A 115343-nucleotide genomic window follows, 5' to 3' on the forward strand; every position below is an offset into this window, starting at 1 on the left:
TTGCGCTTCGGCGCGGAGCTTCGCAGGCAGCGGCGGTCGCGGGGGTGGTCTCAGATCAAGCTTGCCCACCTCCTTGGATGCTCGCACGGGTGGATCTCGCTCATCGAAAGAGGGAAGCGCACTTGTGACCCGCACCTCGCAGTAAAAGCCGATGAGGTGTTCGATACCGGCGGAACGTTCGTCGAGCTGTACCGCCGCATCAAGACCGCGGCCCTGCTGGAGGGCTTCGAAGAATTCACTGACTGCGAGACGCGCTGCCGCCGACTGCGCACCTTCGAACTCGGTGTGATCCCGGGACTCTTCCAGACCCAGCGCTATGCGGCGGCTATGGAGGCAGCGGCAGTAGAGCGCGGCTCCATCACCCAGGCACAGGCCGACGAGCGAGTCTCCTATCTCGCAGCTCGGCAGCGGCGGGTCCTGGAACAGCAGCGGCCCCCGGTCATCCATGCGGTCATGTGCGAAAGCTGCCTGCGCCGCCCGGTCGGCGGCCCTGAGGTGATGGCAGAGCAGTTCGACCACTTGGAGGCGCTGGCACGACGCCCTCACATCACTATCCAAGTGGCCCCGTTCAGCCTGGCGGAGCAACGCCCGTTCCTGCTGCCCGTGGTGCTGCTGACCCTGCCCGACCACTCGGTCGTGGCGTATGCCGAGTCCCAGCTACGGGGCCACCTTGAGCGTGGGCGGAACGCCGTAGCGGCACTGGAGAGAGACTACGATCAACTCCAGGTGGAGGCGCCCTCGAAGACGGCTTCACTGGCCAAGATCCGCGCGGCTCGGAAGGACCTGGAATGAGCAACATCAACCTCGACAGCGCCCAGTGGGTGAAGTCGACTTACAGCGGCAACGGCGGGAACTGCCTCGAGATCGCTGCTAACCTCCCCGCTGTCATGCTCGTCCGCGACTCCAAGGACCCCGAGGGCCCGGCCCTGACCTTCACCGCCGAGGGCTTCACCGCCTTCGTCCAGGGTGTGAAGAACGGTTCCTTCGAAGCTATCTGACTCCACGTCAAGCACTCGCCAGCCCCGGTAGGCAGCAGCACCCGCCCGCCGGGGCCAGCTCATCCGCGCCCGGGACCTGCCAGAACTGCTCCCAGCCGGAATCCCAGCAGTGCCTACTGGATGCTCCACCGGTGCGGATGTTCCGGCCTCGCGGGGCAGGTGAAGACGTTCAGCAGCCCGTGCCGGCCGAAGGCCAGCCGGGTGGGGCTGGGGTCGTGTAGGTGTGCCGGGAGGCGACCGTCCTCCACCGGTGTCCAGCTGACGCAGCCGTCCCATTCCCGGCTGTCCAAGGTCACCAGCAGGGCCATGGGCGTGCCACAGGCCGCGCAGGTCATGGCGTGCGGGTCGGTGCTGTGCCAGGAGGGGAAGCCACCGACGCGGTAGCCGGGCGGGATCGACAGGTCGTGCTGGTAGGTGAGCACGTCGGCGTCCGGGTCCTTGTCCGACTTCCGCTCCTGCCTCTCCTCCCAGGCATCGATCTTGGACTGCAGGCGGGCGGGCAGCGTTCCCACGTAGGGATAGGTCGCCACCTGTTCGGGGTGCAGCACGCATGGCTCGGGCACCGCGCCCTCGAACCCGACCAGCAGCGGCTCCGGTGCCGCGCGCAGCGGCTCGCTGACCTGGTCGGATCGGCGCCAGGCCACGCGCAAGGCGGGGCCGTAGCCGCTCGGACCATGGGCCTCGAACGGGCACCAGAGCACTTGCAGCAGATCGCAGCCATCCGGCCCGACCGGCAGGCCCGGCACGTCCCGCTGGTACAGCTGGACCAAGCCGATCAACGGGACCGGATCGGTGTCCGCGAGGTCGGGCACGCGGTGCTTGCGCTCCAACTCCTTGAGCAGGAGCCGTTCCTCATTCGTCGGCCCCGGGGCCGCATCGCGGGCCCAGGCCTGTGCGAGCAGCTGCCGCCGCCGGCGGATGTCCGCGATCCGGTAGCCGCGCCCTCGTCGGTGCGGCTCGGTGCACACCGGCCACGGTTCGTCCACGGGCCAGAGCAGTGGGCCGCCGATCGAGCTGACGGAGGCGTCCGGGCTCCCGGCCCGCGGGTGCAGCCGGGTCGTCACGCCACGGTGGTCGGCCAGCCTCGGGAAGAGCTCTTCGACATCCAGCGGTCGGGGCGGCGTGGTCCTGGTCATGGCCGTGACCATAGATCACCGCGCCGACCCGGCCTCGTCCAGGACTGTCCAAGCCGCTGAGGAGCCGCGACGGCCCGGGGAGTGCCGCCCCTGCAACACCAACGTCAGGAGAGCGTGGCAGACGGTCTCCGACTCGCGGACACGCACCTGCTGGAGGGTCCAGCCGGGGACTGACGCCGCATCGGGCCGACGCGAGGTGTGCCTATTCCTCGTATCGGATGCCGTGGCGGGCGGCGATGGCGTTCAGCTTCGCGGGATCGATGCGTCCGTCGGTGCCCTGCACTGCCGGTCCGGCTTCGGCCATGTCCTCCATGTAGCACTCCCAGCCGCCCGGCGACGACATCTGCAGCACCCGAGGGGGAACCTCGGTGGCGCGGCTCAGGGCATGAGGCACACCGTGGGGCAGGAGGACGAATGATCCGGCCGGGAACACGAGGTCCTCTCCGTCGAAGTGAACGCCGAGTTCACCTTCCAGGACGTAGATCATCTCGTCGGAGGCTTCATGTGTGTGCCGGGGAATGTCGTGCGCGAGGGTGACCTCCAGCAGGGAGAGGCGGCCCTCGGTGTCCTGGGTGTTCGCCTTGACCTGCAGGGGCGCAGGCAGGGCGACACGGCCCGGCCGTCGTTCGCCGGTGAGCAGCTTGATGAACCGTTCCTTCGACATGCGGATCCTGCCGATCTTTCGTCTGGTCGGGTTGGGGTGACGCGCCGTCAGTGATGTCGCCGTCAGCGCAGGGCGTCGTGGATCAGATGGGCAGCCTGCGCCTGGGTGTCGAAGACCATGGTCGTCTCGACCAGCAGTCCCTGGCGGACTACGTGCCACTCGTGCAGCAGCATCGAGGCCTGACCCGCGGGAGTGCTGACATCGATCTCGTACACGCAGGAGACCTCGTCACCGTCCTGCCAGAGGCGCAGGATTCGGAAATCGCGGATCAGGCCGGTCTTTCGCTCGGCTCCCGCGAAGAACTGCTCCTTGGTGCCCCTGATCGGCATCAGGGGCGCGCGGAAGGAGAAGTCGTCGCTCACTGCTGAGCGCGCCTTGGCGATGTCACCGGCCAGGAACGCCGCGAGGTACTCGGTCACAACCGTTGCGGGGGACGGCACAACTGCCGTTCGTGGAGCAGAGGACATGGTTCATCTCCATCCTGACCTTTGGTCAAGCGAGGTTCCATCTCTTACGCTTCTGTCAAACATAGTGCGTATCTCTTACAGAACTGTCAAGGTTGGAGGCCATGTGCGGAGCGGGGCACAACATTCGGAGCCGGGCAGCGGGCCACCTCGCATGCGGCGCAGAGCGGACGCCCAGCGCAACGTCGCCGACATCCTGGAGGCGGCGGAACGAGTGCTGGTGCAGCATCCCGAAGCGAGCATGGACGAGGTCGCCCGTGCTGCGGGAGTGACACGGCAGACCGTCTACGCCCACTTCCGCTCCCGGGACGCACTGCTGAGTGCGCTCCTCCAGCAACTCACGCAACGCGTCACGGCCGTTCTGGATGCCGCGGACCTGGAATCCGGGCCGGCCGCCGAGGCCGTCGTGCGCTTCCTGGAGGCCGCCTGGCACGCCTCCCTCGCGGAACCGCTCCTCGTCTACCTCGCCCAGCAGCCTCGGAGCCCCCAGCAGGACTCCGACTTACACGAACCGATGACCATCCGGCTGCACGCGCTGATCCAACGCGGCCAGGACGGCGGCGAATTCGACCCCGAGCCACCCGCCACCTGGCTGGTGGCAACGACGATCGCCCTCGCCCACACGGCGGGGGAAGAAGTACGAGCGGGTCGGATGACCGCGGACGAGGCCATCGATGCCCTGCGCCGCACAATTCCTCGCGCGCTCGCACCCTGACCTCGGGCCAGTCCGCCCCCACGTCAAGCACTCGTCGGCCCCGGCCGCTTGCCGCTGGCGGGGGGCGTCGACGCCGGGCGGCGGGCGCTTCACCAGGCGCGCCCCCGCCCGATAAATCGGTTGCGGCCCGGCAGCGACTCGATAAACTCGCAGAGTTCCGGTTGGCGGGACGCGGACGGCTGCATGCCGGTCCGAACGGGATGACTGGGAGGTGCGTAAGCGTGATTGCCGCCACGACGCGGCGCGCTCGGTGCTGCGCGCCAGAAGCCTCCCTTCATTCATCCCTGCCCACCGGCTGACGAGTCGTCTGCTGACGCACCCTCCGGTGGGCACCTCCCACAGGAGATCACCGAAGTGCGTGAGCGCTTTTCCGACAGCGAGTCCTTCGTCCGTATGAGCGGCAAGGGAGCCGGTGGCAAGCGACCCGGCCGCCGCTCCTTCGAAGAGGACTTCCACGAGTACCAGCCGTACGACTACCAGCCGTACGACCTGCCTGACGCCTCGGACACCGACTCGCAGCCGGCCGCCCAGCTCGACGGCCCGCCCAGCGGCGACCGCTGGTCGACCTGGGACCAGTCGACGCCCACCGAGAAGGGACCGGAGCCGCGCCCTGACTGGGTCGTCACCGAACTGGCCGCCGTCGACACCGAGTTCGGCATCGTGAAGACCGGCAAGGAGGCCGACGTCTTCCTGCTGGAGCGCGGCGTGCCGGGCACCGACCGGCGCACCCTGCTGGCCGCCAAGCGCTACCGCGACGGCCAGCACCGGCTCTTCCACCGCGACGCGGGCTACCTGGAGGGCCGCTCGCACAAGGAGTCCCGGGTCAGCCGGGCGATGGCGCGCCGCACCGAGTTCGGCAAGCAGGTGATCGCCGGCCAGTGGGCCGCGGCCGAGTTCGCCGCGCTCTCCCGGCTGTGGAGCACGGGCGTCGCGGTGCCGTACCCCGTGCAGATCCTGGGGACCGAGATCCTGATGGAGTTCATCGGCGACGAGTCCGGCACTGCGGCTCCCCGACTGGCCCAACTGCGCACCGAGGAGGCCGACTTGGCGAGCCTGTGGGACCAGTTGGAGCAGAGCCTGGTGCTGCTGGCCAGGGACGGCTACGCGCACGGCGACCTGTCGGCCTACAACATCCTGGTGCACCACGGCCGGCTGGTGATCATCGACGTGCCGCAGATCGTGGACGTGGTCGCCAATCCGCGCGGCCGGTCCTTCCTGGAGCGCGACGTCCGCAATGTCGGTGCCTGGTTCGTCTCGCGTGGGCTCCCGGAGGCGGCGGTGGACGAGCTGTCCGGCCGGCTGGCCCGGGAGGCCCGCTTCGACTGACGCGCCAGCCGGAGCGCGGGAGTCGATTGACGCACCGTCAAGCCGTCAGTGCAGCAGGAAGTCGTAAACCGCCTGCCGGCCGGCGTTGTCGGTGGCCCGGACCTGCACCGAGTGGGCGGCGCCCGGGACCACCACCACCTTGCCGAACGGGGCCATCGCGGCCTCCTTGTAGAGCTCGGCGAGCGGGGTGGACAGGTCGCGGTCGCCGCCGAGCAGCAGCACCGGGACGCGCGGGAGCGGCCGGTCGGGCGACGGTGGGGACGGCACCGGCTCCCGCGGCCAGTTCAGGCAGGTCAGCAGACTGCCGGTGCCCGTGGCGGTGGCGGCGTCGTACGGCCAGGTCTGGGCGGGCGTCAGCCGGTCCCGGGTGCGCTCCAGGGCGGCGGCGCGACCGGCGACCGGGGTGTCGGAGGTGCCCCACGGGTAGTGGCCGTCGGAGCACAGGGTGCTGGCGTGCAGGCCCTGGCTGAGCTCGTCGGGCGCGGCCACGTCGATCTGCCGGGCGACGTCGAGGTCATGCCGCAGCGGTGCGGGGTTGCCCGCGGCGGCTTGGTGCAGGTCCTGCGGGATGCCGGCGAAGTTCGGGTCGATGAATTCCCACATGGTCAGCATGTTCAGCACCGCGGGGCCGTTGCGGTAGCGGCGGACCACTGTGGCGAGGTCGGTGGCCGGGTCGGTGCCGCAGTTGGTGGCCGCGCACGCGGCGGTCAGCACCCGGGCACTGGCGGGCAGCGCGGCGAGGTCGAGTGCGTCCCAGCCCTGCTGCGGCACCACCGAGTCGAGCACCATCCGGGAGACCCGGTTCGGGTGCGCCAGAGCGTAGCGCTCGGCCACGAAGCTGCCATAGGAAACCCCGTCCAGGGTGAACTGCCGGTCGCCGAGGGCCCGGCGCAGCTGATCGAGGTCGGCGACGGTGTCCGCGGTGCTGAAGAAACGGCGATTCGGGCCGATGACCGCCGCACAGTCCGTGACCGCGTCCTTCGTGGGCACCGCGAGGTCGGAGGAGCCCATCTGCTGCTGCAGCTCCGGGCACTGCAACGCACCGCCACCGGTCCCGCGCTGGTCGATCATCACCAGGCGGTACTGCGTGAACAGCGGCGCCAGGTCGGTGCCGAGGTGGGAGGCGAACGGTACGCCGGGCTGGCCGGGGCCGCCGGTGAGGAAGATCAGGTCGCCCTTGGGTGCGCGGGTGTTGGCGCCGACGGCCACGCGCAGGTTCAGGCTGCCGGGCGTGCGGCCGCCGTGGTCGAGCGGCACGGTCAGGGTGGCGCAGCTGAACGCGGCCGCACCCGGACAGGGCGCCGCATCGGTCAGCCCGGGCTCGGCGGCCTGGCCGGGCGGCGCGGCGGCCAGGGCGGTTCCGGCCCACAGTGCCGCCGCACCGAGCAGCGCGCCGATCCGGGCGCGGGTCCTCGTCCGCAGGTTTGGCATGGACAGCTCCCTTCGTGACAGCTCGTCAACAGTGTGACGCAGCTCACCGGATAGTCGGGGCAAGCCGCGCCCTCTTCCTCGGTGACGACATCGCCAGGAGGTTCACATGCGGACAACTCGACACGCCACACCCGACCGGCCGCTCCCCCATGTCCCGGGCGTCACCCACCGGTTCGTCAGCGCGCGCGGCGTCGCCTTCCATCTGGCCGAGGCGGGCCCGGTGGACGGCGAACCGGTGCTGCTGCTGCACGGCTTCACCCAGCACTGGTACGCCTGGCACCGGGTGCTGCCCGAACTCGCCGACGACTACCGGCTGATCTGCCTCGACCTGCGCGGCTGCGGCTGGTCCGAGGCGCCCAGACGCGGTTACCGCAGTGCGGAGCTGGTCCAGGACGTGCTCGCGGTGCTGGACGAACTCGGATTGGCCCGGGTGCAGTTGATCGGCCATGAGTGCGGCGGCTGGCTCGGCTTCCTGCTCTGCCTGGCCGCCCCGGAGCGGTTCGGCGGCTACCTGGCGCTCGGCACCTCGCATCCCTGGCGCCGTGCCGAGGGCCAACTGCCGCTGGACGCCTGGCGGTTCTGGTACACCGCGTTCTGGGAGTACCCCGGGATCGGGCGGCGGGTGCTGCGGCACTGGCCGGGCTTCACCCGCTTCCTGCTGCGCCACTGGACCGCCGACCCGTCCTGCTGGGAGCCCGCGGTGCTGGAGGAGTTCGTGCAGGCGCTGCGCGCCCCCGAACGGGCCCGGGTGGCGGAGCAGTTGCTCTGGCAGTTCGTGCTGCACGACATCCCGGCACTGGCCGCCGGCCGGCACCGCGGACAGCGGCTGGCCGTGCCGACGTTGCTGCTGTGCGGCGACCGGGATCCGGTGACCCGGCCGGCCCGTGAGGTACCGGGCGTCACGGTCCGCGTGGTGCCGGGCGGGCACCTGCTGCCCGAGGAGAACCCGGCCGCCGTAGCCGAGGCCCCCCGGGAGCACTTCCGGGCTGCCAGAATGCCCGAGGTGGAGAGGGGGTGACGACCGCCGTGCAGCAGGAGGCCGGGCCGACTCCCGGAATCGATCCGGCGCTGGTCCGGGACGCCCAGCGGGGCGATCCGCTGGCGCTGGCGGAGCTGATGGAGCTGCTGACGCCGTACGTCGGGCGGATCTGCGGGCCGATCGCCCGGCAGGACGGCCCGGATGCCGCCCAGGACGCGCTGATCGTGATCCTGCGCGGCTTGCGGCAGCTGCGCGAGCCGGCGGCGCTGCTCGGCTGGGCCCGGACCATCGCGGTGCGCGAGGCGGTCCGGGTCGCCCAGCGGGCCGGGCGGACGGTCACGGCACCGCTCGACGAGCTGCGGGCGGCCGGCGATCCGCAGCTGGCCACCGACGTCGAGGACGCGCTGGCCCGGCTCACCCCCGAGCACCGGGCGGTGCTGGTGCTGCGCGACCTGGAGGGGGTGGACGAGACGACGACCAGTTCGGTGCTGGCCGTGCCGCTCGGCACGGTGCGTTCCCGGCTGGCCCGGGCCCGGCGGAGCTTTCGGAAGGTGTGGGAGTCGTGACCGACAACTGGATGGTCGCCGAGCTCGACCCGATCCGCCGGCTCCGGGTGCTGGCCGCCACGGTCCCGGGCGCCTTGCGGCACCGCGAGGTCCTGCTGCCCGCGCCGGTCGACCGGGTCTGGGCGGTCGCCTCGGATCTGGAGCGGGAGCTGCCGCGCCTGCTGACCACGGTGCGCAGCTTCCGCTTCACCGGCGGTGAGGGTGAGCGGCTACGGGCCCATGCGGTGGGCCGGTTCGGGCAGCAAGCCGACTTCGAGGTGGTGCTGCGCCCGGGCTGGTGCCTGATGCAGAGCCGCTTCGTGGTCGGCGCGATGGCCGCCGTGCCGGAGGGCGAGGGCACCCGGTTCGCCACGCTGGGCGGCTTCCGGTTCCCCGGCGCCCGGCTGCTGAGCCCCCTCACCGGGCTGCTGGGCGACGTCGCGATCCGTCGGTTCGCCGAGCACCCGGCGCTGCGGGACTGATGCTCAGGAGCAGGGCACTCAAGGCTGCTCAGGGGCACTCAGGCGGGCTCAGGGTCTGCTCGGGCCTTGAGCACGCCCGAGTGCCCGAGCAGACCCGCTCAGCCGCGCCGGCGCGGCTTGCCGCCGCCGCGCTTGGCCGCGCCCGCGCCGCCCCTGGTGCGGGCGGCCGGCTTGGGCCCCGGCTTGCGGGCCGCCGCGGCAGCCGGCTTGCGTTCCTTCTTGGCCTGCGGCTTCGCCTCCGCGGCCGCCGCGGTACGCCCCCGGGAGCTGTTGACCGTGCGGCCGCGGACGATGCCGATGAACTCCTCCACCAGGTCGGTGGTCCGCTGCTCCGGCCAGGAGAGCGCGACCTGCGACTGCGGGGCGTCCACCAGCGGGCGGTAGGTGAGGTCGCGGCGGTGGTGCAGCCGGGCCAGGGACTGCGGCACCACCAGGAGGCCGACGTTGGCCGCGACCAGCTCGATCGCGTCGCCCGTGGTCGCCGGCCGCTCGTAGCCGGGCCGGCCGGGCCGGGTCTCCCAGTGGATGGTCTCGTCCTGCGGGTGCCAGATCACCTCGTCGGCCAGCTGCTCGACCAGCAGCTCCTCGTCCTCGGTGAGCTCGTGGTCCTTGGGCAGCACCACCACGGTGGTCTCGGTGTAGAGCGGGATGGCGCTGAGCACCGTCCGGTCCACCGGCAGCCGCAGCAGCGCGGCGTCCGCCGTCTCGCCGGTCAGGGCCTGCTCCGCCTCGGCCACCGTGACCGGCAGCAGGGTGAGCGGAACCTCGGGCAGCCGCTGCTCCCAGATGCGGATCCACTTGCTGGGAGTCACGCCCGGCACATAGGCCAGCCGGAACGAGGAGGTCGCCTGGTTCTCTGTCACGGGCCCAGGCTACCGTCCGTGATCGGGATGGGCCCAAACTCGACTAACCTTGTGCCCATGACATCGCTCAAGCCGAAGACGACCCAGACCATGAAGCCCGCCACGGCGGCGAAGAAGCTCGAGATCTACCTGCCCGCCACTCCCGCCGAGTTCCAGGAGGGCGTCGTCTCCCGCGATGAGCTGAGCTCCCTTCAGACCGATCCGCCGGCGTGGCTGGTCGAGCTGCGCAAGAACGGCCCGCACCCGCGCTCCGTGGTGGCCGCCCGGCTCGGCGTCTCGACCTCGGGCCTGGCTCGCGGCGGTGTCACCGAGGCGCTCACCACCGCCCAGATCCAGGAGCTGCGCGAGGCCGCCCCCGAGTGGCTGCAGCGCGAGCAGACCATCCAGGCCGAGGTGCGCCGGGAGGCGGACCGGCTCAAGGAGAAGCAGGAGAAGGCTGCGAAGCAGGCCGCCAAGCGGAAGTAGCGGCGACCAGCGGCTGATCCGGCCAGTCCACGGCGTACCCGGGCTCGCCGGACGCGCGCAGCCGCGCGTAGCGGAGCAGCTCGCGGATGATGCCCGCGTTGCCCATGGCCCAGCCGGGCATTGGTTCCAGCTCGCTCGGAGTGACTCGGTGCTCGGTGTTGGACCACCTGCCCCCGTCGGCGTCGACCGTGGCCCGGGCCAGCAGGTCGGCGACCAGGACGTCGGCAAACTCGCGGCCGTCGCCGTTCTCCACCTGCCGGTCGCAGGCGAGCGCCAGCACCCCGGCGGTGCCGCAGCAGCGGCCGCTGTTGTCCCGGAAACCCGGGCGCAGGCGCTGCGGCAGCCCGGACTGCCGCACGGTGTGCCAGCAGCGGTCCACCAGCGCGGCCCAGGACGGATCGCCGAGCACCCGGTGGAGCTGCCGGAACACCTGGGCGTCGCCGGCCGGGCCCTGGCACCAGCCGTAGTTGTAGCGCTCGAGCCCGGGGTGCTGCTGCTGCGGGTCGGAGTGCGGCACCAGGAACCCGGCCGGGCCGGCCTCGTTGCGGGAGACCACGTCGGCGGCGCCGGCGGCCGCGAGCTCCAGCAGGTCGGGCCGGTCGGCGGCCCGACCCACGGCGGCCAGGGCGTAGACGATGCCGAGGGTGCCGTGCGAGATGTGGTGCTGCCGGGCTTCCCGGCCGGTCCTGGCCTCCCATTGCACCCCGTGCGGGGTGGGCTCGGCGATGCGCGCGAAGGGCTCGGTGGCCAGCAGCGCCAGCTCGATGTCGCCGACCTCGAGGGCGGCGAGCGCGATCCCGGCATTGCCGCCGAACAGCTCGACGAACAGGCTCCAGCGGGTCCCGTCGAAGCGCTCGGGCACCATGGCGAGCGCTTGGCGCGCGGCGGCCGCTGCGGCGGAGTCGCCCAGTTCCCTGCCGACGGCGTGCAGGGCGAAGGCCATGCCGGCCAGCCCGAAGTGGAACGAGTCGATGGGCCAGCCGTCGGCCGCAGCGCCGGCGATGAACGGGGTGTCGGCCACGGTGGCGGCGAGGCTCCGGGCGCCGCGCAGGGCGGCGTCGCCGTAGCGGTCGTCCCCGAAGTGCCGGCGTGCTTCGAGCAGCGCCGGCACCACGCCCGAGGTCGTGGTGCCGCTGTAGAGGGTGGGGTCGAGTTCGTCCTCGGACGGCCGGGTGGGCCAGGCGAGCCCGTCACCGTCGGTCCTCCGCGCGGTGTGCAGCAGCCAGTCGAGTGCGCCCGTCGCGGTTGCTTCCACCTCGTCCGCTCCGATGATCGTCATGCCGTCAAGATTCGCACAGGGGTGGGGGTTGGGGTCAGTCGAGCCGCACCCGTCCGCCGAGTGCGATCAGCCCGTCGGAGGCCGGCCGGGTGAACAGCTGCGACCCGGCGCCCTGGGTGACGGTGAGCGCACGGCCCAGCTGTCCGGCCAGCTGCAGCGCGGCCGCGCCGGTGGCCTCGTCCTCCTGGATGCCGTCACCGCGGCCCGGGAAGCCGCGCGCCCGGATCCGGCCGGCGGACTCGTCCTGCCAGGCCCAGGCGTAGGTCCACTCCCCCGGTTCGGGCACGGCCAGTGCCTCGACCTCGTCGGGGGTGCGGTACTGACGCAGTGTCCGGGGCAGCGCCCAGTCGGGCCGGGCGGTGATCCAGGTGAGCTCGCCGTCCCGCCGCACGGGGATGTCGGCTACGTCCAGGGTGATCCGGTCCAGCCCCAGCAACCAGGCCGCGCCGATCAGCGGGTAGCCGGCGAACGGCAGCCGCACGCTGGGCGTGTAGATCTCCAGGGCGCCGCGCCCGGGATCGTCCACGAAGACGGTCTCGCTGTGTCCGAGCCGGCGCGCCAGCTCCTGGCGGTCCCGCTGCTCGGGTATCGCGGCGCCGTCCCGAACCACGCCCAGCACATTGCCGCAGGCACCGTCCGGGCAGGTGAAGACCCGCACCTGGTCGATGGTCAGATCAGTGGAATCCATCCGGTCATCAGATCATCCGGAGGTGGCACAGCGGCAGTGGCAGGATTCGCCGCCACCGTGTCATGGTCGCCATCGGCCTGCGAATCGCGTGATCGTCAGGTCGCACCGGACCGTTCGTCAACCGACCCGGTTCCCGGCGCTCTTGGGAGTGGCTGACGGGCGTGGCGGCTGGACCGGGGTGCACCGGCGGGAGTTCGCTGGCGAGCACCACCCCGCACCGCAGGAACCACCGCGACGAGCCCCACCGCCTCCTGCCGCCGCTACGCCGCACGGTCGTCGTCCCCCGGGTGACCCGGCAGCCGCCCGGTCCGCCGGGCGACGACTGGTGAACCGGCACCCGCTGATCCGACGTTCATCAAACGTCAACCCGGCCATGGAAGGCTGAGCGCCATGCACATCGGACTGTCCATTCCCCAGTACGGCCGCTTCGCGGATGCCGACTTCGCCGCCCGAGCCGCCACCACCGCCGAGCGGATCGGCTACGACAGCCTCTGGGTCGGCGACCGGCTGCTGGTCGCGACCGCACCGCGCAGCCAGTACCCCGGCGGTGGCGGCAACGCCCCCGAGGAGCACCAGGTCTTCCTGGACCCGCTGGCCCTGCTCACCGTCGCGGCCACCGTCACCAGCCGGGTCAGGCTGGGCAGCAGCACCCTCAACGCGCTCTGGCAGCCGCCGGTGCTGCTGGCCCGCTCGCTGACCACGCTGGACCACGTCAGCGGGGGGCGCCTGGACGTCGGCCTGGGCCTGGGCTGGTCCAAGGACGAGTACCAGGCGGTCGGCGTGCCGTGGGCCGGGCGCGGTGCCCGGCTGGAGGAGACCCTGGACGTGCTGGAGCGGGTCTGGGCCGAGGACGCGGTGATCGAGCACCGCGGCACCCACTGGACCATACCCAAGGCGATCATGAGCCCCAAGCCGGTGCAGCGGCCGCGCCCGCCGGTGCTGCTGGGCGGCTTCAGCCAGGCCACCCTGGAGCGGGTCGGCCGCCGGGCCGACGGCTGGCTGGCCGGCGGGCTGCCGCTGCCGGTGCTGACCCAGATGTGGCGGGCCGTCCTGCAGCGCGCCGAGGCGGCCGGGCGTGACCCGCAGGCGCTGCGCCTGGTGGTCCGGGTCAACCCGGTGCTGACGGCCGAGCCGGCGCCCGAGGCGCAGGTGCCCCGCCGGGGCACGGTCGGCCAGCTGGTCGGCTATCTGAGCGGTGTGGTCGAGGCGCTGGACGCCGAGGTGCTGCTCGATCTGCACTTCGCGGCGGGCGACCCCGAGGAGTACCTGGCGCTCGCCGCCGGTCTGCACGACGCGCTGCGCGAGCGGGCTTCCTGAGGCCCTCCCTTGCCCTGAGCGGCCGTCAGGTGCGATCTTGTCAGGCGTGGATCTTGGACTTGCGGGCAAGAAGGCGTTCATCACCGGTGGCACCCAGGGCATCGGGCTGGCCGTGGCCCGGGCGCTGGTCGCGGAGGGCGCCCAGGTGGCCGTCTGCGGCCGCGACCCGGAGCGACTGGCAGCCACCGGCCTGCCCGGTGTCCAGGCCGATGTGACCGACCCCGAGCAGCTGGGCCGAGCCGTCGACGACGCCGCCGAACTGCTGGGCGGGCTGGACCTGTTGGTCGCCAATGCCGGCGGTGCGTTCGGCGGCGGCCTGCTGGACTCGACGCCCGAGGAGTGGGCGCAGACCTATGCGATCAATGTGCTGCACGCGGCGCATGCGATCCGCACGGCGGTGCCGCACTTCGAACGGCAGGGCGGCGGCAGTGCGGTGGTGGTCGCCTCGATCACCGGTTGGAAGCCGGGTCCGAAGTCCTCCTACGCGTCGGCCAAGGCCGCCGAGATCCACCTGGCGGCTGCGCTGGGGCAGGAGTTGGGCCCGCGCAACATCCGGGTGAACGCGCTCAGCCCCGGCTCGGTGCTGGCCGAGGGCGGCGGTTGGGAGTGGTTCAAGGAGCACCACCCCGAGCGGTTCGAGAAGTTCGAGCGCGAGGACTTCCCCCGCGGCCGGCTGGTGGAGCTGCGGGAGGTCACCGACGTCGCGTGCTTCCTGCTGTCGCCCCGGGCCAGTGGCATCAACGGCGCCAACATCTGCGTGGACGCCGCCCAGGACCACCCGAGCGCGGGCCGGCTGTTCCCGTGAGCCCTAAGTGTCCTGGGAGTTGTGCGAGGTAGGCTGCGAAATCATGCCTGCGGATGACATGCCTGCGGATGAGCCGTTCATCGACGACGACGGCGACCATGACGTCTGCTGGTTCTGCCCGGCGCTGCGGTATCCGGCCGGGCGGTTCGACGTGTACCGGCGGCCGTCCCGGGACGCGCCGTTCGATCCGGCGACGGGCTTTCGCTACACGGCGGCCGGGGTCCCGGTGTGCGTGCATCCGGGCAAGGTCGGCCTGCCGGCGGCCCGTTACGCCAGCAAGCGCCTGCCGGTGCCGGCCCTGGCGCCACGCCCGGCCCCGCCCCGGGCGCCGCTCCCCCACCCCGACGCGCTGCCGCCGCGGCGCACCCCGTCGCCGCGCCCGGCCGAGCCGGACGACGCCGCGATCCTGGCCGGCGCCCGCCCCCAGGTGCCCGAGGAGTTGCTCGCCCTGCTGCGCGGGCGGCTGCGCCAAGCGGACCCCGATCAGCTTCAGGAGGCCGTGGCCGAGGCCGAGTTGACGGCCTGCCACAGCTTCCCGGTGGACGCCGTGGTCGCGGCGATACGCCAGGTGCTGAGCGGCGGTTGACCCGCCGTCACCCCTCGGGCTCGCCGGCCCGACCACTCGTCAGGCCCGGTGCCGCGTCCGCGATCCGCTGCCGCATCGAGCGGCGCCCCAGCGCCTCGACGGCCTCCTCGATCAGCCGGCTCAGCGGATAGGGCAGCTCGGCCTCGAACGCGGCGGCCGCCGCGACGGTCGCGTCCCACTCGGCGTTCATCACCGGCAGCAGTTCCTCTCCGCGCGGGCTGAGCCGGACGATCCGCTGCCGGGCGTCGGCGCCGGGGGCCAGCACCACCAGATCGTCCTTGACCATCGACGCGACCGTCTGACTGGCGGCCGAGTGGGTCACGCCGATCGCCCGCCCCAAGTCCCGGATGCTGCTCGGCCCGTCGGCCACCAGTGCCCGCACCACGGGCACGTAGCGCGGCCGGAAGCCCGGCAGGCCGAGATCGTCGTAGACCGCCGCGACATCGCCGTCCAGCAGCTCCAGCAGATGGCGCAGCCGGGTGCCGAGCGGATAACCACCAAGCGCTTGATCACTCATACGGTCTAATGTAACAGTGCTGTTGCATCTACGCGATGCCGCCGTACCAACAACGTGGAGGGGGCCGAGATGGCCGAGTTGTATCCGGAAATCCAGCCGTACCAGAGCGGGATGCTCGATGTCGGGGACGGCAACCAGATCTACTGGGAGGTCTGCGGACGGGCGGACGGCAAGCCCGCGGTGGTGGTGCACGGGGGCCGGGCTCCGGTTGCGGTCCCCGGTCGCGCCGCTACTTCGACCCCGAGCGCTACCGGGTGGTCCTGTTCGACCAGCGCAACTGCGGCCGCAGCACCCCGCACGCGTCCGACCCGGCCACCGACCTGCGGCACAACACCACCGCCCACCTGATCGCCGACATGGAGAAGCTCCGCGAGCACCTGGGCATCGAGCAGTGGCTGCTGTTCGGCGGCTCCTGGGGCTCCACGCTGATCCTGGCCTATGCCGAGACCCACCCGGAGCGGGTCTCGGAGATCGTGATCTCCGCCGTCACCACCACCCGGCGCTACGAGCTCGACTGGCTCTACCGGGGCGCCGGCCGGTTCCAGCCCGAGGCCTGGGACCGGTTCCTGGCCGGCGCGCCGGGCACCCCCCGCGACGGGGACGTGGTGGCCGCCTACGCGCGCCTGGTGGAGGACCCGGACCCGGCGGTGCGGGCGAAGGCCACCGCCGACTGGGTCGCCTGGGAGGACGCGGTGCTGTCCAACGAGACCGGCGGCTCCTTCAACCCCTACGGTGACCGGCCGGACGACGCCCAGACGGCGCTGGTGCGGATCTGCGCCCACTACTTCTCGCAGGGGGCCTTCCTGGAGGAGGGCGCCCTGCTGCGGGACGCCGGCAAGCTGGCCGGGATCCCCGGGGTGCTGGTGCACGGGCGGTACGACATGGGCGGCCCGCTCGACACCGCCTGGGAGCTCGCCAAGGCGTGGCCGGGCGTGGCGCTGCACGTGGTCGAGGACGCGGGCCACCTCGGCGGCCTCAACGCCACCACCCGTGGCCATGTCCTGGCGGCGCTCGATCGGTTCGCCGGCGACACGCCGGTATCCGGAGACGACACGCCGATGTCCGGAGAGGCGGACGTCTGACCATAAGATGATCGACACAGGGGACGGGGGAACCACTGCCGCGATGCGTGGTGTCTTCCGTCGGGGGAGGGATTGCCATCAAGGAGGGCCCCGTGTCGATATCGCCCAAGATTCCGCAGCCGCGCCGCCGACTGCTCGCCTGGACCGCGGCCGGCGCCGCGAGCCTCGCGGTCGGCACGCTGGCCGGCTGCTCGGACAGCTCCCATGCGTCCAACGGGGCGGCGCCCGAGCCCTCGGACTCCTTCTCCCCCGACGCCCCGATCAACCCGTCGGCGGCCGCCGGCCTGCCCAGCCCGACGGCCACCGGTACGGTCGCCGCCCGGACCAAGCCGGTCTTCAAGGTCCACGACATCCTGCCCGACGCCCCGTCCGACGCGATCGCGCTGACCATCGACGACGGCCCCAGCCCGCTCTACACCCCGCAGCTGCTGGCCCTGCTGCGCAAGTACGACATCCAGGCCACCTTCAACGTGATCGGCAGCCAGGCCCACGTCCACAAGGACGTGATCCGGCAGATCGCCGCCGACGGGCACATGGTGGCCAACCACACCATGACCCACCCGCAGCCGCTCTCCAAGCGCACCAAGGCGCAGATCGAGGCGGAGATCGCCAACGCCCAGTCGGTGATCGTGGACGCCGGGGCGCCCACGCCGACGCTGTTCCGCTCGCCGGGCGGCGACTGGTCCACCGAGATCTTCGCGGCCACGGCCAAGTACGGCATGATCCCGATCGACTGGGACGTCGACCCGCGCGACTGGAGCCGCCCCGGGGTCGCCCAGATCACCCAGAAGCTGATGGCCGCCCGACCGGGTGACATCCTGCTCTGCCACGACGGCGGCGGCGACCGTACGCAGACCCTGGAGTCGCTGAAGACCGTGCTCCCCGCACTGAAGGCCAAGGGCTTCACGTTCGTGCGGCTGTGACGTGCTCCCGGCCCGCTCAGCGGTAGCGGCAGCGGCAGCCGGGGATCCGCCAGGCCCGATCGGACGTGGCCGGACGTCCAGGCCTGATCGGACGTTGCCACGCGTCCGACGGGCTCGCTCAGCGGTAGTCGTCGGAGTGGGTGGCGCCTTCCAGGTCGTCCAGGATGGCGTAGCGGATCGCCTCGCTGAGGCTCTCCGGCTCGGTGGCGTCGCCCAGCTGGGCGTCCGCGTCGTCGTCGGCGTCGGTCACATGGACGGCGGCCTCCTCGGCGCTGGCCGCCCCGCAGTCCCGGCCGACGTCCGAAGCCAGCGTGTCGTCCGGGCCGGGCACCAGCCGCCCGGCCCGGGGGCGCGGCCCGTCGCTCCAGCGGTCGTCGACCGCGTCCGGCGGCTCGTCCGGCTCCTCGGCGGCCAGCAGCTGGTCGAGTGACTCCCCCTGGTTGCCCTCGGCCGGGGTGGTGCCGTAGGCGGTGGCGCCCCGGTAGCCGCCGCTGGTGGTCAGGCCGGTGTCCAGCGGGTCGTCGCCCAGCCGGTCGCTCTCCAGCGAATCCGCAGGCTGCAGCACACCGTCGTCCTCCACCGGGATGAAGTCCCGGTCGTCCCAGTCGGTCATGGCACACCTTCCGTCCGTTCGGGGCGGCGTCCGGTTCGCCGTGGCTGCTCCGGTCAGCGGTGCGAAGCATGAGGCGTGCGACTTTTCGCCCACACGCTCATGCTTCGCAACCGGTGATCGCTCTGCAACTTCTCGGCGAAACCTCTCGGGACCGGCGCGCTCAGGGGATGTACCACTCCTGGGCCTTGTCGCCGGGCACGCAGGCGTCCATGGTCACCCGCCGGCCCGATCCGTGATCGGTCATGCAGTGCCCCTGGCCGCCCTGCGAGTCCTCGATCAGGTGGGCGCCCCGGGTGCTTCCGGCGGCCAGCATGAAGTACGGGCTGAAGTCCTGCATCCCGCGCAGGTCGAGGGAGTTGGAGGTTCCGCCGAAGTTGGGCACGTCGTTGAGGGCCGGGCTGCTGGTGTTGCACGGGTAGAAGGCGTCGAAGCTGCCGGGCACGTAGACCCAGCCGTACTGGGTGTTCTCGTTCATCACCACCGGTGCGCCGCCGGTCATGCTGCCGGAGAAGCCCAGCTTGAGGCCGTCGGCGACGTTGGTGATGTAGCCCCAGGTGCCGCCGCCGCAGCCGGACGGGGGCGTGTTGGCACCACCACTGCCCGGATTGCTGCCGCCACCCGGGTTGCTGCCCCCACCGGGGTTGCTGCCGCCACCCGGGGCGCTGCCGCCGCCCGGGGTGCTGCCGCCGCCGGGGGTGCTTCCGCTGCCCGACGAGCTGCCCGCTGAGCCGCCCGAACCGCCCGCGCCGCCGCCGGGCCCGTTGCCCGAACCGGCCGACGCGCCGCCCTTGCCGGCGCCCGAGGAGCCGCCGCCCGCCGGGGCGCCGTCGGCGTTGCCACTGCCGGAGTTGCCACTGCCGGAGTTGCCGCCGCCCCCGGCCGGGGCACCGCCGTTCGGGGCCGGGTTCGGCTGCGATCCGCCGCCGTTCTGCCCCGGAGTGGCGGGGGCGCCGCCGGAGGCTGCCGCGGACGGCGAGCCGGCTGAGGTTCCGGAGGCGCTCGCAGGGGCGCTCACCGAGCTGCTCGCCGATGCCGAGGATGAGCCGCTGCCGCCCGATCCGCCGGACCGGGAGGCCGAGGCCAGCGGCTGGGCGCCGGGCAGCAGGGCGGTGGTGTGCGGGGACTCGTCCAGGTTGAGCACCACGCCGATGCCCGCCGAGGCGACGATCACGCAGGGCACCAGGATCAGCGTGGTCCGGCGCCGCCGCTTCCACCAGACGGGTTGCGGCGCGCCGAGCACGGTCGGCTGGCTGGAGATCTCCGTGCTGCCGGTGTCACGGCCGACCGGGGTGGGGCCGTCCGCGACCGGGCTGGCGGGCTCGGTGGGGGTGCGCGCGGCGGCGGGCGCCTCGGCACCGCCCGCGAGGGCCTTGGCCGGCTCGGTGGGCGCCGACTCGCCGTCCTCGGAAGCCTCGTCAGCGGCCTCGCCAGCCGCGCTGGCGCCCGGCGCGGCGGCAACCGGTGCACCGGCGACCGGCGGGGGCGTCAGGTCGGGCAGGCCCTCGGCCGCCCGCCGGGCCGCCACCGCCATCGCGGCCGCCGTCGGATGGCGGTCGCCGGGCGACTTGGCCAGCGCCCGGGCCACGAACGCCCGCACCGGCTCGGGGAACTCCTCGGGCAGGGCGGGGGCCGGCTCGCGGACGTGCTTGAGCACGATCTCCAGCACCGTCTCACCGGTGAACGGGAGCTCACCGGTGAGGAGTTCATAGGCCACCACACCGATCGAGTAGAGGTCGGAGGCCACGACCGTGCCCTGGCCCTCGGCCTGCTCGGGCGCCATGTAGAGGGCGGTGCCGAAGACCGAGTGCGAAGTGGTGATCTTGGTGCCGGCCAGGGCCCGGGCGATGCCGAAGTCGGTGACCTTGACCAACCCGCCCGTGGTGACCATGAGGTTGGACGGTTTGATGTCGCGGTGCACGATCTCCCGCTCGTGCGCGATCTGCAGGGCCTCCAGCGCCTGCGCGACGAGGTCGAGCGCCTCCTCGGCCGGCAGCCGGCCCCGCTCTGCGCGGATCGCGTCCAGCGGCCGGCCGTCGACCAGCTCCATGACGAGGTAGGCGAGACGGTCATCCGGCTGGTCGTCGTCCTCGCCGTAGTCGTGGATGTCGACGATGCTCGGGTGGCTGAGCGAGGCGAGGATCCTGGCCTCACGCCGGAACCGCAGCGCGAAGTCGGCGTCGTCCAGCAGCGCGGGCAGCACGATCTTGACCGCGACCCGGCGTTCGAGTACTTGGTCCTCGGCCCGCCAGACCTCGCCCATCGCGCCGCCGCCGATGCGCTCGACCAGTGTGTAGCGGCCCCCGAGAACCGTCCCTCGGCTCCACATTCCCCGTTCCCCCTGATGGTGAGCATTGGCTGCCGGCCAATGGAAAAGCGTATGGCCCTTCCCGCTCCATGACCAGCGCCGTGGAGTGGCGGCACGGTGGCGGGTGCGCGGCCCGATCGCCCTGTCGATCGGCCGCACGCGTTCGAACCCTACTGCACTGGCACTTGTCCCCCTGACTGAGCTTGGCGTTTAACCTCGCTGGGCCTGGTGCTCCTTGATCGACTCGGCCCGTTTGACGGTCTTGCCGACGTCGTGGCGCTTGGCCCGGTGCTTGTTCTTCGAGCCGGGTGGCCGTCCCGGTCCGGGACGGGACGGTTTCGGTGCGGCGGCCGGGCGGGCCGTCATCGCGCGGACGTTGCGAAACCCCCGCCTCACCCGGGCGGGGGTGAGACGGCGCGGCTCGGCCGGGCGTTCCCAAGGGCGGCGAAGGTCCTCGGCGAGCGGTCGGGCGAGGCGGAGCTGGGTGTGGGCGGCGATGATGAGCCAGGTCCACAGGTCGGCACTATCCGCGTGGCGGACCTTCGGGGCGGTCCAACCGAGTGTCTGCTTCATCAGCCGGAACGTGTGCTCCAGGTCGAAGCGTCGAAGGAACGACTGCCACCAGCGGTCCACGGCCACGGCCGTCGCGCCGGCGGCCGAGCACCACAGCCAGACCGGCTTCGGTTCGCGGTCGCCCGGCAGGTACTCGACTTTCAGGCGGATCAACGTGCCGTGCAGGACGGGTAGTTCCTCCTCCGCGTGGTCGAGCCACGGGCCACGGTGGGCGAGCCTGGGGTGCATCCGGTCCCAGGCTGTCGCCTCGGCCTTGCCGTAGCGGGTGGTGTCCGTGGCCGTGGTGACGTCGGGTTCGTGCCAGGTGTCGGGCTTGGCGAAGGTGAGGACGCCGCCGTGCTTGCGGGGCCGGCCGCCCTTCGGGCCGGAGCGGGCGGGGCCGGCGTCGCGGAGCATGACGCGGTCCGAGCGCAGGCGTCCGACCAGCACCACGGGCAGGTCGGCCAGGGCGTGGGAGAGGTAGGCGACGTCGTAGCCGGCGTCCATCGTGATCAGGATCTCGGGATCGCCGTTGTGCCACTGCTTGCTTTCCATCAATCGCCCGACCACGTCGCGCAGTTGAATAGCGGTGACGCCGGTGGCGTCGTCTGCGGGACCAAGGCGAACGGCGTCCAGCAGCGCGACCCAGGAGGTGCGGCCGGACTCCAGGGCGGCGACGAAGGAGTACGGCCAGCCCGGCACGAACTGGTCCGTCGAGCGGTCGCCGCGGCCGTAGACATGGCAGAACAGCCGCTCGTTGCTGGTGGGGGCGTCGGGGCGCAGCCAGTTGCTGACGTCGACGGCCAGGACGATCCGCCCGTCGGCGGCCTTCGGCAGCGGCAAGTCGGTCAGGGCGCGGCGCAGGCGGGCCGACTCGGCCCAGCCCCGGTCCAGGGCCTGGTACAGGGCGCCGTGCCCGCGTCGGTGCTCTGCCGCGAGCGACAGCTCGACCAGTGTCTTCACCGGCCCGTCCGTGCACAGGACCGCGTCCGTGAGCTCGAAGAGCGCGTCCGGGCGGGCGTACAGGGATTCGTAGAACTCAACCCGAAAGCGGGACAGGACGTCCAATGCCTCGCCTGTGGCCGCGTGGACGGGGAGACTCATAGGCAGCGGCCGTTCTCTCGTGCTTCGTGACTCGACATCTCGAAGCGTGAAGAACGGCCGCGTCGCGTGCCCGCAGAACCCATGGATCTCAGCCGGTCGAGTGACCAGCGAGGTTAAACGCCAAGCTGAGTGTCAGCGGGGCAACCGGCCAGTGAGGTTGTGCCAGTGCGCCCGGGCATCGTCGAGGGCCGTGGCCGCCGCGGCCGGGCGCTGGTCCGCCCCCTGGCGCTCGGTCAGCTCGGCGAGCCGGTCGCGTGCGGACCGCTGAGGTGCGGAGCGCTGTTCGAGCTCCTTCAGCTCGGCCTCCGCCGCGGCCACCAACTGGTCGCGGCGCTTCAACAGGGCGTGCTCCTCGGCCACGGCGTTCACCACTCGGTTGCCGAACCGGCGCACCTCCTCCTCGCCGTGCAAGCCCTGTTCGAACATCTGGCGGTGCACTCGGCCGCCCGGCAGTGCGAAGTGGAGGCAGTGGCGCCGGTCGACCCGCTCGATGCGGACGGTCAGCCCGGCCAGTGGCAGCTCCTCGGCGCCGACCACCACCGCATGCCGGTGCAGCGCGAGCACTCCGAGCCGCACCAGCAGCGGGCCCCGGCCGGGACAGCGCAGTTGCTCGACCCGCCGGGCCGCCAGCTCCACCTCGTACCGGTGCCGCGCCTCGGCGCCCCGCACCTCGGCCTGCGCACCCGTCAACTCCCGCCTCGCCGCGCGGTGCAGGTGTCCCACCGTGCGGCGGGCGGCGGCCAGTTGCCGCCGGTCCGGCGCGAAGGCGGCCCCGAACGCGTAGGCCCAGCCGCCCGGGTAGCGCGACAGCTGCCAGGCGACCGCCGCCCCGCCGCCGACCAGGAGCGCCAGCAGTACCCCGATCACGATCCCCATGCCCGGCCCTTCCTCACCGTGTTCAGCACCGCTCCGAAGCATCCCAGAGCGGCCAGGGGTGGTCACCGGGATCGCCCGCCCCTACGCTGCCCGCCATGGGTACCGACATCTACGGCGCGATCGAGGTGCGCCACCCCTGCGCCGACCAGGACTGGTGGGAATGGCCGGCCTGGCAGCGCCTGATGGACCTCTCACCGCTCTACGACGACCGGGACTACTCGGCGTTCGCCGTGCTGTTCGGCGTGCGCAACAGCGCCGGGTACTCCCCCGTCGCCGCCGGTCGGGGGCTGCCGGCGGATGTCTCGGCCGAGCTGCGGGAGGAGTTCGAGCGCGTCCAGGGCATCGACTCGGCGGTGCACGGCGCCACCTGGGTGAGCTGCGCCGAGCTCGACCGGGCCGACCTGACCGGCATCGACGCTCTCGGCCCGGGAAGCGGGTGGGAGCACGTCTTCGCCGTCCTGCGCGCGCTGGCCGGCCGGTTCGGCGGTGACGGGGTGCGCCTGGTGGTGTACTTCGACTGAGTTTCGGCGCCCCCGCCCGCCGCCGCATGCCCAAGCACGGGCCCGGCGACCACTCGCCCTGGCCGGGCGCCGAGCGGATGTTCTTCCACCAACCGCCCGGCCGGGCCACCGCGATGGGTTGGGCGATCGACCCGAGCGGTCTGCACGACGTGCTCACCGAGACGGCCCGGGCCAATCCCGGCCTGCTACGGCAAGCGGTCCGGCGCGGTCTGCGTCGACTACCCGACCCAGCGCCGGACCCCGAAGACCAGCGCCGCCTGGTACGCCCGCACCGCCGACATCAATGCGCTGCACCCGCCACCCGCCTCGAACTGAGGTCCGTCAGGCGGCCGTTCGGACGTACCGCAGGATCTGCTGGCCCTCGTCGAACAGCCGGACTTCGGCCAGGGTGAAGGCGCGCGGACCGAACTCGGCGCGGAACAGCGGGATTCCGGCGCCGACCAGCACCGGGGACTGCTTGATGATCAGTTCGTCGATCTCGGGGAGCAGCTGGCCGGCCAGGTCGGCACCGCCGCAGAGCCAGATGCCCAGCCCGTCCTGCTGCTTGAGCCGGCGCACCAGGGCCACCGGGTCCTCGGCGGTCACCTCGACGGCCGGGTCGGGGCTCTCGGTGAGCGAGCGGGACAGCACGATCTGCCGCAGGTGGGCGTACGGGCTGGTGAGGCCGATGTCCAGCCCGGGCTGGTAAGTGCCGCGCCCCATCAGCACGGTGTCGAAGCGGCGGTTGGGCGCGTCCGCGATGCCGAGCCCCGCCCGCCCGGGTGTGGACATGGCCTCGGGGTACTCCGCCATGTAGTGGGTAAGGAAGTCCGGCGTCAGATAGGGCGCGAAGAAGTCGAATTCACCGTCGGGACCGGCGATGTAGCCGTCGATGGTGACGGCGACGAGATAGCTGAGCGTTCGCATACATGTCCCCCATGCTGTCGGTGGGCGAATTCCGCCCGCCAGCGTTAACCACTCCATTTATAGTACTCTGCCTGTAGTGGTTGCAAGCGCCTATTGGCGCGCCCTTGAAGTTGACGCGCCTGGTGACGTCGAAACGTTGCGGCGCCTGTTGAAGGAGAGGACCGGACGCATGGCCCAGAACCCCGCACGCCGCGCCGCGCTCACCGACGCCGCCATCGATGTGCTGGCCGCCGAAGGCGCGCGCGGCCTCACCTTCCGCGCGGTCGACCAGCGGGCCGGCGTGCCTGCCGGCACCTCGTCCAACTACTTCGCCAACCGGGACGAGTTGCTCCACCAGGCCGCCCGCCGGATCCACCACCGCTTGACGCCCGACCCGGTCGTGCTGGCCGAGCTGCTGCGGGCCCCGCGTGACCGCGCCCTGGTGGCGGCGCTGATGCGCGATCTGCTGCGCCGGGTCTGCGCGGACCGGGACGGCTATCTGGCGATGCTCGAACTGCGCCTGGAGGCCACCCGCCGCCCCGAGGTCCGGGCCGAACTCTCCGGCACCATGCGGGCCGAGCTGGAGAGCAACATCGCCTACCACCTGGACGAGGGCTTCCCCGGCGACCGCGAGACGGTGGTGCTGATCTATCTGGCGATGACCGGCCTGATCATGGAACACCTCACGCTGCCGGACGTGTTGGGCGGCACCGAGCCGGCCGAGCTGGTCGAGCAACTGGTGGCCCGGCTCGTCCCGGCCGGCTGACGGTCGCCCAGCTCGGCGGGGACGCTGGTGACGGTCGCCCGGTGCGTCGGGGCCGCTGTTGAATAGGGGTGTGTACAGCGAGCAGCGATCCGAGGCGGTGCCGGGCGCGGTGGTGTGGTCCAAGCGGCTGGAGCGCGACACCGCGGCGCCGGCTCGGATCCTGCCGGACGGCTGCATGGATCTGATCTGGACCGGCGGCAGCCTGCTGGTCGCCGGCCCCGACTCCGCCGCCCATCTGGTTCCGGGGCGGGCCGGGGACGGCTATGTCGGCCTGCGGTTCGCGCCGGGCACCGGGCCGCTGGTGCTGGGCGTGCCCGCCGGCGAACTGACCGACCGGCGCGTGCCGTTGGACCAGCTCTGGCCGCAGCGCCAGGTGCGCGAATCGGCCGAGCGGATCTGGCACGCCGCCGACCGCGCCGCCGCGTTGCAGGCCGTGGCGGTCACGCTGGGCCGGGCGCCGGCCCGCCGCGCCCCGGTGCCGGAGGCGGTGCTGCGCGGGGTGCGACAGCGGCTGGCCGTCACCGAGATCGCGCGTGGGCTGGCGCTGAGCGAGCGCCAGCTGCGACGGCTCTGCCTGGACGCGTTCGGTTACGGGCCGAAGACGCTGGATCGGGTGCTGCGGCTCGGCCGGGCCCTCGACCAGGCGCGGGCCGGCCTGCCGTTCGCGCGGGTCGCCGCGGTGGCGGGGTACGCCGACCAGGCGCACCTGAGCCGCGAGGTGCGCGCCCTGGCCGGCCTGCCGCTGGGGCTGCTGCTCGCCGAGGAGGGCCGCCTCCAGGAGTGAGCGGTCACGCCTGGGTGACAGGGGCCGCCGCATTGATCATGCTGCGCCGCCGCCCGACGCGTCCTGGCCGTCTGGCGAGCTGGACAACGCTCAGCTCGGGCGGACCGCGAACAGGTCGACCGCGTTGCCGTCCGGGTCGAGCACCGTGGCGTAGCGCTGGCCCCAGAACGCGTCCCAGGGCTCGTTGTGGCCGCGGTAGCCGGCGGTCAGCAGCTCCTGGTACAGCTTGTCCACCTCCGCCGGCTGCGCGCAGTCGAAGGCGATCGCGATCCGGTGGTCGCCGACCGGCGGGGTCCAGTCGGGGTCGAAGCTGCGGACGGTCGCCACGGTGTCCCAGACCAGTTTGAGGCCGCCGGGCAGGTCGTACTCGACGTGGGGTTCGGCGTCCGCGTCGGGCGGGATGGCCAGGCCCAGCCGGCGGTAGAAGGCGAGCGTTGCCGCCATGTCGGAGGCGACCAGGCCGATGAAGCTGATGCGTGGTTGTGCAGTCATGATCGTCACGCTAGTGGGGCCGGGCCCGGGGAGTCTTGAACGAAACGGACATCGCCGCCCGCCGCACCGGCGAGCAGCCCGTGCCCGGTCAACCAGTCGGCGATCAGGGCGGCGAGCTCGGCGGAGTTGTCGGCGGTATGCCACCGGTTCCGCCCGCACCCCCGTGTCGGGCGGAACCGGTGAGCCTCAGGCCAGCGTGTCGCAGAGGTTCTCCACCTGGTGCTGCTCCAGCACCTGGGGCTGGTGGCCCGGGTGGATCAGCAGCCGCGCGCCGCCGCTGAACAGGTAGTCCCCGGTCGCGTGGTACGGGTCGCCCGGGTGGACCACCGCGCTGATGTGCGAGGTCTTCGGGATCACCCACTCCTTGTAGCCGCCGGGAAGGTAGTCGAGGATGCCGAAGCCGCTCTGGTCCCGGTCGACGCTGCGACCGCTGTCCGCGTTGGCGTAGCGCAGCACCAGCGGGCCGCGGAACAGCTCCTTCTTCGGTGAGCCGTCCGGGTAGCTGGCGGCGGTCTTGCTCTCCTCCTGGTCGACCAGCACGCTGACGTACAGGTGGAACGGGCAGACCGTACCGGCCGGGTAGTCGAACGGGCCGCCGGTGCGGTACGGATGCCAGCCCCCGCCACCGTCACCGTGCGCCGGCGTGGCCGCGGACGCCGCCGGGGCGCCCAGCGCCAGGGCGGCGACGGCAACGGCCGCGCCCAGTAGGCGAGTGAACGGATGCGAGCGTACCGACATGATCGACCTCCGGTGAGCCGCCTCGTCCCGACCCTGCGCCGGGGCGAGTGCGTCTTGCTATCGTCAGGTCACGGACCGTCCCGGCGCGATGCTTTCGGTGTCCGCCGAAGGGTCGTTCGCTCGGCGGCTTCTGGAGGTCGGACCACCGTGCTGCGCATCCACTTCACGGCAGCGGATCTACTGGACGTGCGGTTCGCCGACGATCCGGCTCCGCTGGTCGAGCTGGAGCTGGCCGTCGCGATGCTGCAACGCCGGGACACCGACCCGGGGTTCGTCCGCTGGCGGCGCGGCTTGGCGGCGAGTGGGGCGCTGGCCGCGACGGCTGCGCTGCGCGAACTGGTGCCGCCGACCGGCGCCGGACCGTTCTTCCTCGATCCGATCGCCCCGGACCTCGACCAGGGCCTGGAACTGGTCCGCCGCTCCACCAACACCCTGGTGCGCAGCGAGTTGGAGCGGATCTGCGGCGCCGGCCTGGCCGTCACGCCGCTGCTGAAGCACCTCGCCGACCAGGACCAGCAGGCCTGGCGGTATCTGTCGGACACCCTGCGGTCGGCGTACGGCGCGGTGATCGGCACGGCCTGGCCGCAGCTGCGGGCCGGCTTCGACGCGGACCTGCGCTGGCGCGGCCAGGTGCAACGCCAGGAGGGTCTGCGCGGCATGCTGGCCGGCCTGCACCCGGGCAGCCGGTGGCGGGGGTGCACCCTGGAGATCCCGGTGGCCAAGGAGCTGGACTTCCAACTGCGCGGCGAGGGGCTGTTGTTGCTTCCGTCCGCGAGCTGGACCGGGCGGCCGCTGGTGGGCAGTTATCCGGACGGGCCGACGGTGCTGGTGTATGCCGCGCTCACCCCGCTGCCGTATCTGACCCAGACCGATCCGGCGCCCGGCGCCGATCCGGACGATCCGGTGGCCGTGCTGCTCGGCCGTACTCGGGCCGCCGTACTGCGGCTGACGCTGCGTGAGCCGACGACCAGTCAGCTGGCCGCCGCGCTGGGTGTCGGCCTGGCCTCCGCATCGGAGCATGCCCGCGCCCTGCGCCGGGCGGGCCTGGTCAGCACCGCCCGCACCGGCCGCTCGGTCCGCCACAGCTGCACCCAGCTGGGCCACCGCCTACTGGCCGCACCGACCGCGGTCGTCCAGTCCTGACGGTCCGTCAAGTCAAGCCGTGGCCTTGGCCCGCAGCTTGCGCGCCGCTCGCACCGCCAGCGGCGGCAGCAGGTCGTGCGCCAACCGGCGTGCCGAGGACGGGCGTTGGGCCCGAGCGTGGCCCGAGGCAGCAAGGGTCGGCCCTGGTGTCGCGGACCGCCGCTCCTCGCCGGGCAGCAACTTGGCCACACCGCGGCCGGAGAGGCGGATCAGCCGGCGGCCGGCGATCATGTCGATGTCCAGGTGGCAGTCCTCGGCGTCGCCGTCCAGCTCCACCAGCGCCTGCTGAATCGGCTCGGGGTCGCCCCAAGTGCCGTACAGCTTCTCGGGGGTGACGCAGATCGGGCGCAAGTCCTGCTGGAAGACCGCCTCCCAGGTGGCGGCGGCCACCCCGGGCGTGTGCGGGGAGCGGAAGTCGTCCAGCACCACGATGCCGTCCGGGCCGAGTGCCGCCTTCGCGGTGCGGATGTCGACCGCGACATGCTCGTAGAGGTGGGAGGCGTCGATGTGCACGAAGCGGCAGCTGCCGGTGCCTATTCGGCCGTCCCCGAGCACCGAGGTCGGGGCCTGCACGATCACCGGCAGCTCGGAGTGGAACGCCAGGTAGTTGCGCTCGAAGGCGGTCCGGGTGAGCGTCCGGCGGTAGGACATGGTCATCTCGGCCGCGTTCTCGCCGTCCGGTGCCTCCGAGTCGAACAGGTCGCAGACCGTGAAGGTCTCCCCCGCCCGCAGGTGGCGGCCGATCAGGATGGCACTGCGACCCAGGTAACTGCCCAGTTCAAGCAGGTCGCCACGGGTCTCGGCAGCGCTCTGGCGATCCAGCAGCCAGGCGAACAGCTGCTGGTCGATGGGCCAGAACCACCCGGGGACGTCGTCCAGGGTGCGTGGCAGCGGTGCCTGGTCCAGCGGGCGGGTGTCGGCGGTGACCAAGGGTGCCTCCTAGGGAACGGGGGCGGCGCCACCGGCGGATACCACCGGTCGGGGGACGGCGCCGGCCCCGGAGTGCACGTGAGCCTAGGGCCGGTACTGCCCCGGCGAAAGAGCCTGAGCTGTGGAAATTCGGTCTGCGGGTGGTTCGTTCCCGCGCGAAGACGTTACATCCGGGTGGCGTCGACCGCATGCCGCTGGAGCTGCGGAGAACCGTCAGCCCGCGGCCAGCAGCCGGGCCACCGCGCGCCGGGTGCGGTCGGGGGCGGCGGAGTCGCGCTCCAACTGGATCGCCTGGTTGAGGGCCAGGTAGGCGCCGATCAGTTCATAGGCGAGTTGCTCGGGATCGGCCGTGGCGGGCAGCTCACCCCTGGCGACGGCGATGCGGAGCTCGGCCACCAGCCTGCGGCGCCAGAACCGGTAGAGCCGGGCCACCGCGTCCCGGACCGCGCCGGTGCGGGCGTCGAACTCGACGGCTGCCGTGGTGAACAGGCAGCCGCCGGGAAAGGCGCCGCGCTCGGTCTCCAGGTAGCGGTTCCAGGCCTCCAGGACGGCGGTCAGCCGGGTGAGCCCCGGTGCGGCGTCGGCGGCCGGCTCCCAGACCAGACGCATGAAGATCGCCGAGGCGCCGTCGAGGGCGGCCAGCTGGAGCGCCTCCTTGGTGCCGAAGTGCCCGAGCACTCCCGCCTTGCTCATGCCCAGGTCGGTGGCCAGCCGCCCGATGGTCAGCCCCTCCAGCCCGTCCACCGAGGCGATCGCGACGCTGCGGTCGATGATCCGCTCCCGGGTTCTGCGGGTGTCGGCGACGGACTTGCGTGGGCTCATGGCGACATCGTAGCCGGGCTGCACTCCTTTAGCTTCCGACCGATCGGTTGCTATATTCCGCAGCGGTACCCCACGCACGCAGCGACACCCCATGCACTCCAACGCACTGCCCCGCAAGCCAAGGAGAAGAACCTGTGACCGGATCCCGCATCACCGGCCTGGGCCATTACCAGCCGTCCCGGGTGCTCACCAATGACGAACTGGCTCAGATGGTCGACACCAACGACGCCTGGATCCGGCAGCGCACCGGGATCGCCACCCGCCGGATCGCCGCGGAGCACGAGACGGTCGCCGACCTGGCGACGGCGGCGGCCGGCAAGGCGCTCGCTGCGGCCGGGCTGCAGCCCGCCGACATCGGCCTGATCTCGGTCGCCACCTGCAGCGTGATCGACCGCTGCCCCTCCACCGCCGCCCGGGTGGCCGCCCGGCTGGGCATCCCGGCTGCCGTGGCGTACGACCTGAACAACGGCTGCGCCGGCTTCTGCACCGCGCTGGCCACCGCCGACCACTCGATACGGGCCGGCGCCGCCCGGCACGCGCTGGTCATCGGGGCGGAGAAGATGTCGGACGTGACGGACTGGACCGACCGCAGCAGCTGCGTGCTGCTCGGGGACGGCGCGGGCGCGGCGGTGCTGAGCGCCGCCGACGAGGCGGGGGTCGGCCCGGTGGTCTGGGGATCGGATCCGAGCCTGGGCCAGGCGGTCCGGCTGCAGGGCGACTGGCATCCGACCTTCGCCCAGGACGGCCAGACGGTCTACCGCTGGGCCACCACCGAGATCCCCGCGATCGCGCTGGCCGCCTGCGAGCGAGCGGGAGTGGCGCCCGGCGAGCTGGCCGGTGTGGTCACCCACCAGGCCAATCTGCGGATCATCGAGGCGGTGGTCCGGCGACTGGGGTTGGCCGAGGAGACCGTGATCGCCCGGGATGTGATCGAATCCGGCAACACCTCCGCCGCCTCGGTGCCGCTCGCCCTGGCCAAGCTGGTGGAGCGCCGCGAACTCCCGGCGGGCGGCCCGGTTCTGCTGCTGGCCTTCGGCGGCGGCCTCTCCTGGGCCGGGCAGGTCATCAGCTGCCCCTGAACATCGTTGGCTACACGGGAAATTGACGATCAGTCAATTTCCCGTTCCCGGAGGTCCGCCACCGCCTCGCGCACCTCCGGGGCCGGGTCCACCGCCAACCGGTCCAGCAGGGCGTCGACGCCCGGCGTGGACCAGCGCGCCACCGCCCAGACCAGTGCCTCCCTGACGGCGGGGTCGGGATGGTCGGACAGCCGGGCCAACCGGCTCACCGGGCCTCGTCGGTAGCGGCCGTAGCAGTCCAGGGCTTCGCGCAGGACCGCCGGATCGCCCGGGTCACCGGCCGCCTCGATCCGGGCGAGCAGCACCCGGGAGGGCGGCGGCGGGCCGCCGTCATGGAACGGCCGGCGCTCCCGCAGCCGCCGCGAACCGTACTCACCGCGCACCCGGCAGCGCTCGCAGAGGCACGGGCGGATGCCGTGCGCATCCGGCCAGTAGCGCCAGCCCACCGACTGCCGCACCGGGCGGATGCGATGCACCTCGGCCGGGGTGACCGCCCTGGGCACGAAGACCTCCCAGCCGCGCGGGTCCGGCAGCTCGGCGATGCGCCGGACCGCCTCGGCGGCGGTCACGGCCTCGGGGGGACGCCCGTAGCGACCCACGGTGACCGGTTCGCCGTCGGGCAGGCGCACCTGGACGGCCACCAGGTTGCGCCGGGCCTCACTCCGGGCCAGTTCGCGCAGCCAGCCGTGGGTGAGCGTGTAGGACGGCAGCACCGGGAAGCAGAACAAGCCACGGGTGCCGTCCGCCCGCCGGGAGGCCGCCCGGACGCCGGCGCGCCGGATCCGCACCGCGTTCGCCTCGGCTGCGAGGTGCACGAACATCGCCATGCGGCCACCCTACCGGGACCAGCCACGCCCCCTCCGCGCACCTTCACCCTTCACTCTCATTCTCCACATTAGAGCCACCGATCTGATGCATCATCGGATGAGAGGCGCTTCGCACTCGAACACGGGGCGACGGGTTCAAACAGACTCCTGTAGCCAAGTCGATTCAACTCGAAACGTTGCCTCATCGACTTCCGGACAATGCCCGAACGACGTGGTCACAGCGGAACCTCGAGTTCTTCACGATGCCGTTTGCCACATTTGCCACACATCTTGAACCCTGGTCAGCAGCGCCCGGCCCTGGCAAATGCCGCAGAAACCCCCATAGCACCCAGTGGCATAGCTCAAATCCAGCCAGCTGGCTGGTTCACGTAGGCGATAAGTGCGCACCGGAACGACGCACTTCGAGCGAACCTTTGGCTGATCTTCACCGGTGTGTCGGGTCGCGGAACGTCCCGAGTCTGGTCTCCGGACCATGTTGATCAACATCATGGACCGTCATCGGGCCGTCGAGCCCAGGCAAAGCCACTACCGCGCGGCCTCCCCCGACGCGCACGAACCGGAGTCCAGAAGATGTCGATCTCCAACCCGTCGAGCTGGCCCCTGACTGCCGGGCAGTCCGGCGTGTGGATCGCCCAGCAGCTCGATCCGGCCAGCCCCGCCTACCAGGTGGCGGAGTGCATGGAGATCTGCGGCCCGATCCGCCCCGCGCTGTTCGCCGCGGCGATGCGCCGCCTACTCGACGAGTGCGACATCTTTCGGATCCGTTTCACGGACGAGGACGGCGAGCCCCGCCAGCAGTTGATGCCCCCCGGCGAATCCCCGCTGCGGATCGTGGACGTCGGCGGTGCTTGTGACCCGTACGAGGCCGCGATGGCTCAGATGCGCGCCGAAGTGGCAGTGCTGCGCGAGCCGATGGCCGGCCAGGGGTACCGGTCGATCCTGTTCCGTGCTGCCACCGACCGCTGGTTCTGGTTCCAGGCCGGTCATCACGCGATCTTCGACGGGTACTCCGGGCTGCTGTCCGCGACCCGACTGGCGGAGATCTACACGGCGATGGTCCACGGGCGCGAGCCCGATCCGCAGACTCGACTGGGTGGGCTCGCCAAGCTGCTCCAGCAGGAATCGGCTTATCGGTCCAGTGAGCAGTACCAAGCCGACCGCGACTACTGGCTCGGTCAGCTGGCCGATCGGCCGGAGCCGGTCTCACTGGCCGGTCGGTTCGCCGAGGCCTCGCACCACCACCTGCGACATGAGGTCACCCTCCCCGCCGCCCAGGCCCGGAGGTTGCACACGGCTGCCCGCCGCCTGGGCGTCAGCCGCTCGGTCCTGCTGCTGGCGGCGGCCGCGCTCTACACGAGCCGACTGACCGGCGCCCCTGAGGTGGTCATCGGCCTGCCGGTTACCGCTCGGGTCGGCAAGGCCTCCAAGTCCGTGCCCGGCATGCAAACGAATGTCTTGCCGCTGCGCATCAAGGTGCAGGCTGGGCTCACCCTTGTCGAGTTGGTCAAGCAGGTCAGCGCCACCGCCCGCGCCGCGCTGCGGCATCAGCGCTACCGCTACGAGGAGATGCGCCGCGAACTCGGCTCAGTCGAGGCCCCCCTGTTCGGTGCCATGGTCAACCTGATGGCCTTCGACTACGACCTCACCATCGGCGGCTGCCGCACCCTCTTCCACAACCTGAGCAACGGGCCGGTCGAGGACCTCTCCTTCGTGCTCTACGACCGGCAGTCGGGCGATGGCGTCCGACTGGCCGTGGACGCCAACCCGGCGCTCTATGACACTGCCGAACTCGCGGCCCACGCCGAGCGGTTCACCGCTCTGTTGGAGACACTGGCCGGCATTGACGACAAGTCAGCTCACCTTGCCCGGGTTGAGGTGGCGACCGCCGACGAGCAGCGGCTGGTGCTGGCGCAGTGGCAACCGCAGCCTGTGGCGGCAGCGGTGGCCACCCTGCCCACGCTGTTCGACGCGCAGGTGGCGCGAACACCGGATGCGGTGGCGGTGTCCTTTGAGGACGTCTCGCTGACCTATGCGGAGCTGAACGGGCGGGCGAACCGCCTGGCACGCCTGCTGGTCGGGCGCGGGGTGCGGCCGGAGTCGCTGGTGGCAGTGGCGATGCCGCGGTCAGCCGAGCTGGTGGTGGCGCTACTGGCGGTGCTGAAGGCGGGTGGTGCCTACTTGCCGATCGACCCGGCCTACCCGGCCGACCGCATCAACTACATGCTGCGGGACGCCGCGCCCGTGCTCACGATCACCGACGGCAGCACCGCAGAGCCCGGCGAGCTCGCCCTCGGAGCGCCCGACACCGCCGCTGAACTCGCGGCCGGCGACGCCACCGATCTGCCGTCCGTGCTGCTGCGTCCGGAGCACCCGGCGTACGTCATCTACACTTCGGGCTCGACGGGTCAGCCCAAGGGTGTGGTTGTGCCTCATGAGAACGCGGCCCGGCTGTTCAGCGCCACGGACCACTGGTTCCGCTTCGGGGCCGAGGATGTGTGGACCTGGTTCCACTCGTTCGCATTCGACTTCTCGGTTTGGGAGTTGTGGGGTGCACTGCTCTTCGGTGGGCGTCTGGTGGTGGTTCCGAGTGACATATCGCGTTCACCCACCGAGTTCCTGGCGTTGCTGGTGCGCGAGCGGGTGACGGTGCTGAACCAGACCCCGTCAGCGTTCTACCAGTTGATCCAAGCGGATGCACAGAACCCTGAGCTGGGCCGCGAGTTGGCGCTGCGCACCGTCGTTTTCGGCGGTGAGGCGCTGGACCTGCCACGCCTGAGCGGGTGGTACGCCCGGCACCGGGATGACGCACCGCAGCTGGTCAACATGTACGGCATCACCGAGACCACTGTGCACGTCAGTTACGCCCCGCTGACAGCGGCGCAGGCGGACCGCGCCGCCGGCAGCGTGATCGGCGGTGCGATCCCGGACCTGCGGGTGTACGTGCTGGACAACGCCCTGCGGCTGTGTCCACCCGGTGTCGCGGGCGAACTCTACGTCGCGGGCGCCGGGTTGGCGCGCGGCTATCTGGGGCGCCCGGGTCTGACGGCGGGCCGGTTCGTCGCCGATCCGTTCGGTGCGGCGGGCGAGCGCATGTATCGCAGCGGAGACGTCGTACGCTGGAACCCCTATGGCGAACTGGAGTTCGTCGGCCGGGCGGACAACCAGGTGAAGATCCGCGGCTTCCGCATCGAACTCGGTGAAGTCAGCGCCGCTTTGGAGACGCACCCGGCCGTCGCCCAGGCCACCGCGGTGGTCCGTGACGACCGCCTCATCGCCTACGCCGTCTCCACCGGGGTCGTGGCTCCGGCCGAGCTGCGCGACTACCTCCGCAGCCGACTCCCCCACTACCTGGTCCCCGCCATCGTGATGCCGCTGGCTGCCCTGCCCCTCACCACCAATGGCAAGCTGGACCACTGTGCGCTGCCCGCACCCGACTTCACCATGGTCACCACCGACCGCCGCCCGCAGACCGAACGCGAACAGCTCCTCGCCGGTCTCTTCAGTGAACTGCTGAAACTTCCCGAAGTCGGCCTCGACGACGGCTTCTTCGAGCTGGGCGGCGACTCCATCAGCTCCATCCAGCTGGTTTCACGGGCCCGCCAGGCCGGCCTGATCCTCTCGCCCCGGGACGTCTTCACCCACCAGACCGTCGCCCGCCTGGCCGAGGCCGCACAGGCCCAGGAGAGCGCGGTCATGGAGGAGGCCGAGGCCGCCCTCGGCGACCTGCCCGCTACGCCGATCATGCACGAACTGCGCAAACTGGGCGGTTCTCCCGACTCCTTCCACCAGGCCATGCTCGTCACCCTGCCGACGGGCATCGGCCTTCAGCAGCTCACCGACGGCCTCCAGCAACTCGTGGACTGCCACGACGCGCTGCGCGCCCGCCTGCTGATCGGGGCGGACGGCAACTGGTCGCTGACCGTGCTGCCGCGCGGCACGGTCGCCGCCACCGACCTGATCACCCGGGTCGATGCCCACGACCGCTCCGATGAGCAGCTCGCCGCGCTGGTCCGCCAGGCGGTCCACTCCGCGTCGCAGCGGCTGGCTCCGCGCGAGGGCACCATGCTCCAGCTGGTCCACTTCACCGGAGCGGCCCAGAACCAGGCCCTGCTGATGGTCCACCACCTGGTGGTCGACGGCGTCTCCTGGCGCATCCTGCTGCCCGACCTGCTCACCGCCGCCCAGGGCGGTACCCTCCAGTCCGCCGGCACCTCGCTGCGCACCTGGGCCCACGCCCTCCAGGACGAGGCCGACCGTCGAACCGACGAACTCCCCTACTGGCAGCAACTCCTGGCCAGACCGGTAACCCCGCTCTGTGACGGCGCCCTCGACCCGAACCGCGACACCGTGGCCACCGCGGACCACCTCACCCTGACGCTGCCGCCGGAGACCACCGCACCGCTCCTCACCACCCTGCCGGCGCTCTTCCACGCCGAGGTCAACGACGTCCTGCTCGCCGCCCTCGCGCTGGCCGTCAACCGCTGGCGCGACACCAGTTGCTCCGTGCTGGTCGAACTCGAGGGCCACGGCCGCGAAGAACTCAGCAGCCGCGCTACCGACCTCTCCCGCACCGTCGGCTGGTTCACCACTACCTACCCCGTCCGCCTCGACCCCGGCACCGGCCACCCGGGCCAGGCGATCAAGGCCGTCAAGGAACAGCTCCGCAGCGTCCCCGACCACGGCCTCGGCTACGGCCTGCTCCGCCACCTCGGCTCCACCAGCCGCGAGCAGCTGGGGAACCTTCCCATCCCGCAACTCACCTTCAACTACCTGGGTCGGCTCGACACCGCCGCCATCCAGGCCAGGCCCGTCAGCGACCCGAACGGCGGCCTCGCCCCCACCACCCCGCTCAGTCGGCTCCTCACCCTCAACGCCATCACCGAGGACCGCGGCGACGGCCCCCACCTCAGAGCGACCTGGACCTGGGCCACCAACCTCATCAGCCCGGCCGAGGCGCGTGAACTCGCCGAACTCTGGTTCCGGGCCCTCGGGGAACTGGTCGAACACGGCAACCAGCGCGACGCCGGCGGCTTCACTCCCTCCGACGTTCCCTACGCCACCGTCACCCAGGCAGAGCTCGACCGACTGCACAGCACCGAACTGGCGCAGATCCTGCCGCCCACCCCGCTCCAGGAAGGCCTCTACTTCCACACCCGCTACGACGACGCCGGTCCCGACGTCTACACCACCCAGCTCACCCTGGAACTCGCCGGGCACCTCGATCCCGCCCGGCTCCGCGACGCGTTCGGCGCGCTACTCGCCCGCCACCCCCACCTCCAAGCCGCCTTCCATCAGACGTCCGGCGGGCAGCTCCTCCAGCTCATCCCCCGCGCGGTACGGCTGCCCTGGGCGGAGCACGACCTCACCGGGCGGACCGAAGCGGACCAGCGCACCGAGCTGGACCGGCTCCGGACCACCGAGCGTGCCCGGAGGTTCGACCTCTCCGCGCCACCACTGCTCCGCGTCGCCCTCATCCGGCTCGCCGAGCAGCGCCACACACTGGTCCTGACCAACCATCACATCCTGTGGGACGGATGGTCGCTGGGGGTACTGTTCGGAGACCTGATGGAGCTCTACCGAGCCGGGTCGGACGCCGCGCTGCCACGCACCACGGCGTTGCGCGACTACCTCGGGTGGCTGGCCGACCAGGACGGTGAAGCCGCCCGCGCCGCCTGGCGCGAGGCTCTGGCGGGACTCCACGGACCTACCTGCCTCGGCCAGGCCGGGAAACGCCTGCCCGGACGCACGGAGCAGGCCGACGACCAGCCGACCGAGCAGCTGGCGCGGGCAACCGAGGTGCTCTCAACCGAGCTCACCGAGCGGCTGGCCACCACCGCCCGGGACCTCGGCGTGACCGTCAACATCCTGCTCCAGGCCGCTCTCGGCCTCACCCTCGCCCACCTGACGGGCCGTCAGGACATCGTCTTCGGCTCCGTGGTCTCCGGCCGCCCCGCCGAACTCCCCGGCGTCGAGCGCATCGCCGGGCTGCTGATCAACACCGTGCCCGTCCGCATCCGCCTCAGGCAGGCCGAGACCGTCACCAGCCTCCTCGCCCGCCTGCGCGACGAGCAGTCCGCGCTCCTGCCACACCAGCACCTCCCCCTCGCCGACCTGCAGCGCACTGCCGGCCTGGGCGAACCCCTCTTCGACACTGCCTACGCCTTCGAGAACTACCCGCTGGACACTGCCGCCCTCAGCGATGGCGACGGCCTTCGGATCACCGGCGGAACGGGCGACGACCGCACCCACTACCCCGTCACGGTCACCGCCCTGCCCGGCGACCGACTCGAACTGCGCGTCGACTACCGCCCGCATGCCGTCCGCCCCGGTACCGCCGAGCGCATCCCCGCCCTACTCCAGCGCATCCTGCAGGCCATCACCGACGACCCGGACCAACTCACCGCCCGCATCGACCTGCTCACCCCCGAGGAGCACCGCCGGCTCACCGCCGACTGGCGGCTCCAGGCAAACGACCAGGCATCGGACGCCACCCTGCCGGAGCTGTTCGCCGCCCAGGCGGCCCGCACCCCGTCGGCGATCGCCGTCTCCCTCGACGGCGACGAGCTGACCTACGCCGAACTCGATGAACGCGCCGAGCGATTGGCACATCTGCTGGTGGAGCGCGGTGCGGGGCCGGAGGGCACCGTGGCGCTGGTGCTGGACCGCACGCTCGAGCTGGCGGTGAGCATCCTCGCCGTCGCCAAGTCGGGTGCGGCGTACCTGCCAATCGATCCGGCCTACCCGGCCGACCGGATCGCCTATCTGGTCGAGGACGGCACACCGACCCTGGTGCTCGCCACCGAGGCCACCGCGCAGGTGGTCGACGGCCCGGCGCTGCTGCTCGACGCCCCGGCGGTGGTGGCGGAACTCGCCGCCGTCGACCTCGCTTCGGCCGAGCCGCTCGCCGGCCCGCGGGCCGACCACCCGGCCTACATCATCTACACCTCCGGCTCCACCGGTCAGCCGAAGGGCGTGGTGATCCCGCACCGCAACGTGGTGCGCCTGTTCAGCGCCACCGAGGCCTGGTTCGACTTCGGCCCGGACGACGTCTGGACGCTCTTCCATTCCTACGCCTTCGACTTCTCGGTCTGGGAGTTCTGGGGGCCGCTGCTGCACGGCGGCCGCCTGGTGGTGGTGCCGTACCTGGTCAGCCGCTCCCCGGCGGACACCCTGGACCTGCTCAAGCGGGAGCAGGTCACGGTGCTCAACCAGACCCCGTCCGCGTTCTACCAGTTGCTCCAGGCCGAGCAGGAGCACTCGACGGACGTGCTGAGCGGGCTGCGCACCGTGGTGTTCGGCGGTGAGGCCCTCGATCTGGGCCGGCTCACCGACTGGTACCGCGCGCACCCGCAGGACGGCCCGCGCCTGGTGAACATGTACGGCATCACCGAGACCACCGTCCACGTCACCCACCGCCCGCTGGACGTCGCGACGGTGGCGGACGCGCCCGGCAGCCTGATCGGCGAGCCGATCCCCGACCTGGCGCTGCGGGTGCTGGACGAGGCGCTGCGCCCGGTGCCGATCGGCGTCCCCGGTGAGCTCTATGTGGCGGGTGCCGGCCTGGCCCGCGGCTACTCTGGCCGACCGGGACTGACGGCGGGCCGGTTCGTCGCCGACCCGTTCGGCGCGCCCGGTGACCGGATGTACCGCACCGGTGACCTGGCCCGCCGTCTCGCCGACGGTGAGTTGGAGTACCTCGGCCGGGCCGACGACCAGGTGAAGGTCCGCGGCTTCCGGATCGAACTCGGCGAGATCGAGGCGGCGTTGCTGCGTCAGCCCAGGGTGCGTCAGGCGGCCGTGGTGGTGCGCGAGGACCAGCCCGGCGACCAGCGACTGGTCGGCTATGTCGTGGGCGCCGGCCTCGACACAGCCGAGCTGCGGGGGCAGCTGGCCGCCGAACTGCCGGGCCACATGGTGCCGGCCGCCCTGGTGGTACTGGACGTACTGCCGCTGACCGGTAACGGCAAGCTGGACCGGCGTGCGCTGCCCGCTCCCGTGGTCACCGCCGCGGGCGGCGGCCGGCCGCCGCGCACCGAGCAGGAGAAGGTGCTCTGCGCGCTGTTCGCGGAGGTGCTCGACCTGCCGGAGGTGGACATCGACGGCGACTTCCTCGCCCTCGGCGGCCACTCGCTGCTGGCCACCCGGCTGATCGGCCGGATCCGCACCGCACTCGACGTCGAGGTGCCGCTGCGCGTCCTGTTCGAGGCGTCGAACGTCGCCGCGCTGGCCGAGCGGCTCGCGGGCGACCGGGCGGCGGAGACGCTCGACCCGTTCGCCACCCTGCTTCCGCTGCGCACCGGGGGTGACCTGTTGCCGCTGTTCTGCGTGCACCCGGGTGCCGGGATCGGCTGGTCGTTCCGGGGACTGGCCGACCACCTGCCGCAGGACCGCCCGCTGTATGCGCTACAGGCCCGCAGCCTGCGCGAACGGGACGGGCTGCCGCCGACCGTCGAGGCGATGGCCGCCGAGTACGTCGAGCAGATCCGGATGGTGCAGCCGAGCGGTCCCTACCACCTGCTGGGCTGGTCGTTCGGCGGGGCGGTCGCCCAGGCGATGGCCACCCAACTGCAGGCGGCGGGCGAGGAGGTGGCCCTGCTGGCCCTGCTGGACAGCTTCGCGGGCCTGGAACTGCGCCAGCCGGACCCCGAGATGGTGCGCCGCGAGGTGGCCACCGCCCTGCCGGAGCTCACCGAGGCCGAGGCGGCCGCCACGGTCGAGACCTGCCTGCGCAGTTCGCGGTTGCTGGCGGAGTTCACGCCGGAGCGGTTCGACGGTGACCTGCTGTTCTTCACCGCCATGACCGACCGCGCCGCCGACGCCCACACGGCGGGCAGCTGGCGCGCGCACTGCACGGGCCGGATCGTCGACATCCCGGTGCACACCGACCACCACAGCATGACGACCGAGGCCGGACTCGCGGAAGTGGGGTCGGAGCTGGCGGCGGCGCTGGCCGGGACCGCATGATGCGTCGGGCCGCCTGCGCAGGCAGGCGGCCCGACTCCCAAATCGAGAGGAGACCATCATGGTGCGCCGCTTCGTCCTCACCGGGACTCCCGGCGCGGGCAAGACCACGCTGCTGCACGCGCTCGCCGAGCGCGGTCATGCGGTGGTCGAGGAGGCGGCCACCGAGGTGATCGCCCGGGCACAGGCGGTCGGGGTGGCCGAGCTGTGGACCCGCCCGTCGTTCGTCGACGAGATCGCGGCGCTCCAGCGGGAGCGCCAACTGGCGCCCTGCGAGCGGCCGGTACAGTTCTTCGACCGCTCGCCCGTCTGCACCCACGCGCTGGCCGACTACCTCGGCCACCCGCTGCCGCCCGGCCTGCGCGCGGAGTTGGACCGGATCGTCGCGGCCAAGGTGTACCAGCCGACCGTGTTTTTCATCCGCAACCTCGGCTTCTGCGAGCCCACGGCCGCGCGCCGGATCAGCTTCGCGGAGTCGCTGGAGTTCGAGCGCCGGCACGAGGAGAGCTACCGGGCCTTCGGCTTCACCCTCGTCGAGGTGCCGGCCGCGCCGGTGGCGGAGCGGGTGGCCCTGGTGGAGGCGGCGATCGGCACGCCAGGGCTTGCCATCCCTCCCAACCCGCCGGAGCCGGCCGCCTTCCCACCCCGCTAGTGCCGCGCCAGCCAAGCCGCGACGTCGTCCAGCACCGCCTGGTCGAGGTGTCCCGGGTGTGCGTACTCGGCCGGGGTGGCGGGTCCGCTGCCGGCGAAGAAGAGGTGGTTGACGTCCGGGTGGATCCGGATCGTCACATCGGTCCGGTCCGCGAGGGCGGCCTGCCAGCGGGTCAGGTCGTCGGCGACGGTGACCTGGTAGTCCCGCCCGCCCTGCAGGATCAGCATCGGGCGGGCCAGTGCGGCGGCGATGGCGACCGCGTCGTAGGCACGCAGGTCCAGCCAGTAGGCGGCGGAGTAGCCGAGCGGCAGCAGCTCTGACGGGGTGTCCGGTGCGAGATCGGGCCCGCCCGCCAACTCGGCCTGCCGGGCCAGCGCCGCCACTGCCGCGTCGGCGCCCGGCCCGGGGTTGAGCGCGGCCAGGTAGCGGGCGACCCGGACGGCGGCCTGGTGCATCGGCTGGGCGTCCGCGGCCAGCAGCACCAGGCCCGCGATCGACGGGTCGGCGGCGGCGATCCTGGGCGCCACCTTGCCGCCCATGCTGTGGCCGAGCAGGTGGATCCGGTCGGCGGCCACCTCGGGCTGCTGCCCGAGCAGGCGGACGGCGGCCAGCGCGTGCGGCAGGTACTCGTCCGCCATGGTGTGGTCCGCCGGCAGCCGGTCCGGGTGGGCGAACGTCACCTTGTCGAAGCGCAGCGAGGCGACCTGGCGGGCGGCCAGGCCCCAGGCGAGGTCCTTGAGGGGCTTGTTGGGGCCGCTGGTCCCGTCCCGGTCGAAGGCGCCGCCACCGCTGAGCAGGACCACGGCGGGCCAAGGGCCGGGGCCGTCGGGCAGCGTGAGGGTGCCGGGCACGGCGAGCGGGCCGGTGCCGAGCAGCACCTCGCGCTCGGTGCGGCGATCGGGCTGCGCGTAGTGCGGCGGCTGCCACTCGGCGTCGCCCTCCGGGGCCAGCCGCAGTCCGTGCAGCAGGCCGTCACCGCCCACCGAGACCACCACCGTGAAGCCGCCGCCCGCGCAGCGCACCGGGATCCGGACCCGTACCAGGCCGCCCGCGCCCGGCTCGCTCACCGGCTCCCCGATCGTCGCGACGTCGCCCGATCCGGCGATCGCGCCCGTCCAGGCGAGCCGTAGCGCCTCCTCGGACACCGCGGCGCGCAGCGGCGGAGCGAACAGCTCCACGGTCTCGGCGAAGCGCTCAGCCAGCAGCAGCGCGGCGGAGTCGGCGGCCATCGCCCGTGCGTCCTCCTCATTTATTCTCATACTTGAGAACGGTAGCAGCTGTGAGAGCATTCGGACATGGACTCCCTGGAACTCCTCGCCCACCCCATCCGGCTGCGGATCGTGCATGCGATGGGCGGCGGGCGGCTGCTGACCACCGCTCAGCTCTGCGCGCGGATCCCCGAGGCGTCGAAAGCCAGCGTCTACCGGCACATCGACCTGCTGGTCGGCGGCGGGATCCTGGAGGTGGCCGAGGAGCGACGGGTGCGCGGCGCGGTGGAGCGGCACTACCGGCTGCGCCAGGACCGGGCCGTGGTCGGCCCCGAGGCGCTCCGCGCGCTCACCCCTGACCGCCATCGGCAGGCCTTCGCCACCGCGATGACCGCGCTGCTGGCCGAGTTCAGCGCCTACCTAGACCGTCCGGACGCCGACCCGGTGGCCGACCAGGTGGGCTACCGGCAGCACGCCCTCTGGCTCAGCCCTGCGGAACTCGACGAGCTGATCGGCGAGTTGCGGGCGGCCATCGCACCCAGGCTGGCCAATCGGCCGAGCCCCGAGCGGGCGCAGTACCTGCTGAGTCCGATCCACTTCCCGGTGGAGGCCGCCCCCGGGCAGGAGCCGCAATCCCGTTGACGCCGTGCGGCCCGCACCGGTTGGCTGCCGCCATGCAAACCCTGATGATCCAGCAGGCGGTCGGCGACGCCATGCTCGCCGACTGGCGGCACGTCCACAACACCATCATCCCGACCGACCCGCTCTCCCTCGACCAGGTGCGCGAGCGGTCCGGGCGCTACCACCTCGAACTCGCCGTGCTGGACGGGGTCGTGGTGGGTTGCAGCACGGTGCGCCCACCCGGCGCGGAGGAGCCGGCCGCCACCGTGATCGCCCGGATCCTGCCCGAGTACCGCCGCCGGGGCTTCGGCACCCTGCTGTACGAGAGTGGGCTGGCCCGGGCCGGGGAGTTGGGCGCTCCGGCCGTCGAGACCATCGTGCTGGCCGGCAACACCGAGGGGCTGCGGTTCGCCGAGGCGCGGGGCTTCGTCGAGGTGGAGCGCTACCTGCTGGACGGGGACACCATCCCGTTCGTCACACTCCGACTGGGCTGACCGACTCCCGCAGCAGCGCCAGCCGTTCGGCCGTGTCGGTGCCGGGCGGCGGGGTGTAGAGCTCCATCCGCTGGTCGCATGCGGCACCTGCTGCCGAAGATCACCGCGCCGACCCTGGTGATCGGCTGCGCCCAGGACGCCACCATTCCGGTGGCGCACAGCCGGGCCCTGCACGCGGCCATCGCCGGCAGCAGCTACACGGAGCTGGACACCGGGCACGTGGCGTCCTTCGAGCGGCCGGAGGAGTTCGTCGCGCTGGTGGACGGCTTCACCCCGGCCGACTGAACGGCCGGACCGCCGGGTTCCGGGCCACCGGGTTCCGGAGCGGCGATGACGGCGTCGATGACGGCGTCCAGGACGGAGTCCAACACGGAGTCCAACACGGAGTCCGGGACGAGGAGGAAACGTCCGAAAAAAAATTCTTCGAAAGGGTGTGACACTTCCCCGGCCCCCGGCGCTGAAGAGGTGAATGGAGCACCCAAGGGCTCCGGACGGCTGGTGGCTTCCCCGGGCACGCCAGCCGACCGGATCGCCGGCGGCGTCGACTGTGCAGAGATCGGCCGCCGGCTCCCGGGTGGGCAGGTTTCCCTGGCCTGCCACACCCAAGACGCCCCCTGGGCCCGGTCCGGCTGGGGTCGGCCGGATCGGGTCCAGGCCGGGCCTGGCATCCCGAAAGACCCCGAAATCGGCCGCGGCCGCCTGGATCTGGCGGGCCCCCGACTGCGCGATCGCCGAACAAGCCAGCTAGCATGTGACGGGTTGTCACACCGTGTAGCGGTACACCGCGCCGCCACACACTCCATCGCAGGCGATCCCCCCGAAGTGGAGACAGCGCATGGCAGACGAACCGGCGACCTGGGCGACCTGGACGACCAAGAACGTATGGGCCGGGCCCGGCGGGGTCCGCACCGTCGAAGGGGCGCAACTCAACGGCGACCTGAGTGTGCACACGACCTGGACGGGCACCGAGGCGATCCTGACCGTGCAGTACACCGATGCGCAGGACTGGTTCACGCTGCAGGGCAGCCCGATCGAGGTCGACGAGGAGCAGGCCGCCCGCGCCTGGCACCAGAACGCGGTCGAGGCGGTGCGGGCCGGCAACGGCGGCGCACTGACCTGACGACCTGCCGCACCGACGGGCCCGCCCTCCGCGTTCTGGGGGCGGGCCCGTCGCTTTGGCGGCAGGCCCGTTCCACATCCAAACCCGGCAACCACCGTCCGCACTCGTTCGGCCTACCGCGGGTGCGTATCAGCAGGTCGGCGACGAGGGTGGCTGGTATGACGCTTCCACAGAACGGCTCCCCCACCAGCCCGCTCGGCGCGCTCGCCCGGTTCGGTTGGCACAGTGCTCTGACCATCGGACTGCTCGGTGTCCTGCTCGGTGTGGTGGTGCTGGCCTGGCCCGACCGGACACTGGCCGTGGTCGGCGTGCTCTTCGGCGTCTATCTACTGATCAGCGGCATCCTGCAGCTGGTGCTGGCCGCGACGGTGCACACTGCCACGGGGCTGCGGGTCCTCGGCTTCATCAGCGGGGCGCTGTCGGTGCTGGTGGGACTGCTCTGCTTCCGCGGTCCCTACCAGTCGGTGCTGCTGCTGTCGCTGTGGATCGGGATCGGCTGGCTGTTCCGGGGGATCACGGCCACGGTCGCGGCGCTGGACGTGCCGAACGGGACGCCGGGACGGGGCTGGCAGATCTTCCTCGGCGTGATCACCGCGGTCGCCGGGGCGATCCTGCTGATCGACCCGTTCAGGTCGATCCTGGCGCTGGCGGTGATGGCCGGGATCTGGCTGCTGGCGCTCGGGGTGATCGAGATCGGCCACGCGATCGCGCTGCGTTCCCAAGCCAAGCGCCTGGCCTGACCCGGGCCGCTCATCCGGCCTGATCCGGGCCGACCCAACTGGCCTGACCCGGGCCGCTCATCCGGCCTGATCCGGGCCGACCCAACTGGCCTGCCCCAGGCCGGGTAGCCGGCCCGCCCCGGGCCGAGCGGCGACCCTGTCCCGGCCCTGTCCCGGCCCTGGTCAGGCCCGCAGGCTCTCCAGCACGTCGCGCAGCAGCGGCTCCAGCTCCGCCACGCCGACACCGGACAGCTCCGCGAACGCGCCGCTGGAGCGGGCCATCAGCACGCCCGCGAGGGCGGCGGTGGCCACCTCGGCCCGGAGCTCGGCCCGCTCCACCCCGTCGGTGGCGAGCCGCTCGCGCAGCGGGTCCACCAGCCGCTCCTGCACGTGGGCCCGGGCCGCCCGCTGGACGGCGCTGTTGTCGCCGGGCAGCATCAGGGCCGAGAAGGACGGGCTGAGGCCGCGCCGGTCGAAGCGGGTCAGCAACCAGTGCAGCCGGTCCTCGGCCAGCAGGTCGGCTGGCGGCTGATCGCCCTGCTCGGCGCGGACCGCCGCGAGGTAGAGCTGCACCTTGCCGCCGAAGTAGCGGGCGATCAGCGCCGGATCGACCCCGGCGCGTTCACCGATCTCCCGGGTGGTGGTGCGGTCGAAGCCGCGGTCTGCGAAGAGCTCCATGGCCGCCTGGAGCAGCAGTTCACGGCTGCGTGCGGCATCGCGGCGGCGCGGGGCGGCGGCAGCGCCGGCACCGGGCGCGGCCTGGGCCTCGGCATCGCGGTGCTGCGGGGCCTCGGTGGGCTCGGTCAACTGGTCACCCGCAGCGGCACTTCGTCCTCGCCGGGCGCGATGTCCGCCAAGCTCTCCTCCACCATCAGCTCCTCGTCCACGCTCGCCCGCCGGGCCACCGCGGCGGCGCGCCTCGGCAGCACGATGGTAACGAGTCCGATCAGCACCCAGACCACGCACCCGAACAGCAGGGCCGCGCGGTATCCGGACTCGCTCGGCAGCCGGTGACCTGCGGCGGTGTGCGCCTGCAGGATCGCGCCGCAGAGCGCGCTGCCGGTGGAGTACCCGATGTAGCGAAGCACCTGGTTGAAGCTGACGGCGCTGCCGATCTCCCGGGCCGGCACCGAGCTGACGATCAGTCCGGGCATCACCGCGAAGGTGCAGCCGACGCCCAGTCCGGCGACCGCCATCACCACCAGGATCTGCCACAGGTGCTGGTGGGCCGACAGGAATACCAGCATCGACAGCAGCGAGACCGCGCAGCCGACCGGCAGCACGGCGGCGGTGGAGGTGCGCCGGGCGAGCACCGGGACGACCTTGCTGGAGAGCACGCTCATCACCGAGAACGGCAGCAGTGCCAGGCCCGCCACCACCACCGAGGCGCCGAAGCCGTAGCCGGCCGCGGTGGGCGTCTGGACGAACCGGGTGACCAGCGACATCAGCAGGTACATCGCCACGCCCGCGACGACGCCGGTGACGTTGGCGGTGAGCACCACCGGGTTGCGCAGGGCGCGCAGGTCGACCAGCGGGTGGGCGGTGCGCAGCTCGTGCCGGGCCCACCAGGCGAGCAGCAGCAGCGAGACGACACCGAGGACGAGCAGGCGCGGGGCCGTCCATCCCCAGCTCTCGCCCTCGGTGAGCACCAGCAGCAGACCGGTGACCGCGAGGCCGAGCAGCGCCGCTCCGAGGGCGTCCAGCGCGTGGCTCTCGCGGTGGGTGTTGGCGGGCAGCACCAGGATGGCGAGCAGCAGGCCGAGGGCGCTGATCATCGCGCCGAACCAGAAGCCCGCGTGGATGCCGAAGGACTGGGCGATCAGGCCGGTGAGCGGGTAGCCGAGGCCGACGCCGGCCACCGTGGTGATGGAGAGCAGGGCGACGGCGGAACGGGAGCGGGCCTCCGGCAGGTTGTCCCTGGCGATCGCGATGGCCAGCGGGGTGAGGCCGAGGCCGACGCCTTGCAGCGCGCGGCCGGCCAGCAGGAAGCCGAAACCCAGCGGCAGTGCGGCCAGCACGCTGCCGACCACCACGACGGCGGCGGCCGTGAGCACCACCGGGCGGCGGCGCGGCCCGTCCCCGAGCCGGCCCATCACGGGGGTGGCGACGGCGCCCACCAGCATGGTGACGGTCAGCGACCACTGGGCGTTGGCCAGCGAGACGTGGTCGACGGACGCGATGGTCGGGATCAGCGGCGCACCGAGGCTGCTGATCACCGCCACCACGGTGCCGAGGAAGACCAGCACGGGCACCAGGGCGCGTTCGCGTGCCGTGGCGGGTCGGGGTTCGGGTAGCGCCGTCGTCATGGGTCGTCCCCTCCTGAGGTTCCTGGGGTGAGCCGGCCGTGGGTGCATCGGGCTGAGGTGGAGCAGGCCGCCGGCCGGGCCGGGTGGGCGCGGCGGACCGTCGTCGTCCGATGTTTGTCATCAGTCGATGTCTTCACCTGATGTCTTCAGATGATGACATACTTCGCCGAGAGGTTCGCGCCGGGGGACGGTGGAATCAATCACTCGTTCGGCGTGTTGTCTTTTCGCAGGTCGCTCTGCCGGAGTGGCCCGTTCGTGCCTGCCCGATCACCCGTCGCTGCCTGACCGCAACCGCTCCTGGGGGCCGCCGTGAACCTCACCGCACTGGTGGCGGGCGCGGGCGGGTGGGCCTATGCGCTGATCTTCCTGTTGACGGCGGGCGAGACCAGCGCTTTCGTCGGCCTGGTGCTACCCAGCGAGACGGTGGTGCTGTTCGCCGCCGCGCTCTCCAGCCGCGGGGTGCTGAACCCGTTCCTGCTCGCCCTGGTGGTGATCACGGGCGGCATCGTCGGCGACAGCACGGGCTACTGGCTCGGCCGGCTGTTCGGCAAGCGGGTCGACGCTCCGTGCCGGCGCCGGCGGATCAAGCCCGGCGGTCGGATCGACCGGGCCGCCGGCTATCTGCGCCGACGCGGCGGACCGGCCGTGTTCACCGGGCGGTTCATCGGGTTCGTGCGGTCCTTCGTGCCGTTCACGGCGGGCGCCGCTCGGATGCCGTACCGCTCGTTCCTCGGCTACAGCGCGGCCGCCTCGCTCACCTGGGGGCCGCTGAACGTCGCCGCCGGGTACTTCCTCGGCGCCTCCGCCGCCGGACTGCTGCGCACGGTGGGCCTCGCGGGGCTGATCGCGGTCGGCGTGGCGGTGCTGGTGCTGGCGGGCGCGCTGGCGTGGCGGCAGCGCCGCAGGCGCGCGACGGCCGCCTCCGAGCCGCCGACCGAGCCCGCCACCTCAACCGCACCGCGCGACGAGCCGGCCACCCCGACCGCAGCGCGCGACGAGCCGGCCACCTCGACCGCACCGGGTGCCGAGCCGGTCGCCGAGGCGCCTGCCGCGCCGGCCGAGCCCTCGAAGGAGCTCACCGCACCGACGGAGCCTGCGACGGGCCCCGCCGCCCCGGCCAAGCCCCACGCACCGCGCGAGCCGCAGGACGCCCCCGGGCCCACCCGCCCGCTCGCCGGCCACGGCTCCCCCCACCGGCGCACCTGACCCTCGCCGCCCCCGCACCCGCGCGCTCGCCCGGATGGCTGATTCCCCGCCAATCGACTGCGCCAAGTGACCGAACGACTGCATGCTGTCGCCATGACGGATGACTCACCGAACATCCCGGGCCAGCGAAACACTCGGGCAACCACGCCCGATGAGCCGATCGCGGCCCTCAAGGACATCGAGGCCTGGCAGGCCCGCGACCGCTACCCCGAGCTGCGCGGCTTCAGCGGGCCGGTGTTCGGCATCGCCACCGAGCTGGCGGAGGGCGGCTGGCAGCTCTGCCGCCACCTCGGCCACCCCGACCCGCAGAGCAGCCGGGACAGCATGGCGCTGATGTTCCGCCAACGTGCCGCGGCGGCCGAAGCCGCTGGCGAGGCATCGGCGCAGCGGGAGTTCCTGGCCGCCGCCAAGCGGCTGGACTGGGAGGTCGTCGACGAGCTGGCCGTGCTCGGCAGGCGCTACCGCGTGGTGCGTGCCGAGCTGTTCATCCGCAGCGGTGCGGACGGCCCGGAGCCGCCGCGCCCCACCGACCCCGACCCGCATCCGGTCGGGCACGCCTTCGGGGACGACGACGGGCTGGACGGGCTGCCGCTCGACCCGGGTGCGCCGACCGAGCTGTGCGAGGGCGTCCTCAAGCTGCAGCTGCTCCGGCTGGTCCGCCCGGCCCGTTCACTGGCGCCCGGCGCGGTGCGGGACGCCGAGGCGGCCCGCCGCGACCACCCCGACGGCGTGCTGCTGCCGACCGCCTTCTCGATCGCCGAGCAGTCGACCTTCGGCTGGCGCCCCGAGCCGGCGGTGCTCTGCCGCACCCCGCAGGCGGCCCGCGACTTCCTGTCCATGGACCTGCGGGTGATGTCCCCGGTGATGCGCGGGTTGGATGCGGCCGAGCGCGCGGTCTACGCCGAGGCTGCGGACCTGCTCGACGACACCAGGTGCGACGAGGTCGAGGTGGCCGGGCGACTGCTGCGGGTGATCCGGGTGGAGCGGCTGCTGCGGATGGGGCCGGACGGCCCGGAGGGGCCGCGCCCGTCGGACCGCAGCCAGGAGCCGCCGCTGAAGGTGCACGATCACCAGTTGCGGGAGCGCGGCCTGGTCGATGCCGACGGCTACCCGACCGAGCTGCCGCTCCCGATCAGCCCCGCAGCCAAGGAGCTGGCCCGGCTCTTCGAGGAGGCTCTGGCCTTGCGGGCCGAGCGCGATGCCAAGCACGGCCGGCAGGGCGGGCACCGCAAACGCCGGCACTGAACAGACGCCGCGAACACCGGCGCCGAACGGATAACCCGCCCGCACCCGAGGCGCCACCGGGTGCGGGCGGCAAGGCTGTTGACGATCCGTCAGGATGTCCGGGCGGGCCGGCCCAGGCAGAGGCCGATCATGGTGGCCACCAGCAGGTCGAGCTGCCGTGCGGCCTCCTCGTCGGCCTGCTCGCCGGCGCGGCGCAGCACCAGGTAGCGGGTGACCAGCCCGTCGAAGCCGGCCAGGAACTGGATGGCGAGCTCGTGCGCGGGCAGGGCCAGCTCCAGGCCGTGGGCCTCGGCGACGCCGCTGATGATGGCCGTCGCAGTCTCCTCGGTCCGCTTCTGGAGGCCGCTCATGATCTCCTGCAGATCCGGGTCGCGCAGGGCCAGTGCCGCGAACTCCTCCAGTAGCACACACCGCCCCTCCGCTCCGACGGAGCTCTCCCAGAGCCCGTCCACCATCGCCCGGACCTGCTCCTCGAACGGCCCCTCGGCGGGGGCCGAGCTGTGCACCTGCTCCATGACGTCGGCGGTCAGCTGCTCGACCACGGCGCGGTAGAGGTCCTTCTTGGTGCCGAAGGTGTAGTGCACCGTCGCCTGCGCCACGCCCAGTTCGGCGGCGATCGCCCGGGTGCTCCCGGCGGACACCCCTTCGCGGGTCATCAGGTCGATAGCGGCCCGGATCAGCTGCGGGCGTCGTTCGGAGGCGGGGACGTGTGCCATCAGGCCAGAGTATCGCCATGTTCTGATGACTGAGTTGTTCGACGATGTCAGACGTTCATGTCACTCGACTTTGTCAGTCGACCAAGTTGCGCGTACGGTGAGGAACGACCTGGCCGAGCACGCCTTTGCCCCGAGGACATGACGCTGTCGGCCGCGATTCCTGAGCGGGGGTTCCACATGGCCACCTACCTGTACCGACTAGCCCGATGGTGTTTCCGTCGGCGCCGGACCGTGCTCGCCGTCTGGCTGGCCGTGCTGATCGCGATCGGCGGCGCGGCCGGGGCGTTCGCCGGCAGGACCAGCGACGAGTTCAAGGTCCCGGGCACCGAGGCGCAGACCACCCTCGACCACATCAAGGGCACCTTCCCGGCGCAGGGCCACGGCTCCGCGCTGGTGGTCTTCTCGACCGAGCAGCCCGGCGGCATCAAGGCGCCGCAGACGGCGGCGGCGGTCAGCGAGGCGGTCACCGCGATCAAGGCGGTGCCGGGCGTCGCGGCCGCCCCCGACCCGTACACCAGCGGTGCCGTCGCACCGGACGGCAAGACCGTGCTGGTGCCGGTCTCCTTCGACAGCAAGCTCGCCGACATCACGGACCACCAGCGTGACGCGGTGGAGGCGGCCGCCGAAGCGGCGCACGCCGCGGGGCTGACGGTCGCCTTCGGCGGTGACGCCTACAACAAGATGGCGCAGGTCGGCGGCGGGGAGTCGGTCGGTCTGCTGATGGCCGGGGCGGTGCTGGTGATCACCCTGGGTTCGCTGGTCGCCGCCGGACTGCCGCTGGCCACCGCGCTGGTCGGGGTCGGCATCGCGATGGCCGGGCTGCTCACCCTGGCCGGCTCGTTCGAGATCATCTCGACCGCGCCGGTGCTGGCACTGATGGTCGGCCTGGCGGTCGGCATCGACTACGCCCTCTTCATCGTGTCGCGGCACCGCCACCATCTCGCCGAGGGGCTGGAGCCCGAGGAGGCCGCCGCCCGCGCCACGGCGACGGCCGGCAGCGCGGTGGTCTTCGCCGGGCTGACGGTGGTGGTGGCGCTGGCCGGCCTGGCGGTCGCGGGCGTGCCGTTCCTCACCGTGATGGGCCTGGCCGCCTCCGGCGCGGTGGTGGTGGCCGTGCTGGTCGCGATCACCCTGCTGCCCGCGCTGCTGGGCTTCGCGGGCCGCGCCATCGACCGGCTGCCGATGTGGCGGCGTGCGCTGCGCTCCCCCGGTCGGCGCACCATGGGCGAGCGCTGGGCGGGCTTCGTGGTGCGCCGCCCGCTGGCCGTGCTGGTGGCCGGACTGGCCGCGCTGGCCGCCCTGGCGGTGCCGGCGGCGAGCCTCGACCTGGGCCTGCCGGGCGGCGGTTCACAGGCCGTCGGCACCGACGCCCGGACGGCCTACGACCAGGTCAGCCGCAGCTTCGGGCCCGGTTTCAACGCCCCGCTGGTGGTGGTCGTGGACGCCGGGCAGGCCGCCGCGCCCGAGCAGGCGGTGCAGACCGTGACGCATGAACTGTCCGGTCTGAAGGACGTGCAGTCGCTGCTGCCGCCGACCGTCGACCAGCCGAGCCGCACGGCGCTGCTGACCGTGATCCCGCGCAGCGGCCCGGACGACGCCGACACCCGGCAGCTGGTGAACCAGATCCGCGACCAGCGCGGTGCGCTGCAGGCCGAGACCGGCGCGCGGATCGCGGTCACCGGCACCACGGCCGCCAACATCGACGTCTCCAACAAGCTCGGCGCCGCGCTGCCGCCGTTCGTCGCGGTGATCGTCGGTATCGCGCTGGTGCTGCTGGCGCTGGCCTTCCGGTCGATCCTGGTGCCGCTGAAGGCGGTGGCCGGTTTCCTGCTCAGCATCACCGCCTCGCTCGGCGCCGTGGTGGCGGTCTACCAGTGGGGGTGGCTGGACGGCGTGATCGACGTGCCCAAGGTCGGTCCGGTGGTGAGCTTCGTGCCGATCCTGCTGATCGGGGTGCTGTTCGGGCTGGCGATGGACTACGAGCTGTTCCTGGTCTCCGGCATGAAGGAGCAGCACGCGCACGGCATGGCACCGCGCGAGGCGGTGGTCGCCGGCGTGAAGAACGGTGCCCGGGTGGTCACCGCGGCGGCCCTGATCATGATCTCGGTCTTCGGCAGCTTCGTCTTCGGCCGTGACCCGATCGTCCAGCCGATCGGATTCGCGCTGGCGGTGGGTGTGTTGGTGGACGCCTTCGTGGTGCGGATGGCGTTGGTGCCGGCCGCGATGGCACTGTTCGGGCGGGCGGCGTGGTGGTTCCCCGGGTGGCTGGAGGGGCTGGTACCGCGGGTCGACATGGAGGGCGAGCAGCTGCCGGCGCGGCTGGAGCAGCCCGAGGAGGAGACCGCGCGGACGGCCGCACGCGTGTGACGGCGGGTTCCCGCCGAGTGGCCGCCTGCTGGAGATCCGTCGCCTGACGAATCCCCGAGCAGGCGGCCGCCTGCGCTGTTACGCTGCGCCCAGCCAGGCGCCCCCTCACCCGGAAAGGCAGGCCGCAGTGCCGATCCCCTTCACCACCCAGGATTTCGCCGACCGGATGACCCGGGCCGCCCGGGAAGCCGCCCGCGCCGGGCTGGCCGGGCTGGTCATCACCCCCGGGCCCGACCTGGTCCATCTGACGGGGTACCAGCCCACCGCCATCACCGAGCGGCTGACCGCCATGGTGCTCCCGGCCGACGGCGCCCCCACCCTGCTGGTGCCCAAGCTGGAGCGGCCGGACGCCGAGCACGCCATCGGCGCCCCGGCGCTCCAACTGGCCGACTGGACCGACGGCATGGACCCGTACCAGGTGCTCCGCCCGCTGCTGGATCCGGCCGGCCGGTACGGCATCAGCGACTCCGCCTGGGCGATGCACCTGCTGGGTCTCCAAGAAGCCCTGCCCGGCGGCTCGTTCAGCTCGCTGACCAGTTCACTGCCGATGCTGCGCGCGGTGAAGGGCGAGGACGAGCTCGAGCGGCTGGCCGCCGCCGGCGCGGCCGCCGACGCCACCTACCGGGCGATCCTGACCGTGCCGTTCGCGGGTCGCCGGGAGTGCGACATCGCCGCCGACCTCGCCGCCCGGCTGCTCGAATTCGGGCACAGCCAGGTCGACTTCACCGTGGTCGGCTCGGGCCCCAACGGCGCCAACCCGCACCACGAGGCGGGCGACCGGGTCATCCGGCCCGGCGACACCGTGGTGCTGGACTTCGGCGGCCTCAAGGACGGCTACGGCTCCGACACCACGCGGACCGTGCACGTCGGCGCGGAGGTGCCCGACCAGGTGCGCGAGGTGCACGAGGTGGTGCGCCGGGCCCAGCAGGCGGCGTTCGAGGCCGTCCGCCCCGGGGTGGCGTGCCAGGAGATCGACCGGGTGGCCCGTGCCGTGATCACCGAGGCCGGCTACGGCGAGTACTTCATCCACCGGACCGGTCACGGCATCGGCATCACCACCCACGAGCCGCCGTACATGATCGAGGGTGAGGAGCAGCCGCTGGTCCCCGGCATGTGCTTCTCCATCGAGCCCGGCATCTACCTGCCCGGCCGCTTCGGGGTCCGGATCGAGGACATCGTCACCGTCACCGAGACCGGCGGCCGTCGCTTCAACGACACCTCGCGCGAGCTGGCCATCGTCGAATAGCAGCGTCCGGCCGACCGGGGCGTCGCCGACCGGCACGCCCTGGTCGCCGCCGGTCCACTGACGGTGATCGGTTCCGGTATCGGCACCGAATGCCCGCAGAACGGTCGCCGAGCCTGCTCCTTTGACCGGAACGGGATGCCCGTGGCCCACGTCTGTCTCCCCAAGGATGACGTGAACACGAGAACCGCCGAAGGGACTGCTCCGGGTGATGGAGATGGCTGCCGGACCCGTGTCCGCCCATGAAAGTGTCATGAACAGGGCAGTCGAGGCGATGCGGGAGGCTCCCGGCGTGCTGCTGCTCGGCCCGCCGAGGATCGGGCGCTCCCGACTGCTGGAGCAACTGGTGGCGCACGGCCGGGCGATCGGCGTGCGGGTGCTGCGCTGCTCGCCGGTGGCGGCGGAGCAGGCGCTGCCGTTCATGGGGCTGATCGACCTGCTGGAGGACGTCGACGACGAGGCGCTGGACCGGCTGCCGGCCGGGCAGGGCGACGCGTTGCGGGCCGCCCTGCTGCGCGGCGGCCAGCCGGACGCGGGTCAACTGGGCGACGCCCGGGTGCCGTTGGCCGTACTGACGCTGCTGCGGCAACTCGCCGACCAGGGGCCGGTCTGGCTGGTGGTGGACGACCTGCACTGGGTGGACGAGCCGACCGCGCGGGTGCTGGGGTTCGTGGCCCGCCGGATCGGCGGGACGCTGCTGCGCATGGTGGCCGGCGAACCCGTCGCCGCCGGGCGAGGTCCGGCGTTCGCCTCGCTCTGCCCGCCCGGGACCGCGCGGCTGACGGTTCCGCCGCTGACGCCCGCCGAGTTGGCGGTGCTGCTGGCCGAGCACGCCGGGCAACCGCTGCCGTCCGCCACGGTGCGTGAGATCGCCCGGGTGGCGCGCGGCAATCCCGGCGATGCGCTGGAGCTGCTGCGCACGCTGCCGCCCGACGGCTTGCCGTTCAATGCCCCAGCGGCGAACGGCGGGTCGAGCGATGGCCTGAGCGGTTGGGTCCACGGCGGCCCGAACCGGGCGCCCACGGCGGCCGAGCCGCCGGGCGGGCACCACGCCGAGCTGCTGCGCACGCTCCCGGAGCCGGCCCGCGAGGCGCTGCTGCTGGTCAGTGCCGCCGCGCGCCCCGACCTCACCCTGCTGGCCACCGCCGGCGGGCCGTCCGTCACCGTCGAGTTGGAGACCGCCGAACGGCTGGGCATGCTGCGGATCGCCCCGGACGGCCAGGTCGTCTTCGACAGCCCGGCACTCGGTCGCGCCGTCTACGCCGAGGCCGGCGGCCGGTCCCGGCGAAACGCGCACGCCCGGCTGGCCGCGGCGGAGACCGAGCCGGTGGAGCGCGCCAGACACCGGGCGCTCGCCAACCCGGCGCGTGACGAGGAGGTCGCGCGGAGCCTGATGACCGCCGCCGCCACCGCCCGGCGGCGCAGCGCCCCCGGCACGGCCGCCGAACTCGCCGCCCTCGCCGTGGCCCGCACCCCGGTCGAGCAGCCCGAGTTGCGCACCGAACGCCGCCTGACCGCCGCCGACTACGCGGTGGACGCCGGCCACCGGGACGCCGCGCGCGCCGAGGCGCAGGCCCTGCTGGAGGAGCCCGACCCCGAGGTGCGGGTGCGGGCTCGCCTGGTGCTGCTGCGCTGCGCCGGGCAGTCACTGGAGCACGAGGGCGGTCTGATCCGGGACGGGCTGGCGGAGGCCGCGGCCGCCGACTCGCCCGGCCTGGAGGCCCGGTTGCGCTGCTGGCAGGCCGACCGGGATCTCCTCGCGGGCCGGCTCGACCAGGCCGAGGCGGCGGCGGGGCGGGCCGCCGACCTGGCGGCGGCGGCGAACCAGCCCGAGACCCAGCTGGAGGCGCTGACCACACTGGCCTACCTGCGGCGACTGGGCGGTGACCCGCGTGCCGAGTCCACCCTCGCCCTGGCGCTGGAGACGGCCCGCGCGAACGGCATCGACGACGTGCGGCTGCGCGAGGCCCTGATGACCGAGGCCGTCTTCCATCTGCATGCCAACCGGCTTGCCGCGGCGGAGAGTTCGCTCCTGGAGCTGCTCAGGAGGTTCACCGGCCAGCTCGGGATGGAGGAACTGATCGACGTGACGATCCAGTTGGCCGGTGTGCGGATCCGGGCCGCGGACTGCGCCGGGGCGCTGCGGGCCGCCCGGCAGGTGGCCGCCCTGCACGCGCGGCGCCTGGGAGTCGAGCAGACCGGCGAGGACGGCTACGGGGCTGCGTTCGAGGAGGCGGGCCCGGTCGCCTACGTCACGGCGGCGGCCGAGTCGGTGGGCGGCTCACTGGAGTTGGCCCGGCAGCTGGCCCAGCGCGGGGCCCGCACCGCCGAACTCGAGGGTGATCGCTTCTGGCTGCTGTGGAACCTCACGGTGCTCGGCCGGGTGCACCTGATGGGCGAGGAACCCGAGGCGGCCGTGCGGGCGTTGCGCAAGGCGCTGGACATCGAGCGTGCCATGGGCATCGTCGATCCGGGGGTCGGCCGCTGGCACGCCGACCTGGTGGAGGCCCTGGTGTGCCAGGGCGGCAGGGCGGCACTGGACGAGGCCAGGGCACTGCTGGACCAGGTGACCGAGGCGGCCCGGCGGCTGGACCGCGAGGCGGTGCTCGGGTGCCTGGAACGGGCCGAGGCGCTGTGGCACCTGGCGCACGGTGAGCACGCCGAGGCCGCCGCACTGCTGGAGCGCGCCGTCGCACGGCTGCGGTCCGAGGGGGTTCCGCTGGAGCTGGCCCGGGCGCTGGCCGCCCAGGCGCAGCTGGAGCGCCGACGGCGGCGTCAGGGGGCGGCCCGGTCGGCGGCGGACGAGGCCCTGCGGATCTGTCAGGACACCGGGGCGGCCGCCTGGTTGGGCCCGATCAAGCGGCGGATCCAGGGTGGCGGTGGCGGGCGCGCCGGTGCGGCGCGGCAGCCGGCCGACGCGTCCGGCGCGGTGCTGCTCACGCCCTCGGAGCAGCGGATCGCGGCGCTGGCGGCAGACGGGGCGACCAACCGGGAGATCGCGGCGGCCTGTTACATCAGTGTGAAGACGGTGGAGGCGTCGCTGTCGCGGGTCTACCGCAAGCTCGGCGTGCGCTCGCGCACCGAGCTCGCCAAGGCGCCGACGGACTGACGCGAGGGCGTAACCCCCTTTCCTGATAGGGCACCCTACGTTTCCTGGACGTTTCCTGATGGCGGGTCAGTACAGGGACGACCGAGGGTTTTCACGGCTGCCGGGTGACCGGCGGGGATCTTACGGTTGCTCAGTCCCCGCCGATCGGTCCCCAACCTTTCAGCGGCGATCCATTGATGCATCCATGACAAGGAAGGATCTCCTTGTGACTCCCCACCGTCTCAAGGTCCTCGGCGCGCTCGCCGCGCCGATGTCGGTCATCGCCGCCCTCGCGCTGACCAGCCCCGCCCACGCGGCCCCCCAGCCGCAGCTCGCCGTCCACGGCGACGTGGTCAAGGCGCTCGCCCAGTCCGTGCGCACCGGCGACGTCGCGCCGACCGACAAGAAGGACGTCACGGTCAGCCTCGCCGTGCGCGACCAGGCCGGTCTGCAGAGCTTCCTCAAGCAGGTCTCGGACCCCAAGTCGCCGCAGTACAAGCACTACTTGACGGTCAAGCAGTTCGCCGACCGGTTCGGCGCCAGCGACAAGACCATCTCCCAGGTCACCGACTACCTCAAGGGCCAGGGCCTGGCGGTCGGCAAGGTGTCGGCCAACCACCTCACGGTGACCGCCTCCGGTAGCGCGCAGCAGCTGGAGAAGGCCTTCAACACCCACCTGGCCACCTTCCACGACAACCACGCCGCGCGCGACTACTTCGCCAACACCAGCGCCCCGACGCTGCCGGCCACCTTCGCGTCCCAGGTGGTCGACGTCGCCGGTCTGAACAACTACACCGTCCACTCGCACTTCAGCCACGCCAACCCGGCCGTCAAGCCGAGCGCCACCGCCGACGCGTCGGCCGGCCTCGACCCGACCAGCGGCAAGGCCGCCTACGACCTCACCGGGCTCAACGGCAACGGCTACACCGGCAGCGGCCAGACCATCGGCCTGGTCGAGTTCTCCTCGTACGACCAGTCGGACGTCGACGCCTACGACTCCAACTACGGCCTGAACGTCAGCGCCCCGACCGTGGTCCCCGTCGCCGGCGGCACCACCGACAGCTCGGGCGCGGGCGAGGTCGACCTCGACATCCAGGTGATCCAGGCGCTCGCCCCCGGCGCCAACATCAAGGTCTACGAGGCGCCCAACAGCACCGCCGGCGACGAGGCCCTCTACTCGCAGCTGGTCAGCGACAACGTGCCGATCGTCTCGATCAGCTGGGGCCAGGCCGAGTCCGGCACCACCGACTCGCAGCGCAGCGCAGACGACAACACCTACCAGGAGGCCTCGGCCCAGGGGCAGTCGTACTACGCGGCCTCCGGTGACAGCGGCTCCGACGACGCGGGCAACGGCGGCACCTCGGTCGACTACCCGGCCAGCGACCCATACGTCACCGGCGTCGGCGGCACCACCCTGTCCGCCAACTCCGACGGCAGCTACGCGGGCGAGACCGCCTGGTCCGGCAGCGGCGGCGGCACCTCCACCTTCTACTCGGCCCCCAGCTACCAGTCCTCGCTCGGCATCACGCAGCGCGAGGTGCCGGACGTCGCGGCCGCGGCCGACCCCAGCAGCGGCTGGGCGGTCTACACCGGCGGTGCCTGGCAGGAGATCGGCGGCACCAGCGGCGCCGCCCCGAACTGGGCCGCCTTCACGGCCGTCTACAACCAGTACGCGGCTGCCAAGGGCGGGGCGAAGTTCGGCTTCGCCAACCCGACCATCTACAACCTGGCCGGCGGCTCCAACTACGGTTCCGCCTTCCACGACGTCACCAGCGGCTCCAACGGCGCCTTCTCCGCGGGCACCGGCTACGACCAGGTGACCGGCTGGGGCTCGTACGACGGCCAGAACTTCATCACGTCCAGCCTCGGCTGACGCATCGGCCGTAGCACGTGCCCGGGCGGTGCCCCAGGGGATCCGGCCTCCCCTGGGGCACCGCCCGGTAGGATGCCGTTCGAGCTTCTAAAGACAGCGTCGGACGGCTACGATTGACGGTTCCCAGCAGGCAGCAGGCAGCAGGCAGCAGGCAGCAGGCAGCAGGCAGCGCCGCGGTCCGGTGCCGCGTTGCGGTGCCGTTCGGTGCTGGTTGCCGTCCGGTCGGCGACCGCGCTGCACCGGCTGCTCGACGTCCTGCCGGTCTTCGACGGTGACGACCGGATCGCCAGCCGCTTCACCCTGGTCCCCGGCTCGGACTTCGATGTGGACGCCCTCGCCGCCCTGGAACACGCCGGCGCCCGGCTGATCCCCTGGGACGAGGCCCGACGCGGCGGGCACGACCTGGTGCTGAGCGCCAGCCCGAAGGGCGCGGTGTGGGCACTGTCCGGGCCGCGCGTCCTGCTGCCGCACGGCGCCGGCTTCAACAAGGCGATCAGCGGCGACGGTTCGCCCGGGATCCCGTCCGGACTCGATCCGCACTACCTGCTCGCCGACGGTGAACCCTGGGCCAGTCTGCACGCGTTGGCCCACGGCGACCAGCTCGCCCGGCTCGCCGAGCACTGCCCGCCGGCGGCGGCCCGGGCGGCCGTGGTGGGCGACCCCACCCTGGACCGGATCCTGGGTTCGGTGATCCATCGGGAGGGCTACCGTGCCGCGCTGGGCACCGGTGACCGCCGGCTCGTCGTGCTCACCGCGAGCTGGGGTCCGGAGTCCCTGCTGTCCCGGCACCCCGGGCTGCCGGCCGAGTTGGTCGGCGGCCTCCCCTGCGACGACTACCAGTTCGCCCTGGTCCTGCACCCCAACGAGTACAGCAGGATCGGCGAGTTCGACCTCGCCCGGCAGCTCGCGCCTGCACTGGCGGCGGGCCTGGTCCTGGCCGGGCCCCATCAGGAGTGGGCCGCGCTGCTGATCGCCGCGGATGCCGTGATCACCGACCACGGCTCCACCGCGCTCTACGCCGCCGCCCTCGGCCGCCCGGTGATCGGCGCCTACGACGGCGGCGACGAGTTGATACCCGGCAGCCCGATGGCCGACCTGCTGGCCAAGGCGCCCCACCTGGGCGACCCCGCCGAGCTGCCCGAAGCCCTGCGCCAGGCCGTCGCCCAGGACGCCCGCCCGGCCGCCGAAGCCGCCTTCGCGCTGCCGGGCGAGTCGCTGCCGCGACTGCGCCACGAGCTGTACCGGCTCCTGCAGTTGGAGCCGCCCGCTGCCGCCCCGACGATCCGTCAGCTGCCGCAGCCGAGCGCCGCACCCACACCGCCGTCGGCCTTTGCAGTGCAGATCCCCCAGCTGACCGGGCATCACATCACCGTCGAGCGCTACCCCTCCTTCCGGTCCGGTCCTGTCCACCATCGGGCGGCCGCCCATCCGGACGCCGGCCTGCGGCAGGTGCAGAGTGCGGCGGTGCTGTGGCGCCATGCGCAGCGGCAGGATTCCGCCACCCCCGCTCCCAACAGTGCCTGGACGGCGGCCGGTTGGACCGCTCACGTCCTGGCGGAGCTGCCCGGGCGCCGTACTGCCGCCGCGATCCTCGGCGCGGACCGCTGCCTGATCCGGCACCACCGAGCCGGACTCGTTGCCGTCCGCATCGAACCGAACCGGGCAGACGGCCGAGTGCGGCGCGCGGACCCGACGGCCGTGGTCTCGGCCGTGCACGCCTGGCTCAACGCCAACTCAGCGTGGACGGCGCCTACTTCACTCGACTGCCGAGTCGGCCGGCTCGCCGTCCGGGTGGAGCTGGCCGCCCCTGGCGCCACCGACCTCGATCACGAGCTCTGAACGGGCGTCGGTCACTCGGTCAGTAGGTTCAGCAGGTCAGGAATCCGCCAGACCTCCGGAGCGCTCGGTCAGCAGGCGAGCCTCAGCGCGCTGCCGCCGGGCCTCCGCCGGGTCACCCAAGTCATCTGCGAGACGGGCGAGTTCCTTCAGAACGCGTACCTCCTCGGTGCTGGAGCCGCGCTCGCGAGCCGCGACCAGGGCCGCCCGCATCAGGGCCGACGCCTCGTCCGTACGACCCAACCGCCGCAGCGCCCGTCCCAATTCGAAGCCGGTGCGGGCGATCATGCGCTCCCGCTCCTGGTGACGGGCCGCCTGGTGAGCCTCCTCGAACAGCTCGGCCGCTCGCGTGTGATCCCCGGCGCCGAGAGCGGCCTTGCCGAGCTGGTACGTCTGCAGCAGCACACCATAGGCGTTGTCGATCGCCTGGTGTTCGCTCCTGGACAGCTCGAAGTCGACCGCGGCGCCGGCCCAGTCGTGCTGGGCGAGTTTCAGCAGGCCGCGGAACTCCACGGCGGAGGCCTTCAGTTTGCGATCCTTCGGGTCGTCGCCCAGGCCGTCAGCGGTGCCCATGGCCTGCCGCAGCTGCTCGGCCGCATCGCCGAACAGCTCCTGCTCCCAGAGCGGGCGCGCCAGTTGGCAGCGCATGCGTACCATCAGCCGGCGGTCCTCAAGGCGGTCCGCAGCGGCGATACCGGTGCCGAAGGCCTCGATGACGTCAGCGTAGTGCGGGTGGTCGAGGAAGTGCGTCCACAGCGGCTCGCACAGCGCCGCAGCATCCACGAACCAGCCGGAGTCGTACGCCGAGCGCACGCAGCCGTACAGGGCCAGGCGGTGCGCCTCCAGCCAGCGGAGCGCGGCGGCCTTGCCGTTGGTGCCGGCGAACTCGACGTCGGGCACGTCGGGAAGGGCGGCTTCGAGCTCCGCGAACGTCATCCGCGAGCCGGCCGCCAGCAGGTCCGCCCGGGCCGCCTGACGCCGGTACCAGCGGACCAGCCGCCGGCGGGCCGCGGTGCGTTCCGTGCCCTCCGGGTCCGCCTGGCGGGAGCGGCGTTCGGCGTGGCCCCGGAGCAAGTCGTGCATCCGGAATCCCTCGGGCCGGTATTCCAGCAGCCCGGCCCGCTCCAGCTCCTCCAAGGCCTCCTCGGCCGCGAGCGGGCCGGCCCCGAGCAACGCGGTGGCGGCCGCAGCGGTGACCGCCGGTGCCGGGAACTGCGGCAGCACCCGGTAGAGCCGGGCCGCCTCCAGCCCGAGGCCGTCGTAGGCGGCGTCCCAGACGGCCTCCACGATCGGGATGCCCCGCTCCCGCAGCTCCGCGGTGAGCTCGGCGACCAGCCTGCTCAGGCTGCGCCGCCGGTACTTGTGGGCCCACCGCCCGGCGACGTGCAGGGCGGCGGGCAGGCCGCCGCAGCCGCGCGCCAGCTCCAGCACCGCTTCCGGCTCGGCGGCCGGCCGCTCGTCGTCGACGAGTCGGCGGAGCAGCCGCACCGCGTCCTCCTCGGCGAGCGGCTGCACCGGCACCTCCACCGAGTCGGCGCCGGGCGGCTGCTGGAGCGCCCCGTGGCCGGCCACGATCGCCATGCTCCCCGGCGATGACGGGATCAGCAGCTCGACCTCGGTGTCGGAGCCGGCGTTGTCGATCACCACCAGCAGGCGCTTGCCGTTGGTGCGGCTCCAGTACTGCTTCTGACGGCCCGCCGGTGACCGCTTGAGCCACTCGGGCGCGACGCCGAGGCCGGTCAGCAGTTCCGCGTGCACATCGGCGAGCTCCACCGCGCCGTCCCGGCGGTAGTCGTCGAGGTCCACGTACAGCACACCGTCGGGGAACCGGTCGCTGAGCGCGCGACCGACCTCGAAGCTCAGCGCCGTCTTGCCGATCCCGGCCATCCCGACCAGCGTCACGACCCGTGGACCGCGCTCCCCTGGTCGGCTCTCGGCCGCGCCCCGGATGCGCTCCTGTTCCGCCTGGCGGGCGACGAAGAGCCGGATCGCGGGCGGCAGTTGGTAGGGCGGTTCGGCCTCCGGCGGCGGCGCCGCCTGGATGTGCTGGTGCAGCTCGCCGATCTGCTGGGCCTGCACCACCGCTCCCACCCGTGCCTGCCCGCTCACGGTGTTGTGCGTCCCTCCGGAGCGCTCCCCGCCGGGGAGGGTTCCGTCGGGGAGCGTCCCGCCCTCGTGTGTCTCGTCGGCCACGCCCCAACCCTACGCCCCGGTAGGGCTCCTGACGTGGCAACAGGACATTTCCGGTCCCGCTCAGCGCGGCGGCATCGGGAAGAGCATGCAGCTGCTGGTGGCGTGCGCCAGCAGGCGGTCGTCGCCGTCCAGGAGTTCGGCCTGCGCGAGGGCGGTGCGCCGCCCGTGGCTGAGCACCTTGCCGACGGCGCGGATCTTGCCGGTGTCCACCGTCATCGGACGCAGGAACTTCACCGTCAGGTCGAGCGAGGTGTAGCCCATGCCCTCGGGCACGATCGAGTGCACCGCGCAGCCCGCGGCCGAGTCGAGGAGCGTGGCGTAGACACCGCCGTGCACGCTGCCGATCGGGTTGTAGTGCTCCTCCCCCGGCTCCAGCGCGAACACCGCGTGCCCGGCCGCCACCTCCTCCAGGCCGAATCCGAGCATCGCCATGATGGGCGGATGGGGAACGCGACCGGCGAGCATCTCCTCCAGGAACGCCAAACCGCTCAGCCGGCCGACCGCGGCCGCGGTCTCCCGGGGGTCCTCCCATACGAACGTGCGCGACCTCTTCATGACCACCTCTCCGCTGGCTTCGTATCTCGAAGCTAGCCATCGCCATGACTGGGTGTCAATCATGAAGTCAGCCTTAGGATTGGCCCATGGATTGGCTGGAGTTGAGCACGGACAACTGCACCGTGCAGCGCGCACTCGCCCTGATCGGCGAGAAGTGGACGCTGCTGGTGCTGCGCGATGCCATGAACGGCGTCCGCCGATTCGACGACTTCCGCCGGCACGTGGGCCTGTCCGAGGCCGTGCTGGCGGACCGGCTGCGCAAGCTGGTCGCCGCCGGGATCATGCAGACCGTCCCCTACCGCGAGCCCGGCCTGCGGACCCGGCACGAGTACAAGCTCACGCCGAAGGGCTGGGACCTGTGGCCGGCGATGATCGCCCTGAAGCAGTGGGGCGACCGCTACACCGCCGACCCGGACGGCCCGCCCTGGGAGGTCGACCACCGCGACTGCGGCGCCCGGCTGCAGACCGTCGTCGGCTGCGCGGCCGGCCATGGTCCGTTGACGCCGTTTCAGGCCGAGGGCCGGGTAGGAGCATCCGCTCGCCGGCCGGAGTGACCAGGTCGGCCGGAGTGGCCGGGTGAGCCGGAGCAGCCAGGTGATGGGGTGTCACCTGCATGATCATCAGCTTGGCTACACTTCGACCAGATGGCAGCAGGCACAAGGGGAGGGTCGGGGATGAACGCGGACGATCTGGGGCAGGACATACCGCTCAGCACGCAGATCCGGCAGGACATACCGCACAGCGCCCGCATGTACGACTACTTCCTGGGCGGCAAGGACCACTTCGCGGTGGACCGGGAAGCCGCCGAACGGGTGCTCACGGTGTTCCCGACCATGAAGACCGCGGTCTGGGCGAACCGGGGGTTCATGCAGCGGGCCACCCGGGCCTTGGCGGAGCGCGGCCTGTCGCAGTGGCTCGACGTCGGCACCGGCATCCCCACCTCGCCGAACCTGCACGAGGTCGCGCAGTCGGTGGTCCCCGGAGCACGGGTCGTCTACGCGGACAACGACCCGATCGTGCTGGCGCACTCCCGGGCGCTGATGACCAGTACGCCCCAGGGCCGGACCGCCTACATCCACGGTGACGTGCGCGACCCGGACACCATCCTGCACGCCCCGCAGCTGACCCAGACCCTCGACCTGGGGCAGCCCGTGGTGCTGTCGCTGGTCGCACTGCTGCACTTCGTCCCCGACCTCGACGAGGCGCGCGGCATCGTGGACCGGCTGCTGAAGCCGCTGCCGGCCGGCTCGGCCCTGGTGCTCTCGCACGCCACGGCGGAGCTGGACCCGGAGGGTGCCTGCCAGGTGCAGCAGATCTACAACCAGGTCGGCACCACCCTCAAGCTGCGGCCCGCCGCCGAGTTCGCGACCTTCTTCGAGGGCCTGGAGCTGCTGGAGCCGGGCATCGTCCCCGCCCACCGCTGGCGCCCCGACGCCGCTGGCGACGCCCACCGCCTGCCCGCGGGGGCCACCGACGCGGACGTGTCGTTCTACGCCGGGGTCGGCATCAAGAAGTAGGCGCGTCGCGCAGCCGTCGAGGCACCGCGGAGCGGGCGGGTGAACACTGGAAGCGTGGCCTGCGCCCACCGCTCGCCACGACGGGACCTGGTGTGGAGATGCGCGGTACCGCGTTGCTGGGCAGGATCCTCGGCATACCGCTGCGGATCCACTGGAGCGCGCCCGCTCTGCTCCTCTTCTTCGGCTACGGCCTGGCCGCCCAGACCCTTCCGGCCTGGGTGCCGGGCCGCTCCGCCACCGCCTACGGCGTCGCCGGGGTGGTCGGGGCCGCACTGCTGGCCGGGAGCCTACTGCTGCACGAGACCGCCCACGCGGTGACCGCCCGGCGCGCCGGCGTCCGGGTGGACGACATGACCGTCTTCGCCCTCGGCGGCGTCACCCGGATGGGCCGGGCACCGACCCCGCGCGTCCAGTTCACCGTGGCCGGCAGCGGACCGCTGACCAGCCTGCTGCTGGGCGGGCTGTTCCTCGGAGCCGGGCTGGGGGTGTGGGACGGGCCGCACTGGCGGCTGCCGGCCGCCGTCCTGCTGTGGGACGGCTGGGCCAACCTGCTGCTCGGCGTGTTCAACCTGCTGCCCGCCGCACCGCTGGACGGCGGCCGACTGCTGCAGGCCGCGGTCTGGCGGCGCGGCGGCGATCGGGAGCGCGCCGAGCGCGTCGCCGGCCGCACCGGCCAGGCCGCCGGCCTGCTGATGTCGGCGGGCGGCTTCGTCGCCGTCCTGCGCGGTGACGCGGCCGGCTTCTGGTTCGTGCTGGTCGGCCTGTTCGTCTGGTCCTCGGCGCTGGCCGAGGTCCGCCGCGCCACCATGGTCGCCGCGCTGCGGGGCGTGCGCGTCGCCCAGGTCATGACCGCGCCCGCGGCCGCCGGGCCCGACTGGCTCACCGTGGACCGCTTCCTCGCCGACCTCGCCACCCGCACCCACCAGCAGGTGGTCGCCGTACTCGACTTCGACGGCCGCCCGAGCGGTCTGGTCGACCTGACCCGGCTGCTGACCGTGCCGTCCGCCCGGCGGGCCGCGATCCGGGTTCGCGAGCTGGCCCGCCCGCTGCGCGAGTGCACGGTCGCCGGGCCCGGCGACGATCTCCTCGAAGTCCTCGACCATGCGACCACCCAACCGCCGATCCTGGTCCTGGACGACGGCCGGCTGGTCGGCATCGTCACCACGGACGACATCGCCAGGGCGGCTCAGCTGCGCACTCCCGCCAGCCCGGGCGCGACCAGCGAGGGCTGACCCGGACCGCTCCCCGGTCTCAGCCGGCGGTCGGGGTGCCGGCGACCCGGCGCTCGCCGCCGTTTCGCTGCTGCCAGAACCGGTAGACCTCCACCGCGTCCTCGCGCGGCTGGTAGCGCATCGGCAGTCGGCGCTGGTCCCAGTTCTTGGCGAACTCCTCGTAGAAGGTGCCCAGTTCGAAGTACTTGCGGTCGTCGACGTAGTGCGGCTCGTAGGCGTCGCGGGTGGTGAGGAAGACGACCTCGTCCGGCGAGCAGTAGTACAGCGAGCCCAGGCACATCGGGCAGGGGTGGGCCAGGACGTAGATGGTGGTGCCGGTCAGGTGCTCGGTGCCGAGCTTCACGCAGGCGTCGCGGATGGCGAGGATCTCCGCGTGCGCGGTGGGGTCGTTGGTCTGGGCGACCTTGTTGGCGCTCTCGGCCAGGACCTCGCCGTCCTTGGCGATGACGGTCGCGAACGGGCGGCCGCCCTCGGCGACGTTCTGGCGGGCGAGGTCGATGGTGCGCTGGATGAAGTCCATGGTGCTCTCCGTAGGTTGTCGGGCGGCCGGGGCGGGCCGGGTTGCGGCCCGCCCCATCGGAGTATGTGTCAGAAGGGCTTGGTAGGCAGGTACTTGCCGTCCAGGGTGATGACGGCGCGCTCGCCGCCCTCGGGGTCGGCGACCTTCTTCACGTCGAGCTTGAAGTTGATCGCCGAGATGATGCCGTCGCCGAACTGCTCGTGGACCAGGGCCTTGAGGGTGGTGCCGTAGACCTGGAGCATCTCGTAGAAGCGGTAGATGGTCGGGTCGGTGGGAATGCCGCCGGGGATCGAGCCGCGGGTGGGGACGGCCTGCAGGAGCAGCGCCGCGTCGTCGTCCAGGTCCAGCAGTTCGGCGACCGCCTTGGCGGAGGCCTCGGGCAGGGGGTGCTGGCCGAGGACGGCTGCGGTGGTGAAGGCGGCCGACAGGCCGGAGGCGTCGGCGAGCTGCTGCCAGGAGAGGTTCTTGCGGGTCTTGGCCGCGACGGCCTCGGCGGCCAGCAGCTGGCGGGCGGTGGGGTCGAACTGGGCGTGCATGCGTGGGGTCCTTTCGGGGTGTGCCGGTTCGCGCGTCGGGCGCGCGGCGGGCGAGTGCAGGGGGCGGTCCCGGGCTGGGCTGAAGAGGCGGTCCGGTCCGGGAAGGCGGGGTCAGGCCGCGAGCGGTGCGGCGTCGCCGACGGCGGTGAGCTTCTCGCCGTGGGTGGTGGCAGCGGGGTTCCCGGCGTCATCGGCCGCGGTGAGCTCCTCGACACGGCCGGTGGCGATGTCGAAGACCCAGCCGTGCAGCGTGACCGTCCGCTCGGCCAGGGCGCGGGCGACCGACGGGTGGGTGGCCAGGTTCGCCAGCTGCGCGAGCACGTTCTGCCGCACCAGGGCCGGCACATCGCCGGCGGTGCCGGTGCGGGCCACCGAGGCGTCGGCGAGCCGCAGCCAGTGGGCGACCGCCGGGGCGCCGCTCAGGTCGTGGCCGTCGGCGAGGGCGGTCATCGCGCCGCACGCGGAGTGCCCGCAGACGACGATGTCCGTGACGCCCAGCTGGGCGACCGCGTACTCGATGCTCGCCGCGATGCCGTCGGCGCCCAGCGTGAAGGCGGGGACGAGGTTGCCGGCGGTGCGGATGACGAACAGTTCGCCGGGCTCGCAGCCGGTGATCAGCTCGGGGACGACGCGGGCGTCGGAGCAGCCGATGAACAGCGTGCGGGGGGCGTGGTGGGCGGCCAGGTGGGCGAAGAGCTCCTGTTTGGCCGGGAAGACCTCCCGCTGGAAATGCGCGATGCCCTTGGCGAGGTCATGCATGGGTCACTCCCTTTCGTGGCTGTCCGCCCCGTGGGGCCGGGTGACATCCACCCTGCATGACCTGGACCTATAGTGTCCAAGACGGGCCAGCCATGGCAGCCATAGCTGTCATCTATAGTTCTGTCCATGGCCCTGGAACTGCGTCACCTGCGCTATCTGCTCGCCGTGGCCGAGCACGGCAGCTTCACCCGCGCCGCCGAGGAGCTCCACGTCTCCCAGCCCACGCTGTCCCAGCAGGTCAGGCAGCTCGAACGGACCCTGGGCACCCAGCTGCTGGACCGCTCGGGCCGCACCGTGCGCCTCACCGACGCGGGCGAGGCGTACGCCCACCACGCCCGCGGCGCGCTGCTGGACCTGGCCGCCGCCGAGCGGGCCGTCCACGACGTGCGGGACCTCTCCCGCGGGCGGCTGCGGCTGGCGGTCACCCCCACGTTCACCGCCTACCTGGTCGGCCCGCTCACCGCGGAACTCCACACCCGCCACCCCGGCATCGCCCTGACCGTGCGGGAGACCAGCCAGGACCGCATCGAAGCCGGCCTGCTGGCCGACGAGTTCGACCTCGGCATCGCCTTCCAGGGCCCCCACCTGGCCGGCATCACCGCCACCGCGCTGTTCGCCGAGACGCTCACCCTGGTCACCGGCACCCACCAGCCCACCGCCGACCGGCCGGGCCCGCTACCGGCACGCGAGCTCGCCGATCGCCAACTCGCCCTGCTCAGCCGCGACTTCGCCACTCGCGGCCACATCGACGGGTATTTCGAGCAGCAGCGCGTCAGCCCGCGCATCGCCGTCGAGGCCAACTCCATCCAGGCCCTCATCGAGGTCGTCCAGCGCACCCCGCTCGCCACCGTGCTGCCCGAAGCCGTCACGCACGACCACCCCCGCCTCACCCCCTCCCCCTCGAACCCTCCCTCCCCACCCGCACCGTCACCCTGCTGCACCGCACCGACGCCTACCAGAGCGCCGCCACCCGCGCCTTCACCCGCCTCACCCACGATCTCGTCCGCACCCGCGGCTACGCACCGTCCCCCTGAGCGCGCCCTGTCGGGCCGCAAACGCCGAGCACCCCGGGCGAGCCGAGCGGCTCACCCAGGGTGCTCAGGATCTGACGGTGTTCACCCGGTGATCACGGGGTTCGCCCAGTGATCAGGGGACGATCGGGTGCGAGATCTCGCAGCCGCCCGCACCGCCGTTGTAGTCGTTCGCCCAGGTGCCCTGCATGGCGAAGGAGCCGGTCGCGAGGGTGACGTTCTGGGCGCCGCCGACGCCGCCGGTGCCCTTCCAGGCGCACTTGTCGGCGTTCTCCTGGCCGGTCGAGTCGGTCCAACCGCCGGCCGGGTTCTGGTCGGTGATGGTCTCGGCGTACTCGTGGCCGTAGACCATGGTCACGCCGTCCAGCAGGCCCGCGTTGCCCGTGTTGACGTAGTTCTGGCCGCAGGAGGAGCCCATGTCGGTCACGTACGGGTCGTTGGTGAACGCGACGTCACCGTACGGGGAGGAGGCCGCGCCACCGGACAGCGTGGTGTCGCCGTTCCAGTCGTGCCAGGCGCAGAACTGGCCGGTGGTGGTGTTGAAGCCGTCCGGGTGGGTGCCGGTCGGCGAGAGGATCACGTACTGCACGTCGCGGTTCGAGGCGGCCGTGGTGTTGCCGAAGTGGCCGGCGGCGTTGATGGCCTCGTTGGCGAGCTGGTTGCCGGTGGCCTGGTTCGGCGCGGCGGCCGACTCGTCGACCCAGATGCCGGCCAGTGCGCCGCCGGTCGGGTAGGCGACGTGGGCGGCGGTCGACGGGCAGCTGGTGGCACCGCTGGCGATGCCTTCGCAGTACTGGGTCATGACGCCGGACCAGGTCTCACCGTTGGTGCCGAGGCCCTTGAAGAGCTGCTGGGCACGGACCGCGATGCCCATCGGGTCGCCGGAGAGGGTGGTGTAGCCGTTGGCGTCGGTGCCCTGGGTGCCCCACTGAGAGCCCTCGAAGACCAGGTAGACCTTGGCGGGGCCGGTGGTGACGCCGATGCCGTCGACACCGCCGCCGTACTTCAGGTTGGAGGTGCGCTTGCCCGCGGTGCTGCCGGCGGGGGCGCCCTTCGCGGAGATGACACCGTGCCGGTACGGGTGGCTCGGGCCGGCCAGCTCGTTGCCCGGCTGGTTCGCCTGGGCCGGGGTGGCGGCGAAGGCGGCACCGGCGAGCGCCAGCGTGCTGAGCGCGGTCAGCGCCTTGACGCGCGCCGAACGGTTGGTGGGGGACATGCCCATGTGGGGAGCCTCTCTCCTGCCGTCCGCACCGGGGTGGGGGCACGGCGGCAGCATGTGGGAATGGGGAACCAGACGGGCGTGCGGACGTCCGCACCGCGGCATGGGGTTCAGTTGCCCGAAAAGTCCTGTCGAACTGACGGGCTGACGTGGGGAGTTCACGACCCCTGCCGACCACCTGGCATGCGGTAGCAAAGCAGAGGCGTTGAATGATCGTCAATGAGCGCTGCGAGAAAAAAGATTGCAGGTCAATGCAACAGAAAGCGGATCCGCAGGCTGCCACCGGTCAATGCGCGTAGCGCGATTCCCAATAACAGTAAAGGCTGTTGTCCCAACTGTTTTCACGGAAATCGGGCCGCCTCGACGGGCCGCTCCCGGCCGCAAGGTCTGGGCAGGCAACCTCTCGCCGAGGCGGTCGCGGGCCGTCTGTGGGCAGACCAGCGACTGGGCACAGAAGCCCTCGCCGACGTGCTCACCTCCCCGGCCGCGACAGCTGGGATGGGGCGAGTCATCCTCGCGGGGCGGGGAGGGTGGGGGTGGCCATCCGGCCCAAGAGAGTGGCGAGTTGCCGGGGCATGGAGAGGAATGGCGAGTGGCCGCTCGGAGTCCTCCTCGCGCCAAGGGAGGGATTCATAGTGCGGGCGGCCGAAGGTCGGACCGAAGTACCCGAACTCGACGCTGGCGAGGCGGGTAACGGTACAGGCCGTCCTCAGGGTCGTTGGGCTTCATGGACTGAGTCTCGCACCGCTTGCCGACGGTGGTTCAGACCCCTGCTCAGTTCTGCTGGCGGGGCGTCAGGTCGCCGACGACTCCGAGCCGGATGCCCAGCCACGGATAGGTGTGGTTGAAGAACACGTTGTCCTGCGGCTGTAGCCCGACTGCCGAAGGCCACATCTGGTAGGCCGACGCGTTGGAGATTCCACCGTGCAACCGCCGCCAGACCCGCACGGAGCTCCGTCCGGACGGAGGCGCGGTGATCGTGTCGGTCCATTCGACCGCGTTGCCGCCCTGATCCAGCGTGCCCCACGGCGACGTGCTCCTCGTCTGGCCGACCGTACTGAGGCTGCCCTGGTAGAGGTCGGCGTAGGCGCGAGGGTCGAGCCCGATCGGGTTGACGCTGGAGCACTCCTCCTGCGGCCGCACCTGCGCCGGGCACCAACTCGGCGCGGGCTGGCCCGTTGCGTGGTAGGAAGCCAGCGGTTGGGTCGCCGCGTTGGTGACATCGCCGGTGGCGGGGTTGAGAACGGTGGGGCGCGGAGCGGTCGCGTCGCCGTCGCCGAAGACTCCCGGGTTGGTCGGGTACTTCCAGTACGAGTAGGTACCACCACCGCTCGGGTCGTAGTAGGCCGCCTTGATCCACTCATCCTGGCTCGGAATGACGAAGCCGGTACCGTGGGCTCGGGTCGCGTCCGGGCGAGCGAGGTCGTACATCCCGCCCTCGGTACGCGGTGACAGCTGGACCCGGTAGCTGACGTAGTGGAAACTGCCGCTGCTGCTGGAGGTCTTGGAGATCAGCCGACCGTTGTAGAGCGAGTTGACGAAGCGCGCCGCCCTCAGGAAGTTCGCGAATCCGTACGGCTTGTCCGCCCATTCCGGATACGCCACCGAATAGTGCCGGCCCCGGCCGGCATCGGCAGAGAAGTTGATCTGGCCGTACTTCGGCCACAGCGTCGAACTCTCCGTCTCGTCGTAGAGGCCATGGGGGTCGTGTCCGCCCGGATCGGCCGTGTTCAGGAACGCCACCCACTGTTCGACGGTGACCTCGAGCTGCCCGACCTCATAGGGATAGCCGACACCTCCGACCATCAGGCAGTCACTCGGTGTCTTGGGGGCGTCGGCGCAGGACCGGTAGACGGCGTCGGTGAACGGGACGACACCCACCGCAGGATTCCCCGGCGAGCCGACCATAGCGGTCGTCACCCTGATGACCGCACCCTCGCCGAAGGCGCTGTTGGGTGAAGGCGTCTCGGCGGCAGCGACACCGGAGCCGGCCAGTGCAGGGGGAACGAGCAGCGCGGATGTCCCGCACATCGCCGCAAGGACCATGCGCAGGCGAGAGCGGCTGGAAACGAATGGCATGGGTACTCCCCTTTTTCGGCCGCAGTGGCCCGCCCCGACACCGGGACGACGACACGGAGCGGCCTGACGATCACCTCGGCGGGCCCACGGTAGCCCTATCACTACTCTCCGCAGTCAATGACTCGCTGACGCGTCGCGGAATGCCATCCTCATGCCCCCTCGCATTCCCGAAAGCGCATCAGATCGATTGCCTCGTCGGCCCACAGCGGCCGCAGAGCCCCCGGGCGTTCGTCCCTCGCGCGGACCATGAACAACGGGAGGGCGGCTCGCCGGACCGGCCGATCACCCGGGCAGGCTGCAGCCGGTCCGGGCCCGGGCCCGCGCCTGCGGCCAAGGTCGGGCCTCTACTTGGGCGTTCAGTGCATTGGACGGCGGTGGATAGGATCACATTGAACAGAGGGGAGGTGTTCCCGTGGATCTCACCGGGCGCACGGTGGTGGTGACCGGAGCCGGGCGCGGGTTCGGGCGGGCGTTGGCCCTTCAGGCGGGTCGGTTGGGTGCGCGCGTGTTCGTGTCCGCGCGTTCTCTGGCGACGGCTCAGAAGGTGGCTGATGAGGTAGCGGTCGACAGCGGCGCGCAGGCCGACGCGTTCGCCTGCGATCTGGCCGATCCGGCTTCCATCCGGGCCTTCGCCGATGGAGTGGCCGCCCGCACCGACCGGATGGATGTACTGATCAACAACGGTGCCCGTTACCTGGCTGGCCCCGATCTCGGGGACGCCGACGACGACGCGATCACCGACACCATCGCCTCCGGAGCCACCGGCACGCTGCTGACGGTCAAGCACTTCCTACCGCTGCTGCGCGCTTCCGTCGGGGCTGACGTGGTCAACCTGGTCTCCTCGGCCGCGGAACCCAGGGACCACCGCTCCCAGGCGCACCCCGCGTTCTACGCTGCCAAAGCTGCTCAGGCCGGCTTCGCCGACGTCCTCTCCCACCGGCTGCGCCCCGAGGGCATCCGCGTCATCTCGCTCTACCCTCCGGACTTCATGGACGGCGACCCACTCGACCCTGCCTGGGATCACGCTTCCCGGACCACAACTGACCCACTGACCGCGCAATCCGTTCTCGACTGCGTCCTGTTCGCGATCAATCAGCCGCGAGACTGCTTCATTCGCTCCTTCCATTTCGAGCAGTTGTAGGAGCTTGCCCAGACCGACCATGACCGCCCCGGCCAAGCGCGCCACACCGCGCCTGGCGGGCGGATGTGCCGTGGTGGGTTAGCCTGCACTGCGGGCCGGGTGCGCAGGAGCGACGACAGCGACGCCGGGGTGTGCGGGGACCGGCCCGAGCCATTGGGGGGTTCCACATGTCCAAGATCATCACCGCCGCCATGCCCGCGCACGGGCACACCGCGCCGCTGCTGGCGATCACCGCCGACCTGGTGGCACGCGGGCACCAGGTGGCGTTCCTCGGCGGGGCGCGGTTCGCCGAGGCCGCCGAGGAGACCGGGGCGCGGTTCGTCGCCCTGCCGGCCGAGGCGGACTTCGACGACCGCCGGATCAACGACTGCTTCCCGGGACGGGCCGCGCTGCCGCCCGGGCCGCAGCGGTTGGCCTTCGACGCCCGGCACATCTTCATCGACCCGGTCCCCGCGCAGTACCGGGCACTGCGCGCGCTACTGGCCGAGTTCCCGGCTACGGCCGTGCTCGGCGACTGCTTCTTCCACGGCGCACTGGCCCTGGCGCTGGCCCACCCGCGCGGCGAGCGGCCGGCCGTGGTGAGCATCGGGGTGGCCCCGCCGATGCTGCAGAGCGTCGACACCGCGCCCTTCGGGCTCGCCCTACCGCCCCAGGCAGGACCGGAAGGGCGGGCCCGCCAACGTGAGCTGAACGCCGAGGCGGCGCGGCGCGGCGAGCCGCTACGGCGGTACGCGGCCGAGGTCTTCGCCGGTGTCGGGGCCGAACTGCCGCCGGGGCCACGGGGGGACGCGGCCGTGGCCGTGCCCGACCACTACCTGCAGCTGACCGTCCCGGGGTTCGAGTACCCGCGCAGCGACGCGCCGGCCTCGCTGCGGTACATCGGCGCGCTGCCACTGCAGAGCCGGGGCGAGGCGGAACTGCCGGGGTGGTGGCCGGACCTGACGGCGGCCCGCTCGGTCGTGGTAGTCACCCAGGGCACCCTGGCCAACGACGACCCGACCGCACTGCTCGTCCCCGCGGTGCGGGCGCTGGCCGACCGCCCCGACCTGCTGGTGGTCGCCGCCACCGTCCGCGAAGACGGGCCCGAGCTGCTGTCCGAGGCGCTCGGCGGCCTGCCGGGCAACGTCCGGGCCGCCGGCTACCTGCCGTTCGACCAGCTGCTACCGCACGCCGACGTGCTGATCAGCAACGGCGGCTACGGCGGCGTCCACACCGCGCTGTCCTTCGGCGTGCCACTGGTGGTCGCCGGCGGCAGCGAGGACAAGCCCGAAGTGGCCGCCCGGGTGGCCTGGCGCGGCGTGGGCGTCGACCTGCGAACCGGACGCCCAAGTGAACCGGAGCTCCGCAAGGCCGTCGACCGGGTCCTGGCCGACCCGGCCTACCGTATCAACGCCGCCGAGCTGGCCGCTGAACTCGCGGCCCACCAGCCGCTGAGGGCGATCGCCGAACTGGTGGACTCACTCGGCTGACCACGGCGGGACACCTTCGGATACCCGGGGAAGATCGACCGGCCCGGGTGGGAGCCGACCAGCCGGACGCGGCGAGCGCGGCTAGCAGTTGGTCGGCCAGGCCAGCCGGCATCCGGGGCCTGGTCGAGGAGGGCGGCGGCCCAGCGGAGCAAAACGTCGTCCACCTCGGGCACGTTCGGGGCCGAGGCTCTCGAAGTGCCCGATGAGACGCTGCCGCAAGGCACGGAAGTCCTCGCCGGTCTCCGCGCTGTTCGTCGTCACGTTCATCACCGGGTGAAGGTAGGGGGGCGCAAGAGCGGTCCGTCGACGGGTTAGCGGGCGTGCTGTCTCGGCGAAGGTCGACCGCTCTCACCGTAGTTCGGACCGCAGGTGCCCCCGGTTCGCCGGTCGGCCGGGACTGGTCGACTCAATCCACGGTCAGGCTCTGGAACAGCTGCAGCCGCTCGCGGCCTGGAGTATTGATCGGAGAGAAGGGCGTCGACGAAGTCATCGACGCCGCCGCTCACTTGGAGCGAACGGACGACGCCGTCGAAGTCCGCGAACCAGATCGTCTCCACATCCGGTGCCAGACGCTGCAGCAGCTGGAGCACCATGGCGGCAGGGACTTCGAGCTCGTCCTGCTCGGGAAGCACGAATACTGGCCTGTCGGCGAAGTAGAGGATCCGGTGGTAACGCAGCTGCCCGCGGATCTGGATTTCGATCGTTGCGTCTGCCCCGGACGGTGATCCGGAGACGGAGGCGTCGGGGCGGAGTGCGTTGGCGGTCCGGATGAGGTCGGCGGTGGTGAACTCCCGGCGTGCCCCGTGCCGTTCAGTCGGCCTCACGTAGTAGCTGCCTGACATCAGCGTTTCCTCTCGATCCTTCCGCGGCCGCGGCCATGGGACGATTCGGGTCTGGCCTGGTACGCCGTTCGTCAGCCGCATCGCCTCGAAGTAGGCGGCTGCCTTCGGATCGTTGGTGTCGATCTCCAGGCGGTTGGCGCGGTTGCGCGGGTCGTTGATCGCGGAGCCGTAGCCGCCACTGACTTCCCCGGCAACGGCAGCGTGTCGGGCTGGCAGGCCCCGAACAGCCTGGGCATGGGCCCACTGGGCAGCGCACCGTTTGCCTCGTCGGAGCCCAACGGAACCATCGACGTCTTCTGGAAGGGCAGCGGAGCCGGCAGCGGCGACATCTGGCACACCTTCTGGAACGGCGGCCAGGTCTGGGCGCCGCCGGGCGACCTCGGCGGGAACATCGCGGCCAACTGACCGGACATCAGCCAAGCACACAGGGCCTCCGTTCCACCTGTGACGACCCGTGGGCCGGCACCGCAGACGCGGTGTCGGCCCACGGGCGCTCCTGCCCTCCCGACTACCTCAAGCACGGCCCCGAAACACCCGCTGGGTCTCCGGAGCCGTTGACACATGAGAAGCGGGATCAGGTGTTCCTGGGCACGCGGATCTTCACCCATGGTGCGTCGATGTGGATGAGCAACTCCTGTGCGACCGCTGCTGCCCGACCGGTCGACACGGATCGCACCGACTACTTCTCGATCCGGCGAACCATCACTCTGCGGGACGTCAGCACCGGCAGAAGCCGAGTCGAGCATCGAGGATCCAAACGTGATGGACGGCCTTCTGCTATGCGATGGAACCCGCGCCTGCTGACTGACTCCGGAGGTTGATGTCAGCCTTTCAGCCCCCGGGCCGCCACCGCACCGGCAGAGCCTTCAACCCGTTCTGGAAGTTGGACACGAGTCGAGCAGGCGGTTCATTCGCTACCAGCTCCAGCCCTGGGAGCTCCAGAACCTGACGGATCATCGCTTTCAGCTGCGTCCGCGCCAGTTGGGCTCCCAGGCAGAAGTGCGGGCCGTAGCCGAAGCTCAGGTGGTCGTTCGGGGTGCGGGTGATGTCGAAGCGGTCGGCGTCCGGGAACACTGCCTCGTCGCGGTTGGCGGAGGCGTGGTAGACCACCACCTTCTGCCCGCGCCCGATCCGCGCACCGGCCAACTCCACGTCCCGGACGGCGGTTCGGCGGAAGTCCAGCACGGGCGGCCAGAAGCGCAGCATCTCCTCGACCGCCGATGCGAGCAGCTCGGGCCGCCGCACCAGCAGCCGGTACTGGTCCGGGTGGCTGAGCAGCGTGTACAGACCGCCCGGCAGTCCATTGCGGACCGTCTCGTTGCCGGCGACCGCGAACAGGAAGAACGCGGTCTCGAACTCGTCGGTGCTCAGGCCGCCATCGCGCATCCGCGCCAGCAGACTGCCCGGGCGGGGCTGGGAAGCCAAGCCGTGGGCATAGGCGAACATGTCGGCCAGGGCGGCCCGGGAGCGCGGGTTGACGGGGCGGCCGTCGGGTCCGGTGCGGGTGATGGGGCGTTGGGCGAGAGCGGTGCGGCCCAGGTCGGTGAGGTGGGCCGGGTCGGCGGTGCTGGAGGCGGCGTAGTCGGCGTCCTGGTAGCCGATCACCCGGTTCGACCAGTCCACCAGCAGCTGCCGGTCCTGCTCCGGCACACCCATCACCCACGCCAGCGTGCGCACCGGCAGGTCCGCCGCCAGCCGCACGAAGTCGGCCTCGCCGTCCGCCCGCACCGAGTCCACCAACTCCCGCGCGCACTCCTCGATCGCGGCCGACAACTCCCCCAGCGCACGCGGGGTGAAGGCCGCCGCCACGATCCGGCGCAGCCGCGAGTGCTCCGGCGGATCCTGATTGAGCATCATGGTGCGCGCGAACTCCAGGTCCGCGTCGGTGTCCGGATCCCGGATCTGCGTGGCGCCGAGGTGCGAGGAGAACAACTCCGGTGTGCGCAGCACGAATTTGACGTCAGCGTGCCGCAGCACCGCCCAGTACCCGGGCCCGGCCGGCCAGTCCCCCACGGCCGGCTCCGCCACCCAGCACACCGGCGCCGCCGCCCGCAGCTCGCGGAACAGGCCGTACGGCACTCCGTCGGCGTAGGTCGCGGGCTGGAAGATCCGGTTCACCATGTCCTGGCCGAGCCCCATGTCAGCCGACAGTACGGCAGCCCCTCCTCCGCACGCCAGGATGCCGTGCGATCCGAGCAACCCAGGCCTGGCTGAGCTGGTTTCGCTTGAGCATCCTGACTGTCAGTCGGTCAGCGGTCCCTGCAGGGCGAGGACCGACGGCACCCGGTCCGGTGCCGCCAGTCGCAGCAGGCCGTGGCCGATGCCGGCGACGCCGACCATCAGCGAGGGGCTGTGCACGCCGTGGGGCAGACCGCAGACCCAGCCACGCCGGTCCAGCTCGTCCAGGGTGGCGGCGGCCTGTCGCAGGCCGGCCTCCCGCCACCGGCCGCCGGCCGGCAGCAAGGGCTCCAGGTTGCCCAGATCGCCGTGGCAGAGCGAAAGGTCCGGGGGAATGGTCGCCCGCTTCGTGCCGGGCCCGGGCACTGGCCCGACCGACCCGGATGCCGTCAGATCCAGTCCCGGCGCCTGAAGGTGAAGTAGAGCAGCACCGACAGGACGATCATGATGATGGTCGAGGCCCAGAAGCCGCCCTGGGTGCCGAATCCGGGGTAGGGGACGTTCTGGCCGTAGAAGCCGGTGACGGCGGTGGGCACGGCGATGATCGCGGCCCAGCTGGTGACCTTCTTCATGATCATGTTCATCCGGTTGCCCTGCACCGTCAGATTGGTCTCCATCACGGTCGTGACCAGGTCACGCAGCGACTCGGTCCACTCGGTGGCACGCAGCACGTGGTCGTAGACGTCCTGGTAGTACGGCATCATCTGGTCGCTGACCAGGTGGATGTCGCGGCGGAGCAGCGAGTTGACGACCTCGCGCATCGGCAGCACCACCCGGCGCAGCTTGACCAGGCTCTTGCGCAGCTCGAAGGAGGTGCGCTGAACCTCCTGGATCTGCTGGGGACCGTCCTCGAAGAGCAGGTCCTCCAGTGCCTCGATTCGGTCGTCCAGCACCTGGACGGCGCTGAAGTGGCCGTCGACCAGGTAGTCCAGCAGCCCGTGCACCAGGAAGCCGACGCCCTGCTTGGCCAGGTCCGGGGCGTTGTCCCAGCGTTCGACGACGCGGTCCATGTTGCAGTGGGTGCCCTTGCGGATGGTGATCAGGGCGTTGTGGGTGATGAAGGCGGCGATCTCCTCCGCCCTGAACTCGCCGGTCCGCTCGTCGAGCGCGACCGCGTAGGCGGACAGGAACAGATGGGTGCGGTAGCGGTCGAGCTTCGGTCTCTGGTGCTCCTGGCGGGCGTCCTCGACCGCGAGGGCGTGCAGGCCGAACTCCTCGGTGATCATCTCGAAGTCCGCGGACTCCGGATCGCTGACGTCCAGCCATACCGTGCAGTCGGGGTCTCCTATGTAGTCGGAGATGTCCTGAGCTGGGAAGTCCTCCAGTTCGAGGTTGCCGTTGCGGTACAGGCGGGTGCGCGTCATGGCGGACACCTTAGCCCTGACCTGCGGCGCGGCTCGGCTCGGCGCCCGCCGCCGAGGCGCGGCGACCGGGCGGGCAGCGCCACGGCATCAAGAGATCGTTAAGGAAATCGAAGGCCCATTGGCTTCCGTAGTCCATGCATCATCCACACCGGGGGAACTTGACCTACGATCTTAAGGCGCTATGATCGTCTCACCTGAAAAACAAAGGACCGCAGCGAGCGGATCCACGACTGAGGGAAGTGCAGCACACCATGGCCGAGTCCACCCGGGTCATCGTCGGCGTGAGCGGTTCGCGGCGCAGCGCGGCGGTCCTGCAGCGCGCCGCCGCGGAGGCGGCCCGACGCGGTGTCGAGCTCGTCCCGGTGATTGCCTGGACCCCGGTCGGCGGCGAGCCGGCCTACCGCACCCAGCCCTGCCCGTCGCTGGCCGCCGCCTGGGAGAAGGCCGCCCGCGCCCGCCTCGACCAGGTCTTCGCCGAGGTCTTCGGCGGCTACCCGGCCGACCGGCTGATCACCCCGGTGGTGATCCGCGGCGAGGCCGGCCCCGCGCTGCTCCAGGTCGCCGACCGGCCCGACGACCTCCTGGTGATCGGCTCCGGCCGCCGCGGCCGGCTCCAGCGCCTGCTGCACGGCGAGGTCGCCCGCCACTGCCTGGCCCGCGCCCGCTGCGCCGTGACCGTCGTGCCCGCCGAGGCCCGGCTGCCCGTCGCGCGTCGCGGCGGCTGGCTGGACCTGGTGAAGGCGGCCTGAGGCAGCTGCCGAACCGCCGACCCTGATCCAGCCCAGTCGAGTCCGGCCAGCCGGAGGGCGTGCTCGAACGCGAGGACCACGAGCACGCCCTCTCGTTCAACTCACGGTCCTGGGAGCGCACCCCGCCGTGCTGGTGGAGAACCAGGGACGGGTCGACTACGGCCCCCGGCTGCCCGACCGCAAGACCAAGGGCCCGGCCTGGATCAACGGCTTCGCGCTCGGCCGCTACTGGTCGCGCCGCCCGCAGCAGAACTGGACGTGCCCGCACCGGTCCTGAGGCCGGGTCACAACGAGGTCACGGTCCTGGAACTCCACTCCCCCGCTGCCCCGACCGTCCGGCTCCTCGACACCCCCGCACTCGGCTCCGACGAGGAGTGACCGGCTCCGACCCTGGCCCAGGTCATCCCGATAATGCGGGCGCCCACCTGCCCGCGTACCGCAGACTCGGAGCCAGCACTTTTCACACGGGAGGATGGTTCCATGGTCGATCGGCCCTTGACCCTGATGGCGGTGCACGCGCACCCCGACGACGAGGCCACCGGAACGGGGGGTGTCCTCGCGCGGTACGCGGCGGAAGGCATCCGCACGGTCCTCGTCACCTGTACTGACGGCGCTTGCGGGGACGGGCCGGGGGGTCTCAAGCCGGGCGAGCCCGGGCACGATCCGGCCACCGTCGCCGCGATGCGCCGCCGGGAACTCGAGGCGAGCTGCGAGGTCCTGAAGGTCAGTCATCTCGAGCTGCTGGAGTACGGCGACTCCGGGATGATGGGCTGGCCCGCCAACGACGCCCCGGGGTCCTTCTGGCGGACGCCCGTTGAGGAGGGCGCCGCCCGCCTCGCCGAACTCCTGCGGCACTACCGGCCCGATGTGGTCGTGACCTATGACGAGAACGGGTTCTACGGCCACCCCGACCACATCCAGGCGAACCGCATCACGATGGCGGCGCTGGCGATGACCGGGATGGCGCCGAAGGTGTACTGGACGACGGCGCCGCGCTCGATGATGCAGCGGTTCGGGGAGGTCATGCGCGAGTTCGGCGCGGACTGGGAGGAGCCGGACCCGGCGGAGGCCGCCGCGATGCCCGAGATCGGACTCCCCGACGAGGAGATCACCACCTGGGTGGACACCACCGAGTTCGGCGGCCAGAAGTTCGATGCGCTCGCGGCGCACGCCAGTCAGGGCGAGAACATCTTCTTCCTCAAGATGGGCAAGGAGCGGTTCACCGAGCTGATGGGCGTGGAGACCTTCGTGCGGGTCCACGACACCACCGGCGCGGCCGTGCCCGAGAACGACCTCTTCGCCGGCCTGCGCTGATCCCGGCGCGGCACGGGCCGTTGGTGCCCCCGGACCTGGCGGGGTGCCAGGTCCGGGGGCACGGCCGACCGATGGGCCGCGCCTCCTGCCCCGGACCCTCCCCCGGCGCCCTCCACCTGGTGGGCGGGTCACGGCCATCCGGCGGATCCGGCCCTGCCGGGCCGGGGGCCGCCGGGGCCGGACCCTCTACCGTGGACGGATGACGGATCGCCCGACGGGTGGGCCTGCCGCGGGCCCCACGGCCTACCTCGGGGCCGCTGCCGCCTTCGCCGTCTGCATGGCGGGCACCACCCTGCCCACCCCGCTCTACGGCCTGTACCAGCAGCAGATCGGCTTCTCCGAGCTGATGGTGACGGTCGTGTTCGCCGTCTACGCCTTCGGCGTGATCGGTGTCCTGCTGCTCGTCGGCAATGCCTCCGACTCCGTCGGACGCCGGCCCGTCCTGCTCTGCGGGCTGGCACTCGCGGCCGGCAGCGCCGTCGCCTTCCTCGCCGAGCAGGGCCTGCCGCTGCTCTGGGTGGGTCGGCTGCTGTCCGGCTTCTCGGCCGGCCTGTTCACCGGCACCGCCACCGCGTACGTCCTGGAGCTCGCCCCGCCCGGACAGCGGGCCCGCGCCGGCTTCGTCGCGACCGCCGCCAACATGGGCGGCCTGGGCTGCGGACCGCTGCTGTCCGGCCTGCTCGCCGAGTACGCGCCCGGCCCGCTGGTCCTGCCGTTCGTCGTGCATCTGGTACTGCTCGCCGCGTCGTTCACCGTGCTGTGGTTCCTGCCGGAGACGGTCCCCGGGGCCCGCCCGCTGCGCACCGCCCGCCCGCAGTGGCCCGCTCTGCCGCCGGAGGTGCGCGGGGTGTTCGTTCCGGCGGGGGTCGCCGCCTTCGCCGGGTTCTCACTGCTGGGTGTCTTCACTTCGGTCAGCCCGGCGTTCCTCGCCCAGAGCCTGGATGTCCACAACCACGCGGTCGTCGGTCTCATCGTCTTCGCGGCCTTCTTCGCCTCCACCCTCGGCCAGCTCCTGGTGCCCCGGCTCGGCACCGCGCGGGCCGTCCCGCTGGGCTGCCTGGTCCTGATCGCCGGCCTGGCCCTGCTCGCCGCCTCGCTCACCTGGACCACCCTGCCACCGCTGGTGCTCAGCGCGCTCGTGGGCGGCGCGGGCCAGGGCATGGGCCTGCGCGGTGCCGTGGGCGAGGTCGCCGCCGCCGCTCGCGCCGAGCACCGCGGCGGCGCCCTCTCGGCGCTCTTCGTGGTCGCCTACTTCGGCATCTCGATCCCGGTCATCGGCGTCGGCCTGCTCAGCCAGCCACTCGGTCTTGCCCACGCCGGCCTGGTGTTCACCGCCTGCATGGCCGTACTCGCCGCCGCCTCCGGCGGCTACCTGCTGCGCCGCGCCCACGCCCACGCCTGAGCCCGCAAGGGCCGCGACCCTACGAGGCCTGCGCCCACGCCTGAGCCCGGACGGCCCGCCGGTCACGGCGGAGTAGCGGGCTCAGGCCCTCCCCTCCTCGCCTGCACCCGGGTGGATCGGCAGGTCGTAGACGCGCCGGATGCTGCTGCCGCGCACGCTCACGTCGGCGCCGTAGACGTGCAGCGACACGGCCTTGCCGCTGGTGGCGTTGCGCACCAGGTGGATGTCACCGGGCGGGGTCAGGTGGGCGACGGCCCCGGTCGGGAAGACCGTGGTGGCGACCGGCTCCAGCACGGTGCGGCCGTCCTGCTCGGCGAGTCGGAAGGCGGTCTCCTCCTCGGCGCCCAGGTAGGTGCCGACCACGCACCACGCGGTGTGGTCGTGGATCCGGGTGGCCTGGCCGGGCAGCCAGACCAGGGCCACCATCGAGAACGAGCCGTCCGGCTCGACGTGCAGCAGGTGCTGGCGGTACGCGTGCGGGTCGGGCTCCAGCTGCGCGGGGGTGAGCAGGTCCGGGTGGTGGAGGAAGGACGCGAGGACGGCGGCGACCCGCGCGGCCACCGGGCCGTCGGAGGCCTCGGTGCGGGTGGGGCGCAGTTCGGTGCGGATGGCTGCGGTCAGCTCGGTGAGCCGGGGCGTGCCGGTGGATGCGGCGTGCGCGGTTCGCGCGGTGAGTGCGGTGGCTGTCTTCATGGCTCAGACGGCCGCCGGGTGCAGCTCGCGGGCGGCGGCGAGGCGGGCGGCGAGTTCGGCGATCTCGCCGGGCCGGTGGGCGGTTTCGCGCGCGACCAGCATGGTGGGCTGGTGGCCGGTCAGCTCGTGCTCCAGCGCCAAGCGGGCCCGGCCGCCACCGGTGATGTTGAGCAGCACGCGGGCGTCGGCGGCCACCTCGCCGTCGCGCACGGCGTCGCGCAGGGCGGCGAGGGCGATGCCGGCGGCCGGTTCGATGTCGATGCCCTCCAGTTCGCGGAAGGCGTCCATGGCGGCTCGGGCGGCTGCGGCGTCGGCGATCCGGACGTGGCCCGCGCTCTCGGTGAGCACCTCGTGCAGGCCGCCGTTGAGGTCGTAGGGCGGGCGCCGGTTGGTCAGCTCGGGGGCGAACGCCCGCTCGGCGGCAGCTCGTTGGTCTTGCTCGTCACCAGTCAGCCAGGGGCGCTCGCCGGTCTGCCAGGCCTGGTGGACCGGGGCGTAGCAGGCGTTCTGGGCGAGCAGCAGGCGGGGCAGCGGGTCGGTGTCGTGGCCGGGGCGACATCGCAGCCGCACCGCGGCCTCGTGCACGGCGAGCGCGCCGGCACCGCTGCCGATGGCCTGGACGTAGTGGTCGGGCGCGGTGCCCATCGCCTCGACGGCGGCGAGCATGACGGTGGCGAGCCCGTCGCGCCGGCCGACGTTGCGGGTGCCGCCCTCGGGCGTGAAGCCGGGCTGCTGGGCCAGTGCATCGCCGAGCGCGATGGCGTCGGCGTAGTCGGCGTCCTCGACCGCGACCACCTGAACGAGTTCGCCGCCCGGGGTGCGGGTGCGCAGCCGCGGCAGGGCGCTGGCCGGGACCACGATCACCACCGGGACCCGGTGGCTGGCGCAGAGTTCGGCGAAGGCGGTGGCGGTGTTGCCCGCCGAGGTGACCACCAGGGTGCCCGCGTCCTCGGGGATGCGGCCGAGGACGGTCGCGGCCTCCAGTTCCTTGAAGCTTCCGGTGGTCAACTCGCCGCCGCGTTCCGGCCAGTAGCCGTTGAAGGCGATCCACAGCTCGGTCAGGCCGAGCGAGGCGGCCAGCCGCCGGCTGCGGTAGACGGCGGTGCCGCCGCTGTCGGGCAGTGTGCGGCGCACCGGCAGCCAGGAGTGGTAGCGGTAGACACCCTGGAACGCGGGGTCCGGTGTGAACGCGGTGGCCTGGTACTCGGTGCGCAGCAGGCCCGGCGCGTGCGGCTCGGGGCAGCCGAGCGCCAGCCCGTCGTCGGGTCGGCTCTGGCCGCAGACGGTGCAGCGCAGGCGGTAGTGGGAGGGGCGGCGCTCGGCGTGGTGCATCAGTGGCGTCCCGGGGGTCAGGAGAGGGAGGGTCAGGCCATCGCGCGGGCGAGGCTCGCCGGGCGCATGTCGGTCCAGGTGGCCGTCACGTGGTCCAGGCACTCCTGGCGGCCCGCCGGGCCGTGGGTGATGGTCCAGCCCTGGGGCACCTCGGCGAAGGCGGGCCACAGCGAGTGCTGCCCCTCGTCGTTCACCAGCACCAGGAACGTGCCTTCGGCATCGTCGAACGGGTTCGTCATCGATCTGGTCCTCTCTCAACTTGCTTTTGATGCAGGGGGTTTCGGTTAATCGGGCGGCGGACTGCGGCCCGGGGCGCACTGGTGGCTGCCGCCGCCCGGCCCTGCCTGATCCGGCGTCACAGCGGTGGCGGGCGGCGGCGGGGCACGGCGCACCCGATCGGCCCCGCCTGGGACCGGCGCGCCGGTCCGCGGGGCTGCACTCGCCGGACTGAGAGTGACTCGCGGGCCGAAACACAAGATCGCCAAGAGGCGAACCGAAGATGAACTCGCCGTACATCCCGGTGGGAATTCCTCGTATTCCCGGTTTGACCGGACGTCAGTTGTCGTGCGGGGATGGGGTGTGGTTATCTGCTTCCGGCACGACCAAGAGAGCGCGAGATCATGAAACTTGAGCTGACAGGTCTTCACGAGGCGTTGACCGCACCGGTCAGTGAATCGATGAACTTCCTCAACGAGATTGCCCACAGATTTCCCGACGCCATTTCGCTGGCGGCCGGCCGGCCGTTCGAGGGATTCTTCGACCCGGCCGATGTGCCGCGGTATTTCGAGATCTACCGCCGCCACCTGACGGACCGTCTGGACGGCGACGAGGCCGCGGTGCGCCGCACCCTGCTGCAGTACGGGCGGACCAAGGGCATCATCCACGAGCTGATCGCCGAGCACCTGCGGGTGGACGAGGGCATCACCGCGGACCCGGACGCCCTGGTGGTCACCGTCGGCTGCCAGGAGGCGCTGTGGCTGACGCTGCGCGCGCTGCGCCGCGACGAGCGCGACGTGCTGCTCGCCGTGACGCCGAGCTACGTCGGCGTGCACGGCGCGGCCATGATGGTGGACATGCCGGTGCTGCCGGTGCGCGAGGCGGCCGACGGGATCGACCCGGACGACCTGGTGGCCGTGGTGCGCCGGGCCAGGGCCGCCGGCCGCAACCCGCGGGCCTGCTACGTCATCCCCGACTTCGCCAACCCCAGCGGGGTCCGACTGGACCGCGCGAAGCGTGAGCGGCTGCTCGACATCGCCGCCGCCGAGGACCTGCTGCTGCTGGAGGACAACCCCTACGGGCTGTTCGGCGACCCGGCGGGCCCGCCCACCCTGAAGGCCCTGGACCGCCACGGCCAGGTCGTCTACCTGGGCTCCTTCGCCAAGACCGGCCTGCCGGGGGCCCGGGTCGGCTACGTGCTGGCGGACCAGCAGGTGACCGGCGCGCCGGCCGGCCAGCCGCTGCTCGCCGACCAGTTGGCCAAACTCAAGAGCATGCTGACGGTGAACACCTCGCCGATCGCGCAGGCCGTGATCGGCGGCAAGCTGCTGGCGCACGGCCACAGCCTGCGGGCCGCCAACGCCCGGGAGACCGAGACCTACCGGGGCAACCTGGCCCAGGTGCTGGCCGGGCTGGAGAGGCGGTTCGCCGACCTGCCGTCGGTGCGCTGGAACGTGCCGGAGGGCGGGTTCTTCCTGCTGCTCACCGTGCCGTTCCCCGCCGGTGACGACCTGTTGGCGCACTGCGCCGCCGTGCACCGGGTGCTCTGGACGCCGATCCACCACTTCTACGCCGACGCGACGCAGCGCAACGTGCTGCGGCTCTCCTTCAGCCATCTGCTCCCGGCAGAGATCGAGGACGGACTCGATCGCCTTGCGGAGTTCATCCGCGCGCAATCTGCCGGAAATTGAAGAAACGTTACCGGCCCGCCTCGAGAAGAAAGGCCAACCGATCCATGCACGCCTGCACCCCGCCGCTGCGGAGCAAGCCCAGAAGTTGGGGATGGACCTACCGATGACAACGGCCACCGCCCCGCTCGCCCGGGTGATGGGAGTCGGCACCGCCGTTCCCGAAAACTCCTATTCCCAGCAGGAACTGCTGGACATCTTCGAAATACGGGACCCGCGGGTCCGGTCCGTCTTTCTCAACAGCGCCATCGAGCGCCGTTTCCTCACCCTGCCGCCGCAGGGACCGGACGGCACCCGGGTGATGGAGGTCCAGGGCGAACTCCTCGCCAAGCACAAGGCGCAGGCCGTCGACATGGGCGTGCGCGCCGTCCAGGAGTGCCTGAAGGCGACCGGCGCCGACCTGTCCGACATCGGCTACCTCTGCTGCGTCACCACCACCGGCTTCCTCACCCCGGGCCTGAGCGCCCTGATCATCCGCGAGTTGGGCATCGACCCGCACACCAGCCGGCTCGACGTGGTCGGCATGGGGTGCAATGCTGGCCTCAACGCCCTCAACGCGGTGACCGGTTGGGCACATGCGCACCCGGGCCGGCTGGCCGTGATGGTGTGCGCGGAGGCGTGCTCCGCCGCCTACGTCTTCGACGGCACCATGCGTACCTCGGTCGTCAACAGCCTCTTCGGGGACGGCTCCGCCGCGCTCGCGGTGCTGGCCGGGGAGCCGGAGCTCCCGCTGCCGCAGGCGAGCGGCCCGAGCCTGCTGAAGTTCGCCAGCTACATCATCACCGACGCGATCGACGCGATGCGGTACGACTGGGACGGCGACCAGGAGCGGTTCAGCTTCTTCCTCGACCCGCAGGTGCCTTACGTGGTCGGCGCGCACGCCGAGCGGGTGGTCGACCTTCTGCTGGCCGGCACCGGGCTGCGGCGCAGCGACATCCGCCACTGGCTGGTGCACTCCGGCGGCAAGAAGGTGATCGACGCGGTCGGCGTCAACCTCTGCCTGACCCGGCACGACGTCCGCCACACCACCAGCGTGCTGCGCGACTACGGCAACCTGTCCAGCGGCTCGTTCCTCTTCTCCTACCAGCGGTTGCTGGCCGAGCAGGTGGCCGAACCCGGCGACCACGGCGTGCTGATGACGATGGGTCCGGGATCAACCATCGAGACCGCCCTGGTCCGCTGGTGACCGCGGCCGACCGCCGCCGAGCGTCGACCCGAGCCGTCCACCGCATGCCACACCAAGCCGTCCGCCCGTACCAGGCCAGCGAGTAAGGCGACACCACCGTGAACCACTCCCTCGAACTTCTGCTCGACCTCGACGGCAGCCAGCCGCTGTCGCCCGACACCGTCGCGGCCCTCAACGCCCTGTGCGACCGCGCCGAGGACGCCGCTGCCCACGGCCCGGTCGTGCTGACCGTCACCGGCGCCCCTGCCACCGCCCCCGCCGGACCGCTCCCGCTGGTGAACAAGTGGGAGCGGGCACTGCGCCGGCTGGAGCGCCTCGACCTGACCACCGTGGCCCTGGCCGGCGGCGACTGCGGCGGGGTGGCGCTGGAGGCCCTGCTCGCCACCGACCTGCGGATCGCCCGGCCCGGCACCCGGCTGCTCCCCGCGGCCGGCCCTGCGGGCGTCTGGCCCGGCATGGCCCTGTACCGGCTGGCCAACCAGATCGGCGTCGCCGCGATCCGCCGCACCGTGCTGCTCGGCACCCCGGTCACGGCCGAGCGAGCCGTGGCGCTGGGCCTGCTGGACGAGCTCGCCGCGGATCCGGCCGCCGCGCTGGCCGGCCTCGCCGACACGCTGGCGGCCCTGGAGAGCGACGGCCCCGCGATCCGCCGTCAGCTGCTGCTGGACGCGACCACCACCAGCTTCGAGGAGGCACTCGGCCGCCACCTGGCCGCCTGCGACCGGACCCTGCGCGAGGTGGCCCCGTGACCGCTCCGGTGCAGGACGCGCCGGCCACGGTCGGCCCGGACCTCGCCGCCGCCCGCCGGGTGGTGACCGACACCGCCGAGCGGGCCGCGGACCTGCTCGCCGCCCTGCCCGAGCCGGCCCACCGCAACCCCGACCAGCGCGAGCGCGCCACCGAGGCGAAGAACCTCGCCCGTTCGGTGCGCAGCCGCTTCATGAGCCTGCACGGCGAGGCCGTCTACCGGGAGCTGACCGCCGATCACAGCCTCGACCTGCGGCTGCCCGAGCTGGTCGCCGGCGCCGCCGTCGACTACCCCGGGCTGGTCCCGTCCGCCGAACAGCTGGTCGTCGAGCAGGCCCGGTCGCAGGCCGACAAGGAGGGCCTGGAGATCGACCAGGGCATCTTCCTGCGCGAGGTGCTGCGCTCCCCCACTGCGGGCCGCCACCTGATCGACGCGATGGCCCTGCCCACCGAGCGGGCGCTCGGCCTGCTGCCGGAGTTCCGCCGCACCGGCCGGCTGGACCTCGGCTCGGTGCGCCTGGAGCGCCGCGGCAGCGCCGCCCACCTGACCATGGTCCGCACCGACTGCCTCAACGCCGAGGACAACCGGCACGTCGAGGACATGGAGACCGCCGTCGACCTCGCGCTGCTCGACCCGGCCGTGTCGGTGGGCCTGCTGCGCGGCGGCGAGATGACCCACCCGCGCTACCAGGGCCGACGGGTCTTCAGCGCGGGCATCAACCTGAAGAGCCTGCACGCCGGGAAGATCTCACTGATCGACTTCCTGCTGCGGCGCGAGCTCGGCTACATCAACAAGCTGCTGCGCGGCCTGCGGGTCGACCACGCCGGGGCCTGGCACACCCCGGTGATCGAGAAGCCCTGGGTGGCGGCGGTCGACACCTTCGCGATCGGCGGCGGCGCCCAGCTGCTGATGGTCTTCGACCGGGTGCTGGCCGCCACCGACTCCTACGTCAGCCTGCCCGCCGCCCAGGAGGGCATCGTGCCCGGCGCGGGCAACCTGCGGCTCGGCCGGCTGGCCGGTGGGCGGATCTCGCGTCAGGTGGTGCTCTGGGGCCGCCGGATCCACGCCACCGAGCCGGACGCCGGGTACCTGATCGACGAAGTCGTCGAGCCCGACCGGATGGACGGCGCGGTGGCGGACTCGCTGGAGCACCTCGACAGCCCGGCCGTGGTGACCAACCGCCGGATGGTCAACCTGGCCGAGGAGCCGCCGCAGCTGTTCCAGCAGTACATGGCCGAGTTCGCGATGCAGCAGTCGCTGCGGCTGTACAGCGAGGACGTCATCGGCAAGGTCGGCCGGTTCACGGCCGCCGCCCGCTCGCACGCCTGACCGGTGGGTGCGCACGTGGCCGACCATGGGCGCGCCCGCCGCCTGGCCGTGTGCTCAGCCGCACCCTCAGCCTCACCCCGACTTCAGCGCCACCGCGCCCCGATCACGCCCGATCACGCCCGAGCCGAACGGAACTTCGACCATGGAGCTCACCAGGATCCGCTACGAGAAGCGGGACCGGGTCGCCCACGTGACCCTCGACCGGCCCGAGCGCCGCAACGCCATGGACCTGCGCATGCACGAGGAACTCGCGTACGTGTGGGACGACTTCGAGGCCGACGACGACGTGTGGCTGGCCGTCCTCACCGGTGCCGGCGACCGCGCCTTCTCGGCCGGCCAGGACCTCAGGGAGCTGGCCGCCCGGATCGAGGACGGCACCGCGGCTCCCTCGACCTTCGGCAGCCGCGGCAAGCCCGGCTGGCCCCGGCTCACCGAGCGCTTCCAGCTCGCCAAGCCGGTGATCGCCCGGGTCAACGGCCACGCGTTCGGCGGCGGCTTCGAACTCGCCCTCGCCTGCGATGTGATCGTGGCCGCCGACACCGCCACCTTCGCGCTGCCCGAGGCCAAGCTCGGACTGATCGCCGGCGCCGGCGGAGTCTTCCGGCTGACCCGGCAGGCGCCCTACCGGGTCGCGCTCGGCCACCTGATCAGCGGCCGCCCGCTGACCGCCGCCCGGGCCTACGAGCTGGGCCTGGTCAACGAGGTCGTCCCGGCGGCCGAGTTGGACGCCTGCGTGGCCGCCTGGGTCGCGGACATCCTGCGCTGCGCCCCGCTCTCGGTCCGCTCCGTCAAGCAGGCCGCGGCCGCCGCGGCGACCATGCCCCTGGAGCAGGCGTTCGCCACCCGGTTCCCCTGGGAGGAGCGCCGGATGCACAGTGCGGATGCGCTGGAAGGGCCACGCGCCTTCGTCGAGAAGCGCGAGCCCCGCTGGCAGGGGCACTGAGGTCGGATCGGTGTCGCGGCGTCAGATCGGCGGCGCGGCGTTGGATCGCTGTCGCGTCGCAACCCGCTGACCTCCGGATTTGCGAACCCGCACCGGAGCGGCGAAGACGTGAGTTGTTCCATGCTTTACCCGGAGTCCACCTGCTCGGCCCTCGAAGTGACATTGCCTCAGGCAGCGTGACGCCCGAGCATGATCCGCATCGCCGGCGGATCCTCCACCCCCGTCAAACGTCCTCGGACCCTGCGCGTCCGAGCGCGATCCCCCTTGCGTCGTCGCCTCCATGCGCGGCCGCTGCTGAACGAACCGGAGCACACCATGTCGGACACCCAAGCCGTCACCTGGCCCCTGACGACCGGTCAGTCCGGGGTGTGGTTCTCCCAGCAGTTGGACCCGTCGAATCCCGCCCACCGGATCGCCGAGTGCCTGGAGATCCACGGCCCGGTCGACCCCGTGCTGTTCGAGGCCGCGCTGCGGCAGCTGCTGGCGGAGGCCGAGATCCTCCGGCTGCGCTTCCCGGAGCAGGACGGCCAGGTCCGCCAGACCGTCGCCCCGCTCGCCGAGACGCCCGTGCTGGTGCACGACGTGAGCGACCAGGCCGATCCGTGGGCCGCCGTGCGAGCCTGGATCGATGAGGACCTGGCCCGCCCGGACGACCTGGCGCACGGCCGCACCAGTGTGGTGGCGATGTTCCCGGCCGGCCCGGACCGCCTCTTCTGGTACCAGCGCGCCCACCACCTCGCCGGCGACGGCTACAGCGGCGCCCTGCTGGCCGGCCGCGCCGCCGAGGTCTACACCGCCCTGGTCGAGGGCCGCCCGACCGGCACCCCGTTCGCCCCCCACTCGGAGCTGCTCGCCGAGGAGGAGGCCTACCGAGCCGGTGAGCAGTACGCCGCCGACCGCCGGTACTGGACCGAGCGCTTCGCCGACCGTCCCGAGGCGGTCAGCCTCGCCGGCCGCTTCGCGCCCGCCTCGCACACCCACCTGCGGCACTCCGTCGACCTCTCCGCCGACACCGCGGAGCGGCTGCGGGCGGCCGCGCGCGGCCTGCGGACCAGCCTGCCCGTCCTGCTGACGGCCGCCGGCGCGCTCTACACCCACCGCCTGACCGGCGCCACCGACATCGTCCTCGGCCTGCCCGTCACCGGCCGCGCCACCCCGCTGCAGCGCAGCACCCCCGGCATGCTCGCCAACGTGCTGCCGATCCGCCTGGCGGTTCGCCCGGAGACCGGCCTCGCCGAACTGGCCCGCCAGGCCAGCCGCACCATGCGCGAGGGGCTGCGTCACCAGCGGTACCGCTACGAGGAGTTGCAGCGCGAGCTCAACCTGGTCGGGGGTGGCCGGCTGTTCGGACCGACCGTCAATGTGATGGCCTTCGACTACGACCTGCGGTTCGCCGGGAACCCGGTCACCGCGCACAACCTCTCCAACGGCTCGGTCGACGACCTGGCGTTCGTGCTCTACGACCGCCAGGGCGGGGCCGGCCTGCAGCTGGTGGTGGACGCCAACCCGGCGGTCTACGCGGCGACTGAAGTCGCCGGACACGCGCAGCGGTTCGCCCGGCTGCTGGAGAGCCTGGCGCAGCTCGACGACGTCGCCGCGCCGCTGGGGCGGGTCGGCCTGCTCGGGTCGGCGGAGCGGGAGCGGGTGCTGCGGGCGTGGAACGCCACGGCGGCTGAAGTGGCGGGGCCTGGAACGCTGGTGGAGCGGTTCGAGGCGCAGGTGGCGCGGACGCCTGACGCGGTGGCGGTGGTGTTCGAGGGTGTGGAGGTCTCGTACGCGGAGCTGAACGCGCGGGCGAATGGCTTGGCGCGCACGCTGGTTGAGCGCGGGGTTGGTCCGGAGTCGCGGGTGGCGGTCTGCCTGCCGCGTTCGGTGGAACTGGTGGTGGCGCTGCTGGCGGTGGTCAAGGCCGGTGGCGCGTATGTACCGGTGGACCCGGAGCACCCGGCCGAGCGCATCGCCTACGTGCTGGCGGACTGCGCGCCCGCCCTGGTGCTGACGGCCACCGAACTGACCACCGAGGTACCGCAGTTGGCGGTCGGCGACGCCGAGGTGGCCGACAACGTCGCGCGGGAGGTCCTGCCCGACCACCCCGCCTACGTCATCTACACCTCCGGCTCCACCGGCCGCCCCAAGGGCGTCGCCGTGCCGCACCGCGGCATCGTCAACCGACTCGCCTGGATGCAGCACGAGTACGAACTCACCGCCACCGACCGGGTGTTGCAGAAGACCCCGTTCGGATTCGACGTCTCCGTCTGGGAGTTCTTCTGGCCCCTGCTGGAAGGCGCCACGCTCGTCGTCGCCCGCCCCGGCGGACACCGCGACCCCGCCTACCTCGCCGAGCTGATCCAGCAGGAGCGGATCACGGTGGCGCACTTCGTCCCGTCCATGCTCCAGGCCTTCATCCAGGAGCCCACCGCGGCCGGCTGCACCGGCCTGCGCGCCGCGCTATGCTCCGGCGAGGCACTGCCCGCCGAACTCCGCGACCGCTTCTTCTCGACCCTCGACGTCCCACTCCACAACCTCTACGGGCCCACCGAAGCCTCCGTCGACGTCACCTCCTGGAACTGCCGACACGACAGCCCCACCGTGCCGATCGGCCGCCCGGTCTGGAACACCCAGGTGTACGTGCTGGACGCAGCCCTGCAGCCGACCCCGGTCGGCGTGCCGGGTGAGCTGTACCTCGCGGGCGTCCAGCTCGCCCGCGGCTACCTCAACCGCTCCGGCCTGACCTCCGAGCGCTTCATCGCCGACCCGTTCGGAGCGGCGGGCACACGGATGTACCGCACGGGCGACCTGGTCCGCTGGACCGCCGACGGCGCCCTCGAATACCTCGGCCGCACCGACTTCCAGGTCAAGATCCGCGGACTGCGCATCGAACTCGGCGAAATCGAGCACGCACTGACCGCACACCCCAACGTCAACCAGGCCGCCGTCCTGGTCCGCCAGGACCGCCTGGTCGCCTACCTCGTACCCGAACGCGACCTCGACCAGACCGAGTTGCGCGACCGACTCGCCACCACACTGCCCGACTACATGACCCCGGCCGCCTACATCACCCTCGACGCACTCCCCGTCACAGCCAACGGCAAACTCGACCGCAACGCCCTCCCCGACCCCGAGTTCACCGCCACCGGCGGCTACCGCGCACCCGTCACCCCACGCGAAGAGCTGCTCTGCGAGGTCTTCGCGGACGTCCTCGGTGTCCCGCAGGTCGGCGTGGACGACAACTTCTTCGAGTTGGGCGGCCATTCGCTGCTCGCCATGACGCTGGTGGAGCGCCTGCGGGCGCGCGGTGTGCCGCTCGACGTGCGGACGCTCTTCGCCGCGCCGACCGTCGCCGGGCTGGCCGTCGCCGCCACCACCGCCGGGCTCGTCGTGCCGCCGAACCGGATACCCGCCGGTGCCGAGGCCATCACCCCGGACATGCTGCCGCTGGTCGACCTCAGCGTCGAGGAGCTCGGCGCGATCACCGCCGCCTTCCCCGGCGGCGCGGCCAACATCGCCGACATCTATCCGCTCGCCCCGCTCCAGGAAGGCATCCTCTTCCACCACCTGATGGACGCGGAGGACGGCGGCAGCGACGTCTACATCCTGCCGAGCACGCTGTCCTTCGACTCGCGCGAGCGCCTGGACGGCTTCCTCGGCGCGCTGCAGCAGGTCGTGAACCGGCACGACATCCTGCGCACCGCCCTGCTCTGGGAGGGCCTGCGCGAGCCGGTCCAGGTCGTCGCCCGCCAGGCCGAGTTGCCCATCCAGCAGGTCGAACTCGCCTCGGCCACCGACGTGGTGGGCCAGCTCGCCGCCGCCGGCGCGGCCGCGATCGACGTCCGCCGGGCACCCCTGCTGCGTGCCTACATCGCCGCCGAGCCCGGCACCGACCGCTGGCTGCTACTCCTCCAGTGCCACCACCTGGTCACCGACCACACCGCGATCGAGGTGATGCTCGCGGAGATCCGCGACATCACCGCCGACCGCCAGGACCAGCTGCCCGCGCCGCTGCCGTTCCGCGACTTCGTCGCGCAGGCCCGGCTCGCGGTCCCGCGCGAGGAGCACGAGCGCTTCTTCGCTGGACTGCTGGGCGATGTGGACGAGCCGACCGCGCCGTTCGGCCGGCTGGACGTGCGCGGCGACGCCTCCGCCGTCGCCGAGGCCCAGCTGCGGCTGGACGGCGACCTCGCCGCTCGGCTGCGCGAGCGGGCGCGCGAGCTCGGTGTGAGTGCCGCGACGCTGTTCCACGTGGCGTGGGCGCGCGTGGTGGCGGCGACCTCGGGCCGCGACGACGTGGTGTTCGGCACCGTGCTGTTCGGCCGGATGAATGCGGGCAGCGGCTCCGACCGGGTGCCGGGTCTGTTCATCAACACCCTGCCGGTGCGGGTTGCCACGGCCGACGTGAGCGCCCTGGACGCCACGCTCGCGATGCGCGGGCAGCTGGCCGACCTGCTGGTGCACGAGCACGCGCCGCTCGCCCTCGCACAGCAGGCCAGCGGCATCGGCGGCGGCGCACCGCTGTTCACCGCGCTGCTCAACTACCGCCACGGCCAGGGCGTTGCCGCCGACGCCGCGGCGGAGCTCGGGCTGCACGGCATCGAGATCCTGCACGTGCACGAGCGCACCAACTACCCGCTGACCCTGTCGGTCGACGACCTCGGCACCGGCTTCCACCTCACCGCCCAGACGGTCACGCCGATCGACCCCGCGCAGCTCTGCGCGCTCGTCCGCACCACGCTCGACGGCCTGGTCACCGCGCTGGAGACCGAGCCCGGGGCCGCGCTCGACCGCGTCGAGGTGCTGGACCCGGCCGAGCGTCACCGCGTCCTGGCCGAGTGGAACGACACGGCGGCCGAGATGCCGGGCGCCACCGTGCCGGAGCTGTTCGCCGCCCAGGTGGCCCGCACTCCCGAGGCCACCGCCGTGCTCTTCGAGGGCAGCGAGCTCAGCTATGCGGAGCTGAACGCCCGCGCCAACCGGCTGGCCCGCCTGCTGCACAGCCGCGGCATCGGCGCGGAGCAGCTGGTCGCGGTGGTGCTGGAACGTTCCGCCGACCTGGTGGTCGCGCTGCTCGCCGTCCTCAAGGCCGGCGCCGCCTACCTGCCGATCGACCCGAGTTACCCGGCCGAGCGCATCACCCGGACGCTCACCGACGCCCGGCCGTGCCTGGTCATCGCCGGCTCCGGCACCCGCGTCGACGTGGCGGGTCCGCTGCTGGTGCTCGACGCCGCCGAGACGAGCGAGGCCCTGAGCGTCCTCGACCCCACCGACCCCGGTACCCGGCCGCTGCCCGAGCACCCCGCCTACGTCATCTACACCTCCGGCTCCACCGGCCGCCCCAAGGGCGTGGTGGTCGAGCACCGGGCGCTCGCGCACTACCTGCGGTGGAGCGTCGAGGCGTACCCGTCGGTGTCGGGGCACACCATGCTGCACTCGTCCACTGCCTTCGACCTGGCGGTGACCTCGCTGTACGCGCCCTTGATCAGCGGGGGCAGCATCGAGGTCGCCGGCCTGGAGGCCGGGGCTCGGGACGGGTCCGCCGAGGTCACCTTCCTGAAGGGGACGCCGGGTCACCTGGCCATGCTGGCGACGCTGCCCGCGGGCTGCTCGCCGAGCGGGGATCTCGTGCTGGGCGGCGAGCAGCTCCTCGGCGAGGCCCTGGAGCCCTGGCGTGCGGCTCATCCCGGGGCGACCGTGGTCAACGAGTACGGGCCCACCGAGGCCACTGTCGGGTGCGTCGTGCACCGGGTCACTCCCGCCGACCCGCCGTCGGCCGGCGCCGTTCCGATCGGCCGGCCGATCGCCAACACCCGGATCTACGTGCTGGATTCGGCGCTGTGCCCGGTGCCGGTCGGGGTGACCGGCGAACTGTACATCGCCGGCGCCCAGTTGGCCCGCGGCTACCTCGACCGCCCGGGGCTGACCGCCGAGCGGTTCGTGGCCTGTCCGTTCGGCGAGCCCGGTGACCGCATGTACCGCACCGGGGACCTGGTGCGCTGGGCGGCGGACGGTGTCATGGAGTACGCCGGCCGGGCCGACGACCAGGTCAAGGTCCGGGGCTTCCGGATCGAACTCGGCGAGATCGAGGTGGTGTTGGCCGCCCATCCCGCGGTGGCCCAGGTCGCGGTGGTGGTGCATGAGGACTCGCCAGGGGATATGGGGGTACCCCCGGCCGGAGGCTGGGGGAGCCTGGTCGGCTACGCCGTCGCCGACGGGGTGGCCGCCGCCGAGCTGCGCGCGCACGTGGCCGCGGCACTGCCCGAGTACATGGTCCCGTCCGCCGTGGTGCTGCTGGACGCGCTGCCGCTGACCGCCAACGGCAAGCTGGACCGCAACGCCCTGCCTGCCCCGGACCTGGCGCCGGTCGCGGGCCGGGCGCCGCGCACCCCGCGCGAGGAGGTGCTGGTCTCGGTCTTCGCCGAGGTGCTCGGCGTGGCGAAGCTCGGTATCGACGACAACTTCTTCGACCTGGGCGGCCACTCGCTGCTGGCCACCCGCCTGGTCAGCCGGATCCGTACCGTGCTGGGTGTCGAGCTGCCGATCCGCGCGCTCTTCGAGGCGCCGACGGTCGCCGCTCTGGCCGAGCGGCTGGACAGCGCCGGCCAGGGGCGTCCGGCGCTGGTCGCCGCCGCCCGCCCGGAGCGGGTGCCGGTCTCGTTCGCGCAGCAGCGCCTGTGGTTCCTGGGCGAGTTGGAGGGGCCGAGCGCGACCTACAACATCCCGCTGGCGGTTCGCCTCACCGGCGCCCTGGACGTTGCCGCGCTGGAGGCCGCGCTGGGCGATGCGGTGGCCCGCCACGAGGTGCTGCGCACCGTCTTCCCGGCGGTTGACGGTGAGCCGCGCCAGCAGGTGCTGGCGGTTGACGCCGTCGGTTCGCTGCTGACCGTGGTCGACGGTTTCGACGAGCAGGCCGTTGACCGCGCGGCGACGCACGCCTTCGACCTCGCCACCGAACTTCCGGTCCGGGCCTGGCTGTTCGCCGAAGCGCCCGAGGAGCACCTGCTGCTGCTGACGTTGCATCACATCGCCGGTGACGGTTGGTCGCTGAACCCGCTGGCCCGCGACCTGTCCACCGCCTACGCGGCCCGCCTGGACGGCAGTGCGCCCGAGTGGCAGCCGCTGCCGGTCCAGTACGCCGACTACGCCCTCTGGCAGCGTGAGCTGCTCGGCTCGGCGGACGACGCCGAGAGCGTGCTGTCCCAGCAACTCGCCTACTGGCGCGAGGCGCTGGCCGAGCTGCCGGAGGAGCTGGCACTGCCGACCTCGCGGCCCCGGCCGGCGGTGGCCAGCCACCAGGGTGGCACGGTCGACCTCGCCATCTCGGCCGAACTGCACGAGCGCCTGGCGGAGTTGGCCCGCTCCGAGGGCGTGACCCTGTTCATGGTGCTGCAGGCAGCGCTGGCCGTGCTGCTCACCCGCCTGGGCGCCGGCACGGACGTTGCGATCGGTACGCCGATCGCGGGTCGTACGGACGAGGCGCTGGACGAGCTGGTCGGCTTCTTCGTCAACACTCTGGTGCTGCGTACCGATCTGTCCGGGGATCCGACGTTCACCGACCTGCTCGGTCGCGTTCGCGAGGCCGGTCTGGGTGCGTTCGCGCACCAGGACGTGCCGTTCGAGCGGCTGGTGGAGGAGCTGGCCCCGAGTCGCTCGATGGCCCGGCACCCGCTCTTCCAGGTCATGCTCGCGGTGCAGAACAACGCCCAGGCAGCGCTGGACCTGCCCGGCCTGGCTGCTTCCGTCCTGCCGGCGGGCGAGTTGGCGGCGAAGTTCGACCTGGCCGTGGAGCTGGGCGAGGTCGTCGGCACCGACGGCGCCCCGGCCGGCCTGCGCGGCATGCTCACCTTCGCCCGCGACCTGTTCGACACGGCGGACGCCGAACTGCTCGCCGAGCGGCTGGTGCGCGTCATGGATGCCGTGGTTGCCGAGCCGGGCCGACCGGTCAGCGCGATCGAGGTGCTGGACCCGGCCGAGCGCCACCGCATCCTGACCGAGTGGCACGGCACCCCGGTGGAGACCGTTCCGACCACGCTGCCCGAACTGTTCGAGGTGCAGGCCGCCCGCACCCCGGCTGCGATCGCCGTCAACGACGAGCGGGCCAGCCTGAGTTACGCGGAGCTGAACGCGCGGGCCAACCGTCTGGCCCGGCTGCTGGTCGAGCGCGGTGTGCGTCCGGAGACCCTGGTGGCGGTCCGGATGCACCGCTCGGCCGAGCTGGTGGTCACCCTGCTCGCGGTGCTCAAGGCGGGCGGTGCCTACCTTCCGGTCGACCCGGACTACCCGGCCGACCGGATCGCCTACATGCTGGCGGACGCCCGCCCGCTGCTGACCGTGGCGGCGGGCGCCACCGACGGCGGCGGCGCCGAGCTGGCGCTGGACGACCCGGCGACCATGGCCCGGCTGGCCGAGCTGCCGGGTGGCGACCTGACGGCTGCGGAGCGGGGTGCGGAGCTGCTGCCCGAACACCCGGCCTACGTCATCTACACCTCCGGTTCCACCGGCCGGCCCAAGGGTGTGCTGATCCCGCACGGCAATGTCGGCCGGCTGATGGCGGCCACCGACCACTGGTTCGGCTTCGGCGGCGAGGACGTGTGGACCTGGTTCCACTCCTTCGCTTTCGACTTCTCGGTGTGGGAGCTGTGGGGCGCGCTGCTGTACGGCGGCCGGCTGGTGGTCGTCGCCTCCGATGTCTCCCGCTCGCCGGCCGACTTCCTGGCCCTGCTGGTCCGCGAGCGGGTCACGGTCCTCAACCAGACCCCGTCCGCGTTCTACCAGCTGATGCAGGCGGACGCGCAGCACCCCGAGCTGGGCGCCGAGCTGACCCTGCGCGCGGTGGTCTTCGGCGGCGAGGCGCTCGACCTGCCGCAACTGCGCTCCTGGTACGCCCGGCACCGCGATGACGCGCCCGTGCTGGTCAACATGTACGGCATCACCGAGACCACTGTGCACGTCAGCTACAAGGCGCTGGACGCCGCGCTGGTGGGCTCCGGCGCCACCGGCAGCGTGATCGGCCGTGCCATCCCCGACCTGCGCGTCTACGTGCTCGACGGCAGCCTGCGACTCTGTCCGCCGGGCACCGCGGGCGAGGTCTACGTGGCGGGTGCCGGCCTGGCCCGCGGCTACCTCGGCCGTCCCGGCCTGAGTTCGGAGCGTTTCGTGGCGGACCCCTTCGGCGCCCCGGGCAGCCGGATGTACCGCAGCGGTGACGTGGCGCGCTGGAACCGGGACGGTGAGCTGGAGTTCGTCGGCCGCGCCGACGACCAGGTGAAGATCCGCGGCTTCCGGATCGAGCTCGGCGAGGTCGAGGCCGCCCTCGTGGCGCACCCGGCCGTCGCCCAGGCAACCGCGATCGTCCGCGAGGACACCCCCGGCGACGTGGGGGCACCCCCGGCCGGAGGCTGGGGGAGCATCGTCGGCTACGTCGTGCCGTCCGGCACGGTCGAACTGCCCGACTCGGGCGAGCTGCGCCGACACACCAAGCAGTACCTGCCGGACTACATGGTCCCGTCGGCGGTCGTGGTGCTCGACGTGATGCCGCTGACCGTCAACGGCAAGCTGGACCGCCGCGCCCTGGCCGCCCCTGACTTCACCGCCGCCGTCACCCACCGCGGCCCGTCCACCGCACGCGAGGAGGTCCTCTGCGAGGTATTCGCCGAGGTGCTGGGCGTGCCGCGGGTCGGCGTCGACGACAGCTTCTTCGACCTGGGCGGCCACTCGCTGCTGGCCACCCGCCTGGTCAGCCGTATCCGTACCGTGCTGGGTGTCGAGCTGCCGATCCGCGCGCTCTTCGAGGCGCCGACGGTCGCCGGTCTGGCCGAGCGGCTGGACAGCGCCGGCCAGGGACGTCCGGCGCTGACCGGCGGGACGCGTCCCGAGCTGCTGCCGGTGTCCTTCGCGCAGCAGCGCCTGTGGTTCCTGGGTGAGTTGGACGGCCCGAGCGCCACCTACAACATCCCGCTGGCGGTGCGCCTCACCGGCGCTCTGGACATCGCCGCGCTGGAGGCCGCGCTGCGCGATGTGGTGGCCCGCCACGAGGTGCTGCGCACGGTCATTCCCACGGTCGACGGTGAGCCGCACCAGCGGGTGCTGGCGGCCGAGACCGTCGGCTCGCTGCTGACCGCGGTCGACGGGTTCGATGAGAAGGCGGTCGCCCGCGCCGCTGAGCACTCCTTCGACCTGAGTAACGAACTCCCCTTGCGAGCATGGCTGTTCAAGGACGCCACGGACGAGCACGTGCTCGTCGTGGTACTGCACCACATCGCCGGTGACGGCTGGTCGCTGAACCCGCTGGCCCGCGACCTGTCCACCGCCTACGCGGCCCGCTTGGACGGCCGGGCGCCCGAGTGGCAGCCACTGCCGGTCCAGTACGCCGACTACGCCCTCTGGCAGCGTGAGCTGCTCGGCTCGGCGGACGACGCCGAGAGCGTGCTCTCCCAGCAACTCGCCTACTGGCGCCAGGCCCTGGCCGAGCTGCCGGAGGAGCTGGCACTGCCGACCTCGCGGCCCCGCCCGGTGGTCGCCAGCCATGACGGCGGCAGCGTCGAGCTCGCCGTACCCGCCGAACTGCACGAGCAGCTCGCGAAGTTGGCGCGCACCGAGGGCGTCACGCTGCACATGGCGTTCCAGGCGGCGCTGGCCACCACCCTCTCCCGTCTGGGTGCCGGTACCGACATCCCGATCGGTACGCCGATCGCGGGTCGTACGGATGAGGCGCTGGATGACCTGGTCGGCTTCTTCGTCAACACCCTCGTCCTGCGCACCGACCTCTCCGGCAACCCCACCTTCACCGACCTGCTCGGCCGGGTGCGGGAGGCCAACCTGGCCGCGTCCGCGCACCAGGACGTGCCGTTCGAGCGGCTGGTCGAGGAGCTGGCGCCGTCCCGTTCGATGGCCCGGCATCCGCTCTTCCAGATCATGCTCGCTGTGCAGAACAACGCCCAGGCGGTGCTGGACCTGCCTGGCCTTGACACCGCCGTCCTGCCGGCGGGCGAGTTGGCGGCGAAGTTCGACCTGGCCGTGGAGCTGGGCGAGGCTGTGGACGCCGACGGCGCCCCGGCCGGCCTGCGCGGCACGCTGACCTTCGCCCGCGACCTGTTCGACACGACGGATGCCGAACTGCTCGCCGAGCGGCTGGTGCGCGTCCTGGATGCCGTGGCCGCTGAGCCGACCCGCCCGGTCCACGCCATCGAGGTGCTGGATCCGGCCGAGCGTCACCGCATCCTGGCTGAGTGGAACGACACGGCGGCCGACGTTCCCGCCGAGACGCTGCCTGAGCTGTTCGAGGCGCAGGTCGCGAGCACCCCTGAGGCGGTTGCGATCGTCTTCGAGGGAGTGGAGGTCTCGTACGCGGAGCTGAACGCGCGGGCGAATGGCTTGGCGCGCACGCTGGTTGAGCGCGGGGTGGAGCCGGAGTCGCGGGTGGCGGTCTGCCTGCCGCGTTCGGTGGAACTGGTGGTGGCGCTGCTGGCGGTGGTCAAGGCCGGTGGCGCGTATGTACCGGTGGACCCGGAGCACCCGGCCGAGCGCATCGCCTACGTGCTGGCGGACTGCGCGCCCGCCCTGGTGCTGACGGCCGCCGAACTGACCACCGAGGTACCGCAGTTGGCAGTCGGCGACGCCGAGGTGGCCGACAACCTCGCGCGGGAGGTCCTGGCCGACCACCCCGCCTACGTCATCTACACCTCCGGCTCCACCGGCCGCCCCAAGGGCGTCGCCGTGCCGCACCGCGGCATCGTCAACCGACTCGCCTGGATGCAGCACGAGTACGAACTCACCGCCACCGACCGGGTGTTGCAGAAGACCCCGTTCGGATTCGACGTCTCCGTCTGGGAGTTCTTCTGGCCCCTGCTGGAAGGCGCCACCGTGGTGGTGGTCCGCCCCGGCGGACACCGCGACCCCGCCTACCTGGCTGAGCTGATCCAGCAGGAGCGGATCACGGTGGCGCACTTCGTCCCGTCCATGCTCCAGGTGTTCGTGCAGGAGCCGGGAGCCGCAGGCTGCACCGGCCTGCGCGCCGTGCTCTGCTCCGGCGAGGCACTGCCCGCCGAACTCCGCGACCGCTTCTTCACGACCCTCGACGTTCCACTCCACAACCTCTACGGACCCACCGAGGCCACCGTCGACGTCACCTCCTGGAACTGCCGCGAGGACGCCGGCCGCACCACCGTGCCCATCGGCCGCCCGGTCTGGAACACCCAGCTCTACGTGCTCGACGCCGCCCTCCAGCCGACCCCGGTCGGCGTACCCGGCGAGCTCTACCTCGCAGGCGTCCAGCTGGCACGCGGCTACCTCAACCGCCCCGACCTCACCGCCGAACGCTTCACCGCCGACCCCCACGGCCCGGCCGGCACCCGCATGTACCGCACCGGCGACCTGGTCCGCTGGACCGCCGACGGCGCCCTCGAATACCTCGGCCGCACCGACTTCCAGGTCAAAATCCGCGGACTGCGCATCGAACTCGGCGAAATCGAGCACGCACTGACCGCACACCCCAACGTCAACCAGGCCGTCGTCCTGGTCCGCCAGGACCGCCTGGTCGCCTACCTCGTACCCGAACGCGACCCCGACCAGACCGAACTCCGCAACCACCTCACCGCCATCCTCCCCCACTACATGGTCCCGGCCGCCTACATCACCCTCGACGCACTCCCCGTCACGGCCAACGGCAAACTCGACCGCAACGCCCTCCCCGACCCCGAGTTCACCGCCACCGGCGGCTACCGCGCACCCGTCACCCCACGCGAAGAAGTGCTCGCCGCGCTCTTCGCCGAGGTGCTCGGGGTACCGGAACTCGGCATCGACGACGGCTTTTTCGAGCTGGGCGGCCACTCCCTGCTGGCCACCCGACTGGTCAGCCGGATCCGTGCGGTGCTGGGTGTCGAGCTGCCGATCCGCGCACTCTTCGAGGCCCCCACCGTCGCCGGCCTGGCCGAGCGGCTGGACGGCTCCGAGCAGGGGCGTCCGGCGCTGACCGCCACCACGCGTCCCGAGATCCTCCCGGTGTCCTTCGCGCAGCAGCGCCTGTGGTTCCTGGGCGAGTTGGACGGCCCGAGCACCACCTACAACATCCCGCTGGCGGTGCGCCTCACCGGCGCCCTGGACATCCCCGCCCTGAAGGCCGCGCTCCACGACGTCCTTACCCGCCACGAGGTGCTGCGCACCGTCTTCCCCGCAGTCGACGGCGAGCCCCGCCAGCAGGTGTTGGCAGCCGAGACCCTCGACTCGCTGCTGACCGCGGTCGACGGCTTCGACGAGCAGGCGGTCACCCGCGCCGCTGGGCACCAGTTCGACCTGAGCACCGAACTCCCCTTGCGCGCCTGGCTGTTCAAGGATGAGCCGGACGAGCACATACTCATCATGGTCCTGCACCACATCGCCGGCGACGGCTGGTCACTGAACCCGCTCGCCCGCGACCTCTCCGCCGCCTACGCGGCCCGCCTGGACGGCAGTGCGCCCGAGTGGCAGCCACTGCCAGTCCAGTACGCCGACTACGCCCTCTGGCAGCGCGGCCTCCTCGGCACGGCCGACGACACCAACAGCCTCCTCACCCAGCAACTCGCCTACTGGCGCCAGGCGCTGTCCGACCTCCCCGAAGAGCTCGCGCTCCCCACCACGCGCCAGCGTCCGGCGGTAGCCAGCCACCAGGGCGGCACCGTCGACCTCACCATCCCCGCCGAACTGCACGCACAGCTCACCGAGTTGGCCCGCGCCCAGGGCGTGACCCCGTTCATGGTGCTCCAGGCCGCACTGGCCACCACGCTCTCCCTCCTGGGTGCCGGCGCCGACATCCCGATCGGCACCCCGATCGCCGGCCGCACCGACGACGCCCTGGACGACCTGGTCGGCTTCTTCGTCAACACCCTCGTCCTGCGCACCGACCTGACCGGCACCCCGACCTTCACCGACCTGCTCGCCCGGGTCCGCGAAACGAGCCTCGCCGCCTTCGCCCACCAGGACATCCCCTTCGAGCGCCTCGTCGAAGAACTCGCCCCGACCCGATCGATGGCCCGGCACCCGCTCTTCCAGGTCATGCTGTCGCTGCAGAACAACTCCGAGGCCACCCTCGACCTGCCCGGTGTGAGCAGTGATCTGCTGCCCATCGCTGACCTGCCGGCCAAGTTCGACCTGGCATTCGCGCTGGACGAGGCCTTCGCCGCCGACGGCTCTCCGGCCGGCCTGCGCGGCATGCTCACCTTCGCCCGCGACCTGTTCGACGCCGAGGCCGCCGCCACCCTCGCCGCGCGCTTCACCCGGGTCCTCGACGCGGTTGTCACCGCCCCCGAGCGGCCGGTCGCGAGTGTCGAGGTGCTGACCGAGGCCGAGCGCCACCGGATCCTCGTCGAGTGGAACGACACCGCGACCGCGCTTCCCGAGGGCACCCTGCCCGAGCTGTTCGCGGCCCAGGCCGCTCGCACCCCGGACGCGGTCGCCATGGTCGCCGGGGCCCGCGCGCTGACCTACCGCGAGCTTGACGAGCGGGCGACCGCGCTGGCCGGCCGCCTGGTGGCGCGGGGCGTGCGCCCCGAGACGGCCGTGGCGGTGCTGATGGACCGCTCCGCCGACCTGGTCATCGCCTTGCTCGCGGTGGTCAAGGCGGGCGGCTACTACGTGCCACTCGACGCGCGGTATCCGCTGGCCCACCGCGAGCTGATCGTGGCGGAGACCGGCGCGCAGCTGGTCCTCACCGATGTCGCGCAGCGAGCCGAGGCGGAGCAGTTGCCGACCAGGGTCCTCCTGATCGAGGACGCGGACGTCGACCATGCCGACTTCCTGGTCCAGGAGGGCGAGGAGGCCCCGGCAGCCCAGGTCGACCCCGCGCAGCTGGTCTACGTGATGTACACCTCCGGCTCCACCGGCCGCCCCAAGGGTGTGGCGATCACCCACCGTGACGTGGCCGCGCTGGCCACGGAGCGGCGCTTCAGCGGCCCGATGGAGCGGGTGCTGCTGCACTCGCCGCACTCCTTCGACGCCTCCACCTTCGAGCTCTGGGTGCCGCTGCTGAACGGCGGTCAGGTGGTCGTCGCGCCCTCGGACGACCTCACGCCGGAGATCCTGGGCCGTCTGGTCGCCGAGCACCAGGTCACCGGGATCTTCCTGACCATCGGCCTGTTCCTGCTCGCCGCGGACGAGGACCCGGCCTGCTTCACCGGTGTCCGCGAGGTGTGGACCGGTGGTGACATCGTGCCGCGGGCCGCCGTGGCCCGGGTGCTCGCGGCCTGCCCCGGCACCAGCGTCGTCAACGTCTACGGTCCGACCGAGACGACGACCTTCGCCACCGCGCGCACCGTGACCGACGGCCAGGGTTCGCTGCCGATCGGCGGTCCGCTGGACAACCTGCGCGCCTATGTGCTGGACGCCGCGCTGCGCCCGGTCGCGCCGGGCAGCACGGGTGAGCTGTACCTCGCGGGCACCGGTGTGGCCCGCGGCTACCTGGGCCGCCCGGGGCTGACGGCGGAGCGTTTCGTGGCCGACCCGTACGGCCCGGCCGGCGGCCGGCTGTACCGCACGGGTGACCTGGTCCGGTGGACCCGCGACGGCGAGCTCGACTTCGTCGGCCGCGCCGACCAGCAGGTCAAGCTCCGCGGTTTCCGGATCGAGCTCGGCGAGGTCGAGGCGGCGCTGCTGGCGCAGCCGGCCGTGGCCCGGGCGCACGCGGTGGTCCGGGAGGACACCTCCGGCAGCAGGAGCCTGGTCGGCTACGTGGTGGCTGCGGACGGCGCCGAGTTGGATCCGGCGGCGCTGCGCACCGACCTGGCCGCCACGCTGCCCGCCTACATGGTGCCCTCGGCGATCGTCATCCTCGACGCAATGCCGCTGACGGTCAACGGCAAGCTGGACCGCAAGGCGCTTCCCGCCCCGGTGTTCGCGCCGGTCAGCGCCCGGGCGGCGCGCACCCCGCGCGAGGAGGTCCTGGTCGCGGTCTTCGCCGAGGTGCTCGGGGTGCCGGTGGTCGGCATCGACGACAGCTTCTTCGACCTCGGCGGCCACTCCCTCCTCGCCACCCGGCTGGCCAGCCGCCTGCGCACCGCGCTGGGTGTCGAGCTGCCGATCCGGACGCTCTTCGAGGCTCCGACCGTCGCCGCGCTGGCAGAGCAGCTGGCCGAGCAGTTGGACGAGCAGCTGACCGAGCGGCTGGACGGTGCCGGGCAGCGGCGCCCCGCGCTGGCCGCCGGCGTCCGCCCGGAGCGGCTGCCGGTCTCCTTCGCGCAGCAGCGCCTGTGGTTCCTGGGCGAGTTGGAGGGGCCGAGCGCCACCTACAACATCCCGCTAAGCCTGCGTCTGACCGGCGAACTGGACCTGAAGGCGCTGGAGGCCGCGCTGCACGACGTTGCCGGGCGGCACGAGGTGCTGCGGACGGTCTTCCCTGCGGTCGACGGCCGGCCGCACCAGCAGATCCTGCCGGAGGGCGCGTTCGGTGCCCTGCTCACCGTGGTCGACGGATGCGACGAGCAGGCCATCACCGCGGCGGCCCGCCACGCCTTCGACCTGCGCAGCGAACTCCCGATTCACGCCTGGCTGTTCAGCAGCAATGCCACCGAACACGTGCTGGTCCTGGTGGTGCACCACATCGCGGGCGACGGCTGGTCGCTGGGCCCGCTGGCCCGCGACGTGTCCACCGCCTACACCGCCCGGCTCACCGGTCGCGCGCCGGAGTGGCAGCCACTGCCCGTCCAGTACGCCGACTACGCCCTCTGGCAGCGCGAGTTGCTGGGCTCGGCCGACGACACCGACAGCGTCCTGAACCAGCAACTCGCCTACTGGCGCCAGGCGCTGTCCGACCTCCCCGAAGAGCTCGCGCTCCCCACCACGCGCCAGCGTCCGGCGGTAGCCAGCCACCAGGGCGGCACCGTCGACCTCACCATTCCCGCCGAACTGCACGCACAGCTCACCGAGTTGGCCCGTGCCCAGGGCGTGACCCCGTTCATGGTGCTCCAGGCCGCGCTGGCCGCGCTGCTCTCCCGTCTGGGTGCCGGCGCCGACATCCCGATCGGTACCCCGATCGCCGGCCGCACCGACGACGCCCTGGACGACCTGGTCGGCTTCTTCGTCAACACCCTCATCCTGCGCACCGACCTGACCGGCAACCCGACCTTCACCGACCTGCTCGCCCGGGTCCGCGAAACGAGCCTGGCCGCCTTCGCCCACCAGGACATCCCCTTCGAGCGCCTCGTCGAAGACCTCGCGTCGGCCCGATCGATGGCCCGGCACCCGCTCTTCCAGGTGATGCTGTCGCTGCAGAACAACGCCGAGGCGGTCGTCGAGCTTCCGGGTGTCGCGGTGACCGCGCTGCCGGCGAGCCAGGGCGCGGCGCGCTTCGACCTGGCGTTCACGCTGGCCGAGGCGTTCGCCGCCGGCGGCACCCCGGCGGGCCTGCGCGGCACCCTGACCTTCGCCCGCGACCTGTTCGACGCCGAGGCCGCCGCCACCCTTGCCGAGCGCTTCCAGCGGCTGCTGGCCGCCGTGCTGGCCGAGCCGGACCACGCCATCGCGAGCGTGGAGGTGCTGGCCGAGGCCGAGCGCCACCGCCTCCTGGTCGACTGGAACGACACCGCGCACGACGTGCCCGCCGGCACCCTCACCGCGCTGGTCGAGGCCCAGGTCGCCCGCACCCCCGAGGCGATCGCCGTGCTGTCCCGGGGCGTTGAGCTGAGCTACGCCGAGCTCAACACCCGGGCCAACCGGCTGGCGCGCCACCTGGCTGCCCAGGGCGTCGGCCCGGAGTCGCTGGTCGCCGTGCTGCTGGAGCGTTCGGTCGATCTGGTCGTCGCGCTGCTCGCGGTGCTCAAGGCCGGCGGCGTATACGTGCCGATCGACCCCGACTATCCGGCGGACCGGATCGCCTACATGATCGGCGACGCCCACCCGGCCGTGCTGCTGACCACCCCGGAGCAGCCGGTGGAGGAGGTGCCGGCGGGCGTGCTGCGCCTGGCGGTCGACGACCCGGCGGTGGCCGTGCAGGAGGCGGGTGACCTCGGGGTTGCCGTGCTGCCGCAGCACCCGGCGTACGTGATCTACACCTCCGGCTCCACCGGCCGTCCCAAGGGTGTGGTGCTCCCGCACGCGGGTCTGGTCAACTACCTGTCCCGTGCGGTCACCGCCTATCCGGAGGTGGCCGGCAGCACGCTGCTGCACGCCTCGATCTCCTTCGACGCCGGGGTGACCGCGCTCTACGGCGCGCTCGCCTCCGGCGGCCGGGTGCACGTCGCCGCGCTGGACGAGCAGCTGCCCGACGCGCTCGGTGCGGACCGGCTGACCTTCCTGAAGGCGACGCCGAGCGGCCTGGCCTACCTCGACGCCATGACGGACCGCCACATCCCCTCCGGCCGCCTGATGGTCGGTGGCGAGGCGGTGCGAGGCGCCCAGCTCGACGAGTGGCGCCGCCGCAACCCGGGTGTCGCAGTGGTGAACCACTACGGCCCGACCGAGGCCACCGTGGGCTGCACCGACTTCCTCTTCGAGCCGGATGCCGACGGCTCCGCCGACACGTCGCTGGTGCCGATCGGCCGCCCGATGTGGAACACCCGCGCCTACGTACTGGATGCCGCGCTGCGCCCGCTGCCGGTCGGCGTGGCCGGCGAACTGTACATCGCCGGCGCCCAGTTGGCCCGTGGCTACCTCGGCCGCCCGGCCCTCACCGCCGAGCGCTTCACCGCCGACCCCTACGGCCCCGCCGGTACCCGGATGTACCGCACCGGCGACCTGGTCCGCTGGCGGGCCGACGGCGCCCTCGAATACCTGGGCCGGACCGACGACCAGGTCAAGATCCGCGGCTTCCGTATCGAACTCGGCGAGATCGAGCATGCGCTGACGGAGCATCAGCAGATCGCCCAGGCTGCCGTGCTGGTCCGGGACGACCGGCTGGTCGGCTATGTCGTGCCGCGCGGCGAGCTCGACCAGGCGCGGCTGCGCGAGCACCTCGCCGCCACGCTGCCCGACTACATGGTCCCGGCCGCCCTCGTCGTCCTCGACGAACTGCCGCGCACGGTGAACGGCAAGCTGGACCGCAAGGCCCTGCCCGCCCCCGAGTTCACCACCGACGCCGCCTACCGCGCGCCGTCGACGCCGCGTGAGGAGCTCGTCTGCGCGGCCTTCGCCGAGGTACTCGGCCTGGACCGAGTCGGCCTGGACGACGACTTCTTCGAGCTCGGCGGCCACTCCCTGCTCGCCGTCGCCCTGGTCGAGCGGCTGCGGGCCTGCGGCGTGCAGGTGGATGTCCGGGCGCTGTTCTCCGCGCCGACCGTGGCCGCCCTGGCCGCGGCGTCGGGCGGCGACGGGTTCACGGTGCCGCCGAACCTGATCCCGGCCGGTGCCCAGGCGATCACGCCGGAGATGCTGCCGCTGGTGGAGCTGACCGCCGCCCAACTCGCCACCATCACCGAGGCGTTCCCGGGTGGTGCGGCGAACATCGCCGACATCTACCCGCTCGCGCCACTCCAGGAAGGCATCTTCTTCCACCACCTGATGGCGGACGGGGAGGGTGGTGACGACCTCTATGTACTGCCCGCCTCGTTGACCTTCGACACGCGCGAACGGCTGGACGGCTTCCTCGCCGCGTTGCAGCGGGTGGTGGACCGCCATGACATCCTGCGCACCGCCGTCTACTGGCAGGGCCTGCCCGAGCCGGTCCAGGTGGTCGCCCGGCATGCCGAACTGCCGGTGGTCACGCTCGAACTCACCGGCGCCGCCGACCCGTTCGCCGAGCTGGCGGCCGTCTGCCGCCCGGCGCTCGACCTCACCGCCGCGCCGCTGCTCCGTGCGACGGTCGCCGCCGAACCGGGCAGCGGGCGCTGGCTTTTGCTGCTGCAGCGACACCACCTGGTGATGGACCACACCGCGCTGGACATCCTGCTGGGCGAGATCGAGGCGATCCTGGCCGACCGCGAGGACGAGCTGCCGACCCCGCTGCCGTTCCGCGAGTTCGTCGCCCAGGCCCGCCTCGGCGTCTCCCGCGAGGAGCACGAGCGGTTCTTCACCGAACTGCTCGGCGACATCACCGAGCCCACCGCACCGTTCGGCCTGCTGGACGTGCGCGGCGACGGCACCCGGGTCACCGACGCCGACCGCACGCTGGCCCCCGAACTGGCGGCCCGCCTGCGCGAACAGGCCCGCCGGCTCGGCGTCAGCCCGGCGACGCTGTTCCACACCGCCTGGGCGCGCGTGGTGGCGGCCACCGCCAACCGGGGCGACGTCGTGTTCGGCACCCTGCTGTTCGGCCGCATGAACGCCGGCACCGGCGCCGACCGGGTCCCCGGACTCTTCATCAACACCCTGCCCACCCGCCTGCGCACCACCGGCCTGAGCGTCACCCAAGCCGTCGACGCCATGCGCCGCTGCCTCGCCGACCTGCTGGTCCACGAACACGCGCCACTGGCCCTGGTGCAGAAGGCCAGCGGAATCGCCGCCCCGGCCCCGCTGTTCACCGCGCTGTTCAACTTCCGCCACAGCAAGCCGAGGGAGGACGGCAACGGCGGTGCCCTGGTGGGCGTCGAGGCCGAGCACGGACACGACCGCACCAACTATCCGCTGACCGTCTCGGTCGACGACCTCGGTGCCGACTTCCTGCTCACGGCTCAGGCCGCCAGCCCCATCGACCCGGAGCTGGTCTGCGCACTGTTCGACACTGCGGTCCGCGGCCTGGTCACTGCGTTGGAGAGCGCCCCGGAGACGCCGCTCGACCGGATCGACGTCCTCACCGAGGACCGGCGCCACGCCCTGCTCACCGAGTGGAACGACACCGCCGCCGACACGCCCGACGCCAGCCTGGTCGAGCTGTTCGAGGCGCAGGCCGCCCGCACCCCGGAGGCGATCGCCGTCACCCACGAGCGGACCAGCCTGAGCTACGCGGAACTCAACGCCCGCGCCAACCGCCTGGCCCACCTGCTCGTCGAGCGCGGCGTCCGCCCGGACTCGCTGGTCGCGGTGCTGATGCGCCGCTCGGCCGACCTGGTCGTCACGCTGCTCGCCGTGCTCAAGGCCGGCGGCGCGTATGTGCCGATCGACGCCAGGGCCCCCGAGGCCCGGATGAGCACCGTCTTCGCGGCGGCCGGCGCCGGCCTGCTGCTGGTCGACTCCGGCACCCGCGAGCACCCCTTCGTCCAGCGGGCCGAGGCGGCGGGCGCGGACCTGCTGCTGGTCGACGCGGCCACCGGGACCGGCGATGCCGAGAACCTCGCGGTGCGCACGCTGCCCGACCAGCGCGCCTACGTGATGTACACCTCGGGCTCCACCGGCGTTCCGAAGGGCATCGCCAACACCCACCGCGGTGTGGTGGACCTGGTGCTGGCGAGCTGCTGGCGTGAGACCGAGCCGCGGCGGGTGCTCTTCCAGTCGCCGCACGCCTTCGACGCCTCCACCTACGAGCTGTGGGTCCCGCTGACGGCCGGCGGCACGGTCGTGGTGGCGCCGGAGGGCCGGTTGGACGCGGCAGCGATCCGCACCCTGGTGGCAAACCATGCGCTGACCCAACTCCACCTCACGGCCGGCCTGTTCAGGGTGCTCGCGGAGGACGACCCGACCGCGTTCGCGGGCGTCCACGAGGTGGGCACCGGCGGTGACGTGGTCCCCGCGACCGCCGCGCGGCGGGTGCTCGACGCCTGCCCGGGCATCGTGGTCCGCAACACCTACGGGCCGACCGAGACCACCCTGTGCGCCACCCAGATCCCGCTGGCGACCAGCGACTCGGTGCCCGCGGTGCTCCCGATCGGCCGGCCGATGGACAACACCCGCGCCTACGTGCTGGACGCCGCGCTGCGCCCGGTCCCGCCGGGCACCACGGGCGAGCTCTACCTCGCCGGGACCGGCCTGGCCCGCGGCTACCTGGACCGCCCGGAGCTGACCGCCGAGCGCTTCACCGCCGACCCCTACGGCCCCGCCGGCACCCGGATGTACCGCACCGGCGACCTGGCCCGGTGGACCGCCGACGGCCACCTGGAGTTCGCCGGACGGGCCGACGACCAGGTCAAGATCCGCGGCTTCCGGATCGAACTGGGCGAGGTGGAGGCCGCGTTGAGCGCGCACCCCGCACTCTCCCACGCCGCCGTCATGGCCCGCGAGGACCGCCCCGGCGACAAGCGGCTGGTCGGCTACGCTGTCCTGGCGGACCCGGCGGACACCACGGTCACAGCCGAGGCGCTGCGCCGCCACCTGGCGGACGCGCTGCCCGACTACATGGTGCCCTCGGCGATCGTGCTGCTGGAGAAGCTCCCGCTCACCGCCAACAACAAGCTGGACCGCAAGGCCCTGCCGGCCCCCGAGCTCACCGCGACGGTGGCTCACCGGCCCCCGACCACACCGCGCGAGGAGCTGCTGTGCGAGGCCTTCGCACAGGTCCTGGGGGTGGACAGGGTCGGCCTGGACGACGACTTCTTCACCCTCGGCGGGCACTCGCTACTCGCCACCCGGCTGGTCAGCCGGATCCGTACGGCACTGAATGTCGAACTGCCCATCCAAGCCCTCTTCGAGGCGCCCACGGTCGCCGGCGTGGCCGCGCGACTCGATTCCCTGCACAAGGCTCGGCCCGCCTTCCGGCCGATGCGTAGGAAGTAGGAGTTCTGATGTTTCCGGTTTCTTTCGCGCAGCAGCGGCTGTGGTTCCTGGGCGAGCTGGAGGGTCCGAACGCCACCTACAACATCCCGCTCTGCCTGCGCCTGACGGGCGAGTTGGACGTCACGGCGCTGGACGCCGCGCTGCGGGACGTGGTCGGGCGGCACGAGGTGCTGCGCACCGTGTTCCCCGCCGTCGACGGGCAGCCCTGGCAGGAGATCCGCGAGGCCGACACGGTCGGCTCACTGCTGACCGTGGTCCCGGCGGACGGGCTCGACGAGGCCGCCCTGCGCGCGGCCGTGGCCGAGACCTCGCGGCACACCTTCGACCTGGCCACTGAACTCCCGCTGCACGCCTGGCTGTACGCCCTGGCGCCCACCGAGCACGTGCTGCTCCTGGTGGTTCACCACATCGCGGGCGACGGCTGGTCGATGGGCCCGCTCGCCCGGGACGTGTCGACGGCCTACGCGGCCCGGTTGGCCGGTGCGGCTCCCGGCTGGGAGGAACTGCCGGGCCAGTACGCCGACTACGCGCTCTGGCAGCGCGAACTGCTCGGCGAGGAGGACGACCCGCAGAGTGTCCTCTCCGAGCAACTGGCCTACTGGCGCCAGACTTTGGCGGAGCTGCCGGAGGAACTGGCGCTGCCCGCCAAGCAGCCGCGCCCGGCCGTCGCCAGCCACCACGGCGGCACCGTCGAGTTCACCGTGCCGGCCGAGCTGCACCGCGGTGTGGCGGAGCTGGCCCGAGCGGAGAACGGCACGGTGTTCATGGTGCTGCAGGCCGCGGTGGCCGTGCTGCTCTCGCGCCTCGGTGCCGGGACCGACATCCCGATCGGCACCGCCGTCGCCGGACGGATCGACGAGGCGCTGGAGGAGCTAATCGGCTTCTTCGTCAACACCCTGGTGCTGCGCACCGATCTGTCCGGCAACCCGACGTTCCGTCAGCTGCTCGGGCGGGTGCGCCAGGCGGGCCTGGGGGCGTTCGCGCACCAGGACGTCCCGTTCGAGCGCCTGGTCGAGGATCTGGCCTCGGCCCGCTCGATGGCCAGGCACCCGCTCTTCCAGGTGATGCTCTCCCTGCAGAACAACGCCCAGCCGGTGCTGGAGCTGCCGGGGCTGACGGCCGCGCCGCTGGCCGGTGGGCAGCTGCCCGCCAAGTTCGACCTGAACTTCACGTTCGGCGAGACGCCGGACGGCATGTGGGGCAGCCTCACGTACG

Annotated in this window: 84 protein-coding genes and 2 pseudogenes (2 of these 86 running past the window's edge); 50 read left to right on the forward strand and 36 right to left on the reverse strand. The window is 72.3% G+C overall.

Annotated elements, in window-relative coordinates; genetic code table 11:
• Together E6W39_RS01765 and E6W39_RS01770 are read left to right on the forward strand one after the other, a co-directional pair.
• On the forward strand, window positions 1–792 hold the 3' portion of the coding sequence (locus E6W39_RS01765) for a helix-turn-helix domain-containing protein (protein ID WP_141631930.1). Its footprint begins 45 nt before the window's first position; only the last 792 of its 837 coding nucleotides appear in the window; its start codon lies beyond the left edge, outside the window; its stop codon occupies window positions 790–792.
• Entirely contained in the window at window positions 789–998 is a 210-nt protein-coding gene (locus tag E6W39_RS01770) for a DUF397 domain-containing protein (RefSeq protein WP_141631931.1), read from the forward strand. The genes E6W39_RS01765 and E6W39_RS01770 overlap by 4 nt, the downstream gene beginning before the upstream one ends.
• A gap of 113 nt (window positions 999–1111) precedes the next feature.
• On the opposite strand, the gene E6W39_RS01775 is transcribed toward E6W39_RS01770, so the two are convergent.
• From E6W39_RS01775 to E6W39_RS01785, 3 genes are all read right to left on the reverse strand, one after another.
• Window positions 1112–2134 (reverse strand): hypothetical protein, encoded by a 1023-nt coding sequence (locus E6W39_RS01775; RefSeq protein ID WP_141631932.1) that lies wholly within the window; start codon window positions 2132–2134, stop codon window positions 1112–1114.
• 202 nt (window positions 2135–2336) lie between these two features.
• Window positions 2337–2798, reverse strand: coding sequence for a cupin domain-containing protein (locus tag E6W39_RS01780; RefSeq protein ID WP_141631933.1), 462 nt, complete (start codon window positions 2796–2798; stop codon window positions 2337–2339).
• A 62-nt stretch (window positions 2799–2860) separates the two neighbouring features.
• Window positions 2861–3217, reverse strand: a complete 357-nt coding sequence (locus E6W39_RS01785; RefSeq protein WP_181799042.1) for a nuclear transport factor 2 family protein — start codon at window positions 3215–3217, stop codon at window positions 2861–2863.
• A gap of 199 nt (window positions 3218–3416) precedes the next feature.
• Between E6W39_RS01785 and E6W39_RS01790 the strand changes: the two genes are divergently transcribed.
• Both E6W39_RS01790 and E6W39_RS01795 read left to right on the forward strand, forming a co-directional pair.
• A complete protein-coding gene (locus E6W39_RS01790; protein WP_141631935.1) occupies window positions 3417–3977 on the forward strand; it encodes a TetR/AcrR family transcriptional regulator in 561 nt (186 codons plus the stop codon).
• Window positions 3978–4331: 354 nt separating this feature from the next.
• Complete coding sequence (locus tag E6W39_RS01795) at window positions 4332–5303, forward strand: serine protein kinase RIO (protein ID WP_220140147.1); 972 nt, start codon at window positions 4332–4334, stop codon at window positions 5301–5303.
• Between the two features lie 45 nt (window positions 5304–5348).
• Here E6W39_RS01795 and E6W39_RS01800 read toward each other — a convergent pair whose 3' ends face one another.
• Entirely contained in the window at window positions 5349–6734 is a 1386-nt protein-coding gene (locus E6W39_RS01800; RefSeq protein ID WP_141631936.1) for an alpha/beta fold hydrolase, read from the reverse strand.
• Window positions 6735–6840: 106 nt separating this feature from the next.
• Here E6W39_RS01800 and E6W39_RS01805 point away from each other — a divergent pair, with 106 nt between their 5' ends.
• Genes E6W39_RS01805 through E6W39_RS01815 form a run of 3 tightly spaced genes read left to right on the forward strand, consistent with a single transcriptional unit; the run spans window position 6841 to window position 8740 of the window.
• On the forward strand, window positions 6841–7752 hold the full coding sequence (locus E6W39_RS01805) for an alpha/beta fold hydrolase (protein WP_141631937.1): 912 nt from the start codon (window positions 6841–6843) through the stop codon (window positions 7750–7752).
• Window positions 7749–8279 carry an RNA polymerase sigma factor gene (locus tag E6W39_RS01810; RefSeq protein ID WP_228717904.1) on the forward strand — a complete coding sequence of 177 codons (531 nt, stop codon included), beginning with the start codon at window positions 7749–7751 and terminating at the stop codon, window positions 8277–8279. Before E6W39_RS01805 ends, E6W39_RS01810 begins: the two co-directional genes overlap by 4 nt.
• Entirely contained in the window at window positions 8276–8740 is a 465-nt protein-coding gene (locus E6W39_RS01815; RefSeq protein ID WP_141631938.1) for a hypothetical protein, read from the forward strand. Before E6W39_RS01810 ends, E6W39_RS01815 begins: the two co-directional genes overlap by 4 nt.
• 98 nt (window positions 8741–8838) lie before the next feature.
• Here E6W39_RS01815 and E6W39_RS01820 read toward each other — a convergent pair whose 3' ends face one another.
• On the reverse strand, window positions 8839–9603 hold the full coding sequence (locus E6W39_RS01820) for a LysR family substrate-binding domain-containing protein (protein WP_141631939.1): 765 nt from the start codon (window positions 9601–9603) through the stop codon (window positions 8839–8841).
• Between the two features lie 57 nt (window positions 9604–9660).
• Between E6W39_RS01820 and E6W39_RS01825 the strand changes: the two genes are divergently transcribed.
• On the forward strand, window positions 9661–10068 hold the full coding sequence (locus E6W39_RS01825; protein ID WP_141631940.1) for a DUF5997 family protein: 408 nt from the start codon (window positions 9661–9663) through the stop codon (window positions 10066–10068).
• Here E6W39_RS01825 and E6W39_RS01830 read toward each other — a convergent pair.
• Together E6W39_RS01830 and E6W39_RS01835 are read right to left on the reverse strand one after the other, a co-directional pair.
• Window positions 10019–11347: a lanthionine synthetase LanC family protein gene (locus E6W39_RS01830; RefSeq protein WP_141631941.1), complete on the reverse strand. Its 1329-nt coding sequence runs from the start codon at window positions 11345–11347 to the stop codon at window positions 10019–10021. The two genes, E6W39_RS01825 and E6W39_RS01830, sit on opposite strands and share 50 nt — an antisense overlap.
• A 34-nt stretch (window positions 11348–11381) precedes the next feature.
• Window positions 11382–12035: a PhzF family phenazine biosynthesis protein gene (locus E6W39_RS01835; protein ID WP_141631942.1), complete on the reverse strand. Its 654-nt coding sequence runs from the start codon at window positions 12033–12035 to the stop codon at window positions 11382–11384.
• Between the two features lie 390 nt (window positions 12036–12425).
• Between E6W39_RS01835 and E6W39_RS01840 the strand changes: the two genes are divergently transcribed.
• From E6W39_RS01840 to E6W39_RS01850, 3 genes are read left to right on the forward strand one after another with little or no spacing between them, the layout of a single operon-like run.
• Window positions 12426–13352 (forward strand): TIGR03619 family F420-dependent LLM class oxidoreductase, encoded by a 927-nt coding sequence (locus E6W39_RS01840; protein ID WP_141631943.1) that lies wholly within the window; start codon window positions 12426–12428, stop codon window positions 13350–13352.
• Window positions 13353–13398: 46 nt separating this feature from the next.
• Entirely contained in the window at window positions 13399–14157 is a 759-nt protein-coding gene (locus tag E6W39_RS01845) for an SDR family NAD(P)-dependent oxidoreductase (RefSeq protein WP_141631944.1), read from the forward strand.
• Between the two features lie 43 nt (window positions 14158–14200).
• The gene (locus tag E6W39_RS01850) at window positions 14201–14743 is read left to right on the forward strand and encodes a hypothetical protein (RefSeq protein WP_141631945.1); all 543 of its coding nucleotides are present in this window, start codon (window positions 14201–14203) and stop codon (window positions 14741–14743) included.
• 7 nt (window positions 14744–14750) lie between these two features.
• Here E6W39_RS01850 and E6W39_RS01855 read toward each other — a convergent pair whose 3' ends face one another.
• Window positions 14751–15260, reverse strand: a complete 510-nt coding sequence (locus tag E6W39_RS01855; RefSeq protein ID WP_141631946.1) for a MarR family winged helix-turn-helix transcriptional regulator — start codon at window positions 15258–15260, stop codon at window positions 14751–14753.
• Window positions 15261–15329: 69 nt separating this feature from the next.
• On the opposite strand from E6W39_RS01855, the pseudogene pip reads away from it, so the two are divergent.
• Both pip and E6W39_RS01865 read left to right on the forward strand, forming a co-directional pair.
• A pseudogene (pip, locus tag E6W39_RS01860) lies at window positions 15330–16342 on the forward strand (prolyl aminopeptidase).
• A 92-nt stretch (window positions 16343–16434) separates the two neighbouring features.
• Window positions 16435–17265: a polysaccharide deacetylase family protein gene (locus E6W39_RS01865; RefSeq protein ID WP_181799043.1), complete on the forward strand. Its 831-nt coding sequence runs from the start codon at window positions 16435–16437 to the stop codon at window positions 17263–17265.
• 118 nt (window positions 17266–17383) lie between these two features.
• On the opposite strand, the gene E6W39_RS01870 is transcribed toward E6W39_RS01865, so the two are convergent.
• The 4 genes from E6W39_RS01870 to E6W39_RS01885 form a co-directional block, all read right to left on the reverse strand.
• The gene (locus tag E6W39_RS01870; protein WP_141631948.1) at window positions 17384–17878 is read right to left on the reverse strand and encodes a DUF5709 domain-containing protein; all 495 of its coding nucleotides are present in this window, start codon (window positions 17876–17878) and stop codon (window positions 17384–17386) included.
• Window positions 17879–18038: 160 nt separating this feature from the next.
• On the reverse strand, window positions 18039–20204 hold the full coding sequence (locus E6W39_RS42585; RefSeq protein ID WP_141631949.1) for a serine/threonine-protein kinase: 2166 nt from the start codon (window positions 20202–20204) through the stop codon (window positions 18039–18041).
• Window positions 20205–20393: 189 nt separating this feature from the next.
• Entirely contained in the window at window positions 20394–21839 is a 1446-nt protein-coding gene (locus E6W39_RS01880; protein ID WP_141631950.1) for an NF041680 family putative transposase, read from the reverse strand.
• A gap of 132 nt (window positions 21840–21971) precedes the next feature.
• Window positions 21972–22715: a hypothetical protein gene (locus tag E6W39_RS01885; protein WP_141631951.1), complete on the reverse strand. Its 744-nt coding sequence runs from the start codon at window positions 22713–22715 to the stop codon at window positions 21972–21974.
• A 95-nt stretch (window positions 22716–22810) separates the two neighbouring features.
• Here E6W39_RS01885 and E6W39_RS01890 point away from each other — a divergent pair, with 95 nt between their 5' ends.
• Window positions 22811–23236, forward strand: coding sequence for a hypothetical protein (locus E6W39_RS01890; protein WP_141631952.1), 426 nt, complete (start codon window positions 22811–22813; stop codon window positions 23234–23236).
• Between the two features lie 321 nt (window positions 23237–23557).
• On the opposite strand, the gene E6W39_RS01895 is transcribed toward E6W39_RS01890, so the two are convergent.
• Complete coding sequence (locus E6W39_RS01895; RefSeq protein ID WP_141631953.1) at window positions 23558–24142, reverse strand: dihydrofolate reductase family protein; 585 nt, start codon at window positions 24140–24142, stop codon at window positions 23558–23560.
• 169 nt (window positions 24143–24311) lie between these two features.
• On the opposite strand from E6W39_RS01895, the gene E6W39_RS01900 reads away from it, so the two are divergent.
• Together E6W39_RS01900 and E6W39_RS01905 are read left to right on the forward strand one after the other, a co-directional pair.
• Window positions 24312–24887: a TetR/AcrR family transcriptional regulator gene (locus E6W39_RS01900; protein ID WP_141631954.1), complete on the forward strand. Its 576-nt coding sequence runs from the start codon at window positions 24312–24314 to the stop codon at window positions 24885–24887.
• Window positions 24888–24957: 70 nt separating this feature from the next.
• A complete protein-coding gene (locus tag E6W39_RS01905; protein ID WP_407658347.1) occupies window positions 24958–25671 on the forward strand; it encodes a helix-turn-helix domain-containing protein in 714 nt (237 codons plus the stop codon).
• Window positions 25672–25761: 90 nt separating this feature from the next.
• Here the strand turns inward: E6W39_RS01905 and E6W39_RS01910 are convergent, their stop codons facing one another.
• Together E6W39_RS01910 and E6W39_RS01915 are read right to left on the reverse strand one after the other, a co-directional pair.
• Window positions 25762–26163, reverse strand: coding sequence for a VOC family protein (locus tag E6W39_RS01910; RefSeq protein ID WP_141631955.1), 402 nt, complete (start codon window positions 26161–26163; stop codon window positions 25762–25764).
• Between the two features lie 186 nt (window positions 26164–26349).
• Window positions 26350–26901 (reverse strand): hypothetical protein, encoded by a 552-nt coding sequence (locus tag E6W39_RS01915; protein ID WP_141631956.1) that lies wholly within the window; start codon window positions 26899–26901, stop codon window positions 26350–26352.
• 147 nt (window positions 26902–27048) lie between these two features.
• On the opposite strand from E6W39_RS01915, the gene E6W39_RS01920 reads away from it, so the two are divergent.
• Window positions 27049–28044, forward strand: a complete 996-nt coding sequence (locus E6W39_RS01920) for an ArsR/SmtB family transcription factor (RefSeq protein ID WP_141631957.1) — start codon at window positions 27049–27051, stop codon at window positions 28042–28044.
• Between the two features lie 12 nt (window positions 28045–28056).
• Here E6W39_RS01920 and E6W39_RS01925 read toward each other — a convergent pair whose 3' ends face one another.
• Both E6W39_RS01925 and E6W39_RS01930 read right to left on the reverse strand, forming a co-directional pair.
• Window positions 28057–28974: a class I SAM-dependent methyltransferase gene (locus tag E6W39_RS01925; protein ID WP_228717905.1), complete on the reverse strand. Its 918-nt coding sequence runs from the start codon at window positions 28972–28974 to the stop codon at window positions 28057–28059.
• A gap of 213 nt (window positions 28975–29187) precedes the next feature.
• On the reverse strand, window positions 29188–29796 hold the full coding sequence (locus E6W39_RS01930; protein WP_141631958.1) for a TetR/AcrR family transcriptional regulator: 609 nt from the start codon (window positions 29794–29796) through the stop codon (window positions 29188–29190).
• 134 nt (window positions 29797–29930) lie between these two features.
• Here E6W39_RS01930 and E6W39_RS01935 point away from each other — a divergent pair, with 134 nt between their 5' ends.
• Entirely contained in the window at window positions 29931–30875 is a 945-nt protein-coding gene (locus E6W39_RS01935) for a beta-ketoacyl-ACP synthase III (RefSeq protein WP_141631959.1), read from the forward strand.
• A gap of 29 nt (window positions 30876–30904) precedes the next feature.
• Here the strand turns inward: E6W39_RS01935 and E6W39_RS01940 are convergent, their stop codons facing one another.
• Complete coding sequence (locus E6W39_RS01940) at window positions 30905–31702, reverse strand: HEAT repeat domain-containing protein (protein ID WP_181799044.1); 798 nt, start codon at window positions 31700–31702, stop codon at window positions 30905–30907.
• 570 nt (window positions 31703–32272) lie between these two features.
• Between E6W39_RS01940 and E6W39_RS01945 the strand changes: the two genes are divergently transcribed.
• The gene (locus tag E6W39_RS01945) at window positions 32273–40666 is read left to right on the forward strand and encodes a non-ribosomal peptide synthetase (protein ID WP_141631960.1); all 8394 of its coding nucleotides are present in this window, start codon (window positions 32273–32275) and stop codon (window positions 40664–40666) included.
• 58 nt (window positions 40667–40724) lie between these two features.
• A complete protein-coding gene (locus E6W39_RS01950; RefSeq protein WP_228717906.1) occupies window positions 40725–41315 on the forward strand; it encodes an AAA family ATPase in 591 nt (196 codons plus the stop codon).
• On the opposite strand, the gene E6W39_RS01955 is transcribed toward E6W39_RS01950, so the two are convergent.
• Entirely contained in the window at window positions 41312–42574 is a 1263-nt protein-coding gene (locus E6W39_RS01955) for an alpha/beta hydrolase family protein (protein ID WP_228717907.1), read from the reverse strand. The two genes, E6W39_RS01950 and E6W39_RS01955, sit on opposite strands and share 4 nt — an antisense overlap.
• Before the next feature lie 36 nt (window positions 42575–42610).
• On the opposite strand from E6W39_RS01955, the gene E6W39_RS01960 reads away from it, so the two are divergent.
• From E6W39_RS01960 to E6W39_RS01980, 5 genes are all read left to right on the forward strand, one after another.
• Window positions 42611–43165 (forward strand): helix-turn-helix domain-containing protein, encoded by a 555-nt coding sequence (locus E6W39_RS01960; RefSeq protein WP_141631961.1) that lies wholly within the window; start codon window positions 42611–42613, stop codon window positions 43163–43165.
• Between the two features lie 32 nt (window positions 43166–43197).
• The gene (locus E6W39_RS01965) at window positions 43198–43638 is read left to right on the forward strand and encodes a GNAT family N-acetyltransferase (RefSeq protein ID WP_141631962.1); all 441 of its coding nucleotides are present in this window, start codon (window positions 43198–43200) and stop codon (window positions 43636–43638) included.
• Between the two features lie 78 nt (window positions 43639–43716).
• Entirely contained in the window at window positions 43717–43923 is a 207-nt protein-coding gene (locus tag E6W39_RS01970; protein ID WP_323808973.1) for an alpha/beta fold hydrolase, read from the forward strand.
• 550 nt (window positions 43924–44473) lie between these two features.
• On the forward strand, window positions 44474–44758 hold the full coding sequence (locus E6W39_RS01975) for a hypothetical protein (protein WP_101384573.1): 285 nt from the start codon (window positions 44474–44476) through the stop codon (window positions 44756–44758).
• Window positions 44759–44916: 158 nt separating this feature from the next.
• Window positions 44917–45498: an HdeD family acid-resistance protein gene (locus tag E6W39_RS01980; protein ID WP_141631963.1), complete on the forward strand. Its 582-nt coding sequence runs from the start codon at window positions 44917–44919 to the stop codon at window positions 45496–45498.
• A gap of 162 nt (window positions 45499–45660) precedes the next feature.
• On the opposite strand, the gene E6W39_RS01985 is transcribed toward E6W39_RS01980, so the two are convergent.
• Both E6W39_RS01985 and E6W39_RS01990 read right to left on the reverse strand, forming a co-directional pair.
• Entirely contained in the window at window positions 45661–46284 is a 624-nt protein-coding gene (locus E6W39_RS01985) for a TetR/AcrR family transcriptional regulator (protein ID WP_228717908.1), read from the reverse strand.
• Window positions 46281–47783: an MFS transporter gene (locus E6W39_RS01990; RefSeq protein ID WP_141631964.1), complete on the reverse strand. Its 1503-nt coding sequence runs from the start codon at window positions 47781–47783 to the stop codon at window positions 46281–46283. Before E6W39_RS01990 ends, E6W39_RS01985 begins: the two co-directional genes overlap by 4 nt.
• 309 nt (window positions 47784–48092) lie before the next feature.
• Between E6W39_RS01990 and E6W39_RS01995 the strand changes: the two genes are divergently transcribed.
• Both E6W39_RS01995 and E6W39_RS02000 read left to right on the forward strand, forming a co-directional pair.
• Complete coding sequence (locus E6W39_RS01995) at window positions 48093–48989, forward strand: DedA family protein (protein WP_181799045.1); 897 nt, start codon at window positions 48093–48095, stop codon at window positions 48987–48989.
• Between the two features lie 93 nt (window positions 48990–49082).
• Window positions 49083–50234 (forward strand): DUF5954 family protein, encoded by a 1152-nt coding sequence (locus E6W39_RS02000; RefSeq protein ID WP_141631966.1) that lies wholly within the window; start codon window positions 49083–49085, stop codon window positions 50232–50234.
• Between the two features lie 89 nt (window positions 50235–50323).
• On the opposite strand, the gene E6W39_RS02005 is transcribed toward E6W39_RS02000, so the two are convergent.
• The gene (locus tag E6W39_RS02005; RefSeq protein ID WP_141631967.1) at window positions 50324–50950 is read right to left on the reverse strand and encodes a TetR/AcrR family transcriptional regulator; all 627 of its coding nucleotides are present in this window, start codon (window positions 50948–50950) and stop codon (window positions 50324–50326) included.
• A gap of 138 nt (window positions 50951–51088) precedes the next feature.
• Here E6W39_RS02005 and E6W39_RS02010 point away from each other — a divergent pair, with 138 nt between their 5' ends.
• From E6W39_RS02010 to E6W39_RS02030, 5 genes are all read left to right on the forward strand, one after another.
• The gene (locus tag E6W39_RS02010) at window positions 51089–53317 is read left to right on the forward strand and encodes an MMPL family transporter (RefSeq protein WP_323808974.1); all 2229 of its coding nucleotides are present in this window, start codon (window positions 51089–51091) and stop codon (window positions 53315–53317) included.
• 166 nt (window positions 53318–53483) lie between these two features.
• Window positions 53484–54563 carry an aminopeptidase P family protein gene (locus E6W39_RS02015; protein WP_141637485.1) on the forward strand — a complete coding sequence of 360 codons (1080 nt, stop codon included), beginning with the start codon at window positions 53484–53486 and terminating at the stop codon, window positions 54561–54563.
• A gap of 250 nt (window positions 54564–54813) precedes the next feature.
• On the forward strand, window positions 54814–57669 hold the full coding sequence (locus E6W39_RS02020; RefSeq protein WP_181799046.1) for a helix-turn-helix transcriptional regulator: 2856 nt from the start codon (window positions 54814–54816) through the stop codon (window positions 57667–57669).
• A 205-nt stretch (window positions 57670–57874) separates the two neighbouring features.
• Window positions 57875–59521, forward strand: a complete 1647-nt coding sequence (locus E6W39_RS02025) for a S53 family peptidase (protein ID WP_228717909.1) — start codon at window positions 57875–57877, stop codon at window positions 59519–59521.
• 204 nt (window positions 59522–59725) lie between these two features.
• Complete coding sequence (locus E6W39_RS02030; RefSeq protein WP_228717910.1) at window positions 59726–61360, forward strand: translation initiation factor 2; 1635 nt, start codon at window positions 59726–59728, stop codon at window positions 61358–61360.
• Window positions 61361–61396: 36 nt separating this feature from the next.
• Here E6W39_RS02030 and E6W39_RS02035 read toward each other — a convergent pair whose 3' ends face one another.
• Window positions 61397–63550 carry an NB-ARC domain-containing protein gene (locus tag E6W39_RS02035; RefSeq protein ID WP_228717912.1) on the reverse strand — a complete coding sequence of 718 codons (2154 nt, stop codon included), beginning with the start codon at window positions 63548–63550 and terminating at the stop codon, window positions 61397–61399.
• Window positions 63551–63610: 60 nt separating this feature from the next.
• Entirely contained in the window at window positions 63611–64105 is a 495-nt protein-coding gene (locus E6W39_RS02040; RefSeq protein ID WP_141631971.1) for a PaaI family thioesterase, read from the reverse strand.
• 86 nt (window positions 64106–64191) lie between these two features.
• Between E6W39_RS02040 and E6W39_RS02045 the strand changes: the two genes are divergently transcribed.
• From E6W39_RS02045 to E6W39_RS02055, 3 genes are all read left to right on the forward strand, one after another.
• The gene (locus tag E6W39_RS02045) at window positions 64192–64659 is read left to right on the forward strand and encodes a winged helix-turn-helix transcriptional regulator (protein WP_141631972.1); all 468 of its coding nucleotides are present in this window, start codon (window positions 64192–64194) and stop codon (window positions 64657–64659) included.
• 120 nt (window positions 64660–64779) lie between these two features.
• Window positions 64780–65622 (forward strand): SAM-dependent methyltransferase, encoded by an 843-nt coding sequence (locus E6W39_RS02050; RefSeq protein ID WP_141631973.1) that lies wholly within the window; start codon window positions 64780–64782, stop codon window positions 65620–65622.
• A 98-nt stretch (window positions 65623–65720) separates the two neighbouring features.
• Window positions 65721–66854, forward strand: coding sequence for a site-2 protease family protein (locus E6W39_RS02055; RefSeq protein ID WP_141631974.1), 1134 nt, complete (start codon window positions 65721–65723; stop codon window positions 66852–66854).
• Window positions 66855–66873: 19 nt separating this feature from the next.
• Here E6W39_RS02055 and E6W39_RS02060 read toward each other — a convergent pair whose 3' ends face one another.
• From E6W39_RS02060 to E6W39_RS02070, 3 genes are all read right to left on the reverse strand, one after another.
• Complete coding sequence (locus tag E6W39_RS02060; RefSeq protein WP_141631975.1) at window positions 66874–67374, reverse strand: nucleoside deaminase; 501 nt, start codon at window positions 67372–67374, stop codon at window positions 66874–66876.
• A gap of 68 nt (window positions 67375–67442) precedes the next feature.
• Window positions 67443–67910, reverse strand: coding sequence for a cyanase (gene cynS / locus E6W39_RS02065; protein WP_141631976.1), 468 nt, complete (start codon window positions 67908–67910; stop codon window positions 67443–67445).
• Between the two features lie 111 nt (window positions 67911–68021).
• Window positions 68022–68669, reverse strand: coding sequence for a carbonic anhydrase (locus E6W39_RS02070; RefSeq protein ID WP_141631977.1), 648 nt, complete (start codon window positions 68667–68669; stop codon window positions 68022–68024).
• Between the two features lie 126 nt (window positions 68670–68795).
• On the opposite strand from E6W39_RS02070, the pseudogene cynR reads away from it, so the two are divergent.
• A pseudogene (cynR, locus tag E6W39_RS02075) lies at window positions 68796–69703 on the forward strand (transcriptional regulator CynR).
• Between the two features lie 112 nt (window positions 69704–69815).
• Here cynR and E6W39_RS02080 read toward each other — a convergent pair.
• Together E6W39_RS02080 and E6W39_RS02085 are read right to left on the reverse strand one after the other, a co-directional pair.
• Complete coding sequence (locus E6W39_RS02080) at window positions 69816–70922, reverse strand: hypothetical protein (protein WP_181799047.1); 1107 nt, start codon at window positions 70920–70922, stop codon at window positions 69816–69818.
• Between the two features lie 771 nt (window positions 70923–71693).
• Window positions 71694–72998 carry a hypothetical protein gene (locus tag E6W39_RS02085; protein WP_141631978.1) on the reverse strand — a complete coding sequence of 435 codons (1305 nt, stop codon included), beginning with the start codon at window positions 72996–72998 and terminating at the stop codon, window positions 71694–71696.
• 412 nt (window positions 72999–73410) lie between these two features.
• On the opposite strand from E6W39_RS02085, the gene E6W39_RS02090 reads away from it, so the two are divergent.
• Both E6W39_RS02090 and E6W39_RS02095 read left to right on the forward strand, forming a co-directional pair.
• A complete protein-coding gene (locus tag E6W39_RS02090) occupies window positions 73411–74139 on the forward strand; it encodes an SDR family oxidoreductase (RefSeq protein ID WP_141631979.1) in 729 nt (242 codons plus the stop codon).
• Between the two features lie 167 nt (window positions 74140–74306).
• Window positions 74307–75608, forward strand: a complete 1302-nt coding sequence (locus E6W39_RS02095; RefSeq protein ID WP_141631980.1) for a nucleotide disphospho-sugar-binding domain-containing protein — start codon at window positions 74307–74309, stop codon at window positions 75606–75608.
• 311 nt (window positions 75609–75919) lie between these two features.
• Here E6W39_RS02095 and E6W39_RS02100 read toward each other — a convergent pair whose 3' ends face one another.
• Entirely contained in the window at window positions 75920–76450 is a 531-nt protein-coding gene (locus tag E6W39_RS02100) for a hypothetical protein (RefSeq protein WP_141631981.1), read from the reverse strand.
• A 201-nt stretch (window positions 76451–76651) separates the two neighbouring features.
• On the opposite strand from E6W39_RS02100, the gene E6W39_RS02105 reads away from it, so the two are divergent.
• A complete protein-coding gene (locus E6W39_RS02105) occupies window positions 76652–76855 on the forward strand; it encodes a hypothetical protein (RefSeq protein ID WP_141631982.1) in 204 nt (67 codons plus the stop codon).
• Between the two features lie 426 nt (window positions 76856–77281).
• Here E6W39_RS02105 and E6W39_RS02110 read toward each other — a convergent pair whose 3' ends face one another.
• From E6W39_RS02110 to E6W39_RS02120, 3 genes are all read right to left on the reverse strand, one after another.
• Entirely contained in the window at window positions 77282–78589 is a 1308-nt protein-coding gene (locus tag E6W39_RS02110) for a cytochrome P450 (RefSeq protein WP_228717914.1), read from the reverse strand.
• Between the two features lie 102 nt (window positions 78590–78691).
• A complete protein-coding gene (locus E6W39_RS02115) occupies window positions 78692–78994 on the reverse strand; it encodes a lanthionine synthetase LanC family protein (RefSeq protein WP_220140148.1) in 303 nt (100 codons plus the stop codon).
• 23 nt (window positions 78995–79017) lie between these two features.
• Window positions 79018–79992 (reverse strand): magnesium transporter CorA family protein, encoded by a 975-nt coding sequence (locus tag E6W39_RS02120; protein ID WP_141631984.1) that lies wholly within the window; start codon window positions 79990–79992, stop codon window positions 79018–79020.
• A gap of 251 nt (window positions 79993–80243) precedes the next feature.
• On the opposite strand from E6W39_RS02120, the gene E6W39_RS02125 reads away from it, so the two are divergent.
• The 4 genes from E6W39_RS02125 to E6W39_RS02140 all read left to right on the forward strand — a co-directional run bounded on the left by E6W39_RS02125 (window position 80244) and on the right by E6W39_RS02140 (window position 83457).
• Window positions 80244–80741, forward strand: a complete 498-nt coding sequence (locus E6W39_RS02125; RefSeq protein ID WP_141631985.1) for a universal stress protein — start codon at window positions 80244–80246, stop codon at window positions 80739–80741.
• A 127-nt stretch (window positions 80742–80868) separates the two neighbouring features.
• A complete protein-coding gene (locus E6W39_RS43935; RefSeq protein WP_407658348.1) occupies window positions 80869–81018 on the forward strand; it encodes a hypothetical protein in 150 nt (49 codons plus the stop codon).
• A gap of 203 nt (window positions 81019–81221) precedes the next feature.
• Window positions 81222–82055, forward strand: coding sequence for a PIG-L family deacetylase (locus tag E6W39_RS02135; RefSeq protein ID WP_141631986.1), 834 nt, complete (start codon window positions 81222–81224; stop codon window positions 82053–82055).
• Between the two features lie 199 nt (window positions 82056–82254).
• Window positions 82255–83457, forward strand: a complete 1203-nt coding sequence (locus E6W39_RS02140) for an MFS transporter (protein ID WP_141631987.1) — start codon at window positions 82255–82257, stop codon at window positions 83455–83457.
• Between the two features lie 81 nt (window positions 83458–83538).
• Here the strand turns inward: E6W39_RS02140 and E6W39_RS02145 are convergent, their stop codons facing one another.
• Genes E6W39_RS02145 through E6W39_RS38995 form a run of 3 tightly spaced genes read right to left on the reverse strand, consistent with a single transcriptional unit; the run spans window position 83539 to window position 85721 of the window.
• On the reverse strand, window positions 83539–84150 hold the full coding sequence (locus tag E6W39_RS02145; protein ID WP_141631988.1) for a cysteine dioxygenase family protein: 612 nt from the start codon (window positions 84148–84150) through the stop codon (window positions 83539–83541).
• A gap of 3 nt (window positions 84151–84153) precedes the next feature.
• Window positions 84154–85482, reverse strand: coding sequence for a cysteate synthase (locus E6W39_RS02150; RefSeq protein ID WP_181799048.1), 1329 nt, complete (start codon window positions 85480–85482; stop codon window positions 84154–84156).
• Window positions 85483–85514: 32 nt separating this feature from the next.
• Complete coding sequence (locus tag E6W39_RS38995; protein WP_101384543.1) at window positions 85515–85721, reverse strand: MbtH family protein; 207 nt, start codon at window positions 85719–85721, stop codon at window positions 85515–85517.
• Between the two features lie 438 nt (window positions 85722–86159).
• Here E6W39_RS38995 and E6W39_RS02155 point away from each other — a divergent pair, with 438 nt between their 5' ends.
• The 7 genes from E6W39_RS02155 to E6W39_RS02185 form a co-directional block, all read left to right on the forward strand.
• Entirely contained in the window at window positions 86160–87389 is a 1230-nt protein-coding gene (locus tag E6W39_RS02155) for an aminotransferase-like domain-containing protein (protein ID WP_323808975.1), read from the forward strand.
• A gap of 103 nt (window positions 87390–87492) precedes the next feature.
• Window positions 87493–88572, forward strand: a complete 1080-nt coding sequence (gene dpgA / locus E6W39_RS02160) for a 3,5-dihydroxyphenylacetyl-CoA synthase DpgA (RefSeq protein WP_228717916.1) — start codon at window positions 87493–87495, stop codon at window positions 88570–88572.
• Window positions 88573–88670: 98 nt separating this feature from the next.
• Entirely contained in the window at window positions 88671–89321 is a 651-nt protein-coding gene (gene dpgB / locus E6W39_RS02165) for an enoyl-CoA-hydratase DpgB (RefSeq protein ID WP_141631992.1), read from the forward strand.
• Complete coding sequence (gene dpgC / locus E6W39_RS02170) at window positions 89318–90649, forward strand: (3,5-dihydroxyphenyl)acetyl-CoA 1,2-dioxygenase DpgC (RefSeq protein ID WP_407658349.1); 1332 nt, start codon at window positions 89318–89320, stop codon at window positions 90647–90649. The genes dpgB and dpgC overlap by 4 nt, the downstream gene beginning before the upstream one ends.
• 142 nt (window positions 90650–90791) lie before the next feature.
• Window positions 90792–91592 (forward strand): enoyl-CoA-hydratase DpgD, encoded by an 801-nt coding sequence (dpgD, locus tag E6W39_RS02175; RefSeq protein WP_141631993.1) that lies wholly within the window; start codon window positions 90792–90794, stop codon window positions 91590–91592.
• A gap of 315 nt (window positions 91593–91907) precedes the next feature.
• Window positions 91908–114128 carry a non-ribosomal peptide synthase/polyketide synthase gene (locus E6W39_RS02180; protein WP_181799049.1) on the forward strand — a complete coding sequence of 7407 codons (22221 nt, stop codon included), beginning with the start codon at window positions 91908–91910 and terminating at the stop codon, window positions 114126–114128.
• 8 nt (window positions 114129–114136) lie between these two features.
• A protein-coding gene (locus E6W39_RS02185) for an amino acid adenylation domain-containing protein (protein WP_141631995.1) crosses the window boundary here: on the forward strand, window positions 114137–115343 show its 5' portion. Its footprint extends 12296 nt past the window's final position; only the first 1207 of its 13503 coding nucleotides appear in the window; its start codon is at window positions 114137–114139; its stop codon lies beyond the right edge, outside the window.

Source organism: Kitasatospora acidiphila (genome assembly GCF_006636205.1).
Taxonomy (GTDB): domain Bacteria; phylum Actinomycetota; class Actinomycetes; order Streptomycetales; family Streptomycetaceae; genus Kitasatospora; species Kitasatospora acidiphila.

Coding starts and splice junctions, on each gene's coding strand:
- E6W39_RS02000 (WP_141631966.1), top strand. CDS start 49,083: ATGACGGATGACTCACCGAACATCCCGGGCCAGCGAAACACTCGGGCA.
- E6W39_RS01965 (WP_141631962.1), top strand. CDS start 43,198: ATGCAAACCCTGATGATCCAGCAGGCGGTCGGCGACGCCATGCTCGCC.
- E6W39_RS02145 (WP_141631988.1), bottom strand. CDS start 84,150: ATGAAGACAGCCACCGCACTCACCGCGCGAACCGCGCACGCCGCATCC.
- E6W39_RS01890 (WP_141631952.1), top strand. CDS start 22,811: ATGGGTACCGACATCTACGGCGCGATCGAGGTGCGCCACCCCTGCGCC.
- E6W39_RS02125 (WP_141631985.1), top strand. CDS start 80,244: ATGGCCGAGTCCACCCGGGTCATCGTCGGCGTGAGCGGTTCGCGGCGC.
- E6W39_RS02155 (WP_323808975.1), top strand. CDS start 86,160: ATGAACTTCCTCAACGAGATTGCCCACAGATTTCCCGACGCCATTTCG.
- E6W39_RS01800 (WP_141631936.1), bottom strand. CDS start 6,734: ATGCCAAACCTGCGGACGAGGACCCGCGCCCGGATCGGCGCGCTGCTC.
- E6W39_RS02020 (WP_181799046.1), top strand. CDS start 54,814: ATGAACAGGGCAGTCGAGGCGATGCGGGAGGCTCCCGGCGTGCTGCTG.
- E6W39_RS02110 (WP_228717914.1), bottom strand. CDS start 78,589: ATGGGGCTCGGCCAGGACATGGTGAACCGGATCTTCCAGCCCGCGACC.
- E6W39_RS02135 (WP_141631986.1), top strand. CDS start 81,222: ATGGTCGATCGGCCCTTGACCCTGATGGCGGTGCACGCGCACCCCGAC.
- E6W39_RS01990 (WP_141631964.1), bottom strand. CDS start 47,783: ATGACGACGGCGCTACCCGAACCCCGACCCGCCACGGCACGCGAACGC.
- E6W39_RS02060 (WP_141631975.1), bottom strand. CDS start 67,374: ATGGACTTCATCCAGCGCACCATCGACCTCGCCCGCCAGAACGTCGCC.
- E6W39_RS02050 (WP_141631973.1), top strand. CDS start 64,780: ATGAACGCGGACGATCTGGGGCAGGACATACCGCTCAGCACGCAGATC.
- E6W39_RS02150 (WP_181799048.1), bottom strand. CDS start 85,482: ATGCACCACGCCGAGCGCCGCCCCTCCCACTACCGCCTGCGCTGCACC.
- E6W39_RS01840 (WP_141631943.1), top strand. CDS start 12,426: ATGCACATCGGACTGTCCATTCCCCAGTACGGCCGCTTCGCGGATGCC.
- E6W39_RS01960 (WP_141631961.1), top strand. CDS start 42,611: ATGGACTCCCTGGAACTCCTCGCCCACCCCATCCGGCTGCGGATCGTG.
- E6W39_RS01805 (WP_141631937.1), top strand. CDS start 6,841: ATGCGGACAACTCGACACGCCACACCCGACCGGCCGCTCCCCCATGTC.
- E6W39_RS01930 (WP_141631958.1), bottom strand. CDS start 29,796: ATGAGCCCACGCAAGTCCGTCGCCGACACCCGCAGAACCCGGGAGCGG.
- E6W39_RS01825 (WP_141631940.1), top strand. CDS start 9,661: ATGACATCGCTCAAGCCGAAGACGACCCAGACCATGAAGCCCGCCACG.
- cynS (WP_141631976.1), bottom strand. CDS start 67,910: ATGCACGCCCAGTTCGACCCCACCGCCCGCCAGCTGCTGGCCGCCGAG.
- E6W39_RS01775 (WP_141631932.1), bottom strand. CDS start 2,134: ATGACCAGGACCACGCCGCCCCGACCGCTGGATGTCGAAGAGCTCTTC.
- E6W39_RS02015 (WP_141637485.1), top strand. CDS start 53,484: ATGACCCGGGCCGCCCGGGAAGCCGCCCGCGCCGGGCTGGCCGGGCTG.
- E6W39_RS01770 (WP_141631931.1), top strand. CDS start 789: ATGAGCAACATCAACCTCGACAGCGCCCAGTGGGTGAAGTCGACTTAC.
- dpgD (WP_141631993.1), top strand. CDS start 90,792: ATGGAGCTCACCAGGATCCGCTACGAGAAGCGGGACCGGGTCGCCCAC.
- E6W39_RS01855 (WP_141631946.1), bottom strand. CDS start 15,260: ATGAGTGATCAAGCGCTTGGTGGTTATCCGCTCGGCACCCGGCTGCGC.
- E6W39_RS02045 (WP_141631972.1), top strand. CDS start 64,192: ATGGATTGGCTGGAGTTGAGCACGGACAACTGCACCGTGCAGCGCGCA.
- E6W39_RS01850 (WP_141631945.1), top strand. CDS start 14,201: ATGCCTGCGGATGACATGCCTGCGGATGAGCCGTTCATCGACGACGAC.
- E6W39_RS01940 (WP_181799044.1), bottom strand. CDS start 31,702: ATGGCGATGTTCGTGCACCTCGCAGCCGAGGCGAACGCGGTGCGGATC.
- E6W39_RS01880 (WP_141631950.1), bottom strand. CDS start 21,839: ATGAGTCTCCCCGTCCACGCGGCCACAGGCGAGGCATTGGACGTCCTG.
- E6W39_RS01980 (WP_141631963.1), top strand. CDS start 44,917: ATGACGCTTCCACAGAACGGCTCCCCCACCAGCCCGCTCGGCGCGCTC.
- E6W39_RS01895 (WP_141631953.1), bottom strand. CDS start 24,142: ATGCGAACGCTCAGCTATCTCGTCGCCGTCACCATCGACGGCTACATC.
- E6W39_RS02095 (WP_141631980.1), top strand. CDS start 74,307: ATGTCCAAGATCATCACCGCCGCCATGCCCGCGCACGGGCACACCGCG.
- E6W39_RS02070 (WP_141631977.1), bottom strand. CDS start 68,669: ATGCATGACCTCGCCAAGGGCATCGCGCATTTCCAGCGGGAGGTCTTC.
- E6W39_RS01780 (WP_141631933.1), bottom strand. CDS start 2,798: ATGTCGAAGGAACGGTTCATCAAGCTGCTCACCGGCGAACGACGGCCG.
- E6W39_RS01885 (WP_141631951.1), bottom strand. CDS start 22,715: ATGGGGATCGTGATCGGGGTACTGCTGGCGCTCCTGGTCGGCGGCGGG.
- E6W39_RS01915 (WP_141631956.1), bottom strand. CDS start 26,901: ATGTCGGTACGCTCGCATCCGTTCACTCGCCTACTGGGCGCGGCCGTT.
- E6W39_RS02120 (WP_141631984.1), bottom strand. CDS start 79,992: ATGACGCGCACCCGCCTGTACCGCAACGGCAACCTCGAACTGGAGGAC.
- E6W39_RS38995 (WP_101384543.1), bottom strand. CDS start 85,721: ATGACGAACCCGTTCGACGATGCCGAAGGCACGTTCCTGGTGCTGGTG.
- E6W39_RS01790 (WP_141631935.1), top strand. CDS start 3,417: ATGCGGCGCAGAGCGGACGCCCAGCGCAACGTCGCCGACATCCTGGAG.
- E6W39_RS01835 (WP_141631942.1), bottom strand. CDS start 12,035: ATGGATTCCACTGATCTGACCATCGACCAGGTGCGGGTCTTCACCTGC.
- E6W39_RS01955 (WP_228717907.1), bottom strand. CDS start 42,574: ATGAGAATAAATGAGGAGGACGCACGGGCGATGGCCGCCGACTCCGCC.
- E6W39_RS02080 (WP_181799047.1), bottom strand. CDS start 70,922: ATGGGCATGTCCCCCACCAACCGTTCGGCGCGCGTCAAGGCGCTGACC.
- E6W39_RS01975 (WP_101384573.1), top strand. CDS start 44,474: ATGGCAGACGAACCGGCGACCTGGGCGACCTGGACGACCAAGAACGTA.
- E6W39_RS42585 (WP_141631949.1), bottom strand. CDS start 20,204: ATGTGGAGCCGAGGGACGGTTCTCGGGGGCCGCTACACACTGGTCGAG.
- E6W39_RS01900 (WP_141631954.1), top strand. CDS start 24,312: ATGGCCCAGAACCCCGCACGCCGCGCCGCGCTCACCGACGCCGCCATC.
- dpgA (WP_228717916.1), top strand. CDS start 87,493: ATGACAACGGCCACCGCCCCGCTCGCCCGGGTGATGGGAGTCGGCACC.
- E6W39_RS02010 (WP_323808974.1), top strand. CDS start 51,089: ATGACGCTGTCGGCCGCGATTCCTGAGCGGGGGTTCCACATGGCCACC.
- E6W39_RS01870 (WP_141631948.1), bottom strand. CDS start 17,878: ATGACCGACTGGGACGACCGGGACTTCATCCCGGTGGAGGACGACGGT.
- E6W39_RS02140 (WP_141631987.1), top strand. CDS start 82,255: ATGACGGATCGCCCGACGGGTGGGCCTGCCGCGGGCCCCACGGCCTAC.
- E6W39_RS01945 (WP_141631960.1), top strand. CDS start 32,273: ATGTCGATCTCCAACCCGTCGAGCTGGCCCCTGACTGCCGGGCAGTCC.
- E6W39_RS02040 (WP_141631971.1), bottom strand. CDS start 64,105: ATGAAGAGGTCGCGCACGTTCGTATGGGAGGACCCCCGGGAGACCGCG.
- E6W39_RS01830 (WP_141631941.1), bottom strand. CDS start 11,347: ATGACGATCATCGGAGCGGACGAGGTGGAAGCAACCGCGACGGGCGCA.
- E6W39_RS02180 (WP_181799049.1), top strand. CDS start 91,908: ATGTCGGACACCCAAGCCGTCACCTGGCCCCTGACGACCGGTCAGTCC.
- E6W39_RS01910 (WP_141631955.1), bottom strand. CDS start 26,163: ATGACTGCACAACCACGCATCAGCTTCATCGGCCTGGTCGCCTCCGAC.
- E6W39_RS02085 (WP_141631978.1), bottom strand. CDS start 72,998: ATGCCATTCGTTTCCAGCCGCTCTCGCCTGCGCATGGTCCTTGCGGCG.
- E6W39_RS01950 (WP_228717906.1), top strand. CDS start 40,725: ATGGTGCGCCGCTTCGTCCTCACCGGGACTCCCGGCGCGGGCAAGACC.
- E6W39_RS02055 (WP_141631974.1), top strand. CDS start 65,721: ATGCGCGGTACCGCGTTGCTGGGCAGGATCCTCGGCATACCGCTGCGG.
- E6W39_RS01970 (WP_323808973.1), top strand. CDS start 43,717: ATGCGGCACCTGCTGCCGAAGATCACCGCGCCGACCCTGGTGATCGGC.
- E6W39_RS02005 (WP_141631967.1), bottom strand. CDS start 50,950: ATGGCACACGTCCCCGCCTCCGAACGACGCCCGCAGCTGATCCGGGCC.
- E6W39_RS02100 (WP_141631981.1), bottom strand. CDS start 76,450: ATGTCAGGCAGCTACTACGTGAGGCCGACTGAACGGCACGGGGCACGC.